The sequence below is a fragment of the Burkholderia sp. FERM BP-3421 genome, from assembly GCF_028657905.1.
Lineage (GTDB): Bacteria > Pseudomonadota > Gammaproteobacteria > Burkholderiales > Burkholderiaceae > Burkholderia.
On sequence record NZ_CP117782.1, the window covers coordinates 1,880,335 to 1,992,030 of the forward strand.

The 111,696-nt window shown below is 69.5% G+C and carries 102 protein-coding genes and 4 pseudogenes (2 of these 106 cut by a window edge); 56 read left to right on the forward strand and 50 right to left on the reverse strand.

Features of this window, described 5'->3' with window-relative positions:
• The 4 genes from Bsp3421_RS24380 to Bsp3421_RS24395 form a co-directional block, all read right to left on the reverse strand.
• A protein-coding gene (locus tag Bsp3421_RS24380; RefSeq protein WP_274004151.1) for an NAD(P)H-quinone oxidoreductase crosses the window boundary here: on the reverse strand, window positions 1-185 show its start. It extends 835 nt beyond the left edge of the window; the window shows 185 of its 1,020 coding nt (coding positions 1-185); the start codon lies at window positions 183-185; its stop codon lies beyond the left edge, outside the window.
• Window positions 186-295: 110 nt separating this feature from the next.
• Window positions 296-2,440 (reverse strand): polyribonucleotide nucleotidyltransferase, encoded by a 2,145-nt coding sequence (pnp, locus tag Bsp3421_RS24385; protein WP_274004152.1) that lies wholly within the window; start codon window positions 2,438-2,440, stop codon window positions 296-298.
• Window positions 2,441-2,739: 299 nt separating this feature from the next.
• On the reverse strand, window positions 2,740-3,009 hold the full coding sequence (gene rpsO, locus Bsp3421_RS24390) for a 30S ribosomal protein S15 (protein WP_274004153.1): 270 nt from the start codon (window positions 3,007-3,009) through the stop codon (window positions 2,740-2,742).
• Window positions 3,010-3,116: 107 nt separating this feature from the next.
• Entirely contained in the window at window positions 3,117-4,376 is a 1,260-nt protein-coding gene (locus Bsp3421_RS24395; protein ID WP_274004338.1) for a branched-chain amino acid ABC transporter substrate-binding protein, read from the reverse strand.
• A 145-nt stretch (window positions 4,377-4,521) separates the two neighbouring features.
• Between Bsp3421_RS24395 and Bsp3421_RS24400 the strand changes: the two genes are divergently transcribed.
• The 3 genes from Bsp3421_RS24400 (at window position 4,522) to Bsp3421_RS24410 (ending at window position 7,652) form a co-directional block, all read left to right on the forward strand.
• Window positions 4,522-5,022, forward strand: a complete 501-nt coding sequence (locus tag Bsp3421_RS24400) for a hypothetical protein (RefSeq protein WP_274004155.1) — start codon at window positions 4,522-4,524, stop codon at window positions 5,020-5,022.
• Window positions 5,023-5,445: 423 nt separating this feature from the next.
• The gene (locus Bsp3421_RS24405) at window positions 5,446-6,090 is read left to right on the forward strand and encodes a carbonic anhydrase (protein WP_274004156.1); all 645 of its coding nucleotides are present in this window, start codon (window positions 5,446-5,448) and stop codon (window positions 6,088-6,090) included.
• Window positions 6,091-6,119: 29 nt separating this feature from the next.
• On the forward strand, window positions 6,120-7,652 hold the full coding sequence (locus Bsp3421_RS24410; protein WP_274004158.1) for a SulP family inorganic anion transporter: 1,533 nt from the start codon (window positions 6,120-6,122) through the stop codon (window positions 7,650-7,652).
• 93 nt (window positions 7,653-7,745) lie between these two features.
• On the opposite strand, the gene Bsp3421_RS24415 is transcribed toward Bsp3421_RS24410, so the two are convergent.
• The 6 genes from Bsp3421_RS24415 to Bsp3421_RS24440 all read right to left on the reverse strand — a co-directional run bounded on the left by Bsp3421_RS24415 (window position 7,746) and on the right by Bsp3421_RS24440 (window position 14,716).
• A complete protein-coding gene (locus Bsp3421_RS24415) occupies window positions 7,746-9,290 on the reverse strand; it encodes a 2-isopropylmalate synthase (RefSeq protein ID WP_274004159.1) in 1,545 nt (514 codons plus the stop codon).
• A 307-nt stretch (window positions 9,291-9,597) separates the two neighbouring features.
• Window positions 9,598-10,467: a CDP-diacylglycerol--serine O-phosphatidyltransferase gene (gene pssA / locus Bsp3421_RS24420; protein ID WP_274004162.1), complete on the reverse strand. Its 870-nt coding sequence runs from the start codon at window positions 10,465-10,467 to the stop codon at window positions 9,598-9,600.
• Between the two features lie 16 nt (window positions 10,468-10,483).
• Window positions 10,484-11,131 (reverse strand): phosphatidylserine decarboxylase, encoded by a 648-nt coding sequence (locus Bsp3421_RS24425; protein ID WP_274004164.1) that lies wholly within the window; start codon window positions 11,129-11,131, stop codon window positions 10,484-10,486.
• 120 nt (window positions 11,132-11,251) lie between these two features.
• Window positions 11,252-12,268 carry a ketol-acid reductoisomerase gene (gene ilvC, locus Bsp3421_RS24430; RefSeq protein WP_274004165.1) on the reverse strand — a complete coding sequence of 339 codons (1,017 nt, stop codon included), beginning with the start codon at window positions 12,266-12,268 and terminating at the stop codon, window positions 11,252-11,254.
• 96 nt (window positions 12,269-12,364) lie between these two features.
• Entirely contained in the window at window positions 12,365-12,856 is a 492-nt protein-coding gene (gene ilvN / locus Bsp3421_RS24435; protein ID WP_160926171.1) for an acetolactate synthase small subunit, read from the reverse strand.
• 96 nt (window positions 12,857-12,952) lie between these two features.
• Window positions 12,953-14,716 (reverse strand): acetolactate synthase 3 catalytic subunit, encoded by a 1,764-nt coding sequence (locus Bsp3421_RS24440; RefSeq protein ID WP_274004169.1) that lies wholly within the window; start codon window positions 14,714-14,716, stop codon window positions 12,953-12,955.
• A gap of 356 nt (window positions 14,717-15,072) precedes the next feature.
• On the opposite strand from Bsp3421_RS24440, the gene Bsp3421_RS24445 reads away from it, so the two are divergent.
• From Bsp3421_RS24445 to Bsp3421_RS24495, 11 genes are all read left to right on the forward strand, one after another.
• Window positions 15,073-15,636: an RNA polymerase sigma factor gene (locus tag Bsp3421_RS24445; protein WP_274004339.1), complete on the forward strand. Its 564-nt coding sequence runs from the start codon at window positions 15,073-15,075 to the stop codon at window positions 15,634-15,636.
• On the forward strand, window positions 15,633-16,055 hold the full coding sequence (locus tag Bsp3421_RS24450; protein WP_274004170.1) for a DUF3619 family protein: 423 nt from the start codon (window positions 15,633-15,635) through the stop codon (window positions 16,053-16,055). Before Bsp3421_RS24445 ends, Bsp3421_RS24450 begins: the two co-directional genes overlap by 4 nt.
• Window positions 16,056-16,077: 22 nt before the next feature.
• Window positions 16,078-16,821: a DUF3106 domain-containing protein gene (locus tag Bsp3421_RS24455; RefSeq protein ID WP_274004172.1), complete on the forward strand. Its 744-nt coding sequence runs from the start codon at window positions 16,078-16,080 to the stop codon at window positions 16,819-16,821.
• A 6-nt stretch (window positions 16,822-16,827) separates the two neighbouring features.
• On the forward strand, window positions 16,828-17,337 hold the full coding sequence (locus tag Bsp3421_RS24460; RefSeq protein ID WP_274004173.1) for an RDD family protein: 510 nt from the start codon (window positions 16,828-16,830) through the stop codon (window positions 17,335-17,337).
• A gap of 162 nt (window positions 17,338-17,499) precedes the next feature.
• Window positions 17,500-18,426: a UDP-2,3-diacylglucosamine diphosphatase gene (locus Bsp3421_RS24465; protein ID WP_274004175.1), complete on the forward strand. Its 927-nt coding sequence runs from the start codon at window positions 17,500-17,502 to the stop codon at window positions 18,424-18,426.
• A gap of 20 nt (window positions 18,427-18,446) precedes the next feature.
• Window positions 18,447-19,481, forward strand: coding sequence for a glycosyltransferase family 4 protein (locus Bsp3421_RS24470; protein ID WP_274004177.1), 1,035 nt, complete (start codon window positions 18,447-18,449; stop codon window positions 19,479-19,481).
• A gap of 8 nt (window positions 19,482-19,489) precedes the next feature.
• On the forward strand, window positions 19,490-20,002 hold the full coding sequence (locus Bsp3421_RS24475) for a diacylglycerol kinase (RefSeq protein ID WP_274004178.1): 513 nt from the start codon (window positions 19,490-19,492) through the stop codon (window positions 20,000-20,002).
• 172 nt (window positions 20,003-20,174) lie between these two features.
• Complete coding sequence (locus tag Bsp3421_RS24480) at window positions 20,175-20,903, forward strand: TetR/AcrR family transcriptional regulator (protein ID WP_274004180.1); 729 nt, start codon at window positions 20,175-20,177, stop codon at window positions 20,901-20,903.
• Window positions 20,900-21,487 carry a TIGR00730 family Rossman fold protein gene (locus Bsp3421_RS24485; protein WP_274004181.1) on the forward strand — a complete coding sequence of 196 codons (588 nt, stop codon included), beginning with the start codon at window positions 20,900-20,902 and terminating at the stop codon, window positions 21,485-21,487. Before Bsp3421_RS24480 ends, Bsp3421_RS24485 begins: the two co-directional genes overlap by 4 nt.
• Window positions 21,488-21,527: 40 nt before the next feature.
• Entirely contained in the window at window positions 21,528-22,286 is a 759-nt protein-coding gene (locus tag Bsp3421_RS24490) for an SDR family oxidoreductase (protein WP_274004182.1), read from the forward strand.
• Between the two features lie 239 nt (window positions 22,287-22,525).
• Window positions 22,526-24,397, forward strand: coding sequence for an ArnT family glycosyltransferase (locus Bsp3421_RS24495; RefSeq protein ID WP_274004183.1), 1,872 nt, complete (start codon window positions 22,526-22,528; stop codon window positions 24,395-24,397).
• A gap of 62 nt (window positions 24,398-24,459) precedes the next feature.
• Here Bsp3421_RS24495 and Bsp3421_RS24500 read toward each other — a convergent pair whose 3' ends face one another.
• From Bsp3421_RS24500 to Bsp3421_RS24530, 7 genes are all read right to left on the reverse strand, one after another.
• Window positions 24,460-25,086, reverse strand: coding sequence for a DUF924 family protein (locus Bsp3421_RS24500; RefSeq protein ID WP_274004184.1), 627 nt, complete (start codon window positions 25,084-25,086; stop codon window positions 24,460-24,462).
• Window positions 25,083-25,817, reverse strand: a complete 735-nt coding sequence (locus Bsp3421_RS24505; RefSeq protein ID WP_274004186.1) for an alanyl-tRNA editing protein — start codon at window positions 25,815-25,817, stop codon at window positions 25,083-25,085. Before Bsp3421_RS24505 ends, Bsp3421_RS24500 begins: the two co-directional genes overlap by 4 nt.
• 104 nt (window positions 25,818-25,921) lie before the next feature.
• Window positions 25,922-26,332 carry a group II truncated hemoglobin gene (locus tag Bsp3421_RS24510; RefSeq protein ID WP_274004187.1) on the reverse strand — a complete coding sequence of 137 codons (411 nt, stop codon included), beginning with the start codon at window positions 26,330-26,332 and terminating at the stop codon, window positions 25,922-25,924.
• A 48-nt stretch (window positions 26,333-26,380) separates the two neighbouring features.
• Window positions 26,381-28,951, reverse strand: coding sequence for an ABC transporter permease (locus Bsp3421_RS24515; RefSeq protein WP_274004189.1), 2,571 nt, complete (start codon window positions 28,949-28,951; stop codon window positions 26,381-26,383).
• A complete protein-coding gene (locus Bsp3421_RS24520) occupies window positions 28,948-29,565 on the reverse strand; it encodes a DUF4126 domain-containing protein (protein ID WP_252983452.1) in 618 nt (205 codons plus the stop codon). The genes Bsp3421_RS24515 and Bsp3421_RS24520 overlap by 4 nt, the downstream gene beginning before the upstream one ends.
• A 183-nt stretch (window positions 29,566-29,748) precedes the next feature.
• Window positions 29,749-30,069 (reverse strand): quaternary ammonium compound efflux SMR transporter SugE, encoded by a 321-nt coding sequence (gene sugE / locus Bsp3421_RS24525; protein ID WP_274004191.1) that lies wholly within the window; start codon window positions 30,067-30,069, stop codon window positions 29,749-29,751.
• Window positions 30,070-30,183: 114 nt separating this feature from the next.
• Window positions 30,184-30,495 carry a putative hemolysin gene (locus Bsp3421_RS24530; RefSeq protein WP_274004192.1) on the reverse strand — a complete coding sequence of 104 codons (312 nt, stop codon included), beginning with the start codon at window positions 30,493-30,495 and terminating at the stop codon, window positions 30,184-30,186.
• A 427-nt stretch (window positions 30,496-30,922) separates the two neighbouring features.
• Here Bsp3421_RS24530 and Bsp3421_RS24535 point away from each other — a divergent pair, with 427 nt between their 5' ends.
• The gene (locus tag Bsp3421_RS24535) at window positions 30,923-32,158 is read left to right on the forward strand and encodes a 2OG-Fe(II) oxygenase (RefSeq protein ID WP_443111588.1); all 1,236 of its coding nucleotides are present in this window, start codon (window positions 30,923-30,925) and stop codon (window positions 32,156-32,158) included.
• A gap of 13 nt (window positions 32,159-32,171) precedes the next feature.
• Here Bsp3421_RS24535 and kdpE read toward each other — a convergent pair whose 3' ends face one another.
• From kdpE to Bsp3421_RS24580, 9 genes and pseudogenes are all read right to left on the reverse strand, one after another.
• Window positions 32,172-32,870 (reverse strand): two-component system response regulator KdpE, encoded by a 699-nt coding sequence (gene kdpE / locus Bsp3421_RS24540; RefSeq protein WP_252983457.1) that lies wholly within the window; start codon window positions 32,868-32,870, stop codon window positions 32,172-32,174.
• Entirely contained in the window at window positions 32,863-35,712 is a 2,850-nt protein-coding gene (locus Bsp3421_RS24545) for a sensor histidine kinase (RefSeq protein WP_274004193.1), read from the reverse strand. Before Bsp3421_RS24545 ends, kdpE begins: the two co-directional genes overlap by 8 nt.
• 133 nt (window positions 35,713-35,845) lie before the next feature.
• Entirely contained in the window at window positions 35,846-36,427 is a 582-nt protein-coding gene (gene kdpC / locus Bsp3421_RS24550) for a potassium-transporting ATPase subunit KdpC (RefSeq protein WP_274004194.1), read from the reverse strand.
• Between the two features lie 12 nt (window positions 36,428-36,439).
• Window positions 36,440-38,536: a potassium-transporting ATPase subunit KdpB gene (kdpB, locus tag Bsp3421_RS24555; RefSeq protein ID WP_274004195.1), complete on the reverse strand. Its 2,097-nt coding sequence runs from the start codon at window positions 38,534-38,536 to the stop codon at window positions 36,440-36,442.
• 55 nt (window positions 38,537-38,591) lie between these two features.
• On the reverse strand, window positions 38,592-40,403 hold the full coding sequence (kdpA, locus tag Bsp3421_RS24560; protein ID WP_274004197.1) for a potassium-transporting ATPase subunit KdpA: 1,812 nt from the start codon (window positions 40,401-40,403) through the stop codon (window positions 38,592-38,594).
• Window positions 40,400-40,492 carry a K(+)-transporting ATPase subunit F gene (gene kdpF, locus Bsp3421_RS24565; protein WP_252983462.1) on the reverse strand — a complete coding sequence of 31 codons (93 nt, stop codon included), beginning with the start codon at window positions 40,490-40,492 and terminating at the stop codon, window positions 40,400-40,402. The genes kdpA and kdpF overlap by 4 nt, the downstream gene beginning before the upstream one ends.
• Window positions 40,493-40,763: 271 nt before the next feature.
• The gene (locus Bsp3421_RS24570) at window positions 40,764-41,738 is read right to left on the reverse strand and encodes a quinone oxidoreductase family protein (RefSeq protein ID WP_274004199.1); all 975 of its coding nucleotides are present in this window, start codon (window positions 41,736-41,738) and stop codon (window positions 40,764-40,766) included.
• Between the two features lie 546 nt (window positions 41,739-42,284).
• Window positions 42,285-42,662, reverse strand: a pseudogene (locus tag Bsp3421_RS24575) (methylglyoxal synthase); the annotation flags it as partial.
• A 79-nt stretch (window positions 42,663-42,741) separates the two neighbouring features.
• Entirely contained in the window at window positions 42,742-43,521 is a 780-nt protein-coding gene (locus Bsp3421_RS24580; protein ID WP_274004201.1) for an SDR family oxidoreductase, read from the reverse strand.
• Window positions 43,522-43,715: 194 nt separating this feature from the next.
• Between Bsp3421_RS24580 and upp the strand changes: the two genes are divergently transcribed.
• The 9 genes from upp (at window position 43,716) to rng (ending at window position 51,521) form a co-directional block, all read left to right on the forward strand.
• Window positions 43,716-44,366 carry a uracil phosphoribosyltransferase gene (upp, locus tag Bsp3421_RS24585; protein WP_274004203.1) on the forward strand — a complete coding sequence of 217 codons (651 nt, stop codon included), beginning with the start codon at window positions 43,716-43,718 and terminating at the stop codon, window positions 44,364-44,366.
• A 165-nt stretch (window positions 44,367-44,531) separates the two neighbouring features.
• On the forward strand, window positions 44,532-45,260 hold the full coding sequence (locus Bsp3421_RS24590) for a YebC/PmpR family DNA-binding transcriptional regulator (RefSeq protein ID WP_274004205.1): 729 nt from the start codon (window positions 44,532-44,534) through the stop codon (window positions 45,258-45,260).
• Between the two features lie 106 nt (window positions 45,261-45,366).
• The gene (gene purD, locus Bsp3421_RS24595; RefSeq protein ID WP_274004207.1) at window positions 45,367-46,644 is read left to right on the forward strand and encodes a phosphoribosylamine--glycine ligase; all 1,278 of its coding nucleotides are present in this window, start codon (window positions 45,367-45,369) and stop codon (window positions 46,642-46,644) included.
• 124 nt (window positions 46,645-46,768) lie between these two features.
• The gene (gene hemF / locus Bsp3421_RS24600; protein WP_274004209.1) at window positions 46,769-47,692 is read left to right on the forward strand and encodes an oxygen-dependent coproporphyrinogen oxidase; all 924 of its coding nucleotides are present in this window, start codon (window positions 46,769-46,771) and stop codon (window positions 47,690-47,692) included.
• A gap of 37 nt (window positions 47,693-47,729) precedes the next feature.
• Entirely contained in the window at window positions 47,730-48,431 is a 702-nt protein-coding gene (locus tag Bsp3421_RS24605) for a nicotinate-nucleotide adenylyltransferase (RefSeq protein ID WP_274004341.1), read from the forward strand.
• Window positions 48,432-48,436: 5 nt separating this feature from the next.
• Entirely contained in the window at window positions 48,437-48,883 is a 447-nt protein-coding gene (gene rsfS, locus Bsp3421_RS24610; protein WP_274004210.1) for a ribosome silencing factor, read from the forward strand.
• A 16-nt stretch (window positions 48,884-48,899) separates the two neighbouring features.
• Window positions 48,900-49,370 (forward strand): 23S rRNA (pseudouridine(1915)-N(3))-methyltransferase RlmH, encoded by a 471-nt coding sequence (gene rlmH / locus Bsp3421_RS24615; RefSeq protein WP_274004212.1) that lies wholly within the window; start codon window positions 48,900-48,902, stop codon window positions 49,368-49,370.
• A 49-nt stretch (window positions 49,371-49,419) separates the two neighbouring features.
• Complete coding sequence (locus Bsp3421_RS24620; protein ID WP_274004214.1) at window positions 49,420-50,043, forward strand: Maf family protein; 624 nt, start codon at window positions 49,420-49,422, stop codon at window positions 50,041-50,043.
• Between the two features lie 8 nt (window positions 50,044-50,051).
• The gene (gene rng, locus Bsp3421_RS24625) at window positions 50,052-51,521 is read left to right on the forward strand and encodes a ribonuclease G (protein ID WP_274004216.1); all 1,470 of its coding nucleotides are present in this window, start codon (window positions 50,052-50,054) and stop codon (window positions 51,519-51,521) included.
• 190 nt (window positions 51,522-51,711) lie between these two features.
• Here the strand turns inward: rng and Bsp3421_RS24630 are convergent, their stop codons facing one another.
• Window positions 51,712-51,930, reverse strand: coding sequence for a type II toxin-antitoxin system HicB family antitoxin (locus tag Bsp3421_RS24630; protein WP_274004217.1), 219 nt, complete (start codon window positions 51,928-51,930; stop codon window positions 51,712-51,714).
• A gap of 452 nt (window positions 51,931-52,382) precedes the next feature.
• On the opposite strand from Bsp3421_RS24630, the gene Bsp3421_RS24635 reads away from it, so the two are divergent.
• Genes Bsp3421_RS24635 through Bsp3421_RS24645 form a run of 3 tightly spaced genes read left to right on the forward strand, consistent with a single transcriptional unit; the run spans window position 52,383 to window position 54,255 of the window.
• Complete coding sequence (locus Bsp3421_RS24635) at window positions 52,383-52,766, forward strand: BlaI/MecI/CopY family transcriptional regulator (RefSeq protein WP_274004218.1); 384 nt, start codon at window positions 52,383-52,385, stop codon at window positions 52,764-52,766.
• The gene (locus Bsp3421_RS24640) at window positions 52,763-53,080 is read left to right on the forward strand and encodes a hypothetical protein (protein WP_274004220.1); all 318 of its coding nucleotides are present in this window, start codon (window positions 52,763-52,765) and stop codon (window positions 53,078-53,080) included. Before Bsp3421_RS24635 ends, Bsp3421_RS24640 begins: the two co-directional genes overlap by 4 nt.
• Window positions 53,077-54,255 carry an acyltransferase family protein gene (locus Bsp3421_RS24645; RefSeq protein ID WP_274004221.1) on the forward strand — a complete coding sequence of 393 codons (1,179 nt, stop codon included), beginning with the start codon at window positions 53,077-53,079 and terminating at the stop codon, window positions 54,253-54,255. Before Bsp3421_RS24640 ends, Bsp3421_RS24645 begins: the two co-directional genes overlap by 4 nt.
• Here Bsp3421_RS24645 and Bsp3421_RS24650 read toward each other — a convergent pair.
• Entirely contained in the window at window positions 54,150-55,706 is a 1,557-nt protein-coding gene (locus tag Bsp3421_RS24650) for an MFS transporter (RefSeq protein WP_274004222.1), read from the reverse strand. The genes Bsp3421_RS24645 and Bsp3421_RS24650 overlap by 106 nt on opposite strands.
• Before the next feature lie 121 nt (window positions 55,707-55,827).
• Between Bsp3421_RS24650 and Bsp3421_RS24655 the strand changes: the two genes are divergently transcribed.
• The 5 genes and pseudogenes from Bsp3421_RS24655 (at window position 55,828) to Bsp3421_RS24675 (ending at window position 61,593) form a co-directional block, all read left to right on the forward strand.
• Entirely contained in the window at window positions 55,828-56,760 is a 933-nt protein-coding gene (locus Bsp3421_RS24655; RefSeq protein ID WP_337995322.1) for a LysR family transcriptional regulator, read from the forward strand.
• 252 nt (window positions 56,761-57,012) lie between these two features.
• Complete coding sequence (locus tag Bsp3421_RS24660) at window positions 57,013-58,593, forward strand: hypothetical protein (protein WP_274004227.1); 1,581 nt, start codon at window positions 57,013-57,015, stop codon at window positions 58,591-58,593.
• Between the two features lie 190 nt (window positions 58,594-58,783).
• Window positions 58,784-59,745: pseudogene (locus tag Bsp3421_RS24665) on the forward strand (PRC-barrel domain containing protein).
• Window positions 59,742-60,992 (forward strand): MFS transporter, encoded by a 1,251-nt coding sequence (locus tag Bsp3421_RS24670; protein WP_274004228.1) that lies wholly within the window; start codon window positions 59,742-59,744, stop codon window positions 60,990-60,992. The pseudogene Bsp3421_RS24665 and the gene Bsp3421_RS24670 overlap by 4 nt, the downstream one beginning before the upstream one ends.
• Window positions 60,993-61,011: 19 nt before the next feature.
• The gene (locus Bsp3421_RS24675) at window positions 61,012-61,593 is read left to right on the forward strand and encodes an FUSC family protein (protein ID WP_274004229.1); all 582 of its coding nucleotides are present in this window, start codon (window positions 61,012-61,014) and stop codon (window positions 61,591-61,593) included.
• Window positions 61,594-61,647: 54 nt separating this feature from the next.
• Here Bsp3421_RS24675 and Bsp3421_RS24680 read toward each other — a convergent pair whose 3' ends face one another.
• Entirely contained in the window at window positions 61,648-62,001 is a 354-nt protein-coding gene (locus tag Bsp3421_RS24680; RefSeq protein ID WP_274004231.1) for an RcnB family protein, read from the reverse strand.
• 89 nt (window positions 62,002-62,090) lie between these two features.
• A complete protein-coding gene (gene msbA, locus Bsp3421_RS24685; RefSeq protein WP_337995326.1) occupies window positions 62,091-63,842 on the reverse strand; it encodes a lipid A export permease/ATP-binding protein MsbA in 1,752 nt (583 codons plus the stop codon).
• Window positions 63,843-64,027: 185 nt separating this feature from the next.
• On the opposite strand from msbA, the gene Bsp3421_RS24690 reads away from it, so the two are divergent.
• The 3 genes from Bsp3421_RS24690 (at window position 64,028) to Bsp3421_RS24700 (ending at window position 67,115) form a co-directional block, all read left to right on the forward strand.
• Window positions 64,028-64,783, forward strand: a complete 756-nt coding sequence (locus Bsp3421_RS24690; protein ID WP_274004233.1) for a glycosyltransferase family 2 protein — start codon at window positions 64,028-64,030, stop codon at window positions 64,781-64,783.
• 67 nt (window positions 64,784-64,850) lie between these two features.
• Window positions 64,851-65,693 (forward strand): glycosyltransferase family 2 protein, encoded by an 843-nt coding sequence (locus Bsp3421_RS24695; RefSeq protein ID WP_274004234.1) that lies wholly within the window; start codon window positions 64,851-64,853, stop codon window positions 65,691-65,693.
• A gap of 144 nt (window positions 65,694-65,837) precedes the next feature.
• Window positions 65,838-67,115, forward strand: a complete 1,278-nt coding sequence (locus tag Bsp3421_RS24700; protein ID WP_274004236.1) for an O-antigen ligase family protein — start codon at window positions 65,838-65,840, stop codon at window positions 67,113-67,115.
• Window positions 67,116-67,122: 7 nt separating this feature from the next.
• Here Bsp3421_RS24700 and Bsp3421_RS24705 read toward each other — a convergent pair whose 3' ends face one another.
• On the reverse strand, window positions 67,123-68,316 hold the full coding sequence (locus Bsp3421_RS24705) for a glycosyltransferase family 9 protein (protein WP_274004237.1): 1,194 nt from the start codon (window positions 68,314-68,316) through the stop codon (window positions 67,123-67,125).
• A gap of 90 nt (window positions 68,317-68,406) precedes the next feature.
• Window positions 68,407-71,937, reverse strand: coding sequence for a DNA polymerase III subunit alpha (gene dnaE, locus Bsp3421_RS24710; protein WP_274004238.1), 3,531 nt, complete (start codon window positions 71,935-71,937; stop codon window positions 68,407-68,409).
• Window positions 71,938-72,190: 253 nt separating this feature from the next.
• Between dnaE and Bsp3421_RS24715 the strand changes: the two genes are divergently transcribed.
• Entirely contained in the window at window positions 72,191-73,057 is an 867-nt protein-coding gene (locus Bsp3421_RS24715; protein ID WP_273998467.1) for a sulfurtransferase, read from the forward strand.
• A 13-nt stretch (window positions 73,058-73,070) separates the two neighbouring features.
• A complete protein-coding gene (gluQRS, locus tag Bsp3421_RS24720; protein WP_273998468.1) occupies window positions 73,071-73,961 on the forward strand; it encodes a tRNA glutamyl-Q(34) synthetase GluQRS in 891 nt (296 codons plus the stop codon).
• Between the two features lie 92 nt (window positions 73,962-74,053).
• Here gluQRS and Bsp3421_RS24725 read toward each other — a convergent pair whose 3' ends face one another.
• From Bsp3421_RS24725 to purT, 4 genes are all read right to left on the reverse strand, one after another.
• Window positions 74,054-75,532 carry a DEAD/DEAH box helicase gene (locus tag Bsp3421_RS24725; RefSeq protein WP_273998470.1) on the reverse strand — a complete coding sequence of 493 codons (1,479 nt, stop codon included), beginning with the start codon at window positions 75,530-75,532 and terminating at the stop codon, window positions 74,054-74,056.
• A gap of 251 nt (window positions 75,533-75,783) precedes the next feature.
• Window positions 75,784-76,170 carry an MliC family protein gene (locus Bsp3421_RS24730; protein ID WP_273998471.1) on the reverse strand — a complete coding sequence of 129 codons (387 nt, stop codon included), beginning with the start codon at window positions 76,168-76,170 and terminating at the stop codon, window positions 75,784-75,786.
• A gap of 51 nt (window positions 76,171-76,221) precedes the next feature.
• Window positions 76,222-76,383 (reverse strand): DUF6726 family protein, encoded by a 162-nt coding sequence (locus Bsp3421_RS24735; RefSeq protein WP_337995327.1) that lies wholly within the window; start codon window positions 76,381-76,383, stop codon window positions 76,222-76,224.
• Window positions 76,384-76,428: 45 nt separating this feature from the next.
• Window positions 76,429-77,643: a formate-dependent phosphoribosylglycinamide formyltransferase gene (gene purT / locus Bsp3421_RS24740; protein WP_273998472.1), complete on the reverse strand. Its 1,215-nt coding sequence runs from the start codon at window positions 77,641-77,643 to the stop codon at window positions 76,429-76,431.
• A gap of 193 nt (window positions 77,644-77,836) precedes the next feature.
• On the opposite strand from purT, the gene Bsp3421_RS24745 reads away from it, so the two are divergent.
• Window positions 77,837-78,382: an META domain-containing protein gene (locus tag Bsp3421_RS24745; RefSeq protein WP_273998474.1), complete on the forward strand. Its 546-nt coding sequence runs from the start codon at window positions 77,837-77,839 to the stop codon at window positions 78,380-78,382.
• 115 nt (window positions 78,383-78,497) lie between these two features.
• Window positions 78,498-79,646: pseudogene (locus Bsp3421_RS34490) on the forward strand (DNA translocase FtsK); the annotation flags it as partial.
• Here the strand turns inward: Bsp3421_RS34490 and Bsp3421_RS34495 are convergent.
• Window positions 79,604-79,756, reverse strand: coding sequence for a hypothetical protein (locus Bsp3421_RS34495; protein WP_443111611.1), 153 nt, complete (start codon window positions 79,754-79,756; stop codon window positions 79,604-79,606). The pseudogene Bsp3421_RS34490 and the gene Bsp3421_RS34495 sit on opposite strands and share 43 nt — an antisense overlap.
• A gap of 876 nt (window positions 79,757-80,632) precedes the next feature.
• Entirely contained in the window at window positions 80,633-81,121 is a 489-nt protein-coding gene (locus Bsp3421_RS34500) for a hypothetical protein (protein WP_443111612.1), read from the reverse strand.
• A gap of 352 nt (window positions 81,122-81,473) precedes the next feature.
• Here Bsp3421_RS34500 and Bsp3421_RS34505 point away from each other — a divergent pair.
• Window positions 81,474-83,739 (forward strand): annotated as a pseudogene (locus Bsp3421_RS34505) (DNA translocase FtsK); the annotation flags it as partial.
• Between the two features lie 64 nt (window positions 83,740-83,803).
• Here Bsp3421_RS34505 and Bsp3421_RS24765 read toward each other — a convergent pair.
• The gene (locus Bsp3421_RS24765; RefSeq protein ID WP_274004343.1) at window positions 83,804-84,979 is read right to left on the reverse strand and encodes a lactonase family protein; all 1,176 of its coding nucleotides are present in this window, start codon (window positions 84,977-84,979) and stop codon (window positions 83,804-83,806) included.
• Between the two features lie 231 nt (window positions 84,980-85,210).
• Here Bsp3421_RS24765 and Bsp3421_RS24770 point away from each other — a divergent pair, with 231 nt between their 5' ends.
• Complete coding sequence (locus Bsp3421_RS24770; RefSeq protein ID WP_273998475.1) at window positions 85,211-87,040, forward strand: glycoside hydrolase family 15 protein; 1,830 nt, start codon at window positions 85,211-85,213, stop codon at window positions 87,038-87,040.
• A 232-nt stretch (window positions 87,041-87,272) separates the two neighbouring features.
• The gene (locus Bsp3421_RS24775; RefSeq protein WP_273998477.1) at window positions 87,273-88,673 is read left to right on the forward strand and encodes a polyhydroxyalkanoate depolymerase; all 1,401 of its coding nucleotides are present in this window, start codon (window positions 87,273-87,275) and stop codon (window positions 88,671-88,673) included.
• A gap of 36 nt (window positions 88,674-88,709) precedes the next feature.
• On the opposite strand, the gene Bsp3421_RS24780 is transcribed toward Bsp3421_RS24775, so the two are convergent.
• Entirely contained in the window at window positions 88,710-89,342 is a 633-nt protein-coding gene (locus Bsp3421_RS24780) for a TetR family transcriptional regulator (protein ID WP_252984145.1), read from the reverse strand.
• Window positions 89,343-89,590: 248 nt separating this feature from the next.
• Between Bsp3421_RS24780 and rsxB the strand changes: the two genes are divergently transcribed.
• The 3 genes from rsxB to Bsp3421_RS24795 all read left to right on the forward strand — a co-directional run bounded on the left by rsxB (window position 89,591) and on the right by Bsp3421_RS24795 (window position 91,649).
• Complete coding sequence (gene rsxB, locus Bsp3421_RS24785) at window positions 89,591-90,472, forward strand: electron transport complex subunit RsxB (RefSeq protein WP_273998478.1); 882 nt, start codon at window positions 89,591-89,593, stop codon at window positions 90,470-90,472.
• Between the two features lie 4 nt (window positions 90,473-90,476).
• Window positions 90,477-91,121: an endonuclease III gene (gene nth, locus Bsp3421_RS24790; protein WP_273998480.1), complete on the forward strand. Its 645-nt coding sequence runs from the start codon at window positions 90,477-90,479 to the stop codon at window positions 91,119-91,121.
• A 93-nt stretch (window positions 91,122-91,214) separates the two neighbouring features.
• Window positions 91,215-91,649 carry a DUF1841 family protein gene (locus Bsp3421_RS24795; protein ID WP_273998481.1) on the forward strand — a complete coding sequence of 145 codons (435 nt, stop codon included), beginning with the start codon at window positions 91,215-91,217 and terminating at the stop codon, window positions 91,647-91,649.
• 103 nt (window positions 91,650-91,752) lie between these two features.
• Here the strand turns inward: Bsp3421_RS24795 and Bsp3421_RS24800 are convergent, their stop codons facing one another.
• Both Bsp3421_RS24800 and Bsp3421_RS24805 read right to left on the reverse strand, forming a co-directional pair.
• Window positions 91,753-92,121: a c-type cytochrome gene (locus Bsp3421_RS24800; protein ID WP_273998483.1), complete on the reverse strand. Its 369-nt coding sequence runs from the start codon at window positions 92,119-92,121 to the stop codon at window positions 91,753-91,755.
• A 40-nt stretch (window positions 92,122-92,161) separates the two neighbouring features.
• On the reverse strand, window positions 92,162-92,521 hold the full coding sequence (locus Bsp3421_RS24805) for a c-type cytochrome (RefSeq protein WP_273998484.1): 360 nt from the start codon (window positions 92,519-92,521) through the stop codon (window positions 92,162-92,164).
• Window positions 92,522-92,783: 262 nt separating this feature from the next.
• Between Bsp3421_RS24805 and Bsp3421_RS24810 the strand changes: the two genes are divergently transcribed.
• The 5 genes from Bsp3421_RS24810 to Bsp3421_RS24830 all read left to right on the forward strand — a co-directional run bounded on the left by Bsp3421_RS24810 (window position 92,784) and on the right by Bsp3421_RS24830 (window position 97,875).
• Window positions 92,784-93,626: an AAA family ATPase gene (locus Bsp3421_RS24810; RefSeq protein WP_273998485.1), complete on the forward strand. Its 843-nt coding sequence runs from the start codon at window positions 92,784-92,786 to the stop codon at window positions 93,624-93,626.
• Window positions 93,627-93,719: 93 nt separating this feature from the next.
• Window positions 93,720-94,895 (forward strand): vWA domain-containing protein, encoded by a 1,176-nt coding sequence (locus Bsp3421_RS24815; protein WP_273998487.1) that lies wholly within the window; start codon window positions 93,720-93,722, stop codon window positions 94,893-94,895.
• Between the two features lie 50 nt (window positions 94,896-94,945).
• Window positions 94,946-96,172, forward strand: coding sequence for a benzoate/H(+) symporter BenE family transporter (locus Bsp3421_RS24820; RefSeq protein ID WP_273998488.1), 1,227 nt, complete (start codon window positions 94,946-94,948; stop codon window positions 96,170-96,172).
• A 140-nt stretch (window positions 96,173-96,312) separates the two neighbouring features.
• Window positions 96,313-97,266, forward strand: coding sequence for a transaldolase (gene tal, locus Bsp3421_RS24825; protein ID WP_273998491.1), 954 nt, complete (start codon window positions 96,313-96,315; stop codon window positions 97,264-97,266).
• A 177-nt stretch (window positions 97,267-97,443) separates the two neighbouring features.
• Window positions 97,444-97,875: a VOC family protein gene (locus Bsp3421_RS24830; RefSeq protein ID WP_273998492.1), complete on the forward strand. Its 432-nt coding sequence runs from the start codon at window positions 97,444-97,446 to the stop codon at window positions 97,873-97,875.
• A 41-nt stretch (window positions 97,876-97,916) separates the two neighbouring features.
• On the opposite strand, the gene Bsp3421_RS24835 is transcribed toward Bsp3421_RS24830, so the two are convergent.
• The 4 genes from Bsp3421_RS24835 to Bsp3421_RS24850 form a co-directional block, all read right to left on the reverse strand.
• Window positions 97,917-98,441: a hypothetical protein gene (locus Bsp3421_RS24835; RefSeq protein WP_273998493.1), complete on the reverse strand. Its 525-nt coding sequence runs from the start codon at window positions 98,439-98,441 to the stop codon at window positions 97,917-97,919.
• 423 nt (window positions 98,442-98,864) lie between these two features.
• Window positions 98,865-100,415, reverse strand: coding sequence for a monocarboxylate uptake permease MctP (gene mctP, locus Bsp3421_RS24840; RefSeq protein ID WP_273998494.1), 1,551 nt, complete (start codon window positions 100,413-100,415; stop codon window positions 98,865-98,867).
• Window positions 100,412-100,654: a DUF3311 domain-containing protein gene (locus Bsp3421_RS24845; protein WP_273998495.1), complete on the reverse strand. Its 243-nt coding sequence runs from the start codon at window positions 100,652-100,654 to the stop codon at window positions 100,412-100,414. Before Bsp3421_RS24845 ends, mctP begins: the two co-directional genes overlap by 4 nt.
• Window positions 100,655-100,811: 157 nt before the next feature.
• On the reverse strand, window positions 100,812-101,729 hold the full coding sequence (locus Bsp3421_RS24850) for a spermidine synthase (protein ID WP_273998496.1): 918 nt from the start codon (window positions 101,727-101,729) through the stop codon (window positions 100,812-100,814).
• Window positions 101,730-102,357: 628 nt separating this feature from the next.
• Between Bsp3421_RS24850 and Bsp3421_RS24855 the strand changes: the two genes are divergently transcribed.
• Window positions 102,358-102,876: a hypothetical protein gene (locus Bsp3421_RS24855; RefSeq protein ID WP_273998498.1), complete on the forward strand. Its 519-nt coding sequence runs from the start codon at window positions 102,358-102,360 to the stop codon at window positions 102,874-102,876.
• A gap of 53 nt (window positions 102,877-102,929) precedes the next feature.
• Window positions 102,930-103,517 (forward strand): hypothetical protein, encoded by a 588-nt coding sequence (locus Bsp3421_RS24860; protein ID WP_273998499.1) that lies wholly within the window; start codon window positions 102,930-102,932, stop codon window positions 103,515-103,517.
• 223 nt (window positions 103,518-103,740) lie between these two features.
• On the opposite strand, the gene Bsp3421_RS24865 is transcribed toward Bsp3421_RS24860, so the two are convergent.
• The 3 genes from Bsp3421_RS24865 to htpG are packed head-to-tail and all read right to left on the reverse strand — an operon-like array spanning window position 103,741 to window position 106,756.
• Window positions 103,741-104,241 (reverse strand): DNA-deoxyinosine glycosylase, encoded by a 501-nt coding sequence (locus Bsp3421_RS24865; protein ID WP_273998500.1) that lies wholly within the window; start codon window positions 104,239-104,241, stop codon window positions 103,741-103,743.
• Complete coding sequence (locus tag Bsp3421_RS24870) at window positions 104,238-104,855, reverse strand: chorismate--pyruvate lyase family protein (RefSeq protein ID WP_443111523.1); 618 nt, start codon at window positions 104,853-104,855, stop codon at window positions 104,238-104,240. Before Bsp3421_RS24870 ends, Bsp3421_RS24865 begins: the two co-directional genes overlap by 4 nt.
• A gap of 2 nt (window positions 104,856-104,857) precedes the next feature.
• Window positions 104,858-106,756 (reverse strand): molecular chaperone HtpG, encoded by a 1,899-nt coding sequence (gene htpG, locus Bsp3421_RS24875; RefSeq protein ID WP_273998502.1) that lies wholly within the window; start codon window positions 106,754-106,756, stop codon window positions 104,858-104,860.
• Window positions 106,757-107,035: 279 nt separating this feature from the next.
• Between htpG and Bsp3421_RS24880 the strand changes: the two genes are divergently transcribed.
• Window positions 107,036-107,329, forward strand: a complete 294-nt coding sequence (locus tag Bsp3421_RS24880; protein WP_273998503.1) for a hypothetical protein — start codon at window positions 107,036-107,038, stop codon at window positions 107,327-107,329.
• Here the strand turns inward: Bsp3421_RS24880 and Bsp3421_RS24885 are convergent.
• Window positions 107,321-108,793: an aminotransferase-like domain-containing protein gene (locus tag Bsp3421_RS24885; RefSeq protein WP_273998504.1), complete on the reverse strand. Its 1,473-nt coding sequence runs from the start codon at window positions 108,791-108,793 to the stop codon at window positions 107,321-107,323. The genes Bsp3421_RS24880 and Bsp3421_RS24885 overlap by 9 nt on opposite strands.
• A gap of 161 nt (window positions 108,794-108,954) precedes the next feature.
• Between Bsp3421_RS24885 and Bsp3421_RS24890 the strand changes: the two genes are divergently transcribed.
• The 3 genes from Bsp3421_RS24890 to Bsp3421_RS24900 form a co-directional block, all read left to right on the forward strand.
• Window positions 108,955-109,632, forward strand: a complete 678-nt coding sequence (locus Bsp3421_RS24890; RefSeq protein ID WP_273998505.1) for a VOC family protein — start codon at window positions 108,955-108,957, stop codon at window positions 109,630-109,632.
• Between the two features lie 42 nt (window positions 109,633-109,674).
• On the forward strand, window positions 109,675-110,610 hold the full coding sequence (locus Bsp3421_RS24895) for a DMT family transporter (RefSeq protein ID WP_273998506.1): 936 nt from the start codon (window positions 109,675-109,677) through the stop codon (window positions 110,608-110,610).
• Window positions 110,611-110,672: 62 nt separating this feature from the next.
• A protein-coding gene (locus Bsp3421_RS24900) for an aminotransferase-like domain-containing protein (protein ID WP_273998507.1) crosses the window boundary here: on the forward strand, window positions 110,673-111,696 show its 5' portion. Its footprint extends 158 nt past the window's final position; the window shows 1,024 of its 1,182 coding nt (coding positions 1-1,024); it begins with the start codon at window positions 110,673-110,675; its stop codon lies off the right edge, out of view.

Here is a 111,696-nt window from a genome sequence, read left to right on the forward strand (position 1 = left end):
CCCGGCAGATCGGAGACGCCCGGCTGCGGGGGATACGCGCCCTTGCGCTGAAACACATCAGGGCGATTCACGCCCGACGCCGCCGCCTTGATCAGGACTTCGCCGCGCTTGAGACCGGGGCGCGGGCGCTCGGCGAGCTTCAACACCTCGGGCGCGCCGAATTCGGTGATTTCGATCGCTTTCATGCTGTGGCTCCAGAAGCGGGATGGGTGTGCGTCGCAGCCGGCGCACACCCATCCATCCTGCAAGAAAAACGGCCGGTGCGCGCGTGCGTCACCGGCCGTCGATGCGCCGCTTACTGCTGCGGCGGCGTGCCGTCGTGCGAGCCGGCCGCTTCGTTCAGCAGCGCCTTCGCCGACAGGCGGACCCGACCCTTCTCGTCCGTCTGGATGACCTTGACCTTCACCTGCTGGCCTTCCTTCAGGTAGTCATTGATGTCCTTCACACGCTCGTTGACGATTTCCGAGATGTGCAGCAGGCCATCCTTGCCCGGCAGCAGGTTCACGATCGCGCCGAAATCGAGCAGCTTGAGGACCGTGCCCTCGTACACCTGGCCGACTTCGATCTCGGCCGTGATGTTCTCGATGCGCTTCTTCGCCTCGGCCATGCCTTCGCTGCTCGTGCTCGCGATGGTCACGACGCCGTCGTCGGAGATGTCGATCGTCGTGCCGGTTTCCTCGGTCAGCGCGCGGATCACCGAACCGCCCTTGCCGATCACGTCGCGGATCTTTTCCGGGTTGATCTTGATGGTGATCATGCGCGGCGCGAACTCCGACAGCTGCGTGTTCGCACCCGACACGGCGGCCGTCATCTTGCCGAGGATGTGCATGCGGCCTTCCTGCGCTTGCGCGAGGGCGACCTGCATGATTTCCTTGGTGATGCCCTGGATCTTGATGTCCATCTGCAGCGCGGTCACGCCTTCGGCCGTGCCGGCCACCTTGAAGTCCATGTCGCCGAGGTGATCTTCGTCGCCGAGGATATCGGTCAGCACCGCGAACTTGTTGCCCTCAAGGATCAGGCCCATCGCGATGCCCGCGACGTGCGCCTTCATCGGCACGCCGGCGTCCATCAGCGCGAGGCAGCCGCCGCACACCGACGCCATCGACGACGAACCGTTCGATTCGGTGATTTCCGACACCACGCGGATCGAGTAGCCGAACTCGTCGGCGCTCGGCAGGCACGCGACCAGCGCGCGCTTCGCGAGGCGGCCGTGGCCGATTTCGCGACGCTTCGGCGAGCCGACGCGGCCCGTTTCGCCGGTCGCGAACGGGGGCATGTTGTAGTGGAGCATGAAGCGCTCGCGGTATTCGCCTTCGAGCGCGTCGATGATCTGCTCGTCGCCCTTGGTGCCGAGCGTCGCGACGACGAGTGCCTGCGTCTCGCCGCGCGTGAACAGCGCGGAACCGTGGGTGCGCGGCAGCACGCCCGTGCGGATCTCGATCGGACGCACGGTGCGCGTGTCGCGGCCGTCGATGCGCGGCTCGCCGTTCAGGATCTGCGAACGGACGATCTTCGCCTCGATGTCGAACAGCACGTTGCCGACGGTGGCCTTGTCGGCCGCTGCCGTGCCGGCTGCCAGCGCTTCTTCCTCGAGCTTCGCCGAGGTCGCCGCGTAGGCTTCCTTCAGCTTGGCCGAGCGCGCCTGCTTGTCGCGGATCTGGTAAGCGGCGAGCAGCGCCGGCTGCGCCAGCTCGGTCACGCGGGCGATCAGCGCCTCGTTCTTCGGCGCCGGCTGCCAATCCCACTCGGGCTTGCCGCCGTCGCGCACCAGCGCGTGGATCGCGTCGATCGCGACCTGCATCTGCTCGTGGCCGAACACCACGGCCCCCAGCATCACGTCTTCCGGCAGCTGGTCGGCTTCCGACTCGACCATCAGCACGGCGCGCTCGGTGCCCGCGACCACGAGGTCGAGGCGCGACGCCTTGATCTGCGCGCGGGTCGGGTTCAGCACGTACTGGCTATCGATGTAGGCGACGCGCGCGGCGCCGACCGGGCCGTTGAACGGCAGGCCGGACACGGCCAGCGCAGCCGACGCGCCGATCAGCGCGGGGATGTCGGCCGGCACTTCCGGGTTCACCGACAGCACGTGGATGACCACCTGCACTTCGTTGTAGAAGCCTTCCGGGAACAGCGGGCGCAGCGGACGGTCGATGAGGCGCGAGGTCAGGGTCTCGTGCTCCGACGGACGGCCTTCGCGACGGAAGAAGCCGCCCGGGATCTTGCCGGCCGAGTAGGTCTTCTCGATGTAGTCGACGGTCAGCGGGAAGAAATCCTGGCCCGGCTTCGCCGACTTCGCGCCGACGACGGTCGCGAGCACCACGGTGTCCTCGATGTCGACGATCACGGCGCCGCCTGCCTGACGGGCGATCTCACCGGTTTCGAGGCGCACCTTGTGCTGGCCCCACTGGAATTCCTTCACGACTTTATTGAACAGAGACATGGTCGCTCCTTGTTGTTCGTTCATCTCGATTCGCCGCGCGCGGCGCCTGGCCGGCGCGGCGGCGTCGCGCCCAGGCCGTATGGGAAGAGGTGTGTTTTTTATGCCATTCCAGCGCGGCGCCCGACACGTGCGGCGCGCTGGAATGACACAAAGCTCAACCCTGGAACCTGGCCGCTTGGACCCGCGGCCGGTTGCCCGGCGCGGACCCCGCGGTACGGATCACGCTGCGTACCGCGCAAAAACAAAATGCCTGCATCAGCGGACTGACACAGGCATCTTGCTGGAGGCGTTCGCCCCGCTTACTTACGCAGACCCAGCTTCTCGATCAGCGCGCGGTAACGGTCGGCGTCCTTGCCCTTGAGGTAGTCGAGCAGCTTGCGGCGACGGCTCACCATGCGCAGCAGGCCACGACGGCTGTGGTGGTCCTTCGCGTGGGTCTTGAAGTGACCCGTGAGTTCCACGATGCGCGCGGTCAGCAGCGCGACCTGGACTTCGGGCGACCCCGTGTCGTTGGTGGCGCGGGCAAACTGAGAAACGACTTCCGACTTCTTGATATCAGCAACAGACATGTGATTTCCTTTCAGACTAAACAGGCGGACACGGAAGAAAGGCCGTGCCGTGACTTACAACCGGCGGGCATTGTAGCATAAGTCCCCCGCCCGGCCACGCCCGCCTTTCAGGGCCGCTGCATCACGCACGCGGCCGGCGCGGCCGCCTCCGTCGGCGGCACCGCCAGCACGGTTCGGAAACCATAACCCGACCCTTCGTTGTCGAAGCGCACGCCGCGCGTGCCCGCCTTGTCCATCTGCATGACATAAAGGGGTTGAATCAATTGATGGTCAGCCGCGCGCATCCGCACCGGGTGGAAGCCGTCGTCGAAACGCATCCCCTCGAGCGCACGCGCCACGGCGACGGGATCGGCGCTGCCCGCCTTCGACATCGCGGCGGCCAGCATCTCCACCATCTCGCTCATGCGCCGCACCGGGTAGTCGTCCTGGGCGGCCGGGAAACGCGCGCGGAACGCCTGGTAGAACGCGTCCGACTGCGCGCCGCCCGCGTTCGGGTGCCAGTCGGCCACCGCCAGCACGCGCCGCACGCCGGCGTCGCCCAGCGCGGCCGGCGCGCCGAGGCTGTTGCCGTAGAACGTATAGAAGCGGGTGTCGAGCCCCTGCTCGCGGGCCGCCTTGACGAGCAGCGTCAGGTCGTTGCCCCAGTTGCCGGTGATCACCGCGTCGGCGCCGCCCGCGCGGATCTTCTCGACATACGGCGCGAAATCCTTGACCCGCCCGATTGGATGGAACTCGTCGCCGACCACCGCGATGTCCGGCCGCCGCGCCTTCAGCGCGGCGCGGGCCAGCGCGCTGACGTCGCGCCCGAAGCTGTAGTCCTGGTTCAGCAGGTAGACCTTGCGCACCGCGCGGTCGCCCGCCAGCACGTCGACGAGCGCATCCATCCGCAGCCCCGCGTGCGCATCGAAGCGGAAATGCCAGAAGCTGCACGCGCTGCCCGTCAGCGCCGGATCGTCGGCCGAGTAGTTGAGGAACAGCGCGCGATGCGCGGGGTCGCGCGCATTCTGGCGCGCGAGCGCGGTCACGAGCGCCGCCGCCACCGCCGAACCGTTGCCCTGCATCACGAAGCCGATCTGCCGGTCGCGCGCCGCGCGCAACTGGACCAGCGCCTCCTCGACGCCACCCTTGCTGTCGAACACCACGAGTTCGAGCGGATGCATGCCGTCGCGCAGCTTCACGCCGCCCCGCGCGTTCACGCGCTCGACGCCGAAACGCAGATTGCGCTCCACCGCGGCGCCCGCGTTGGCGAACGGCCCCGACATGCCCTCGATGAGCGCGAGCCTGACCGGCTCGCCCGCCGCCTGCGCGCTCGCTGCCCACGGCGCCAACAGCGCGCAGGCCGTCCACGCGGCCGCCACCGCCCGCATCCATCGTTGCATCGCGCCACTCCCTCTCGATTCACGAAGCGCGGATCATACCCCGCCGCGCTTTTGCGGCTTTTCCGCGCGCGGCGTGCGCCGGCACGCGCCGGGCGTGATAAAACGTCGGATATCCCGTGTCTTGGAGATTCCTATGCTCATCCGCCTCCCGGTCCTGCTCGCCTGCGCCGCCGCGCTTCTCGCCGGCTGCGCGCAGCCGTGGCAGCAGTTCCAGGCCGGCCAGGACCAGTCGGCGATCGTCGCGCGCATGGGTCCGCCGCGCGAGATCTACGATCTGCCGAACGGCGGCAAGCGGCTGATGTGGCCGACCCAGCCGATGGGCGAGGTCACGACGGCGGCCGATGTCGACGCGAGCGGCAAGATCGTCAACGTGCGTCAAGTGCTGCAGCCGAACGAGTTCTATCGCGCGGAAATCGGCAAGTGGACGAAAACCGACGTGCTCGTGAACTTCGGGCGCCCGGTCGAGACCGCCTACTTCCCGCTGATGAAGCGCGAGACCTGGACCTACCGCTACCTGGAAGACAACGTCTGGTACATGCTTTACAGCTTCTATTTCGACGACCAGGGCATCCTGCGCCTGACGCAGAAAACGCCGGATCCGCTGCACGATCCCGACCGCCGTACGCTTTTCTGAAATATTTTCCGCTCATCGGTGACATTTGGATAGAAATAGCCATTTAATCAGGCAAGATTTACCCTTGCCGCGATTAAATGGCTTTTTTGTTATTTTATTTTCATACCGCCGTCATGCCGCGCGCCGGTGCGGCCGCGCGCCTGTGGGCGAACCAGCGTGAGACGCCCGTCCCACCGGCATGCGCGCCACCGCCCTCCGATCGCCAGTATGGTGCGTCCCGCGCTCGCTTTCGCCACCGCCGCGCCAATTCCGGTGCAAATGCAAACAATCACCGCGATAAATTGAAACAGAATGTTTCAATTCGAACTCTTGAATAAGACAAACCCCTAATATCACCCATCGACCACCTTTCAATTTAGAAAGGTATTGGGTTTTAACGACGCCGGCTGTCGGATATTTCCGATTCATTATGAAGGAATCCTCATGAACCGTCCCAAGAGCATGCTCGCTGCCAACATCGCCTGGGCCCGCGAAACGGCCGAACGCGCGCCCGACTTCTTCGACACGCTCGCGCGCGGCCAGAATCCGCGCGTCCTCTGGATCGGCTGCGCCGACAGCCGCGTGCCGGCGGAAACCATCACCCACAGTGCGCCCGGCGAGCTGTTCGTCCACCGCAACATCGCGAACCTGTTCCAGCCCGACGACGACAACTGCGCCAGCGTGCTCGAGTACGCGGTGCGCGTGCTGAAGGTCGACCACGTGATCGTCTGCGGCCACTACGGCTGCGGTGGCGTGCGCGCCTCGCTGCTGCCGCCCTCGCCCGCGCTGCCGCACGTGAACCGCCGGATCGCGCCGCTGTGCGCGCTGGCCGCGCGCCATCGCGGCGAACTCGACCCGCTGCCGTCCGACCAGGCCGCCGACCGGCTCGCCGAACTCAACGTGCTGGAGCAGGTGCGCGCGCTGCGCGACGCCGCGATCATCCGCGACAGCGACCCCGCGCCGCTCGTGCACGGCTGGATCTTTTCGCTGGCGGACGGCCGCCTGAAGGAGCTGACATCCGGCTACCCCGCCCGCGCCGTCGCACCGCACGCCGCCGCCCAGGCGGAAGCCGCGCCCGCGCTGTCCTGACCCGCCTCCCCCTTTCTTCCTCGGCCACCATGAATCCACGCACCGCTTTCGCCACCTTTCCGCGCGACTTCGTCGCCGGCGTCGTCGTGTTCCTCGTCGCGCTCCCGCTCTGCCTCGGCATCGCCAACGCGTCGGGCGTCGCGCCCTTCGCGGGCCTCGTCTCCGGCATTGTCGGCGGCCTCGTCGTCGCGTTCCTGAGCGGCTCGCCGCTGTCCGTGAGCGGCCCCGCCGCCGGCCTCGTCGTGATCGTCGTCGAGGGCATCGCGCAGCTCGGCAGCTTTTCCGCGTTCCTCGTCGCCGTGCTGCTCTCGGGGGTGATCCAGTACGGCTTCGGGATGCTCAAGGCAGGCCAGCTCGCCGCCTACGTGCCGTCCCCCGTGATCAAGGGCATGCTCGCCGCGATCGGCATCCTGCTGATCGTCAAGCAGGCGCCGTTCGCGCTCGGCCTCACCGGCGGCGCGAGCGCGATGTCGATCACGCACGCCACCCTCACCGCGGCGACGCTCGCGATCGTCTCGCTCGCGCTGCTCGTCGCCTGGGAAACCCGCGCGCTGCGACGCTTCGCGCTGATCCGCGCGGTGCCCGCGCCGCTCGCCGTCGTGCTGGTCGGCATCGGCGCGACGCTCGCGCTCGGCTTCGTCGCGCCGTCCCTCGCGCCGCTCGCCGAACATCGGGTCGCGCTGCCCGAACTCGCCTCGTTCGCCGCGCTCGGCGACGCGCTGCGCGGCGCCGACCTCGGCCCGCACTACAAGCAGCTGTGGAATCCCGATGTCTGGCGCGTCGCGATCACGCTGGCCGTGGTCGCCAGTCTCGAAACCCTGCTGAGCCTGGAAGCGGTCGAACAGATCGACCCGAAGCGCCGCCCGTCGGAACCCGATCGCGAACTCAAGGCGCAGGGCATCGGCAACCTCGTCGCAGGCGTGATGGGCGGCCTGCCGATCACCTCGGTGATCGTGCGCAGCTCGGTCAACGTCAACGCCGGCGCGCAAAGCCGCATGTCCGCGATCATCCACGGCATCCTCTTGCTCGTCAGCGTGTTCGCGCTGACGGGCCTCATCAACCTGATTCCCCTCGCCAGCCTCGCGGCGATCCTGATCCACACCGGCATCAAGCTCGCGAAGCCGTCGCTGTTCGCGGCGGTCGCGAAGCAAGGGCCCGGCGCGTTCCTGCCGTTCGTCGCGACGATCGGCGGCGTGCTCGCGGTCGACCTGCTGTTCGGCATCGCGCTCGGGCTCGTGTGCAGCGTGCTCGTCGTCGCCTTGGCGAACCTGCGCAGCCCCGCCACGCTCGCCCAGCACGACGATCACTACCTGCTGACGTTCCGCAAGGACGTGTCGTTCCTCGGCAAGGTCCAGGTCAAGCACGACCTGCGGCAGATCCCCGACCACGCGGTACTGACCATCGACGCCACCCGCGCCGACTACATCGACCACGACGTGCGCGAGTTGCTCGACGCCTTCGTCGCGGCCGCGCCCGCGCGCGGCATCGTCGTCGAGTTCCGCCATGCGCCGAGTGCACAGCGGCGCGGCGGACGCTGGCACCGCCGTCCGAGCGCGCAATAGCGGCGCGTCCAAGCAAAACGCCCCCGCGCGGCTTGCGTCGCGCGGGGGCGTTGTCATGGCGTCACGCCGGCTCGTGAGCCGGCGCGGCCGACGTCAGGAACGCTGCGGGTTCAGCTTGTCGACGTTCGCGTGCAGCTTGTTGAGCGCCGCGATATACGCCTTGGCCGACGCCGCGACGATGTCAGGATCGGTGCCGACGCCGTTGACGATCCGGCCGCTCTTCGACAGCCGCACGGTCACCTCGCCCTGCGCCTGGGTGCCGGTGGTGATCGCGTTGACCGAGTACAACAGCAGCTCGGAGCCGCTGCCGACCTCGCTCTCGATCGCGTTCAGCGTGGCGTCGACCGGCCCGTTGCCGCGCGCCTCGCCGCTCACTTCCGCGCCGTCGACCGAGAACACGACCTTCGCCTGAGGCTGCTCGCCCGTCTCGGAATGCTGCGCGAGCGACACGAACTTGTAGCGCTCCTGGGCCTGCGCGAGCGACGCCTCTTCGTTGACGATCGCGATGATGTCCTCGTCGAAGATCTCCGACTTGCGGTCCGCCAGATCCTTGAAGCGCATGAACGCCGCGTTGAGGTCCGCTTCGCTGTCGAGCGCGATGCCGAGCTCCTGCAGCCGCTGCTTGAACGCGTTGCGGCCCGACAGCTTGCCGAGCACGATCTTGTTCGCGGTCCAGCCCACGTCTTCCGCGCGCATGATCTCGTAGGTGTCGCGCGCCTTCAGCACGCCGTCCTGGTGGATGCCCGACGCATGCGCGAACGCGTTCGCGCCGACCACCGCCTTGTTCGGCTGCACGACGAAGCCCGTGATCTGCGATACGAGCTTCGAGGCCGGCACGATCTGCGTGGTGTCGATGCCGAGATCGAGGCCGAAGTAATCCTTGCGGGTCTTCACGGCCATCACGATTTCCTCGAGCGAGGTATTGCCCGCGCGCTCGCCGAGACCGTTGATCGTGCACTCGACCTGACGCGCGCCGCCGATCTTCACGCCCGCGAGCGAATTCGCCACCGCCATCCCGAGGTCGTTGTGGCAGTGCACCGAGAAGATCGCCTTGTCCGAATTCGGGATGCGCTCGCGCAGCGTCTTGACGAGGTTGCCGTACAGCTCCGGCACGCCGTAGCCGACCGTGTCGGCGATGTTGATGGTGGTGGCGCCTTCCGCGATCACGGCCTCGAGCACGCGGCACAGGAAATCCAGGTCCGAGCGGCTGCCGTCTTCCGGCGAGAATTCAATGTCGTCGGTGAACTTGCGCGCGAAGCGCACCGCGAGGCGCGCCTGCTCGAACACCTGGTCGGGCGTCATCCGCAGCTTCTTCTCCATGTGCAGCGGCGAAGTCGCGATGAAGGTGTGGATCCGGAAGCGGTTCGCGGGCTTCAGCGCATCGGCCGCGCGCTGGATGTCCTTGTCGTTGGCGCGCGCGAGCGAGCAGATCGTGCTGTCCTTGACCTGCGACGCGATCGTCTGGATCGCGTCGAAATCGCCGTTCGAGCTGGCCGCGAAGCCCGCCTCGATCACGTCGACCTTCATCCGTTCCAGGTGCTTCGCGATGCGGATCTTCTCTTCCTTCGTCATCGACGCCCCGGGCGATTGCTCGCCGTCGCGCAACGTCGTATCGAAAATGATCAGTTTGTCTGTCATGGGGACTCCAGGAGGCTTGTTGGGGATAGCACAAACGTAATGAAGTTCGCGCCACCGCTGGCGACGCTCAACAACAGACGAGGCAGACGGAGGGCGAAAACGGTCAGCGCGGCACGCGCGCTAGCGCTAGCGCGCCTAGCAGCGCACCAGCAGGAAGAAGGGACAGGCGGGAAAAGGCAGTCATGCCGAAGAATATAGCGGCATTCCGCGAAGCGCGCAATCGGCTCCACCCCGAAATCGCGCGGCCGGCGGCGCCATGAAAAACGGCGGCCGCGCGGGCCGCCGTTCAGGCAGGAAACAATCGGGGTCAGTGCTCGCGCTGCGATGAGCGCGCCGGATTGGCGCGGCCCCGCACCGCCATGTAGGCCCAGAACACGTAACCCGACAGGCCGTACAGCACGAACAGGCCGAACAGCATCAGCGGCGGGTCCGACGACACCAGCACGAACGCGACCACCACCAGCAGGATCGCCGCGAACGGCACGCGGTGCCGGACATCGAGCGCCTTGCCGCTGTAGAACGGCGCGTTCGACACCATCGTCACGCCCGCGTAGACGGTCAGCGCGAAGGCGACCCAGGGCAGCCAGCCGAGTTGGACCGGCACCCGGTTGTCGGTGGCGAGCCACACGAAGCCCGCGATCAGCGCCGCCGCGGCCGGGCTCGGCAGCCCCTGGAAGAAGCGCTTGTCGACCACGCCGAGATTCGTATTGAAGCGTGCGAGCCGCAGCGCCGCGCCCGAACAGTAGACGAACGCGGCGAGCCAGCCCCAGCGGCCGAGGTCCTTGAGCACCCACTCGTACATCACGAGCGCGGGCGCGACGCCGAACGACACCATGTCGGACAGGCTGTCGAACTGCTCGCCGAACGCGCTTTGCGTGTGCGTCATCCGCGCGACCCGCCCGTCCATCCCGTCGAGCACCATCGCGACGAAGATCGCGATCGCGGCGGTCTCGAAGCGCACGTTCATCGCCTGCACGACCGCGAAGAAACCGCAGAACAGCGCGGCGGTGGTGAACGCGTTCGGCAGCAGGTAGATCCCGCGCGTCCTCAGAAAGCGCTGGCGCGCGGCGCGCCGGCTCTCGGGCACCGCCTCCTGCGCGACCGTCTTGTTATGGCGGAACGAGCGCGGCAACGGACCGTTGCTGTTGCGCGGGCGACGCGGTTTGAATGCTGCCATCGACTCTCCTCGCCGCTTACTGTTCGAGTTCGGCGAGAATCGTCGACGACGCGTACACCTTTTCGCCGATCGACACCCGCGCCCGGCTGCCGAGCGGCAGATACACGTCGACGCGCGAACCGAATCGGATGAACCCGTAGCGCTGGCCGCGCGCGAGCGGCTCGCCGGCGCGCACGTAGCAGAGGATCCGGCGCGCGATGAGGCCCGCGATCTGCACCGACGTCACGGTATGGCCGCTGCCCGTCTGGATCACGACCGCGTTGCGCTCGTTGTCGGTCGACGCCTTGTCGAGATCGGCGTTCAGGAACGCGCCCGGGAAATACTGGACCTTGCTGATCGCGCCGTCGACCGGCGAACGCTGCGAGTGCACGTTGAACACGTTCATGAACACGCTGATCTTCAGCGCGTCACGATCGGCGTACGGATCGCGCGTCGTTTCCACCGCGACGATCCGGCCGTCGGCCGGGCACAGCACCGCGTTGGCCTGCGACGGAATCGGCCGCGCGGGATCGCGGAAGAACTGCACCACGAAGGCGAGCAGCAGCCAGAACAGCAAGGCGACGAGGCCGAACCCGAAGACAGCCTGGACCAACAGCGCAACGGCGGCGGCGATCGCGATGAACGGCCAGCCTTCGCGCGCGATGATCGGATGAGGGTAGTTCATGGAGTGGTTCTTTGAATTGCAAAGCCCGTAGGATAGCAAAAGCCGCCCGCGGCACTGCGGCCTTTGGGCGGCTTTTTGATGCCGACCCTCCGTTTCCGGGGGTCGGATGTGTTCGATCGCTTAGTTCTTCGACTGGTCGACGAGCTTGTTCTTCGCGATCCACGGCATCATCGCGCGCAGCTTCGCGCCGACCTGCTCGATCTGGTGCTCGGCGGTCAGGCGGCGGCGCGACTGCAGCGTCGGCGCGCCGGCCTTGTTCTCGAGAATGAAGCTCTTCGCGTACTCGCCCGTCTGGATGTCGTGCAGGCACTGCTTCATCGCCTTCTTCGTCTCTTCCGTGACGACGCGCGGGCCGGTCACGTACTCGCCGTACTCGGCGTTGTTCGAGATCGAGTAGTTCATGTTCGCGATGCCGCCTTCGTAGATCAGGTCGACGATCAGCTTCAGTTCGTGCAGGCACTCGAAGTACGCCATTTCCGGCGCGTAGCCCGCTTCCACCAGCGTCTCGAAGCCGGCCTTGATCAGCTCGACAGTGCCGCCGCACAGCACGGCCTGTTCGCCGAACAGGTCGGTTTCGGTCTCTTCGCGGAAGTTGGTCTCGATGATGCCGGCACGGCCGCCGCCGTTCGCCGCCGCGTACGACAGCGCGATGTCGCGCGCCGCGCCCGACTTGTCCTGCGCGACCGCGATCAGGTGCGGCACGCCGCCGCCCTGCGCGTAGGTGCCGCGCACGGTGTGGCCCGGCGCCTTCGGCGCGATCATGATCACGTCCAGATCCGCGCGCGGGACCACCTGGCCGTAGTGGACGTTGAAGCCGTGCGCGAACGCGAGCGCTGCGCCCTGCTTGATGTTCGCGTGCACTTCCTTCGCGTAGACCTCGGCGATCTGCTCGTCGGGCAACAGCATCATCACGACGTCGGCGCCCTTCACCGCTTCCGCCACTTCCTTCACCGTGAGGCCCGCGTTCTCGGCCTTGCTCCACGACGCGCCACCCTTGCGCAGGCCGACCGTCACGTTCACGCCGCTGTCCTTCAGGTTCAGCGCGTGCGCATGGCCTTGCGAGCCGTAGCCGATGATCGTGATCTGCTTGCCCTTGATGAGGGAGAGGTCAGCGTCTTTGTCGTAGAAAACTTTCATGATGGTTCCTTCGCTTATTCAGTAATGGTTCAAATCAAATGGGGTGCTGCGACCGGGACACGACGGTTTGCCCGGCTTCGTACGATCCGGCGGGCGTCACACCTTCAGGATGCGCTCGCCGCGGCCGATGCCGGAGCTGCCGGTACGCACGGTCTCGAGGATCGCGCTGGCGTCCAGCCCCTGGATGAATGCGTCGAGCTTGTCGCTCGCGCCCGTCAATTCGATCGTGTAGGTCTTCTCGGTCACGTCGATGATGCGGCCGCGGAAAATGTCCGCCATCCGCTTCATCTCCTCGCGCTCCTTGCCTACTGCCCTGACCTTGATCAGCATCAGCTCGCGTTCGATGTGGGCACCGTCGGTCAGGTCCACCACTTTCACCACCTCGATCAGGCGGTTCAGATGCTTCGTGATCTGTTCGATCACGTCGTCGGAGCCAATGGAAACGATCGTGAGCCGCGACAGCGACTGGTCTTCGGTCGGCGCCACCGTCAAGGTTTCGATGTTGTAGCCTCGCGCGGAAAACAGGCCGACGACGCGCGACAGCGCGCCCGGTTCGTTTTCCAGCAGCACGGAAATGATGTGTCTCATGTTCGCTTGTTCCCGGTTCATTCTCGACTCGCCAGATTCGCCCGCGCCCCGGCGGCCCGCCCTTCGTGAAGGCGGGCGCGGCGGCGCGGCGCGCCGTTACAGGTCTTCCGACCCGAGCAGCATCTCGGTGATGCCCTTGCCGGCCTGAACCATCGGCCAGACGTTCTCGGTCGGATCGGTCTGGAAATCGAGGAACACGGTGCGATCCTTCAGACGCAACGCTTCCCGCAGCGCCGGCTCGACGTCCGCGCTTTTCTCGATCCGCATCCCGACGTGGCCGAAGGCCTCGGCGAGCTTCACGAAATCCGGCAGCGCATCCATGTACGAATGCGAATAGCGCTTGCTGTATTCGATCTGCTGCCACTGGCGCACCATGCCCAGGTAGCGGTTGTTCAGCGAAATGATCTTCACGGGCGTGTCGTACTGCTTGCAGGTCGACAGCTCCTGGATGCACATCTGGATCGAGCCTTCGCCTGTGATGCACAGCACGTCGTCGTCCGGGTGCGCCATCTTGACGCCCATCGCCGCCGGCAGGCCGAAGCCCATCGTGCCGAGGCCGCCCGAGTTGATCCAGCGGCGCGGCTGGTTGAAGCGGTAGAACTGCGCCGCCCACATCTGGTGCTGGCCGACGTCGGAGCACACGAAGGCGTTGCCGCCCGTCAGCTCCCACGCCTTCTCGACCACGTACTGCGGCTTGATGATCTCGCTCTCGCGGTCGAACTTCAGGCAGTCCTTCGCGCGCCAGCCCTCGATGTCCTTCCACCATTGCGCGAGCGCCTCGGTGTCCGGGCCGTGGTCGGCCGTCTGCAGCTGCTCGATCAGTTCCTTCAGCACTTCCTTCACGTCGCCGACGATCGGGATGTCGACCTTCACGCGCTTGCTGATCGACGACGGATCGATGTCGATGTGGACGATCTTGCGCGGCCGCGACGCGAAGTGCGCCGGATCGCCGATCACGCGGTCGTCGAAGCGCGCGCCGATCGCGATCAGCACGTCGCAGTGCTGCATCGCCATGTTGGCTTCGTAGGTGCCGTGCATGCCGAGCATGCCGAGGAACTTGCGGTCCGACGCGCGATAGCCGCCCAGGCCCATCAGCGTGTTGGTGACCGGGTAGCCGAGCAGGTCGACGAACTGGTTCAGCTCGCGCGACGCATCGGCGAGGATGATCCCGCCGCCCGTGTAGATGTACGGCCGCTTGGCCGACAGCAGCAGCGACACGGCCTTGCGGATCTGACCCGAATGGCCCTTCGTGACCGGGTTGTACGAACGCAGCGCGACGCTCTTGACCGGCGTGTATTCGCACGGGGTCTTCGAGATGTCCTTCGGGATGTCGATCAGCACCGGGCCGGGACGGCCGGTACGGGCGATATAGAACGCTTTCTTGACGGTTTCGGCCAGGTCGCGCACGTCCTTCACGAGGAAGTTGTGCTTCACGCACGGGCGCGTGATGCCGACCGTGTCGCATTCCTGGAATGCATCCTGACCGATCGCGGCGGTCGGCACCTGGCCACTGATCACGACGAGCGGGATCGAGTCCATGTAGGCGGTGGCGATGCCGGTGACCGCGTTGGTGACGCCGGGGCCGGAAGTGACGAGACAGACGCCGACCTGGCCGGTGGAGCGCGCATAGGCATCCGCCGCGTGCACGGCCGCCTGTTCGTGGCGCACCAGCACGTGCTGGATCTTGTCCTGCTTGTACAGCTCGTCGTAGATATAGAGAACCGAGCCGCCGGGATATCCCCAGACGAATTCGACCTGTTCGTCGGCCAGTGCCTTCATCAGCACGGTGGCGCCAATCGAGCCGGTTTGCGTAGGGGAAAGGGGTTCCGACGTGGAGAATTCCGCGCTGGGCATGTTCATCTTGAACCTTTCAAATTTTCGGCAAAAAATTGATCGGGTGCTCTCTGCTGGGCTTGTGGCTCAGGTTCAAGCGGCGCGTCCAGTTGAATGGCGGGCTTCTTGGGCCTGCCTCAAATGTGACCATCACTTATGTTGCGAACTGGCAACGATAGCGGCTCGCACGCGGCTGGTCAAGCACAAAATCCCGCACTGCATCAAGGGCCCGGAACCCTTGCCGGACGGGCCGTGGGGCCGGACCCGGGCCCGCCGCGCGCTGATCGGGATGCCCTCCGGCCCAAAATTTGTTAGCATCCGCCAGTTTTACTGAATTTTTCGACCTATTCGCCGCGGGCGCGAGAGCGCAGACCTTTCACGGAATGGCATCAGACAAGGAACTCGCCGACTTCCTCGCGGGCGTCGAAAGGCGCGCGTTCAAGCAGGCTGCTTACGCCGTGCGCGACGACGACGCATCGCTCGATATCGTGCAGGACGCGATGATCAAGCTCGCGGAAAAATACGGCGACCGGCCGGCCGGTGAATTGCCGCTCCTTTTTCAGCGGATCCTCCAGAACGCGATCCACGACTATTTCCGCCGCCAGAAGGTGCGCAATACGTGGGTCAGCCTGTTCTCGTCGCTGAACAACACCGACGACGACGAATTCGACCCGCTCGAAACCCTCGAGGCGCAGGACGGCGGCGCCGGCGTCGAAAGCAGCGAAACCCGCCTCGAACGGGAGCAGGTGCTCGCGCTGATCGACGGCGAGATCCAGAAGCTTCCGGCGCGTCAACGGGAAGCGTTCCTGATGCGTTATTGGGAAGATATGGATGTCGCCGAGACAGCCGCCGCCATGGGGTGCTCCGAGGGCAGCGTCAAGACGCATTGCTCCCGAGCCACTCATGCGCTGGCGCAAGCGCTCAAGGCCAAAGGAATCACGCTATGAGCTCCGCTCCCGCTACGAAAGAACTCGAATTCGCCCTGAAGGTGCGCCGCGCGCTCGACGAGCAGGCTGCCGCGCTGCCCGCGTCGACCGCCGAGCGCCTCGCGCGAGCGCGCCGCGCCGCGCTCGCGCGCAGGAAGCCCGAGGCGGCGCTGGTGCTGGTGCCCGCGTTCGCGGGCGGCGCCAGCACGCTCGGCCTGCCGTTCGGCGAAGCGCCGCGCCCGGCCTCGCTCGGGCGCCGGCTGCTGCGCGCCTGGCCGCTCGCGCTCCTGCTCGCCGGCCTGGTCGGGATCGCCTACTGGGAAGATCAGCAGCGCACGGCGGAGCTTGCGGACATCGACGCGGCCATGTTGAGCGACAACCTGCCCCTCGACGCGTATCTCGACCACGGGTTCAACGCGTACCTGTCTCACAGCCACTAACCGCTACACGAGGACCGCACGGGTGAGTCAGAAACGGGGACTGGCCGTCTTTTTCGGATCGGTGATCGCGCTCGTCATCGCGTACGCCGCCACCTACCCGCGCTTCCACCCGCAACCGGCAGCCGTCGCCGTGGCGAGCGCGCCGGCGCTGGCCTCGGCCGCGATCGCGCTGACCACCGAGTTTCCCGCGCTGCCGTCGCAAAGCCCGCTGTCGTGGGCGCGGCTTTCGCCCGCGCAGCGCGTCGCGCTCGCGCCCTTCGAGAACCAATGGGACGCGTTCAGCGACGCCCGCAAGCGCAAGTGGCTCAAGATCGCCGCGCGTTTCTCGAAGCTCTCGCCCGACGCGCAAAAGCGCCTGCACGAACGCATGAGCGAATGGGTGACGATGACCCCCGAGGAGCGCCGCGTCGCGCGCGAGAACTACCAGGCCTCGAAGGACCTGCCCGCGCAGGCGCGCGAGAAGGCCTGGAAGGCCTATCAGCAGTTGCCCGAGGAACAGAAGGAAAAGCTCGCGCTGGTCGAGCGCCGCCGCCGCCCCACGGTCGTCAGCGCGCCGCCGACCGGCAAGAGCGATCGCGACATCAACCGCCTCGTCAACGCGCACGATCGCCCGGCGAGCGCCCCGGGCGCCGCGGCGCCGACCGTCGCGAGCGCGCCGGCGAGCGCGCCCGTGCCCGCCTCGGCCACGCCCGGCGCCGTCGTGGTGCCCGCGACGCCGATCCCGGTGTCGCCGTCCGAGGCGCCCTCGATCTTCAACGGCTCGTAAGCGGACGTGACGCCCGCCGTCGTCGCCGCCCCCACGCCCTGCGCGCCGCCCAGCGTGCGGCGCCGGCTTGCCGCGCTGCTCTACGAATGCGTGCTGCTGTTCGGCGTGGTGTTCTTCGCGGGCCTCGCGTTCTCGCTCGCGTTGCAGCAGCGCAACGGCCTCGTCCATCACAACCTGCTCGCCGCCTGGATCGCGCTCGTGGTCGGCGCGTATTTCGTGTGGTTCTGGACCCACGGCGGCCAGACCCTGCCCATGAAAACCTGGCGCCTGCGGCTCGTCGCCGCCGACGGCGCGCCGCTCTCGGTCGCCCGCGCGCTGGCCCGCTACGCGCTCGGCTGGCTGTGGTTCCTGCCGCCCCTCGCGCTGCATCCGCTCGCCGGCTTCAGCGTGCCCGCCACGCTGGGCTTCACGGCCGCCTGGATCGCGCTGTGGGCGCTCGCCGCCCGCCTGCACCCGACCCGCCAGTTCCTCCACGACCGGCTGGCCGGCACCCGCGTCGTCCCCGCGCCGCGCTAGCCTCCGTCCAATCCCTTCGCACCGCTAAGCGCCCTCCCCGCGCACGCCCGCCGCACGGGCCCGAGCGCCGTATTCCGTCGTAATAAGAACGTCTTGTGACTGTCATGGCACAGTCATCGCCGCATGGCGCAATGCCATCATGTCAACCGGCGCGAGTCATGCATGGGCCAGAAAACGTCCACGACCTCTTTCTTCCGTCACCCTGTCGGCCCCAGCGCCTTTCTGTCCGGTTCGGCCGTGCATGACGCCCTGGCGTCCGGCTCGCCGCCCGACGCCGCCGCCACACCGCACGACGAGCACGACCAGGCGACCCACCGCTATCGCACGATCTGGCTGTCGGACATCCATCTCGGCTCGAGCGGCTGCCAGGCCGGCTACCTGCTCGACTTCCTGCGCCACAACGAGTCGGAATACCTGTACCTGGTCGGCGACATCATCGACGGCTGGCAGCTGAAGAAAGGCTGGTACTGGCCGCAGGCGCACAACGACGTGGTGCAGAAGATCCTGCGCAAGGCGCGCAAGGGCACCCAGGTCGTCTACATCCCCGGCAACCACGACGAGGCCGCGCGCCAGTTCTGCGACCTCGCCTTCGGCGACATCCAGGTGCGCGGCGAGTCGTTCCACACGACGCTCGGCGGCAAACGTTTGTGGATCGTGCACGGCGACCTGTTCGACGGCGTGATCCAGCACGCGAAATGGCTCGCCTACCTCGGCGACACGCTGTACACGCTGATTCTCGTGCTGAACCGCTGGTTCAACCGGATCCGCAGCCGCCTCGGCTTCCAGTACTGGTCGCTGTCGCAGTACCTGAAGCACCAGGTGAAGAACGCGGTGAACTTCATCTCCTCGTTCGAGCGGGTGATGACCGACGAGGCGCGCCGGCGCGGCTGCGACGGCGTCGTCTGCGGCCACATCCACAAGGCGGAGATCCGCGACATCGACGGCGTGCTGTACTGCAACGACGGCGACTGGGTCGAAAGCCTCTCGGCGCTGGTCGAGACCATGGAAGGCGAACTGAAGATCGTCTACTGGACCGTCGTGCACGCCCCGCCCGTCGCGCTGCCGCGCAAGACGAAAGCCACTGCCTGACCCTTTGGAGGAGCGCCGCGATGAAAATCATGATCGTCACCGATGCGTGGGAACCGCAAGTCAACGGCGTCGTGCGCACGCTCAAGAGCACCGCGCGCGAGCTGACCGAACTCGGCCATCGCGTCGAACTGTTGACGCCGCTCGAGTTCCGCACGATTCCCTGCCCGACCTATCCGGAGATCCGCCTGTCGCTGCTGCCGTACCGGCGGCTGCGCGCGCGGATCGACGAATTCGCGCCCGACGCGCTGCACATCGCGACGGAAGGGCCGCTCGGCCTCGCCGCGCGGCGCTACGCGCGCGGCCGCAAGCTGCCGTTCACGACCGCCTATCACACACGCTTCCCCGAATACGTGCAGGCGCGCTTCGGCGTCCCGCTCTCCGCCACCTACCGCTTCCTGCGCTGGTTCCACGGCGGCTCGCGCGCGGTGATGGCACCCACCCCGGTGGTGCGCGACGACCTCGAGCACTACGGTTTCCGCAACGTCGTGCTATGGACCCGCGGCGTCGACCTCGAGATCTTCCGGCCGATGGAGTCGAAGGTCCTGAACACCGCGCGGCCGATCTTCCTGTATGTCGGGCGGGTCGCGATCGAGAAGAACGTCGAGGCCTTCCTGAAGCTCGACCTGCCCGGCTCGAAGTGGGTCGCGGGCGAGGGGCCCGCGCTCGCCGAGCTGAAATCGCGCTATCCTGAAGCCAATTACCTCGGCGTGCTGACCCAGGCGGAGCTTGCCAAGGTATACGCCGCCGCCGACGTGTTCGTGTTCCCGAGCCGCACCGATACCTTCGGGCTCGTGCTGCTCGAGGCGCTCGCCTGCGGAACGCCCGCCGCCGCCTATCCGGTGACGGGCCCCGTCGACGTGCTGGCCGACGGGGGCGCGGGCGCGATGCACGAGGACCTGCGCGAGGCCTGCCTCGAAGCGCTCAAGATCGACCGCGGCGCGGCGCGCGCGTGGGCCGAGCGCTACTCGTGGCGCGCCGCGTCCGAGCAGTTCGCCTCGCACCTGAAACCGTTGCCGCGATCCGCCCAGCCGCAACCTGAAGGCGCTGCCGTTTGAAACCTGCGATGCGCGCGAAAGCGCCCTCCTCCCCGAGACTGCGCGAGCCGGCCGGCGCCGCGCAGACCGCGCGCGACGCGGACGACGCCCACGAACCGCTCGGTCCCGACGATCCGCTCGCGCCGCTGCCGCCCAATCCGTACAAGGGCAACCGCGGCCTGACGCGCGCCTGGTACGCGCTCAAGCATTCGGTCAACGGCTTTCGCGTCGCGATCCGCGAGGAAAGCGCGTTCCGCCAGGAGCTGACGCTCGCGGCGATCCTGCTGCCGATCGGCGCCTTCGCGCCCGTCACGCCGGTCGAGCACGCGCTCCTGATCGGCTCGGTGCTGCTCGTGCTGATCGTCGAGCTGCTCAATTCGAGCGTCGAGGCCGCGATCGACCGCATCTCGCTCGAACGCCACGAGCTGTCCAAGCGCGCGAAGGACTTCGGCAGCGCGGCGGTGACGGTCGCGCTGTGCGCCTGCCTGACCACCTGGGGCTTCATCCTCGGCCCGCCCGTCTGGCACTGGTTCGCGCGCTGAGCCCGCCGCGCGGGGCACCGCCCGGGTATGCCCCCATCACGAAATACCCCGGTGCTGCAAAAGCCCGGTTTATAATCGTCTGATAGTCTCAAAAAACAGCAACCCGAGCCGGACGAATCACGCAGCATCGATTGCAGCGCCCGCCAGTCCGGCAAACCCAGGGCCGGACGACATGGAAGCGAAACCTCCCCGCCGCACGCGCGAACGGATTCTTGAGTTGTCGTTGAAACTCTTCAATGAGATCGGCGAGCCGAACGTCACGACCACGACGATCGCCGAGGAAATGGAAATCAGTCCAGGCAACCTGTACTACCATTTCCGCAACAAAGACGACATCATCAACAGCATCTTCGCGCAATTCGAACAACAGATCGAACGGCGCCTGCGTTTTCCCGAGGATCATCGGCCGACGATCGACGAGACCTGGTCGTACCTGCAGTACATGGCCGATTTCATGTGGACCTACCGGTTCCTGTATCGCGACCTGAACGACCTGCTCGCGCGCAACCGCACCCTCGAAACGCACTTCAAGCAGATCATCAGCCACAAGGTGCGCTTCGCGCGCGAGATGTGCGAGCTGCTCGTGTCCGACGACGAACTCGTCGCGACGCCGGCCGAGATCGAGGTGATCGCCACCAACATGGCGGTGATCTCGACCTACTGGCTGTCCTATCAGTACGTGATGCATCCGCGCAAATACAACGACCAGGACGCGATCCGCGAGGAACTGCACCAGGTCAGCATGCACGTGATCTCGGTGATGGCGCCGTACCTGCGCGGCCGCTCGCGGCAGATCTTCGACGACCTGGTGTCGGGCAAGCTGCCCAAGCGCGAATTCACCGACTACCTGCCGCCGCGCGACGGTTCGCCGCGCAGCGCCCCGAAGGATTCGAAGCAATGAAGTCTGTGTGCATCTATTGCGGCTCGTCGCCCGGCAGCCGCCCGGTTTACGCGGACGCCGCGCGCGCGCTCGGGCGCGCGCTGGCCGAGGCCGACCTCACGCTGGTCTACGGCGGCGGTCGCGTGGGCCTGATGGGCGTGGTCGCTGACGCGGTGCTCGCCGCCGGCGGGCGCGCGATCGGCGTGATCCCCAAGCTCCTCGTCGACAAGGAAGTCGGCCACACCGGCCTCACCGAGCTGCACGTGGTGCCCGACATGCACCATCGCAAGAAGATGATGGCCGACCTGTCCGATGCGTTCGTCGCCATGCCCGGCGGCGCGGGCACCCTCGAGGAGTTCTTCGAGGTCTACACGTGGGCGCAGCTCGGCTATCACCGCAAGCCGGTCGCGCTGTACAACATCGAGGGCTTCTACGATCCGCTGGTCGCGCTGCTGCGCCACACGGTCGACGAAGGCTTCATGCAGCCGACCTATTTCGACACGCTGTGCATCGACACCGCGCCCGCCCCGCTGATCGCGCAGCTGCGCCACTACCAGCCGCCGGCGCGCGACAAGTGGGAAGCCGCGCCGCCGCAACCCGCCTGACCCCGCGCACCATCGCGCAGCCTCTCCCGGGAACCCGCACATGACGCCAGCCCTCCGCAAGGTCGTCCTCATCACCGGCGCGAGCCGCGGCATCGGCCGCGCCGCCGCGCTGCTCGCGGGCGGACGCGGCTGGGCGGTCGGCGTCAACTACGCGCGCGACGAAGCCGCCGCCCGCGACACCGCCGACGCGGTGCGCGCGGCAGGCGGCGACGCCTGCCTCGTGCGCGGCGACGTCGCCGTCGAAGCCGACGTGATCGCGATGTTCGACGCGGTCGAGGCCGCGTTCGGCCGCCTCGACGCGCTCGTCAACAACGCCGGCATCGTCGCCCCGTCGCTGCCGCTCGCCGAGATGTCGGCCGAGCGCCTCGCGCGGATGTTCGACGTCAACGTGCTGGGCGCCTACCTGTGCGCGCGGGAAGCCGCGCGCCGCCTGTCGACCGACCGCGGCGGCCCCGGCGGCGCGATCGTCAACGTCTCGTCGATCGCCGCGCGGCTCGGCTCGCCGAACGAATATGTCGACTATGCGGGCTCGAAGGGCGCGGTGGACACGCTCACGCTCGGCCTCGCCAAGGAACTCGGCCCGCGCGGCGTGCGCGTGAACGCGGTGCGGCCGGGCCTGATCGATACCGAGATCCATGCGAGCGGCGGCCAGCCGGGCCGCGCCGAACGGCTCGGCGCGCAGACCCCGCTCGGCCGGGCCGGCACCGCGCGGGAGGTCGCCGAGGCCATCGTGTGGCTGCTCGACGACGCGGCCTCCTACGTGACAGGCACGCTCGTCGACGTCGGCGGCGGCCGCTGAGGGGCGGCGGCGCCCCCCTGCCTGACAAGCGCCTGACGTTGCCGCGCAGCAACAAAACTACACAATCCTCACCAATCTCCACGATTTCGCAACGTTTCCTGTAAACAACGGTAATAGTTCCGTGGTCTACTAGCGACCATCGCGGCGTCGCCGCCGCGCGCTGTCATCGCCTTCCTCCGCGGCACCGCACGCCGGCAGGCCCATGCAGCCCGCCCGTCCTACACCAGAGATCCTTCCAGATGCAGGGAACCACAGCTCCCGGCCGGCGGCGCACGTCCGTGCCCGCGCAGGCCGATCCTGTCCGCTCGTCCGACGACGCCGCCACGCCGGCGCCGGCCAGCTTCGCCGCCGGCGCCCCCGCGACGGGCGCCGCGCCGCGCGCGATCTCGTGGTCGGGGCTGCGCGCCTGGCTGATCGTCGCCGCGCTGCTGTGCGCCTACCTGCTGCCGGGCGTGCTCGGTCACGATCCGTGGAAGCAGGACGAGACTTATACGTTCGGCATCATCCAGCACATGCTCGAAAGCGGCGATCTCGTGGTCCCGACCAACGCCGGCCAGCCGTTCCTCGAGAAGCCGCCGCTCTACGACTGGGTGGCCGCCGGTCTCGCCTGGCTGTTCGGCCGCTATCTGGCGCTGCACGACGCGGCGCGCCTCGCGAGCGCGCTGTTCGCCGGGCTCGCGTTCGCCTTCACCGCGCGCGCGGCGCGCGTCGCGACCGGCGCGCGCAGCTGGCACGCGCTCGACGTGATCGGTCCCGCCGCGTTGTGCGCGGGCACCCTCGTCGTGGTCAAGCACACGCACGACATGATGACCGACGTCGCCCTGATGGCCGGCGCGGCGATCGGCTTCTGCGGCCTGCTCGAACTGGTGCTCCAGCGCGTGCGCGACGCGCGCGCCGACGCGCTCGGCGAGCCGCGCCGCCCGGCCGGCCGCTTCGCCGCGCTGCTGTTCGGCGCGGGCGTCGGCATCGCGCTGATGTCGAAAGGCCTGTTCGTGCCGCTCGTGTTCGCGGCCACCGTCTGCGCGGTGCTCGTGCTCTACCCCGCCTGCCGCAGTCGCGCGTTCTTCAAGTCGCTCGGCATCGCCGCGCTCGCGTGCGCGCCGTTTGCGCTGATCTGGCCGACCGCCCTGTTCCTGCGCTCGGAATCGCTGTTCCTCGTGTGGTTCTGGGAAAACAACGTCGGCCGTTTCTTCGGCTTCTCCGTGCCGATGCTCGGCGCCGAGAACGACAAGCCGTTGTTCATCTGGCGCGCGATGCTGACGGTCGGCTTCCCGGTCGGCCCGCTCGCCGTCGTCGCGCTCGCGCGCGGCGCGTGGCGCGACTGGCATGCGCCGCGCATCGCGCTGCCGATGGTGTTCGCCGCGGTCGGGATGGTCGTGCTGCATATGGCCGCGACGTCCCGCCAGCTCTACATCCTGCCGTTCATCGCCCCGCTGTCGCTGGTCGCCGCGCAAGCGATCCCGCGCCTCCCGCAACGCCTGCACACCGGCTGGGACTACCTGAGCCGCGCGCTGTTCGGCGCCACCGCGGTGCTCGCCTGGCTGATCTGGTCGCTGATGGCCGATCCGAGCGCGTCGCACGCGAGCCTGAGCTGGCTCGGCCGCTGGCTGCCGCTCGACTGGACGATGCCGATCGAACCCACGCTGGTGATCGCCGCGCTCGCGCTGACGATCGGCTGGCTGTGGCTGCTGCCGTCGCTGCGCCTCGCCGGCAAGTGGCGCGGCGCGCTGTCGTGGGCCGCGGGCGTGCTGCTCGCGTGGGGGCTCGTCTACACGCTGCTGCTGCCGTGGCTCGACGTCGCGAAGAGCTACCGCTCGGTGTACGACGACCTGAACCGCCATCTCGCGATCGAATGGAATGACGGCGACTGCATGGCGAGCCTCGGCCTCGGCGAATCGGAAGCGCCGATGCTGTACTACTTCTCCGGGATTCTCCATGCGCCGCTCGGCCAGCCCGATGCACGCGCGTGCACCTGGCTGATCGTGCAGGGCCTGCGCGCGCAGGCCCCGACCCTCGATCCGGAATGGAAGCCGTTTTGGTCGGGCGCGCGCCCCGGCGACAACGAGGAGCTGCTGCGCGTCTACGTACGCACGCCCGCCGCGTCGCACTGACCCGGCTGCACGCCCCGCCCGGCCGCCCTCACCTGCTGCCGGGCTTTTTTACGTCCGCGTCGTCAGAACGACGAACCGGGTTCGCGCAGGAAGGCCTGCTCGGCGTCGCTCGACGGCCGGCCGAGGATCGCGTTGCGATGCGGGAAACGGCCGAAGCGCGCGATCACGTCCGCGTGCTTGAGCGCGAAGTCGTGGTAGCCCGCGCACCCCGCCTCGTGGCGGATCTGCTCGCACAGGCGCACCGCCTCGCGTTGGCTGGCGGCCGTCTCGTCATGCTCGAACGGCAGGTAGGCGAATGCGCGCTGATGCGGATTCGGCAGGAGGCGGTCGTGACCGCGCTCGACCAGCGCGCGCGCCCGGGCGAGCGCGGCGGCGTCGGCGGCGAACGCGCGCGGCGTACCGCGATGGATGTTGCGCGAGAACTGATCGAGCAGCACGATCAGCGCCAGCGCACCGAGCGGCGTATCGCTCCAGGCATCGCACGCGCCCTCGCGGGCCGCATCGAGCAACGCGCCGAAGCGCTCGCGCAGCGTCGCGTCGAGCGCGGGGCCGCCGTCGAACCAGATCTTGCGTGCAGCGCCGAAGGCCGCCTCGTGCGGCGCGCCGAACCAGAAGTCAAGCACCTCGCGGGCGCGTGGATCGAGCGCCGCATGATCGCTGCGCCAGTCGTAGTCGTTGCGCTCCATCATTCGACCAGCTCCAGGACGAGACGACGCGTGCGCGCACTCTTCTTCTCGAGCTTCGCGACGCGCAGCGTGCCGACCTCGCCCGTATCGCGCACGTGCGTGCCGCCGCACGGCTGCAGGTCGACTGACTCGATTCTCAGCAGGCGCACCCGGCCGAGACCCTGCGGCGGTTTCACGCTCATCGTGCGCACCAGCTCGGGCCGGGCCGCCATGTCCTCGTCGGTGATCCACTCGATCGACACCGGGTGCCGGCCGCGCACCAGCGCATCGAGGCGCGCCTCGACGTGCGCGCGCTCGATCGGCTCGACCGTCGCGAAATCGATCCGCACATAGTCCGCCGTCACGCTGCAGCCGTCGACCGGGTACGGCAGCACGGCGCAGGCCAGATGCCCCGCCGTATGCAGGCGCATGTGCCGGTGCCGGCGCGCCCAATCGATCTCGGCCACCACGCGTTCGCCCGGGCTCAAGCCCGCGAGCAGCGCGTCCTGGTCCGGCGCGGGCACGTGCAGCGCATCGTCGGGCGTCGCGCCCTCGAAGCGCGCCTTGTGGGTGTCCGCGATCACGATCACCGTGCCGTCGGCGCGCGTCAGCGTACCGCTGTCGCCCGCCTGGCCGCCGCCGAGCGGATAGAACACCGTCTGGTCGAGCCGGATGCCGGTCTCGTCGACCGCCGTCACCGTCGCCTCGCAGCGCAGCAGGTAGGCGTCTTCGCGGAACAATGCGCGCGTCGTCATGGTCGTGCCTCGTCGATCGTGGGGAGAAAGGTCCAGCCTAGCGCGCGCGCCGCGCCGGCGACAGGCTCGGCCTGCGCGCCGCGCGGCGGCGGCGTGCCGGTGAATCAACCGGGCCGGTTGCGCATCCAGTCAGCCGTCTCGTAAAAGGAATGCATGAGCCGCACCCGCAGCGGCTCGTCGAGCCCGCCGTCCTCCATCGCCCAGGCCATGCAGCGCAGCCATTGATCGCGCTCCGACGAAGCGATCGGGAACGGCAGGTGACGCGCCCGCAGGCGCGGGTGCCCGAAGCGGCTGATGTAGTGGTCGGGACCGCCGAGCCAGCCGCACAGGAACCAGAACAGCTTGTCGCGCGAGCCGTCGAGCGACGGCGGATGCAGCGCGCGGATCCCGGCGAACTCGGGTTCGAGGTCCATGAGGTCGTAGAAGTGGTCGACCAGCTCGCGCACGCGCGCCTCGCCGCCCACGAGTTCGAACGCCGTCGGTTGCGACGGCGCGTCTTCGGTTACATCGGTCATACGAAATTCGTCCTGCCCTGCAAAAAAACGTCAACGATACCGCAATGCTCACGCATCGCGCAGCGATTGCAGCGCCGGCCGCGCCAGCACGCGACGCAGGCCGAGCCAGCCGGCGAGCCCCGCGCAGGCCACGCCGGCCGCGATGCCGGCCGGCACCAGCCACGGATTGAACACGAGCTGGAAATCGAACACGCGCGTCGCCAGCACGCTGCCGATCGCGATGGCGCCCGCGGCCGCCATCGCGCCCGCGAGCACGCCCACCACGATGAACTCGGCGCGCTGCACCGCGCCCACCTGCGCACGCGAGGCGCCGAGCGCGCGCAGCAGCGCGGCCTCGCGCATCCGCTCGTCGCGGGTCCCGGCCAGCGCCGCATACAGCACCAGCACGCCGGCCGCGAGCGTGAAGCCGAACAGGAACTGCACCGCGCCGATCACCTGCAGCAGCACGCGCTGCAGCTGCGCGAGAATCGGCGCGATGTCGATCGCGGTGATGTTCGGGTATTGCACGATCAGGCTGTCGAGCGCGCGCTGTCGGCCCGGCGGCAGGTGGAAGCTCGTGATGTAGGTCGCCGGGAAATCGCGCAGCGCGGCGGGCGGCATCAGCACGAAGAAGTTGACCTTGAACGAGCCCCAGTCGAGCTTTCGCACGCTCGTGACCGGCGCTTCCACCGTGAGCCCCGTAACGTCGAAGCGCAGACGGTCGCCGGGCTGCACCCCGAGCGTTTTCGCGAGGCCCGCCTCGATCGAGATCTGCGGCGTATCCGTCGCCCCGTACCACGCGCCGGCGGTGATCCGGTTGTCGTCGGGCAGGCGCGTCGTGTAGGACAGGTTGAATTCGCGGTCGACCAGGCGGCGCGCATCGTCGCGCTTGTAGTCGTCGGGATTCACCGGCTTGCCGTTCACCGCGACCAGGCGGCCGCGCACCATCGGCTCGAGCGCGACCGCCGCCACGCCGTGCGCGCCCAGATAGGCCGCGACCGCATCGTGCTGGTCGGGCTGGATGTCGATCAGGAACTGGTTCGGCGCGTCGGGCGGCGTCGATTGGCGCCAGCCCGCCACGAGATCGTTGCGGGTGACCGAGATCAGCAGCAGGCACATCAGGCCGAGCGCGAGCGCGGTGATCTGCAGCGCGCTCGCCGCCCCGCGCCGATGCAGCGACGCAAGCGCATAGCGCCAGCCGAACCCGGCCGCGACCCGGCCGCCCCGCACGGCGCGCGCGCCGGCCAGCAGCGCGAGCCGGGCCAGCAGCGCGAACAGGACGAGCCCGCCCGCGAAGCCGCCCGCGACGATCAGCCCAAGCTTCAGATTGCCCGCGGCCAGGATCAGCAGCCCCGCGAACAGCGCGACGCCGAAACCGTAGCCAAGCCATGCGATGCGCGCCGCGTCGCCCCACTCGCGGCGCAGCACGCGCACCGGCGGCACGCGCGTGAGCGGCACCAGCGGCGGCAGCGCGAAACCCAGCAGCAGCACGAGCCCCGCCGCGATGCCGACCGCCGCGGGCCAAACCGTCGGCGCCGGCAGGGCCACCTCGATCAGGCTGCCGAGCGCGCCCAGCAGCACCCGATGCCCCGCGTAGCCGAGCGCCGCGCCAAGTAGGCCGCCCACGAGCCCCAGCAGCGTGAACTCGATCGCGAACAGCGCGCCCAGCGTGCGGCGGCTCGCGCCGAGGCAGCGCATCGCCGCGCAGCCGTCGAGATGCCGCCGCATGTAGCGCTGGGCGGCCATCGCGATCGCCACCGCCGCGAGCAAGGCGGTCAGCAGCGCGACGAGCGTCAGGAAATGACGGGCGCGATCGAGCGTCTGGCGCACCTGCGGCTGCCCTTCCCGCAGCGATTCGAGCGCGACGCCGCGCAGCCGGCCGCCGTCGACGCGCGCATGCGCGTAGCGCTCGAAGCGGCCGATCGCCGCCTCGCCGCCGGCGACGAGCAACCGATAGGTCACCCGACTGCCGTAGGCGATCAACCCGGTGGACGCGAGTTCGTCGTCGCGCAGCATCACGCGCGGAGAGAAGTTGACGAAGGAAAAGCCGCGATCGAGCTCGCGGGCGATCGCCGCGCTCACCACGAACGTGCGGCTGCCGACCCGCAGCGGATCGCCGACCCGCAGATGCAGCGCATCGAGCAGCGCCGGATCGGCCCACACGGTGCCGGGCGCGGGGATCGCCGCGGCCGGGCGCGCGGGCCGGTTGGCGCCGTCCTCCAGCTCGACCGCGCCCCGCAGCGGATAGCCCGTCGACACGGCCTTCACGGCCGCGAGCCGTGAGGCGCCGTCGGCGCCCGGCGTGCCGACCATGCTCGGAAACACCGCGGTGGTCGCGGTGCGCAGGCCGAGCGCGCGCGCCTGTTCGGTGAAGGATGGATCGAGCGGGCGGTCGCCGCGCACGATGAAATCGGCGCCGATCATCTGGCGCGCGTCGCGCTCGAGCCCCTGGCGCAGCCGGTCGGCCAGGAAACCGACGCTGGTCAGCGCGGCCACCGCGAGCACCAGCGCGACGATCAGCAGGGTCAGCTCGCCCGCGCGCCAATCGCGCCGCGTCATGCGCACGGCCTGCCGCAGCAGGTCGCCCCAACCAAAGCGGCGGCCGCGGCCGGCCGCCGTCCCTTCAACGTGCCGCGTCAATCGCGCTTGCTCCCGAATGAATTGAGGCGCGACACCATCTGGTTCGCCATGCCCCGGAACCCGCCCGACACGCCGCGCCACAGACGCGGCAGCGCCCACACCGAGAACGCGACGAAACCGATCATCAGCACGATGAACAGCAGCGGAACGAAGAAGGCGAGCGCGAGCCCGCCGAACACGAGCCCGTCCTCGGTCGTCGAGGCGATCCAGTTCGAGATCGGCTCGGGGGACAGATTGATCAGCGCGCGCGTGCCGGCCTTCGCGATATGCGCGGAACCGGCCAGCGTCCCACCCGCGAGGCCCGCGACCGCGAGCACGGCCGGATCGGCATGGCCGAGCGACGCGGCGGCGAGCACCGCGCCGGCGGGAATCCGGATGAAGGTGTGGATCGCATCCCACAAGGAATCGAACGCGGGGATCTTGTCGGCCAGGAATTCGGCGACCGCGAGCACCGCGGCGGCGCCGATCACCCACGGCGAGGTGAGCACGGCCAGCGTGTCGGGCAGGTGGACGAGCCCGAGCCGGGCCAGCACGCCGGCGATCAGCACCGTCAGATAGAGGCGCAGACCGCTCGCCCACGCGAGCCCCGCGCCGAGCGAAATGGCTTCAACCATGTGCCGCCTCCTTGCGCGTCACGCGCGTTCGCCGAAAAGCACCGGGCCCGGCCCGTGAACCGGCCGGCCCCGCGCGGTCACGCGCGCGACCGGGACGATTCCAAAGGAACTCGCTCCATTATAGACGCGGCCTTCCGCCCGCCCTTCGAAACAAACCCGCACGCGGCCGGCGCGCGGGCCGGCTCAGTCGGCCGAGGACAACTTGAGGCCGATCAGGCCGACGAGGATCAGGAGCGCGCTCGCGACCCGCGCGACGCTCACCGCCTCGCCCATCATGACGATCCCGAAGATGAACGCGCCCACGGCGCCGATGCCGGTCCATACCGCATACGCGGTGCCGAGCGGCAGTTCGCGCATCGCGATCGCGAGCAGGATGAAACTGCCGAGCGCGGTGACGATCGTGAAGATGGACGGACCGAGACGGGTGAAACCCGCGGAGGATTTCATGCCGGCCGCCCAGGCGACTTCGAGCAAACCGGCCACAAACAGCAAGACCCAGGACATGAGGGGACTCGATTGATCAAATGGGGTCGTCCCCGTGACGCGAAAGGCCCGGGGTCGTCCCCGGACGGCGTCCAGTATAACAATAGGCTTACAGACGTGCAGGCAGGCGCGCCCCTACTTCGGCGCATGCGGCGCGGCGGCGGCGCGCTCCGCGATCGGCAGGCCCTGAGCGTCGACCTGCACGCAGCGATCGTCGCGATACAGCGCCCATTCCTCGCAGGTGCGGCCGTCCTTGAACACGCACATGCCGTACTGGCCGCGCGGACTGTCGTGGATCACCAGCTTGCCGCCGAGCTTCTCGCAATTGACCGAGGCCGGATTCGCCATGCCGATCTTCTGCGGCGCGGCCGGCAGCGGCTGCGCGATCACGCCCGCCGCGACCAGCCCAAGCGCTCCGCCGATTCCCATCCGTATCAACGCCCTCATGAGCCGCTCCTTGTTCTGGTTGTCGAGCGGTCAGCATAAAGGCAATTCCGCGAACTGTCTCCGCGGCCCCGGCCGGCGGTGCGCAATTGCAACGGCGGCCGTGCGCGGGGGCGGGCGGCCGCGCAGGCAAGCCCTCGATCGCGTCGAGGCACTCGGTTCGACCTTCTCGCTCCCGCATGCTCCGAGCGGATATCGCATCTCGGCCGCCGCCACGCCCCGCTTGCAAGCGGAGGCACGCCCTTTCGGCCAACCCGACTCGCAGCGCATCGCCGCGGATCCGTCGGACGCGATCCACGCCGCACTCAATCCCGTTAATAAAAAAACTGAAAAGCTAATTCGTTAGAATTCCGGCCGGATACCCGCTGCCCGATGCCGGACGACCTGCGCCGCGGGCCGCTCGCCATGCCCGACCCCGGAGAGAAAACCCGTGTTGACGATCAACGCCGAATGGCGCGACTGGCTGACGACCAACGTCGCGCGCGGCTGCTCCGCCCAATCCATCCTCGAAGCGATGATCCGGAATGGCTTCGCGCCCAACGACGCACGCGCCCTCGTCGAACCGCTGTTCGCGCCGGCTGCGCCTGCCGCACCCACTACGCCGGCGGTGCCTGACGCGCCTGGCGCATCCGCTGACGCGCCGCCCCCCGCCGCCCCGACGCTCAACGCCGCGTGGCGCGATTGGCTCACGACCAACGTCGCGCGCGGCTGCGCCGCACAGTCGATGATCGATGCGATGGTCCAGACCGGCTTCTCGCCCGACGACGCGCGCACCGTTGTCGAGCCGCTATTCGCGCCGGCCGCGACAGCCGACGCCCCGCCGGCCGACCTTCCGCCCGCGGCCCCATCCGTCGCCGCCGCGCCGGCCGACCCTCCGCCCGCGGCCCCATCCGTCGCCGCCGCGCCGGCCGACCCTCCGCCCGCGGCCCCGTCCGCCGACGCCCCGCGGGCCGATCGTCCGACCGTCCCCGCGCTCGACGCCGCGGCCACCCCCCCAAGGCGGCTACAATCTGACCCCACCCCGCTCGCCGCGCACAACGTGATCCGCGCGCACGATCGCGACGTGCGCGTGCTGAGCCGCTGCGAACGTCCGCAGGTCGTCGTGTTCGGCGACGTGCTGTCGGCCCGGGAATGCGAGGAGCTGATCGCCCGCGCGCGCGACCGGCTCACGCGTTCGCAGGTCGTCATGCACGACAGCCAGGAATCGACGCTGTCCGACTATCGGACCAGCGAAGGCACCTGGTTCGCGCGCGGCGCGGATCCGTTCATCGAACGCCTCGAACGGCGTCTCGCGGCGCTGATGAACTGGCCGGTCGAGAACGGCGAGGGGCTGCAGGTGCTGCGCTACGGCGTCGGCGCCGAATACCGGCCGCATCACGACTACTTCGCGCCCGACAAGCCCAGCAGCGCGCTGCACACGACCTCGGGCGGGCAGCGCGTCGCCACCCTCGTGATCTACCTGAACGACGTGCCCGCAGGCGGCGAGACGATCTTCCCCGACGCGCACCTGTCGGTCGCGCCGCAACGCGGCGCGGCCGTCTATTTCCGCTACGCCAACGCGCGTGGCCAACTCGACCCGCTCTCGCTGCACGGCGGCAGCCCGGTGCGCGAGGGCGAGAAGTGGGTGATGACCAAGTGGGTGCGCGAGCGCGCGTACGGCGGCTGACGCCGCCCCGGCGTCACAGCGCCCCGACCAGCCGGTAGCCGACGCCCGTCTCGGTGACGATGTGCTCGGGCTGCGCCGGATCGTTCTCGAGCTTCTGGCGCAGATGCGCCATGTAGATCCGCAGGTAGTGATGGCTCTCGACGTGCGACGGCCCCCACACGTCGCGCAGCAGCTGCCGGTGCGTGAGCACCCGCCCCGCATGCCGCACGAGCGTCGCGAGCAGCCGGTATTCGAGCGGCGTCAGGTGGACCGTCTCGCCGGCGCGCCACACCTGGCGCAGCGCGAGATCCACGGTCACCGCGCCGAAGCTCACCTTCGGCGACTCGTTCGCGCCGCCCTGGTTGCGTCGCCGCAGGTGCGCCCGGATCCGCGCGAGCAGCTCCGACACGCCGAACGGCTTGGTCAGATAATCGTCGGCGCCCGCGTCGAGCGCGGCGACTTTCTCCTCTTCGTGGGTGCGCGCGGACAGCACGATCACCGGCAGGTCCGACCAGCCGCGCAGTTCGCGAATCACGTCGAGGCCATCGGTGTCGGGCAGCCCGAGATCGACGATCGCGAGATCCGGCTTGCGGGTCGCCGCCTCGATCAGGCCTTGCTTGCCGGTCTCGGCATCGAACACGGCGATGCCCTCTTCCTCGAGCGCGGCGCGCACGAAGCGGCGGATCTGTTTTTCGTCTTCGATCAGGACGACGGTCAGCGTGGGTTCACTCATGGTCATGCGGGTCTGCGTGGTGGGCCGAGGCGGGCGGGTCGAGCCGGCGCGCCGGGGCGGAATCGGGGTCGTCGTCCGCCGCGTCCGGCTCGGGCGGCGGCGTGTCGACGGGCAAGGTGAACCAGAAGCGCGCGCCGACGACCCGGCCGTCCGGCGCGATGCGGTTGAGCGCGCCGATCCGGCCGCCGTGCGCGTCGACGATGGCGCGGCAGATCGCGAGCCCGAGCCCGATGCCGGGCGTCGCCGACTCCTTCTCGCCGCGCGTGAACTTCTCGAAGATGCGCGTTTCCATGCCCGCCGGCAAGCCCGGCCCGCGATCGTCGACATGCACGCGCACGAACGGCTGGCCGTCCTCGGTGAGGCGTTCGGCGCCGATCTCGAGCGGCGAATCGAGCGGCGTGTATTTCGCCGCATTCTCGAACAGATTCGCGAACAGGCGCTCCATCAGCACCGCGTCCATCTGCAGGAGCGGCAGGTCGGCCGGCAGCCGCACCTGCGCGGGATGGCGCGCGAGCACGCGCTTGCACGCGGCCAGCGCCGCGCCGATCGTCTCCTCGAGCAGCGACCACTGGCGCTTGAGCTGCAGGCTGCCGGCCTGGAGCCGCGCCATGTCGAGCAGGTTGGTGACGATGCCCGTCATGCGCAGCGCCTCGTCGTGGATCGACTCGACCAGTTCGTCCTCGCGCCCCACGGCCGCGCCGCTGTCGCGCACGGCCGCGCGCGCGTTCGCGAGCATCGACGACAGGCCCACGATCGCCGTGAGCGGCGTGCGCAGATCATGCGAGATCGCCGACAGCAGCGAGTTGCGCAGCCGTTCCGACTCCATGCTGACGAGCGCGTCGCGCGCGATGTCGACGTAGTGCACGCGTTCGAGCGCGAGCGCGATCTGCGCGGCGAACGCATCGAGCATGCGCTCCTGCTCCGGCACCCCCAGCTCGCCCGCCTCCCGGGTCACCACCGCGAGCACGCCGCGGGTGCGCATCGGCGCCTTCAGCGGCAGGTACAGCGCGGCCGCCGCGGGCAGCGTGTCGGTGCCGCGCCCCGCCGGCTTCTGCTGGTCGTACACCCACTGGCCGACGTCGATGTCGAGCGACGCGCCCGTCAACGTCACCATCTCGTCGGGCTCCTCGATCTTCTGCTGAACCTGGTCCGCGCTGTCCGGCAGCAGCATCGCGACGCGCGCGCGGAACACTTCCGCCACGTGACGGCTGCCGATTCCGACGATCTGCTCGGTGGTCAGCGCGGCCGCCAGCTCGCGCGCCATCGCGTACATCGCGCCCGTGCGCCGCTCGCGGCGCTGCGCGACGGCCGCCTCGCGGGTCAGGCTCGACGTCAGGTGGCTGATCACGAGCGAGGTCAGCAGCATGCCGAGGAAGGTCAGCACGTACTGGGTGTCCGACACCGTGAACGACATGCGCGGCGGCACGAAGAAGAAATCGAACGCGGCCACCGCCAGGAACGACAGCAGCACGCCCGGCCCGCGCCCGAGCCGCACCGCCGCGAACACGACGCCGAGCAGGTACAGCATCACCAGGTTGGTCAGGTCGAGGCGCTCGTGCAGCAGGCTCGCGACGACCGTGATCGCCGCACAGATCGCGGCCGCGTAGCCATAGTGGCGCGGCGGCGAGCGGTGGCCGGCGAGGCTCGCGAACGCGTCGCGCCAGCCGCCCGGATGCGCGTCGGCGGCGGCCGCGCGCGGATCGTCGACCGCCGACGCGCGGATCAGCATCAGATCGAGATCGCCCGCGCGCTCCGCGAGCCGTTCGCCGAACGGCCGCACGATCCGGCGCGCGAAGCCGGTCTTCGGCGAGCCGCCCGCCACCACCTTCGAGACGTTGCGGACCTGCGCGTAGCTGACCAGCATCGCCACCGCGTCGGCGCCCGCGAGCGTCGCCGTCTCGGCGCCCAGCTCGCTCGCGAGCCGCAGCGCATCGAGGGTGCGCTGCCGCTTCGCGTCGGGCAGCCGCTGCAGGCGCGGCGTCTCGACGTACACCGCGATCCAGTCCGCCTTCAGGCTCGCCGCGAGCCGCGCGGCCGCGCGCACCAGGGTCGGCGCCTCGGGACCGGGGCCGACGCACACGAGGAGCCGCTCGCGCGCCTGCCAGATGCGCTGGATCGAGCGGTCCGCGCGGTATTCGCGCATCTGCGCGTCGACCCGGTCGGCGGTGCGCCGCAGCGCCAGCTCGCGCAGCGCGATCAGGTTGCCCTTGCGGAAGAAGTTGCGCACCGCCCGCTCGGCCTGCTGCGCCATGTAGACCTTGCCGTCGCGCATCCGCGCGAGCAGCTCCTCGGCGGGCAGGTCGACCAGCGTCACCTCGTCGGCCGCGTCGAACACCCGGTCCGGAACCGTTTCCCAGACGCGGATCCCGGTGATCGCGCCGACCACGTCGTTGAGGCTCTCCAGATGCTGAACATTGACCGTCGTGTAGACGTCGATGCCCGCGTCGAGCAGTTCGTAGACATCCTGCCAGCGCTTGAGGTGACGGGCGCCCGGCACGTTCGAATGCGCGAGTTCGTCGACGAGGATCAGCTGCGGCTTGCGCGCGAGCGCGGCGTCGAGGTCGAACTCGCCGAGCGTGCGGCCACGATAGTCGATCTGGACGAGCGGCAGCACCTCGAGCCCGGCGAGCAGCGCGGCGGTCTCGCCGCGGCCGTGGGTCTCGACGATGCCGACCAGCACGTCAACGCCCTCGCCGAGCCGCGCGCGCGCGGCCTGCAGCATCGCGTAGGTCTTGCCGACGCCCGCGGACGCGCCGAAGAAGATCTTCAGCGTACCGCGCTGTTGTCGTTCCGCGTCGCGCTGCAGCTTGTCGAGAAGTTGGTCGGGATCGGGGCGGTTCATGCGAATGCGGGGTCTCCGGGCACGCGATGGAACGAATTGTCGTTCGAAATCGCCAAAAAGGGAAAGGCGGCGCCGGATCGGCGCCGCCTGCATCAGGACGGTCGGTCGGCGCGCCGCCGCGCGGCGAGCCGCCTCAGTGCGCGGCCTGCGCGGCGTCCAGCGCGAGGTTCAGCTTCAGCACGTTCACGCGCGCCTCGCCGAGCACGCCGAACTGGCGGCCGCTGGTGTTCGCCGCGACGAGCTGCCGCACGGCGTCGGCCGGCAGCTTGCGCGCGTGGGCCACCCGCTCGACCTGGTAGTCGGCCGCGGCCGGGCTGATTTCCGGATCGAGGCCGCTGCCGGAGGCGGTCACGAGGTCGACCGGAACCGGTTTCGAGAGGTCGGTGCCAGCCGCCTTCAGCGCGTCGAGCCGGCCCTTGACCTGATCGGACAGCGACGGATTCAGCGGCCCGAGGTTCGAGCCGCCGGAACCGGTCGCGTTGTACGGCATCGGCGTGGTCGCCGACAGGCGGCCCCAGAAGTACCGCGGCGCATCGAACTGCTGGCCGATCAGCGCGGAGCCGACCACCTTGCCGTTCTGTTCGATCAGGCTGCCGTTCGCCTGCGCGGGAAACACGGCCTGCCCGAACACGGTCATCACGGCCGGATAGGCGAGGCCCGTGATGGCGACCAGCACGACGAACACGACGATGAGCGGACGAAAAAGCGATTTCATGACGGTATTCCTTTAAACCCAGCCGAAAGCGGCGAGCACGATGTCGATCAGCTTGATGCCGACGAACGGCACCAGGATCCCGCCGAGCCCGTAGACCAGCAGATTGCGGCGCAGCAGCGACGCGGCGCCGAGCGCGCGATAGCGCACGCCCTTGAGCGCGAGCGGAATCAGCAGCACGATGATCAGCGCGTTGAAGATCACCGCCGACATGATCGCGGACGACGGCGTCGCCAGATGCATCACGTTGAGCGCGTTCAGCTGCGGATAGGTCGTCGCGAACGCGGCCGGAATGATCGCGAAATACTTCGCGACGTCGTTCGCGATCGAGAACGTGGTCAGCGAGCCGCGCGTCATCAGCATCTGCTTGCCGATCTCGACGATCTCGATCAGCTTGGTCGGGTTCGAGTCGAGATCGACCATGTTGCCCGCCTCCTTCGCCGCCTGCGTGCCGGTGTTCATCGCCACCGCGACGTCCGCCTGCGCGAGCGCCGGCGCGTCGTTGGTGCCGTCGCCCGTCATCGCGACGAGCCGCCCCGCCGCCTGATGCTCGCGGATCGTCGCGAGCTTGGTCTCCGGCGTGGCCTCGGCCAGGAAGTCGTCGACCCCGGCCTCGGCGGCGATCGCGGCGGCGGTCAGGCGGTTGTCGCCCGTCACCATCACGGTCTTGATGCCCATCTTGCGCAGCTCGGCGAAACGTTCCTTGATGCCGCCCTTCACGATGTCCTTCAGCTCGATCACGCCGAGCACGCGCGCACCGTGGCCCGCGTCGCCCGTCTGCAGGTCGGCCACCACGAGCGGCGTGCTGCCGCGCCGCGCGACGTCGTCGACCGCGCGCCGCACTTCGTCCGGGAAACGACCGCCGTGGCTCTCGACGTAGCGCTTGATCGCATCGGCCGCGCCCTTGCGGATCTCGCGGCCGGGTAGATCGACGCCGCTCATGCGGGTCTGCGCGGAGAAGCCGAGGAAGGTCGCGTGCAGCGCGCCCATGTCGCGCTGGCGGATGTTGAAGCGCTCCTTCGCGAGCACCACGATGCTGCGGCCTTCCGGCGTCTCGTCGGCGAGCGACGACAACTGCGCCGCATCGGCCAGCGCCTCCTCCGTCACCCCCGGCGCCGGCACGAACAGCGAGGCCTGGCGGTTGCCGAGCGTGATCGTGCCGGTCTTGTCGAGCAGCAGCACGTCGACGTCGCCCGCCGCCTCGACCGCGCGGCCCGAGGTGGCGATCACGTTGGCCTGCATCATGCGGCTCATGCCGGCCACGCCGATCGCGGACAGCAACCCGCCGATCGTGGTCGGGATCAGGCACACCAGCAGCGCGACGAGCGCGGTGATGGTCACCACGTGGCCCGCCTTCATCGCCTCGACCGAGAACATCGAAAACGGCAGCAGCGTCGCGGTCGCGAGCAGCATCACGATGGTCAGCGCGACGAGCAGGATGGTCAGCGCGATCTCATTCGGCGTCTTCTGGCGCTTCGCGCCCTCGACCATCGCGATCATGCGGTCGAGGAAGGCCTCGCCCGGGTTCGCCGTGACCTTCACCACGATCCAGTCGGACAGCACGCGCGTGCCGCCCGTGACCGACGAGAAGTCGCCGCCCGACTCGCGGATCACCGGCGCGGATTCGCCGGTGATCGCCGATTCGTCGACCGACGCGACGCCCTCGATCACCTCGCCGTCGGCCGGGATCGTATCGCCGGCCTCGACCAGCACCACGTCGCCCTTGCGCAGGTCGCTCGCGGTGGTGATGCGGATCGGCGATTTCGGATGCGGCTCGTTGAGCTTCTTCGCCATCACATCCTTCTTCGCGCTGCGCAGCGAGGCGGCCTGCGCCTTCGAGCGCCCTTCCGCGAGCGCCTCGGCGAAGTTCGCGAACAGCACGGTGAACCACAGCCACAGCGCGACCGCGAGGATGAAGCCCGCGGGCGCCTCGGCCTGGCCGGCCAGCGCGGCGATCCACAGGATCGTGGTCAGGATGCTGCCGGCGTACACGCAGAACATCACCGGGTTGCGGAACTGCGTGCGCGGCGTGAGTTTCTTGAACGAATCCACGATCGCCGGGCGCACCAGCGCCGGGTCGAACATGGATCGCGTAGCGGAATGTTGATTCATTGCAATCCTCAGATGCCCATTTGCAGAGGGGCTTGTATCGTGGTCTCCGGCCGGCTTACTGGCCGCCGCCGGTGAACAGCATCAGATGCTCGACGCCCGGGCCGAGCGCCAGCGCCGGCACGTAGGTCAGCGCGCCCACCAGCAGCACCGTGCCGAGCAGCAGCACGACGAACAGCGGCCCGTGGGTCGGCATCGTGCCGCCCGTCGCGGCGATCCGCTTCTTCGCGGCAAGCGAGCCGGCGATCGCGAGCACCGGGATGATCGTGCCGAAGCGGCCGAACCACATCGCGATCGCGGTCATCCAGTTGTAGAACGGCGTGCCCACGGTCAGGCCCGCGAACGCGCTGCCGTTGTTGTTCGCGGCCGAGCTGAACGCGTACAGGATCTCCGAGAAGCCGTGCGGGCCGGGGTTCGCGATACCCGCCTTGCCGGCGGCGCTGAGCACCGCGACCGAGGTGCCGACCAGCACGAGCATCGGCGTCAGCAGCACGACGATCGACACCATCTTCATCTCGTAGGACTCGATCTTCTTGCCGACGTACTCGGGTGTGCGGCCGATCATGAGGCCCGCGACGAACACCGCGAGCAGCGCGAACACCAGCATCCCGTAGAGGCCGGACCCGACGCCGCCGAAGATCACCTCGCCCAGCTGCATCAGCAGCATCGGCACGAGCCCGCCGACGGGCGTCAGCGAATCGTGCATCGCGTTCACCGCGCCGCACGACGCGGCCGTGGTCGCGACCACGAAGATCCCCGTCTGCGCGATGCCAAAGCGGGTTTCCTTGCCTTCCATGTTGCCGCCCGCCTGCAGCGCGCTCGCCGACTGGTCGACGTGCAGCGCGCTCAGAACCGGGGTGCCGCCCTGCTCCGCGCTCACCTCGATGCCGATCGCGACCACGAGCGCGACCGTCATCGCCGCGAGCACCGCGATGCCCTGGCGGCGATCGCCGATCATGCGGCCGAACACGATGCACAGCGCGGCCGGGATGATCAGGATCGAGAAGATCTGCAGGAAATTCGAGAACGGCGTCGGGTTTTCATACGGATGCGCCGAGTTGCCGTTGAAGAAGCCGCCGCCGTTGGTGCCGAGCATCTTGATCGCTTCCTGCGAGGCGACCGGCCCCATCGCGAGCGTCTGCGACTTCACCTGGGTCGGCACCGTGACCGGATTGCCCTGCGCGTCCTTGACCGGGTTGCCCTGCGCGTCGAGCTTCGGCGCCGCGTAGGTGGTGGTCTGCAGGGTCGGCACGTCCTGGTAGGACTTCAGGTTCTGGATCACGCCCTGGCTCATCAGCAGCGCGGCGACCACGGCCGCCATCGGCACCAGCACGTACAGCGTGACGCGCGTGACGTCGATCCAGAAGTTGCCGATGGTGCGCGCGGTATGACGCGCGAAACCGCGGATCAGCGCGATCACGACGACGATCCCGGTCGCGGCCGACAGGAAGTTCTGCACCGTGAAACCGAGCATCTGCGTCAGGTAGCTGACCGTCTGCTCGGGCGTGTAGTCCTGCCAGTTGGTGTTGGTGACGAAGCTGATCGCGGTGTTGAACGCACCGTCGACCGTCATCGCGCCGAACTGCTGCGGGTTGCCGGGCAGCCCGCCCTGCACGCGCAGCAGCCCATAGAGGAACAGCACGCCGAGCACGTTGAACGCGATCGTCGCGACCGCGTACTGCTTCCACGTCATCTCCGCCTGCGGATCGACGCCCGCGACCCGATAGAGCGCGCGTTCGAGCGGACCGAACACGCGGTTCACGCGCGACGCGCCTTCCATCACGCGCGTCAGGTAACCGGCCACCGGCACCGCGGCGGCCAGCAGGATCACGACGAACAGCGCCGCCTGGAACAGATTGTTCGCATTCATTCGATGTCCTCCGCGCGCAGCAGCGCATAGACGAGGTATGCGAACAACAGGGCGGTGGACGCCCCGGCCAACCACAGCATCCAGCTCATGAACGCCCCCCGCGACCGTATTGCGCAAGCTTCTCGCAGCCGGCGATCAACGCGAAGATCAGTGCCGCGAACAGCACCAACCCACCTACATACACCGCATCCATTTTTATGTTCTCCGTCTTCGGAATCAGACGGATAGAACGTTATGGGAATGCGTGTAAAGGACGGGTCAAAGGTCTGACGAGGGGTGTAAAAAACACGTAAACGACGCCGCCGGGGCAAGGCCCCGGCGGGTGCGGCCGGCGCGTGGCGGCCGGCCGGAGGGGATCGCTCAGGGAACCAGGATGGTCGAGCCCGTGGTGCGGCGCGCTTCGAGATCCTCGTGCGCGCGCGCGACCTCGGCGAGCGGATAGCGCTGGCGGATGCTGGTCGCGACCTGGCCCGAACCGAGCACGTCGAACAGCTCGGCCGCGTTGCGTTCGAGATCGGCGCGCTTGCCGATGTACGAGAACAGCGTCGGGCGCGTGAAGAACAGCGAGCCGCGCGACGCGAACTCCTTCGAGTCGATCGGCGGCAGCGGGCCGGAGGCGTTGCCGAAGCTCACGAAGTAGCCGAGCGGCGCGAGGCTGTCGAGCGAGCCGACGTAGGTGTCCTTGCCGATCGAGTCGTAGACCACCGGCACGCCCGCGCCGTTCGTCAGCTCGCGCACGCGCTGCGTGAAGTTCTCGCGCGTGTAGACGATCGGATGGTCGCAGCCGTGCGCCTTCGCCAGTTCCGCCTTCTCGTCCGAGCCGACCGTGCCGATCACCGTCGCGCCGAGCGCCTTCGCCCATTGGCAGACGAGCAGCCCGACGCCGCCCGCGGCCGCGTGGATCAGGATCGTGTCGCCCGCCTTCACCGGATAGGTGCGGCGCAGCAGGTAGTGCGCGGTCAGGCCTTGCAGCATCACCGACGCCGCATCGTCGTAGCTGATCGCGTCGGGCAGCTTGACGAGCTTCTCGGCGGGCACCACGCGCTCCTGCGCATACGCGCCGGGCGGCTGGGTCACGTAGGCGACGCGATCGCCCGGGCGCAGCGCGGCGACGCCCGCGCCGACCGCCGTCACTTCGCCCGCCGCCTCCATCCCGAGGCCGCCGGGCAGCGGCTGCGGATAGAGCCCGGTGCGGAAATAAACGTCGATGTAGTTGAGACCGACCGCGTGGTGCTTCACGCGCACCTCGCCGGCCTGCGGCTCGCCGACCTCGACGTCGACCCACTTCATCACGTCCGGACCGCCCGGCTGGTCATAGCGGATTGCTTTCGGCATGCGTCGTACTCCTGGGTTCGATGTTCAGGGGAGATTCGGCCGTCTTGCGACGGGACGCATGATTCTCGCGCGTTGGCGGATTCCTTGCTGACGCCGCCCCGGGACGCCGGCGCTGCGCGCCGTCAAATAAATCGGACGAAAGGATAAAGACAGGTTCGTCGGTGCCGTTATGTCGGGCGTCGGTCAAGCCGCACCGGCGTGCAGATGTGCAGATGTGCAGATGTGCCGTCCAGTCAAACTCCAAATCAAATCAAGGATCCGAGTCATGCGCATTTCCATCGCTGCCCCCTCCTGATGGCCCTTGCCTCCTGCGCCGCGCAAGCCGCGACGTCGGGAACGCCCTCACCCTCCGGGGCTTCGTCACCGACGACATGTGCGGCGACAACACCGGGCAGGCCACCCTGCTGATCCAGACGGTCGACTGAGCCGGCGGCGGCGACGCGCCGCCCGACCAACAGGCGAACGACGACCGCGCGCCGTCGTTCGCCCCGCGCCCGCGCCGGCCGCCCACAGGCCCGCCGGCGCGGGCGCGCCCTCATCCCGCGCCAGCCGGCGCGCCAGATCGTCGAGCAGCACGCGCGCCGTCGCCACGTTGGTCGCGACCGGCACGTCGTGCACGTCGCACACGCGCACCAGCGCATTGATGTCGGGATCGTGCGGCTGCGCCGTCATGGGGTCGCGCAGGAACACCACCATGTCGACACGCCCCGACGCCAGCTCGGCGCCGATCTGCTGGTCGCCGCCGAGCGGCCCAGACAGCTTGCGCTCGACCTCGAGCGCGTGCGCGGCGGCGATCCGGCCGCCCGTCGTGCCGGTCGCGAGCAGCACGCATCGCGCGAGCGTGTCGCGGTAGGCGCCCGTCAGCGCGACGATCTCATCCTTCTTGGCATCGTGCGCGATCAGCGCAATGCGCGGTGCATTCATGCGGGTCAGTCCTCTCGAAGCGAAAAGCGGGCGGCGGCGCGCGGCGCCGACGCCCGGCGAAACCATGATGCGTCAGGGCTCAGAACGTGCCGGGATACGCGCCGCCGTCGAGCAGCCAGTTCTGCCCGGTGATGTAGCCCGCGTGCGCGCTGCACAGGAACGCGCAGGCCGCGCCGAACTCGTCCGGCTGCCCGAGCCGCCGCGCCGGAATGCCCTGCACGCGCCGCGCGCGCATCGTGTCGAGGTCGACCCCGCTCTCGCGCGCCGACGCCTCGAGCGTGGTCGTGATCCGGTCGGTGTCGAACAGGCCCGGCAGCAGGTTGTTGATCGTCACGTTGTGCTCGGCCACCTTGCGCGAGAGCCCCGCGACGAAGCCCGTCAGCCCCGAACGCGCGCCGTTCGACAGCGCGAGCACGTCGATCGGCGCCTTCACGGCCGAACTCGTGATGTTGACGATCCGGCCGAAGCGCCGCCCGATCATCCCGTCGATCGTCGCGCGGATCAGCTCGATCGGCGTCAGCATGTTCGCGTCGAGCGCGCGGATCCAGTCGTCGCGGGAAAAATGGCGGAAATCGCCCGGCGGCGGCCCGCCCGCGTTGGTCACCAGGATGTCCGGCTGCGGACACGCGGCCAGCGCCTGCGCCCGCCCCTCCGGCGTCGTGATGTCGCAGGCGACGGCCGTCACCGCCGCGCCGGTGCCCGCGCGGATCGCCTCGGCGGCCGCCTCGAGCGTGTCCGGCGTGCGCGCCACGATCACGAGCTTCGCGCCCTCGGCCGCGAGCGCCTGCGCGCAGCCGCGCCCGAGCCCCTTGCTGGCCGCGCACACCAGCGCGGTCCGTCCTGCGATGCCAAGATCCATCTGAGCCCTTCCTTGCCGGTGTCCGGCCGTGTGCGTTAGCGGGAAACGGCCGCGCGGCGGGCGCGCGCCATCGAAACGTCGATAATATCCGGATCGCGCCGCCCATCTTCGGTAAACTTACGGCCGTATCGCGCGCAGCCGCCCTCCGGAGCCGGCCGCCGCCCCCGAATCCTTTTTGCCGCCAGGCGCCCGTCATGAAACAGGACAGCCGTTTCCCCAATCTCTTCATCCTCGACCACCCGCTGATCCAGCACAAGCTCACCCACATGCGCGACAAGGACACGTCGACGCGCACGTTCCGCGAGTTGCTGCGCGAGATCACGCTGCTGATGGGCTACGAGATCACCCGCAACCTGCCGATCACGACCAAGCGGGTCGAAACCCCGCTGGTCGAGATCGACGCGCCCGTGATCGCGGGCAAGAAGCTCGCGATCGTGCCGGTGCTGCGCGCCGGCGTCGGCATGTCGGACGGCCTGCTCGACCTCGTGCCGTCGGCCCGGGTCGGCCACATCGGCGTGTACCGCGCCGACGATCACCGCCCGGTCGAGTACCTGGTGCGCCTGCCGGACCTGGAAGACCGCGTGTTCATCCTGTGCGACCCGATGGTCGCGACCGGCTACTCGGCCGCCTACGCGGTCGACGTGCTCAAGCGCCGCAACGTGCCCGGCGAGCGGATCATGTTCCTCGCGCTGGTCGCCGCGCCCGAGGGCGTGAAGGTGTTCCAGGACGCGCATCCGGACGTGAAGCTGTACGTCGGCTCGCTCGACTCGCACCTCGACGAGCACGCCTACATCGTGCCGGGCCTCGGCGACGCCGGCGACCGCCTGTTCGGCACCAAGAACTGAGCGCCGGGCGGGCCGCCCCGTCCGGGCGCGGCACCGCCGCATGATAAAATCACGCTCCACCCGACACCGGGCGGCCCCGGGCGCACGCCCCTGCCGCGGCCGCGGGACTCAACGACAGATAGCTAAAACGCCTGCGCGGAATGTGCGCGGGCGACGGAGAAAGGTATGGCTGGTCACTCGAAATGGGCCAACATCAAGCATAAGAAAGCGGCTGCCGACGCGAAGCGCGGCAAGGTCTGGACCCGCCTGATCAAGGAAATCCAGGTGGCCGCGCGCCTCGGCGGCGGCGACCCGGGCTCGAATCCGCGCCTGCGTCTCGCGGTCGACAAGGCGGCCGACGCGAACATGCCGAAGGACAACGTCAAGCGCGCGATCGACCGCGGCGTCGGCGGCGCGGATGGCGCGAACTACGAGGAAATCCGCTACGAAGGCTACGGCATCGGCGGCGCCGCGATCATCGTCGACACGCTGACCGACAACCGCGTGCGCACGGTCGCCGAAGTCCGGCACGCGTTCTCGAAGTACGGCGGCAACATGGGCACCGACGGCTCGGTGGCGTTCATGTTCGATCACGTCGGCCAGTTCCTGTTCGCGCCCGGCACCTCGGAAGACGCGCTGATGGAAGCCGCGCTCGAGGCGGGCGCCGACGACGTCAACACGAACGACGACGGCAGCATCGAGGTGCTGTGCGACTGGCAGGCGTTCTCGCAGGTGAAGGACGCGCTCGAGGCGGCCGGCTTCAAGGCCGAACTCGCCGAAGTGACGATGAAGCCGCAGAACGAAGTGGAATTCACCGGCGACGACGCGGTGAAGATGCAGAAGCTCCTCGACGTGCTCGAAGACCTCGACGACGTCCAGGAGGTGTATACGAACGCCGTCATCGCCGGGGAATAAGCATGACGCCGCCGCTCGCGCGCGACGCGGCGGCCGGACCGATTTCGCGGCCGGCGCGTCCGACAGGCGCGCCGGCCGCCCCAATTCTTAGTCTGCGGGGAATCCCATGAAACTACTCGTCGTCGGCTCCGGCGGCCGCGAACATGCGCTGGCCTGGAAGCTCGCGCAGTCGCCGCGCGTCCAGCTCGTCTACGTTGCCCCCGGCAACGGCGGCACCGCGCAGGACGAGCGCCTGAAGAACATCGACCTCACTTCGCTCGAGGACCTCGCCGACTTCGCCGAGGCCGAGCAGGTCGCGTTCACGCTGGTCGGCCCGGAAGCGCCGCTGGCGGCGGGCATCGTCAACCTGTTCCGCGCGCGCGGCCTCAAGGTGTTCGGCCCGACCCGCGAGGCGGCCCAGCTCGAAAGCTCGAAGGATTTCGCGAAAGCGTTCATGAAACGCCACGGGATCCCGACCGCCGATTACGACACCTTCTCCGACGCGGCCGCCGCGCACGCGTACATCGACGCGAAAGGCGCGCCGATCGTGGTGAAGGCCGACGGCCTCGCGGCCGGCAAGGGCGTGGTGGTCGCGATGACGGCCGACGAGGCGCACGCGGCCGTCGACATGATGCTGTCCGGCAACAAGCTCGGCGATGCCGGCGCGCGCGTCGTGATCGAGGAATTCCTCGACGGCGAGGAAGCGAGCTTCATCGTGATGGTCGACGGCAAGCATGCGCTCGCGCTCGCGTCGAGCCAGGACCACAAGCGCCTGCTCGACGAGGACCGCGGCCCGAACACGGGCGGCATGGGCGCCTACTCGCCCGCGCCGATCGTCACGCCGCAGATGCACGCGCGCGTGATGCGCGAGATCATCATGCCGACCGTGCGCGGCATGGAGAAGGACGGCATCCGCTTCACCGGCTTCCTGTACGCGGGCCTGATGATCGACAAGGACGGCAACCCGCGCACGCTCGAATTCAACTGCCGCATGGGCGATCCCGAAACCCAGCCGATCATGGCGCGCCTGAAGAGCGATTTCTCGAAGGTCGTCGAACAGGCGATCGCGGGCACGCTCGACACCGTCGAGCTCGACTGGGACCGCCGCACCGCGCTCGGCGTCGTGCTCGCCGCGCACGGCTATCCCGACACGCCGCGCAAGGGCGACCGCATCAACGGCATCTCCGAGGAAGCGCCGCACGCGGTCACCTTCCACGCGGGCACCGCCTACGACGGCGACAAGCTCGTCACCTCGGGCGGCCGCGTGCTGTGCGTGGTCGGGCTCGCCGACTCGGTGCGCGGCGCCCAGCAGGCCGCCTACGAAGTGATCAACCAGATCAACTTCGAAGGCATGCAGTATCGTCGCGACATCGGCTACCGCGCGCTGAGCCGCAAGCCGGCCTGACGCGCCGCATCCGTTCCGGCGTCGCCCGCGCGGGCGACGCCCCTGTTCTGCCGGGGTTCGCTAGAATGCCCGGCAGATGCTTTTTGAACGGCGCCCTCGAAAAAAGGGCGCCATCCGTACCCAGATGACCGATTCGACTTACGACGTCCCCCGCGTGCGCGCCTATCTGCAGGGGCTGCAAACCCGCATCGCCGACGCGCTTGGCGCCTTCGACGGCGCACCGCTCGCGACCGATGCGTGGCAGCGCGGCCCCGGCGAGCGCCTGCGCGGCGGCGGCTGCACGCGGATCCTCGAGGACGGCGGCGTCTTCGAGCGCGCGGGCATCGGCTTTTCCGACGTCGCGGGCGACGCGCTGCCGGCCTCCGCGAGCGCCGCGCGGCCGCAGCTCGCCGGGCGCGGCTTCGAGGCGCTCGGGGTGTCGCTGGTGCTGCATCCGCGCAACCCGCACTGCCCGACCGTGCACATGAACGTGCGCATGCTGATCGCGACCAAGGCCGGCGAAGCGCCGATCTTCTGGTTCGGCGGCGGCATGGACCTGACGCCGATCTACGGCTACGAGGAAGACGCGCAGCACTTCCACCGCACCTGCCGCGCGGCGCTCGCCCCGTTCGGCGTCGAGCTGTACCCGCGCTTCAAGACCTGGTGCGACGAGTATTTCTTCCTCAAGCACCGCAACGAGGCGCGCGGAATCGGCGGGATCTTCTTCGACGATTTCGCCGAGCCGGGGTTCGAGCGCGCGTTCGAGCTGATGCAAAGCGTCGGCGACGCGTTCCTGCCGTCCTACCTGCCGATCCTCGAGCGCCGCCGCGACACGCCGTACGGCGAGCGCGAACGCGCGTTCCAGGGCTACCGGCGCGGCCGCTATGTGGAGTTCAACCTCGTGTTCGACCGCGGCACGCTGTTCGGGCTGCAAAGCGGCGGCCGGACCGAATCGATCCTGATGTCGATGCCGCCGACGGCGAACTGGCGCTATGACTGGCAGCCCGAGCCGGGCACGCCGGAGGCGCGCCTCTACAGCGATTTCCTGGTGCCGCGCGACTGGGCGTAAGCCCGTCCGCCCCTTCGAACCCAGCAGAGGACGCGTTCTGGACACTTCCGCCCGCCCCACCCCGCTGCCACGCCGAATCGGCATCCTGGGCGGCACGTTCGATCCGATCCACGACGGTCATCTCGCGCTCGCGCGCCGCTTCGCGGGGCTGCTCGCGCTGACCGAACTGGTGCTGATGCCGGCCGGCCAGCCGTACCAGAAGAGCGGCGTGTCGGCGGCCGATCACCGGCTCGCGATGACCCGCGCCGCCGCCGACTCGCTGGTGCTGCCGGGCGTCGAGGTCAGCGTCGCGACCGACGAGATCGACCACGCCGGCCCGACCTACACGGTCGAGACGCTCGAGCGCTGGCGCGCGCGGATCGGCCCCGACGCGTCGCTCACGCTGCTGATCGGCGCGGACCAGCTCGTGCGGCTCGACACCTGGCGCGACTGGCCGCGCCTGTTCGAGTTCGCGCACATCGGCGCCGCGAGCCGTCCGGGTTTCGACCTGGGCACCGCGTCGCCCGCCGTCGCGCGCGAAATCGCGCGGCGCACGGCCGGCCCGGAGGCGTTGCAGTCCCGCGCCGCCGGCCGCCTGCTGATCGACACGGCGCTCGCGTTCGACGTCGCCGCCACCGACATCCGCGCGCACCTGCGCGAATGCATCGCGCGGCGCGAACGGATGCCGGGCGCCTCGGCCGAACACGTCCCCGCCGCCGTGTGGGCCTATATTCTTCAACACCGTCTTTACCACCCCTGAATTCCATGGATATCCGCAAACTCCAACGCGTCATCGTCGACGCCCTCGAAGACGTCAAGGCGCAAGACATCAAAGTCTTCAACACCAGCCACCTGACCGAGCTGTTCGACCGCGTGATCGTCGCGTCGGGCACCTCGAACCGCCAGACCAAGGCGCTCGCGTCGAACGTGCGCGACGAGGTCAAGAAGGCGGGCGGCGACGTCGTCAGCTCCGAAGGCGAGGAAACCGGCGAATGGGTGCTGGTCGACTGCGGCGACGCGGTCGTGCACATCCTGCAACCGGCGCTGCGCCAGTACTACAACCTCGAGGAGATCTGGGGCGACAAGCCGGTGCGGCTCAAGCTCGGCGGCAACGCGCCCGCGCGCCCGAGCGAGCCGCTCGACGGGGACGACGAGGACGAGGACGCCGCCCCGGCGCCCGCCCGCAAGCAGCCGGCCAACCGCCGCCGTTGAGTCGCGCGCGGTCCGCATGAAACTGCACATCCTCGCGGTCGGCCACAAGATGCCCGGCTGGATCGCGACCGGCTTCGACGAATACGCGAAGCGGATGCCGCCCGAACTGCGCATCGAGTTGCGCGAGATCAAGCCCGAGCTGCGCTCGGGCGGCCGCAGCGCCGAGAGCGTGATGGCCGCCGAGCGGCAGAAGATCGAGGCCGCGCTGCCCAAGCAGGCCCGTCTCGTCGCGCTCGACGAGCGCGGCCGCGACTGGACCACGATGCAGCTCGCGCAGGCGCTGCCCGAGTGGCAGCAGGACGGCCGCGACGTCGCGTTCGTGATCGGCGGCGCCGACGGCCTCGACCCGGCGCTGAAAGCGCGCGCCGACGTGCTGCTGCGCGTGTCGAGCCTCACCCTGCCGCACGGCATGGTGCGCGTGCTGCTCGCCGAACAGCTTTACCGCGCGTGGAGCATCACGCAGAATCACCCCTACCATCGCGCGTGACGCGGCGTCCTCGGACGCGCGCCGCGCGCCAACCGAGAACCCGACCGCCATGCCCGCCGCCCCCGCCTTCCCGTTCATCTATCTCGCCTCGCAAAGCCCGCGCCGCCAGGAGCTGCTGAACCAGCTCGGGGTGCGCTTCGAACTGCTGTTGCCGCACGCCGACGAGGATGCCGAGGCGCTCGAGGCCGAGCTGCCCGGCGAACCGGCGGACCGTTACGTGCAGCGGGTCTGCGTCGCGAAAGCGGAAGCCGCGCGGGCGCGGCGCGGCGCGCGCGGCCTGCCGGCCGCGCCCGTGCTGGTCGCCGACACCACCGTGACGATCGACGGCGCGATCCTCGGCAAGCCCGCCGACGCGGCCGACGCGCTCGCGATGCTGGGCCGCCTCGCCGGCCGCTCGCACGAAGTCCTGACCGCACTCGCGGTGATCGACGCAGCCGGCGCGCTGCTGCCGCCCGCGCTGTCGCGCTCCGTGGTGCGCTTCGCGCCGGCCGCGCCCGACGCGCTGCAGCGCTACGTGGACAGCGGCGAACCGTTCGGCAAGGCGGGCGCCTATGCGATCCAGGGACGCGCCGCCGAATTCGTCGAGCGGATCGACGGATCCCATTCGGGTATCATGGGTCTGCCCCTTTTTGAGACCGCGGCGCTGCTGCGCGCGGCGGACGTCGCCTTCTGAACCCGACCATGAACGAAGAAATCCTGATCAATCTCACGCCCCAGGAAACGCGGGTGGCACTCGTGCAGCAAGGCGCCGTGCAGGAGCTTCACGTCGAGCGCACGTTGTCGCGCGGGCGCGTCGGCAACATCTACCTCGGCAAGGTGGTGCGCGTGCTGCCCGGCATGCAGTCCGCGTTCATCGACATCGGGCTCGAGCGCGCCGCGTTCCTGCACGTGGCCGACATCTGGCAGCCGCGGCCCGCGGGCGACACGCAGTCTACGCCGGCGCACCAGCCGATCGAGAAGACGGTGTTCGAAGGCCAGACGCTGATGGTGCAGGTGATCAAGGATCCGATCGGCACGAAGGGCGCGCGGCTGTCGACGCAGGTGAGCATCGCGGGCCGCACGCTCGTGTACCTGCCGCAGGAGCCGCACATCGGCATCTCGCAGAAGATCGAGAGCGAGGCCGAGCGCGAGGCGGTGCGCGCGCGGCTGACCGCCGTGATTCCGGCCGAGGAGAAAGGCGGCTATATCGTGCGCACGATCGCGGAGGACGCGACGGGCGACGAGCTGGGGGCCGACGTCGCGTACCTGCGCAAGACCTGGGCGACGATCGTCGCCCAGGCGCAGCGGCTGCCGGCGACGAGCCTGCTCTATCAGGATCTCGATCTCGCGCAGCGCGTGCTGCGCGACTTCGCGAACGACGACACGTCGCGGATCCAGGTCGATTCGCGCGAGACCTACCAGCGGCTTGCCGAGTTCGCGGCCGAGTTCACGCCGGCGGTGAGCCCGAAGCTGCACCACTACACCGGCGAGCGGCCGCTGTTCGACCTGTACAACATCGAGTCGGAGATCCTGCGCGCGCTGTCGCGGCGGGTCGATCTGAAGTCGGGCGGCTATTTGATGATCGACCAGACCGAGGCGATGACGACGATCGACGTCAACACGGGCGGCTATGTCGGCGCGCGCAACTTCGACGACACGATCTTCAAGACCAACCTGGAGGCCGCGCATACGATCGCGCGGCAGCTGCGGCTGCGCAACCTGGGCGGGATCATCATCATCGACTTCATCGACATGGAGAACGCCGAGCATCGCGACGCGGTGCTGAGCGAGCTGAAGAAGGCGCTGTCGCGCGACCGCACGCGGGTGACCGTGAACGGGTTCTCGCAGCTCGGGCTCGTGGAGATGACCCGCAAGCGCACCCGCGAATCGCTCGCGCACGTGCTGTGCGAGCCGTGCCCGACCTGCCAGGGCAAGGGGCAGGTGAAGACCTCGCGTACGGTGTGCTACGACGTGCTGCGGGAGATCCTGCGCGAGTCGCGGCAGTTCAATCCGAGGGAATTCCGCGTGATCGCGTCGCAGCAGGTGATCGACCTGTTCCTCGACGAGGAATCGCAGCATCTGGCGATGCTGATCGATTTCATCGGGAAGCCGGTGTCGCTGCAGGTGGAATCGAATCTGAGTCAGGAGCAGTATGACATCGTGCTGATGTGAGCGCGGCGCCGACCGGGAGACTCGCTTCTCCTTATGTATGCAGCAAGTTCTACGGTCGGTTCAATTAAAAGCCAAGTCAAGCACGCGCAACCAGCGCAAGCACCTCAGCGCCCCATTGATTGACGTGCTTGCCCGAGGCTCGCACCACGCTACCAACATCCGCATGAGCCTCCAGGCAAATTCCGCAGCATCAGTTTGCCCGGAGCGATTTTCCCGGCGTCACGCCACGCTCGGCGCTGTCGGCCAGGAAATCATCGCCCGCGACCTCGAACGCGCGCCGAAGCGCCCCCATCGTCTCGCCATGAAAGCCGATGATCGGGGTCACGCCCAGCACTCGCCCAACAAAGATATTGTCCCGATCGTCGAATTCGATGTGAGCCGTGCAGCCTTTGTATTGCATGGTATTCACGGATTCCCTCCTGCCCACTCCAAGAACTCACGGGCCGCTTCCCCCTGGTAACGGCGCGCCTCCTTGCCCGGATACGAAAAATGGCGGCGCTGACGATGCCGTCGAGGACCCGCTTCACACGCGCGCCCTCTTACTCCAACACCTCACCACCCAACGACTGCATTAGCGCGCCGATACAGGCAAGCGCCAAGTTGCCCGAAACGGGCTCCGCGAAAATCCCCCCGGCGTTTTACGATGTTTGAAACGCATGCGCAAATGACCGCGCATTCTGCCATCACGCCATGATGGAACGGCCCACCGACCGGGTACCGCGTTCCTCCCGGCTCCCCGCTTCACGTCCAACCTGAATCGAGACGCTGCTCGCGCGGCCGGATCTCCATCACAGCAATGTAGACAATTCTTTCTAGACAAATTATTCTACATCGCATCGCACCACCCGCTCCGACTCCAAGATGGCCAAGACTCCCCCGCCCACCAAACCGACCGCCGCCGAACTCGATCTCCTGCGCGTGCTGTGGCCGCTCGGCCCCGCCACCGTGAAGCAGGTCCATCAGACCATGCAGGCGGAGCGCCCGGACGTCACCTACGCCACCGTCCTGCGCCAGATGCAGATCATGCATGCCAAGGGGCTACTGACGCGTGACGAAAGTGAACGCTCGCACGTGTACGCACCCGCACACAGCCAGAACGCGCTGCAAACCCGCCTCCTGAAGGAACTGATCCACAAGGCGTTCTCCGGCTCGGGCAAGGCGCTCGTGCTGGCCGCGTTGCGCGGGCACGTCACGAAGAAAGAACGCGACGAGATCCAGCAATTCCTGCACGGAGAGGATCGGTGAGCGCTGCGTCCCCGGTGTTCGTCCAGGCCGTGGGCTGGGCGCTCCTGCATTTCGTCTGGAAAGGCGCGTTGATCGGCATCGCTGCGGCGCTGTCGCTCAGGCTGCTTCGCGAAGCCGATCCGCGCGCCCGTTATGCGCTGCTGACCAGCGTCGAAGGCGAAACCAACGACTACGCGCTCGTGCGTCCGCCCGGCCGCGCGCCCCTGCTCGCCGCGGCCTATTACGACGCCCCCGGCTTCAGCTGGGAAGCCCGCGAAGCCGTGCTGCGCGAAGCGGGCGCGGCCTTCGTGACATGGGCGACGGAGGCCGCGTGAACACGAGCGCCGCGCCCCGGAATCATCGGATCGACGTGCTGCGCGGCATCTCGATCCTGCTCGTCCTGTTTCATCACTTCAACATCGCCTACCGCCTGGATGACACCACGCTCGCGCACCTGTTCGGCCGGGAGGCGGTGCGCGCGGTCGCGCGCAACGGCAACTACGGCGTGACGATGTTCTTCGTCATCTCGGGCTACCTGATCACCGCGAATACGGCGCGGCGCTGGTCCGGACTCGGCAACGTCCCGATCCGCGTGTTCTACGCCTTGCGGATCGCGCGCATCCTGCCCTGCCTGCTGTTGCTGCTGGTCGTCGTCAACGTGCTCGCCGCCGTCGGCGTCGCGATCTTCCAGAATCACGCCGAAACCGGCTCACCGGTGTCCTTCTGGCTCGTGAACCTCGCCTCGCTGACGTTCTGGATGAACGTGCTGATCGGCACACACGGCTGGATCAACTACCCGCTCGGCGTGCTGTGGTCACTGTCGGTCGAAGAGGTGTTCTACCTGTCGTTCCCGCTGCTGTGCGTCGCCTTGAGGCGCGAGTCGCGGCTCGTCGCCTTCTGGATCGCGATCATCCTCGTCGGCCCCGTGTATCGATACACGCATCAAGGCGATGCAGAGAATTTCCTCTACGCCTACTTCGCCTGCTTCGATGCGATCGCTATCGGGTGCTGCACGGCCCTGCTCGCCCGACGCGTCGCGCTGCGCGAGCAGGCCCGCGCGTGGCTGCGCTGGCTCGCCGCCGCGGCGATGGTCGTCCTGTACCTGTCCTGGCCGATCAGCGAAGCCAACGTGCCCGGAATCACGGCGATGGCGCTCGGCACCGCCGCGCTGCTGCTCACCGGACAGGAAAACCCTGCCGAAGCGACGCGTCGGCGCGCACGCGCATCCGCGTGGCTCGAATGGTTCGGCCGCCTCAGCTACGAGTTGTATCTGTTCCATCTGATCGTGCTCGGCCTGCTGAAAGCACGCTTTCCCCGGCCGGACGTGACGGGCAACGACAAGCTGGCACTGCTGGCCGTCTATCTGCTGCTGTCGGCCGCATCGAGCGCGTTGATCGCGCGGTGCTACGCGGAGCCGCTGAATCGCGGCATACGCCGACGGCTGACGCCGGGGCTGTCGTCGCCGGCGCGGCGCGGCGCGACGTCCGGCGCGCTCGATCCCGACGCCTGAACGCGACGCATGCACGACCTGAGCGCGCCGATGCGCGCGCTCAGGTCGCCGGGCATCCCGGCGCGCGCCGCGCGAAGCCGGCCGGAAACGGCACGAGCGAGACACGGGCGAGACGTGACGGACCGAGCATCCCTCGGGTCACGCTCGCAACCTGCGCGTCGCGGCATCGCAATCGACGCGCCACCCGCCGCGCACGGCAGCGCACGGCGCGCCCGGCCGGCCGCGCTCACTCGCGCCCACCCGCCCCGCGAGGCCGTCCACCCGCGCGCGCCACGCGCCGCTCGCGCCAGCCAGTAGCGCGAAAACGCCCACGCCCCGAACGCGGCCAGCGTCAGCAGCACCGACGCGAGCGGCAGCCCCCACACGCCCCAGTGGTCGGCCACCCGCCCGCCGATGCTCGCGCCCAGCGAAATCCCCGCGAAGATGCCCGACGAATTGAGCGCGAGCACCATGCCGCGACAGCCCGGTTCGAGCGCCACCACGCGCCGCAGCTGCGACGGATAAAACAGGTCCTGCATCAGCGCCCACACCATCAGCAGACCCAGCGCGCCGACGAAACGCACGCTGTCGGGCAGCCCGCCCTCGAAGACGAGCAAGCCGCAGAACACCGGCAGCATCGCGCCCATCGCGATCCCGAGCAGCCGATCGGCCGACGCGCGTCGCGCCGCCCGTTGCGCGACGAGATTGCCGAGCACGCCCGTCACGCCGAACACGAGCAGCGCGAACGCGCCCGCCTCGGCGCTCGCGCCGAAGCGGGCGGTCAAGAACGGCAGGATCAGCGTGTAGGTCGCGAAGAATGCGGCGGTCTGCAACACCACCACGGCGAGCCCGGCCCCGGTCGCGGGCCGCGCAAGCAGGCGCGCGAGCCCCGCCGGGCGCATCCGTTCGCCGCGCGTCGCATCGTGCACGCGCGCCGCGATCCAGGCCGCGCTGCCCAGCGCGAGCGCGGCGAGCAGGCCGTACACCGCGCGCCAGCCCAGCATCTGCGCGACCCACGCCGCGAGCGGCGCGCTGATCACGCTCGACAGCGTCACGCCGACGAACACGATCGCGAGCGCCCGCCCCTGCCGTTCGCCGGGCACGAGCCCCGCGCCGATCGCCGTCGCGACCGGGCTCACCGCCCCCGCGCCGACGCCGGCCGCGACGCGCGTCGCCATCAGCCAGCCGAAGCTCGGCGCGAACGCGCCGGCCAGCGTGCCCAGCGCCATCGTCAGCAAGCCGCCCAGCAACAGGCCGCGACGGCGCCGATGCCCCGCGACGATCTGGATCAGCGGCGCGCCCACCGCGAACGTCACCGAAAACGCCGCCATCAGCAAGGCCGCGCGCCCCGGCGCGATCCCCCAGTCCGCCGCGAGCCCCGGCAATGCGCCGACCGTCCCATACGACATGCTGCCCATCGCGAAATTGGCGCTGGCGAGCGCGAACAGCGCACGCCGTTCCTGCCGTTCCATCGTCATCGCATCCTCCCGTCCGTCATGCGCGGCCCCGACGGCCACGCCCGGCGCCAGTGTGCGCAAATCCTTGGTATATTTGAAATCGATTGTAGATATGTGAGCCATCCATATGCCCGATATGTCTGCCCCGCTGCGCAGCGCCGATCTCGGCCTGCTCGTCGCGCTCGACGTGCTGCTCGACGAGGCCAACGTGACGCGCGCGGCCGCCCGGCTGCATCTGAGCCAGCCGGCCCTGTCCGCGCAGCTCGCGCGGCTGCGCGCCTTGCTCGGCGACCCGCTGCTGGTGCCCGCGCAGAACGGCCGCGGCATGACGCCGACCGCGCGGGCGCTGGCGATCCGCGCGCCGTTGCGCGCCGCGCTGCACGGGCTGCACGCGGCGCTGCGGCAAGGCGAGGCGTTCGATCCCGCCGACGCGACGCGCACTTTCCAGGTCATCGCGAGCGACAACGGCGTGGTGATGGTCGGGCTCGATCTGCTGAGACGCGTCGAAGCGGACGCGCCGGGGCTGCGCATCGGCTTTCGCAACGCGAGCGCGGACACCTACGGCGCGCTGCTCGAACGCGGCGACGCCGATCTGCTGATCGCCGCCGGTTTCGCGGTGCCGCGCGGCATGCAGGCGCAGCCGCTGCTGCGCGAGCGCTACGTGATGGCGCAGCGCAAGGGGCATCCGCGCGGGCTCGCGCCGCCCGATCTCGACGCGTACTGCGCACTGCGCCATGTGATCGTGTCGGGCGACGGCGGCGGCTTCCACGGCTTCATGGACGATCTGCTGCACGCGCGCGGCCTGACGCGCCAGGTCGCGGTATCGGTCCACCAGTACCACCTGGCGCCGCTCGTGCTGGAGGCGACCGACTGCGTATGCGCGTTGCCCGAGCGCTTCCTGATGCGCTTCGCCGACCGGCTCGACCTGCTGCCGCTGCCGCTCGACACCGAGGGCTTCACGCTGCACGCCGCATGGCACCCGCGCTGGCAGGCCGATCCCGCGCATCGGTGGCTGCGTGAGCAGTTGTATGCGCTGAGCGCGGCGCAGCAGATCGAGGCGTCGGCCTAGCCCCGGCGGGATGACGACGCGACGCGCTGCCGAAGCCGGTGCGCGCGGGTCGAGCCGCCGAGGTCGCGGCCCATCGGCCATGCCCCCGGTCGGGCAGGCTGATCGCCGCCGAACCCGCGCCCCCGCGCGATCTCCGCAAAAACCCGCCCCTGCCCACCCCGCCGTCAATCCCTTATGATGACCCGGCGTTGCCCGGCCGCTCATCCGGGCAACGCCGCCGCGCCCGCTGCAAGACCGCCCCAGGAATCGAGGATGAACCACCCGTCTCAAGCCGCCGTGCTCGAACAACACGCGCAGGCCGCCGCCCGCGCCGGACGCGCCGACGAAGCGCTCGCACACTGGCGTGACGCGCTCGCGCTCGACCCGTCGCGCCTGCCCGCCTCGCTCGACCTCACGTATCTGCTCGCCGAGTCCGGCGCGACCCGCGCGGCGATCGACTGGTGCGCGCAGTGGGCGGCGCGCGCGCCCGGCTCGCCGCTGCCCTGGCTGCAGGCCGGCATCCTGGCGTCGAACTACCTGACCGACGGCCAGGAGGCCATCGAACACTTCCACCGCGCGCTGCGCATTGCGCCGCGCGACAGCCGCGCGCACGCGGCGCTCGCCCAGCTCTACCTGTTCTCGCACGATCCCGCGCTGATGCGCTTTCACGCGGCGCGCGCGCTCGACGAGGCCGATCCGGCCGACGCCTTGCGGATCCGCTGCCGCTACCTGTCCGACTACGGTCGCGCGGCGGCGGACGGCGAGGCCTGGCTCGCCGCGCACCCGGACGACGTCGACGCGCTGCTGACCGTCGGCAAGGCGCACTACATGCAGCGCGCGTTCGACGCCGCGCGGCCGTGCTTCGAGCGTGCGGTCGCGCTCGCGCCGACCCGCATCGACGCGATCGGCGCGCTCGGCGAGCTGGAGATCCTGCTCGGCGACACGGCGGGCGGCTGGCGTCGCCTCGACGGCCTCGCGAACGCGGCGCATCTCGACGCCCGCTATCCCGGCCTCACCCCGTTCCACGATCGTCGCTGGCGCGGCGAGCCGCTCGCGGGCAAGCGCATCCTGGTCGCGTACTACGCGGGCATCGGCGACAACCTGATGATGGCGCGCTACGCGCGCGACCTGAAGGCGGCCGGCGCGCACGTGACCTTCGCCTGCCGCCCGGAACTGCTGCGGCTGATGCAGGATCTCGACGGCGCCGACGAAGTCGCCCCGACCTGGCTCATCGAGCGCTGGCCCAGCTTCGACTACTGGGTGTTCGACTACCTGCTGCCCGCCCACCTCGGCATGCCCGACGGCGCGCGGCGCGCGTATCTGCACGCGCCCGCGGCCGCGCGGCAACGCTGGGCCGCCGAACTCGCGCGCTACCCCGCGCCGCTCAAGGTCGGCCTCTGCTGGTACAGCAACCCGCACAATTTCAGCGGCATCGACCGCTTCGTGCCCCCCGCCGCGCTCGCGCCGCTCGCGCGCATTCCCGGCATCGACTGGTTCGTGCTGCAAAAGAACGGCGCGAACGACGCCCTCGCCGAACAGGCGGGCCTCATCGCGCACGATCTGTCGAACCGCTGGGCGGACTTCGCGGACACGGCCGGCTTCATCGACGCGCTCGACCTCGTGATCTCGATCGATTCGTCGCCGCTGCATCTCGCGGGCGCGCTCGGCAAGCCCGCATGGGGCCTGCTGCCCGCCGCGCCGGAATGGCGCTGGGGCCTCGCGGGCGAGCATTCGGCGTGGTATCCGTCGCTGCGGCTGTTCCGCCAGCACACGCTGCACGACTGGGACGACGTCGTCGCGCAGGTCGACGCGGCGCTGCGCGCGCGCGTGGCCGACGCGCGCACGGTGCGCTGAGTCCGGCCGGTTTTCGCGCCGCATGCGCGGGCGCGCCGCCCCCCGCCCGGCATCGACCGCGCACGGCCTTTGCGCGGCGGCCCCGCGTCACAGGTTAAACTCTCCCCTCGCGCGCCGCCCCGCCGGGCGGTCGCGGTCAATGGCAGCCGCGCCCCCGCGCGGCCTGCACCGACCCATGGAGCATGTCTTGATGCGCGGCGGCCTCTCGCGTCCCATCCTTCGTTTGCCGAATCCCGTCGTCACCGCGACTCCGATCCTCCTCGCCGCGTTCGCGCTGTCGGGCTGCGCGCTGCTGCGCGCGCCGCAGGCGCCCGCGCCGATCACCGACGCGCTCGTGATGCCCGTCGAGCCGGCCAGCGAGCCGGTCGCGACGCCCGAGCCCGCGTCCGAGCCGGAGGCGTCCAGCGCCGGCCAGAAAAAGCCGCGCAGGGAGCCTCCGCACCCGCCAGGATCGCCCGGCCCGCGCCGCCGCCGCCTCCCCCGCCGCCGCCGCCCGCGCCGCTCGTGACGATGCGCGCGATCGATCGCGGCCAGGTGCACTCGTTGCTCGACAGCGAGGTGCAAAAGCGCGGCGGCAAGGTGATCGGCCGCGCGGTCGACATGGTCGCCGACGCGGCGGGCAAGCCGCGCGAGATGATCGTCAACCTGCAGGGCTTCATGGGGGTCGGCGATCGCAAGATGAGCTTCCCGTGGAGCCTGTTCCGCTTCACGCCGGGCGGCCGCAACGAGCCGATCGTGCTCGACCTGCCGGCCGGCCAGCTGTCCGCCGGCGCGCGCCCGCACATCGTGCCGCGCGACGGCCCGGTGAGCGACAGCGCCGCGGCAAGCCGCATGCCGGTGCTCGACAGCGACGTCGAACGCCCGAACGGCGCGAAGGTCGGCCGCGTGGTCGACGTGCTGATCGACCGCGCCGCGCAGCCGCAGGCCGTCGTGCTCGACGTGAGCGGCCTCGTGAGCCCGGACCGGCGCACGATTGCCGCGAACTGGTCGGCGCTGCGCTTCGCGCCGAAGGACAAGTCGCTGCGCGCGCTGCTCGATCTCAGCGAGGCGCAGATCAAGGCCTCGCCGCCGTACGCGCACGACAAGCCGATCCTCGCGGTCTCGCCCGCCGCCGCCGGCACGCCGGCCTCCGCTCCGGGTGCAAGCCGATGACGGTCCACGCGGTAAGCGCACGCAGCCTGCGCGCCCTCGACTGGCTGAATTTTTTCGTGGCGAACGTGCAAACCGGTTTCGGGCCGTTCATCGCGTCCTATCTCGCCTCGCACAAATGGACCCAGGGCGAGATCGGGATGGTGCTGTCGATCGGCACGATCAGCGCGATGGTGAGCCAGGTGCCGGGCGGCGCCGCGGTCGACGCGCTGAGGAACAAGAAAGGCGCGGCGGCCTGGGCGATCGGCGCGATCATCCTGAGCGCGGTGCTGCTCGCGTCGAGCCCGACCATCGTGCCGGTGATCGCGGCCGAGGTGTTCCACGGCTTCGCGAGCTGCATGCTGGTGCCGGCGATGGCCGCGATCTCGTTCGCGCTGGTCGGGCGCGCGAACCTCGGCGACCGGCTCGGCCGCAACGCGCGCTGGGCGTCGATCGGCAGCGCCGTCGCCGCCGGGCTGATGGGCCTGACGGGCGAGTATTTCTCCGCGCGCGCGGTGTTCTGGCTGACCGCCGCGCTCGCGCTGCCCGCGCTGGTCGCGCTCGCGATGATCCAGCCGACCCACGCGGTCGCGACGCCCGCCGCGCCGCGGCCCCGCGACGACGACGCGCTCGGCGAGCGCGAGACCCTGCGCGAGCTGCTGCGCGACCGCCGCATGCTGACCTTCGCCGCCTGCGTCGTGCTGTTCCATCTGTCGAACGCGGCGATGCTGAACCTCGCCGCGGGCGAGGTGACGGCCGGCATGGGCGACAACGTGCAGCTCGTGATCGCGGCGTGCATCATCGTGCCGCAGGCGATCGTCGCGATGCTGTCGCCGTGGGTCGGGCGCTCGGCGCAGCGCTGGGGCCGGCGGCCGATCCTGCTGCTCGGCTTCTCCGCGCTGCCGATCCGCGCACTGCTGTTCGCGGGCGTGGGCAGCCCCTACCTGCTGGTGCCGGTGCAGATGCTCGACGGCCTGAGCGCCGCGGTGTTCGGCGTGATGCTGCCGCTGATCGCGGCCGACGTCGCGGGCGGCAAGGGGCGCTACAACCTCTGCATCGGGCTGTTCGGTCTCGCGGCCGGCATCGGCGCGACGCTGAGCACCGCGCTCGCCGGCTTCGCCGCCGACCATTTCGGCAATGCGGTCAGCTTCTTCGGCCTCGCCGCCGCGGGCGCGCTCGCGGTGCTGCTGGTGTGGCTCGCGATGCCCGAGACGCGCGATGCCTCGCCCCTGGACAACCCGGTGGAACCCTCCGCCGACGCGGCGCGCTGACGCGCCGACCGGAACGCCCATGGACCCTCAAACCACCTTCACCGAGGCCCGCCGCCAGATTCAGCAGTCGGTGCTGTCGCTGTTCAAGGGGCTGTCGCTGCGCGAGCGGGTGGTGCAGGGCGCGCTGATGGCGCTGCAGGCGGTGATCGGCGCGAGCCTCGCCTACGGGATCGGCCGCGCGCTGCACACCGAGCAGGCGGTGTGGGCGGCCGTCACCGCGATCGCGGTGACCCAGCACAACTACGCGGACACGATGAGCCTGTCGCGCGACCAGTTCATCGGCGCGATGGTGGGCGGGGTGCTCGGCTTCGCGGGCGCCGCGTTCGGCGGCGGCCACTACCTTGCCTATGCGATCACGATCGTGGTCGTGATCATCTGCTGCTGGTGTCTCAATGTCGGCAGCGCCGCGCGGCTCGGCGGGGTGACGGCGACCATCGTGCTGCTGTTCCCTGGCAACGGCCCGCTGTGGGACATCCCGCTCGTCCGGCTCGGCGAGGTGACGCTCGGCACGCTCTGCGCGCTCGTGGTGTGCTGGACGTTGTCGCTGTTCGAACGGCGCGTGCTCGCGAAGCGCCGGGACGCCGACGCCCCGCGCATGTGAAAAACGGGCGCTGCTGCGCCCGTTTCCGTGTCGTGCCCGATCGATTCCGCGTGCTTACGGCCCGATCCGCAGCACGACGCCCGTCGAAATCTGCACCAGCAGATAATCGCCGCCGACGCCGACCCAGTGATAGCCGCGCGGCGGCGGCGTCAGGCGATAGGCGCGCCAGTCGTCGATCACGTACTGGCGATCCCAATACTCGCGCGGCAGGCGATCGCCGCGCCGCCAGTCGCGGTGGGTTTCCTCGACGCGCGGCGGCGGGCCGTCCGGACGATGCTCGGGCGCCATCTCGTGCCGCTCCGGGCCGCCGGGACCGGAGCCGGGACCGCCGTAGCCCTGCGCATGCGCGAGCGGCGCGACCAGCGCGCCCGCCACCACTGAAGCCAGCAACACACGATGCATTCTCATCGAGGATCTCCCGTGTCGAGCCCGCCGCCCAATGCGGCGTGGCAGCAGCGAGCCTAGCATAGTCGCCCCGCGCCTTGCAGGTCGGCCGCTCAGGCCGCCTGCTGCTGGTACTGGATCCGGTGCAGGTGCGCGTAGAGCCCGTTCTGCTTCAGCAGTTCGTCGTGGCTGCCCGCTTCCGCGATCCGGCCCGACTCCAGCACGAGGATCCGGTCCGCGCGCTCGATGGTCGACAGCCGGTGCGCGATCACGAGCGTGGTGCGCCCTTCCATCAGGCGTTCCAGCGCGGCCTGCACATGGCGCTCGGACTCCGAGTCGAGCGCGGAGGTCGCCTCGTCGAGGATCAGGATCGGCGCGTTCTTGTAGATCGCGCGCGCGATCGCGAGCCGCTGCCGCTGGCCGCCCGACAGGCGCATCCCGTTGCCGCCGACCAGCGTGTCGAGGCCGTCCGGCATCGCCGCCACCGCGTCGGCCAGGTTCGCGGCCTCGAGCGCCGCCTGCACGCGCGCGCGATCGGGCGTCTGGCCGTAGGCGACGTTCGCCGCGATCGTGTCGTTGAACAGCACGACGTCCTGGCTGACCATCGCCATCTGGCCGCGCAGCGCATGCACGTCGAAGTCCTGGATCGGCACGCCGTCGACCAGGATCGTGCCGCCCGTCGGATCGAAAAAGCGCGGCAGCAGGTTGACGAGGGTCGTCTTGCCGCTGCCCGACGGCCCGGCCAGCGCGATCATCTCGCCCGGCGCGACCTTGAACGAGATGCGGTCGAGCGTCGGCCGGCCGGTCGCGCCGTAGTCGAACATCACGTCGCGGAACTCCAGCTCGCCGCGCGCGTGCGGCAAGGCCCGGCCGCCGCCCTTCGGCTCGGCCGGCTCGTCGATCAGCCCGAAGATCAGCTCGGCCGCCGTCATGCCGCGCTGCAGCGGCTGGTTGACGTCGATCAGGTGCTTGAGCGGCGAGATCACGAGCAGCATCGCGGACACGAACGCGACGAAGCCGCCGACCGTGGTCTGGTTGCTCGACGACTGCACCACCGCGATCGTGATCACGACCGCGAGCGCGATCGAGGCGAGGAACTGCGTGAGCGGCTGCGCGAGCCCGCCCGACACCGCCATCCGCATCGCATAGCCGCGCAGGCGCTTGCTCATCTCGGCGAAGCGGCTCGATTCGTACGGCTCGCCGTTGTGGACCTTCACGACCTTGTAGCCGGCCACCGTCTCCTCGACGATGTAGGACAGCTCGTTGGTGAGCGTCTGGTGCTCGCGGTTCAGGCGGCGCAGCCGGCGGTTGATCTTGCTGACGAGCCAGCCGATCCCGGGCAGGATCACCGCGACGATCAGCGTCAGGCGCCAGTTCAGGTAGAACAGGTAGCCGAGCAGGAACACCACGGTCAGCGAATCGCGCACGAGCGTGATCATCACGCCCGTCAGCACCGCGAGGATCTGGTTGACCTCGAACACGATCGCGTTGATCACCGTGCTGGCCGTCTCGCGCTGGAAGAACGACGCGCTCGTGTGGAGCATGCGCTCGAACATCTTGAGCCGCAGCTGCAGCAGGATCCGGTTCGATACGTAGTTAAGCAGGTAGCTCGACGCGTACTGCGCGACGCCGCGCACGAGCGCGAGGCCGATCACGGCCGCGGGCACGAACCACTTCGCGTTCTCGCTGCTGTGCGCGCCGAAGCCATGGTCGAGCAGCGGCTTGAGCAGCGCGGGAATCCCGGCCTCGGTCGCCGCGACCACGCCCATGGTGGTGACCGCGAGCACGATCGCGCCGAGCAGCGGCTTGATGTACGGCCACAGGCGGCGCAGCACGGACTTCGGCGAGGTGCCGTCGGCGTCCATCGGTTTGCGTAGAGTGTTCTGGGTTTCCAAGACGATCCTTCTGAGGCCGGCGTCGCGTGCGACGGGCGGTGGCACGCTTGCCGAAAAATGGCGAAACATTATAGCTGGAGCGCCCCGACCACGCGGCCCGGCGCGCCGTCGCGGGTATACTCGCGCTCTATTCCATTGCGCCCTCTTTCGACCTCATGGCAGAACCCACTCTCGGCGTCGCGCTGATCGCGCACAACGCCGGCCGCCGGCTGGCCGAGTGCCTCGACGCGCTGTCGTTCGCGGACGCGATCGTCGTCGTCGATGGCGGCAGCACCGACGACACCGTCGCGATCGCGCAGGCGCGCGGCGCGCGCGTGATCGTCGCGCCGGACTGGCCGGGCTTCGGCCCGCAGAAGAACCGCGCGCTCGCCGCGCTCGACACCGACTGGATCCTGTCGATCGACACCGACGAGATCGTGACGCCCGACCTGGCCGCGTCGATTGGCGCGGCGCTGCGCGCGCCGCGGGCCGAGGTGTACGCGCTCGACCGGCTGTCGAGCTTCTGCGGCCACTGGATCCGCCACGGCGGCTGGTATCCGGACTGGCTGCCGCGGCTGTTCCGGCGCGGCGCGGCGCGCTTCTCGGACGATCTCGTGCACGAGCGCCTGGTGTTCGAGGGCCCCGCGCGGCGGCTCGACGGCAAGCTGCTCCACTATTCCTACGAGGATGTCGACGCGGTGCTGCACAAACTCGACGCCTATTCGAGCGCGGGCGCGCGCCAGCGCCGCGCGGCCGGCCAGCGCGGCGGCTTCGGCAAGGCGCTCGGCCGCGGCGCCTGGGCGTTCGTGCGCACCTACCTGCTGCGGCGCGGCTTCCTCGACGGCCGCGCGGGCTTCATGATCGCCGTGTTCAACGCCGAGACCGTCTACTACCGTTTCCTGAAGCTCGGCGAGCCGCGCGACGGCGCGTGACGCCCGCGACGGTACAATGCGGACCACGCGCCGTCGCGCGGCTCCCCCAGACCCCACCCAGAGCGCCATGTTCTCCATCATCATCCCGACCTGGAACAATCTCCCGTACCTGCGGCTCGTCATCGAGAGCCTGCGCACCCATTCGCGCCACCCGCACCAGATCATCGTGCACGTGAACGACGGCTCGGACGGCACGCTGGACTGGGTGCGCAGCGAAGGCCTCGACTACACCGCGTCGCCGACCAACATCGGCATCTGCCACGCCGTGAACCTCGCCGCCGCGCGCGCCACGCAGGACTACATCGTCTACATGAACGACGACATGTACTGCTGCCCGGGCTGGGACGCCGCGCTCGCGACGCGCCTCGCGCACATGCCGGACACGCGCTTCATGCTGTCGGGCACGATGATCGAGCCGGTGGACACGGGCAACCCGTGCGTGGTGGTGCGCGACTTCGGCCGCGACGCGGACCGCTTCGACGCGGCGGGCCTCGCCGAGGCGACTGCCTCGCTCGCGCGCGGCGACTGGCTCGGCGCGACCTGGCCGCCGACCCTGGTCCACCGCGACTGGTGGCACCGGGTGGGCGGCTACAGCAGCGAGCTGAGCCCCGGCATGAGCAGCGACAACGACTTCTCGATGAAGATGTGGGACGCGGGCTGCCGGATCTTCCTCGGCGTCGGCGACAGTCTCGTCTATCACTTCCAGCAGAAAAGCACCGGCAAGGTCATCAAGAACAACGGCCGCAAGCAGTTCCTCGCCAAGTGGGGCATGACGCAGGCCACCTTCGACCGCTTCTACCTGCGGCGCGGCGAACCGGCCGGCGCGACGCTCGCGCTCGCCGATCCGCCCGTCGACGGCAGCCTCAAGCGCGCCCTGCTGCGCTCGCGCATCAAGCGCGTATTCGGCTGAACGCGCCGCGCCAAACAGGCGCGCGCGCCGATCCGCATCACGTATACTGCGCTGCTGTCCGTCGTGGCTCCGCCGCGCGCCGACGCGGCCCGAGCGCCGCCCCGCGCGGTTCGCGCCGCGCCTTTTCACCTCTGGCCCGTTCCGATGCAATCTGTTCCAGCCCCCATTTCACGGCGCCTGATCGCCGCCCGCGTCTTCGCCCTCATCGCGCTGTGCATGGTGCCCGTCTCGACGGCGCTCACCAACGTGTTCTGCGCGCTGTTCGCCGTCGCCGCGCTGAGCGCGCCGGAATTCTGGCGCAACCTCCCCTCGCTGGTGCGGCAACGCGCCTCGCTCGCCGCGCTGCTGCTGCTCGGCGCGCTCGCGCTGAGCGTCTCGTACACGGTCATGACGCCGACCTCGGTGGCCTGGGAATGGGTCGCGAAATACAACAAGCTGCTGCTGCTGCCGTTCGCGGTGCTCGTCTTCAAGGACGCGCACCCGTCGTGGGCGACGGCCACGCGCTGGAGCTGGTTCCTCACGCTGTGCGTGATCCTGCTGCTGTCGACGACCAACTACCTCGGCCTCACCCACCTGGGCCCGGCCTATCACACCGAGCTGCCGCTGTCGCGCGCCTGGGTGTTCAAGAACCACATCGCGGCAGGCATGTTCGGCGCGCTGCTGTTCTACCAGGCCTTCGACTTCGCGCTGTCCACCCGGTCGTGCCGCGCGCGGCTCGCGTTCGCCGCGGTCGGCGTGCTCGCGCTGCTGAACGTGTTCGTGATGCTGCAGGGCCGCACCGGCCAGCTGATCGCGGTGCTGCTCGCGTTCGTGGTCGCGCTGCGCTTCATCCTGATCCAGCGCCGCAAGGCGCCGCTGCGCGCCGCGCTCGCGGCGGGCCTGCTGCTCGCCGGCGTGGCGGCGCTGGTGGTGGCCGCCTGCACGATGCAGGGCGGCCGGCTGACGAAGGTCACGACGGAAATCCGCGACTACCAGCAGCACGACGCGATCACCTCGACCGGCCTGCGGCTCGAGTGGTATCGCAAGGGGTTCGACCTGTACGTGCAGCGGCCCGTGCTCGGCTATGGCGCGGGCGGTCTGCAGTATGAGTTCGCGAAGCTGGCGGAAGGCCGCACGAAGGCCGAGGGCATCCTCACCTCGAACCCGCACAACGAGTACCTGCTGATGGCGGTTCAGCTCGGCGCGGTCGGCCTGCTGCTGTTCCTCAACCTGCTCGTGCAGATCTTCCGGACGGGCTGCGCGCTCGATCCGCGCGCGCGGCAGTTGCTGTACGCGTGGCTCGCGATCTTCGCGATCGGCAGCCTCGCCAACTCGCTGCTGCTCGACTTCGCGGAAGGCCACCTGCTGGTGCTGCTCGCCGGCATCCTGCTCGGCTGCGGCCACCGCGCCGCGCCCGGCTACCGGGTCGCGCCCGCCGTCTGAGCGGCCGTCAGCCCGCGCGCGGCGGCCGCGTCAGCGCCGACACATCGATCGGCGCAACCTCTGGAGCCGCCGGCGCCTCGGCCGGCAGGCCCATCATCTCGAGCGCCGCGCCGGTCACGCGCGCCACGCTCAGATTCACGAGGCAATCGCTGCGGCTGTCGACATGGCGCTCGCAGCCTTCGTGCCGGCACGGCACGCAGTCGCCCTCTCCCTGCATCAGATAGACATTGGCCAGGCGGCCGGAGCCGCGCAGCGGCCACGGATTGCGGTCGGCCGGCCAACCTTGCGGCCAGGGGCCCCAGCGCACCGGATCGGACGGCCCGAACAGCGCGACGGTCGGCGTGCCGGTGGCCGCCGCGACATGGGTCGCGCCGGTATCGGGGCCGATGAACAGACGCGCGCGCCGCACCAGCTCGGCGCTCTCGGCGAAGCTCAGCTCGCCGACCAGGTTCAGCAGGTCGCCGCCCGCCCGCGCCGCGATCTCGTCCGCATACGCGCGCTCGTTCGCGGCCGGGCCGCCGCTCAGCGCCACGGCATAGCCGCGCGCGCGCAGCCAGCCGACGAGCGCGACCCAGCCGTCGGCGCGCCATTGCTTGTAGGCATACATCGGATACGGATGCAGCACGACGAGCGGCCGCCCCGCCGCGACCGCCGCCGACGCCGCGAGCCGCGCGTCGAAGCGCGCGCGCGCCGCCGGGTCCGCGCCGATGCCCGGCGCGACCACCTGCGGGACCGGCTCGATGCCGAGCGCGGACGCCAGCGCGAGCGTGCTCACCACGGTATGCGCGGACGCATGATGATTGATCGCGATACGGTTCAGCATCAGGCGGGTCCACCAGCTGACCCGTTCCGGATCGACGAGGCCGGCCCGCTGCCTGCCGCCGAACCACGCGTAGAAGCGCGGCCGGTCCGAGCTGAGCGCCGCGCACGCGAGGTCGTAGCGCCGCCACAGCGCGGCCGCGTCGCGCAGCCGTTCGCCGAACTTCGCGCGCGGCTTGACGAGGATCACCCGGCGCAGGTCGGGATTGCCCTCGAGCACGCCCTCGGTGCCGCGAAACACCAGCATGTCGATCTGCGCCTCGGGCCAGCGCGCCTTCAGCGAGCGGACGAGCGGCGTCGTCAGCAGCACGTCGCCGATGCGGCGGGTGGCGACGACGAGGATGCTGCGCGGCGGGCGCGAGTCGGAAAAGAGAGCGGCCAAGGCGGTTGCTTCCGTGGAGCGGGCTGATGAGGCTGGCAATGTACGCGATTCCCGCGCGGCGCGCCGCGCAGGGCGGCCGCGCCGGTCCGGTCAGTAGGCGATTTCGACGATGCTGCCGGCGAACGCCGCGCGCAATTCCGCGAGCAGCGTGTCGCTCGGCTTCACGCGCCACGCCTCGCCGAGCTGCATCTCGCCCTGCGCGCGCGCGTTGCGGTACGCGATCCGCACCTGGAGGCCGTTCGGCAGCGGCGGCGCCGCGCGACGGCCGCCGTCGCGGTCGCGTCCGCCGCGCGGCGCGGGCGCCTCGACGGGCGGCGCAGCGTCGGCCTTCGCCGCGTGCGCGTCGAGCACGCGGCGCAGCGCGTCCGCGTCGGCATTGCCGTTGACCGTCAGGCGCACGGCCTGCGCGTAGCGGCTGCGCGCGCGCTCGAGGTCCATCACCGCATCCGCGGTGAAGCGGATGCCGCCCGTGAACGCGTCGTTGCGCGCCTGGCCCTGCACGATCAGCAGTTCATCTTCCTTGAACAGCGTGCGGTTCGCGTCGAACTGCTCGTTGAAGATCGTGATCTCGCACTGGCCGGTGCCGTCGTCGAGCAGCGCGATCAGCATCTTGCCGCGCTGGGTCATCTGGGTGCGCAGCGACGCGATCACGCCGGCCACCAGCCGGTCGCGGCCTTCCTTCAGCTCGCCGAGCTTCTGGCGCGCGAAACGGCGCACCTCGTCGCGGTAGGAATCGAACAGGTGCCCCGACAGGTAGAAGCCGAGCGCGCCCTTCTCCTCCTGCAGCCGGCGCTTGTCGTCCCAGGCCGGTTCGTCGACCAGCTCGTGCTCGTGCGTCGATTCCCCGCCGATGTCGAACAGGCCCGCCTGCAGCGCGTTCGCGGCCGCCTGCTCGGCGGCTTCCATCGCGAGCGGCACCGACGCGAGCAGCCGCGCGCGATTCTCGTGCAGCGAATCGAACGCGCCCGCGCGGATCAGCGCCTCGACCGTGCGGCGGTTCACGATGCGCCGGTCGATCCGATCGCAGAAGTCGAACAGGTCGGTGAAGCGCTTTTCCTCGCGGGCGCGCAGGATCTCCTCGATCGCGTTCTGGCCACTGCCCTTCACCGCGCCCAGGCCGTAGCGGATGGTGCGCGAACGCCTGCCGTCGGCCTCGGCGACCGGCTCGAAGCGATAGTGCGACTGGTTGATGTCGGGCGGCAGCACGGCGAGGTTGTTCACGGCGCAATCGTCGAACAGGATCTTCACCTTGTCGGTGTCGTCCATCGCGAGCGTCATGTTGGCCGCCATGAATTCGGCCGGATGGTGCGCCTTCAGCCACGCGGTGTAGTACGCGAGCAGCGCGTAGGCGGCCGCGTGCGACTTGTTGAAGCCGTAGCCCGCGAACTTCTCCATCAAGTCGAAGATCTCGTCGGACTTCTCGCGCGTGAGGCCGTTGGTCGCCGCGCCCTCCGCGAAGATCTCGCGGTGCTTGGCCATCTCCTCGGGCTTCTTCTTGCCCATCGCGCGGCGCAGCAAGTCGGCGCCGCCGAGCGAGTAGCCGCCGATGATCTGCGCCATCTGCATCACCTGCTCCTGATAGACCATGATGCCGTAGGTCTCTTTCAGGACGGGCTCGACGCGCGGATCCGGATAATCCACCTTCTCGCGGCCGTGCTTGCGCGCGCAGAAGCTCGGGATCAGGTCCATCGGGCCCGGGCGGTACAAGGACACGAGCGCGATGATGTCCTCGAAGCGGTCGGGCTGCGCATCCTTCAACATGCCCTGCATGCCGCGGCTTTCCAGCTGGAACACGGCGACCGTGTTGGCCTTCTTGAGGATCTGGAACGAGGTCGGATCGTCGAGCGGCACCTGCGCGAGCGACCAGTCGGCCTTCGACGGGTCGAGCCGGCGGATGTAGCGCTCGGCCCAGTCGAGGATGGTCAGCGTGGTCAGGCCCAGAAAGTCGAACTTCACGAGGCCGACCGCCTCGACGTCGTCCTTGTCGTACTGGCTCACCACGCCGCCTTCGTCGCCCTGCGTGTACAGCGGGCAGAAGTCGGTCAGCTTGCCGGGCGCGATCAGCACGCCGCCCGCGTGCATCCCGACGTTGCGGGTCAGCCCCTCGACGCGCTGCGCGAGGTCGAGCAGCTGGTGCACCTCGTCCTCGTTGTCGTAGCGCTCCTGGAGCAGCGGCTCCTCCTTCATCGCGTCCGCGATCGTCACGTGCTTGCCCGGCTTGAACGGGATCAGCTTCGCGACGCCGTCGGTGAACATGTAGCCGAGATCGAGCACGCGCCCGATGTCGCGCACCGCCGCCTTCGCGGCCATCGTGCCGAAGGTCGCGATCTGCGACACCGCGTCCGCGCCGTACTTCTCCTTCACGTACTGGATCACGCGATCGCGGCCGTGCTGGCAGAAGTCGATGTCGAAGTCGGGCATCGACACCCGCTCCGGATTCAGGAAGCGCTCGAACAGCAAGTTGTAGCGCAGCGGGTCGAGGTCGGTGATGCCGAGCGCGTAGGCGACCAGCGAACCCGCGCCCGAGCCCCGCCCCGGCCCGACCGGCACGCCGTTGTTCTTGGCCCAGTTGATGAAGTCCGCGACGATCAGGAAGTAGCCCGGAAAGCCCATCTTCGTGATCGTGCCGCACTCGAAGTCGAGGCGCTGGTAGTAGGTGTCGCGCTGGCGGTCGCGTTCCGCCGCGTCCGGGTACAGCTGCGCGAGGCGCTTTTCCAGGCCCTCCTTCGACAGCTGCACGAGGTAGTCGTCGAGCGACATGCCGTCGGGCGTCGGGAACAGCGGCAGCTTCGGCTTGCCGAGCTCGAGCGTCAGGTTGCAGCGCTTCGCGATCTCGACCGAGTTCGCGATCGCCGACGGCAGGTCGGCGAACAGCGCGAGCATTTCGTCCTGCGACATGAATCGCTGCGCGGTGGTGAAGCGCTTCTGGCGGCGCGGATTCGCGAGCATGTCGCCTTCCGAGATGCACACGCGCGCCTCGTGCGCGGTGAAATCGTCGTCGGACATGAACTGCAGCGGATGGGTGGCGACCACCGGCAGCTTCAGCTCGGCGGCGATCGTCGCGGCCTGCTGGATGTAGGCCTCGGCGCCCGGCTGCCCGTAGCGCTGCAGTTCGACGTAGAAGCCGCCCGGGAACACCTTCGACCAGCGCGCCGCGTGACGGCGGGCCGCCTCCTCGTTGCCCGCCGCGAGCGCGAGGCCGATGTCGCCCTGCTGGGCGCCCGACAGCGCGAGCAGGCCCTGCGACAGCTCGCCGTCGAGCCAGGCCGCGTCGAGCTCCGCGCGGCCGCGGTGCTGGTTCGTGAGCCACGCCTTCGACAGCAGCTCGCAGAGATTCAGGTAGCCGCGCTTGTCCTTGACGAGCAGCAAGAGGCGCGCGGGCTTGTCCCGATCATCGGGATTGGCGATCCAGACATCGCAGCCGGCGATCGGCTTGATGCCCTTGCCACGGGCTTCCGTGTAGAAACGGACGAGGCCGAATGCGTTGCCGAGGTCGGTGAGCGCGAGCGCGCCCTGGCCGTCCGCGGCGGCTGCCTTGACGATGTCGTCAATGCGCACGATGCCGTCGGCAATCGAGAATTCGGAGTGAACGCGGAGATGGACGAAGCGGGGATCTGACATGGGCGCTATTGTAGCCGCGTCGTCGCCGGGCCATGATCCGGCCCGGCCAAAAAAATCGCGGCCCGCGGGGCGGGCGGCCCGCGGGCCGCGGCAACCGGACGCGGCCGCCGCGCGCGGGCCGGGTACGCCGCGGCCCGCGTTTGCGGGATAATGGCGGTTTCCGTTTCCACCGATTCGGCCCCATCCGGCCCCGCTTCGCGCCCTGATTTCGCGAACGCGCCGGCGGCGGCCGTCGCTTCGTCGCCCGATCACCATGTCCACCGTCAATCTCGCCGCCTACCACTTCGTGTCGATCGACTCGATCGAAACCTGGCGGCCGCTCGTCCTCGCGCGCTGCCAGGCGCTCGACCTGCGCGGCACCATCCTGCTCGCCCCCGAAGGCATCAACCTGTTCATCGCCGGCTCGCGCGAGGCGACCGACGCCTTCGTCGACTACCTGCGCCACGATCCCCTGTTCGAGGGCAGGTTCCAGACCCTGCAGTTCAAGGAAAGCCTGTCCGACGCGCAGCCGTTCCGGCGCATGCTGGTGCGCCAGAAGCGCGAGATCATCACGATGAAGAAGCCGGCGATCAAGCCCGAGCTGGGCCGCGCGCCCGCCGTCGACGCCCGCACGCTGAAGGTCTGGCTCGACCGGGGCCACGACGACGCGGGCCGGCCGGTCGTGATGCTCGACACGCGCAACGCGTTCGAGGTCGACGTCGGCACCTTCGACCACGCGCTCGACTACCGGATCGACAAGTTCAGCGAATTCCCCGAGGTGATCGACGCGAACCGCGCGGACCTCGAAGGCAAGACCGTGGTGTCGTTCTGCACGGGCGGGATCCGCTGCGAGAAGGCGGCGATCCACATGAAGGAAATCGGCATCGACCACGTCTACCAGCTCGAAGGCGGCATCCTCAAGTACTTCGAGGAAGTCGGCGGCGCGCACTATCACGGCGACTGCTTCGTGTTCGACTACCGCACCGCGCTGAATCCGCAGCTGGCGCCCACCGCGGACGCCACCTGCTTCGCGTGCCGCGCGGTGGTGCCGGCCGCCGACCAGCAATCGCCGCTGTACGTGCATGGGGCATCCTGCCCCGCCTGCCACCCGGCTTCGCGCGCGAACGACGCGGCGGCCTGACGCGCCGGCGCGCATGAGCGGCTATCGCGGACGCTTCGCGCCCTCGCCGACCGGGCCGCTGCACTTCGGCTCGCTGGTCGGCGCGCTCGCGAGCTGGCTCGACGCGCGCGCGCACGACGGCGCGTGGCTCGTGCGGATCGAGGACATCGACGGTCCGCGCACGGTGCCCGGCGCCGCCGACGCGATCCTCGCGACACTCGCGCGCTTCGGGCTCGCCGCAGACGAACCGGTCGTCCGGCAAAGCACGCGCGGCGCGTCCTACACGGCCGCGCTCGAGCGGCTGCTCGCGGCCGGCCGCGCGTATCCGTGCGGCTGCACCCGCAAGGAAATCACCGATTCGCTGCGCAACGCGCACGCGCGCCACACCACCCTCGCCTATCCCGGCACCTGCCGCGACGGCCTGCACGGCCGGCCCGCGCGCGCCTGGCGGCTGCGGGTGCCCGACGGCGCCGCCGCGCGCGTCGGCTATGACGATCGTTGGCAAGGCCCGCAATCGCAGGATCTCGCGACCGAGGTCGGCGACTTCGTGCTGAAACGCGCGGACGGCCTGTGGGCCTACCAGCTCGCGGTCGTCGTCGACGACGGCGACGCGCGCATCACGCACGTGGTGCGCGGCGCCGACCTGCTCGACTCCACGCCGCGCCAGATCTACCTGCAGCAGTGCCTCGACCTGCCCGTGCCGGCCTACCTGCACGTGCCGGTGGTGGTCGACGCGCACGGCGACAAGCTCAGCAAGCAGACCGGCGCGGCGGCGCTCGACGACGGCCCGCCGCTGCCCGCGCTCGCGGCCGCGGCCGCGCACCTCGGCCTCGCGCCCTCGGTCGCGCCCGACGCCGCGCTCGACAGCTGGCTCGCCGCCGCGACGGCCGCCTGGGCCGCGCGCTTCGGCCCGGACGCACGCTGACGCCGCGCCTTCATCCCGCCCCGAAATGAACACGGCCCGGCCGGCTTGCGCCGGTCGGGCCGTGGCAGGGACGGTCGCGCGACCGTCGCCGCTCAGGACGACGAGGTCTTGCGCGGCATGCCGAAGCCGCCGAGCAGCGCCGCGAGGGGCTGCTTCGAGGCCTTCTTCTCGGGCTGCGATGCGTCCGGCTCGTCCGCCGGACGGCTGGCCGCCTGCGACGGCTCGTACGGCTTCAGGAAGAATTCGTCGACGGGCGCCTCGCGGCGCGCGTGGTACGGGCGCTCGCCGCCGGCGCGGCGCACGCCCGGGCCGCGATGCTCGTCGCGCTCGCGGCGGCCGCCGCGTTCGCTCCGCTCCCCACGCTCACCACGCTCGCTCCGCTCGTCGCGGCGATGCCGCGCGGGCGCCTCGATCGCGAGCGTTTCGAGCGGCAGCGTGCGCTTGATCAGCTTCTCGATGTCCGCGAGCTGCTTGCGTTCGTTGGGACTGCACAGCGACAGCGCGTCGCCCGACGCGCCCGCGCGGCCGGTACGGCCGATCCGGTGCACGTAGTCTTCCGCGTTGAACGGCAGGTCGAAGTTGATCACGGCCGGCAGCTCGGCGATGTCGAGGCCGCGCGCGGCGACGTCGGTCGCGACGAGCGCCTCGATCTCGCCGCGCTTGAACGCGTCGAGCGCCTGCATCCGCTCGCTCTGCGAACGGTCGCCGTGGATCGCGGTGGCCACCACGCCGTCGCGCTCGAGCAGGCGCGACAGGCGGCTCGCGCCGATCTTGCTGTTGCAGAACACGATCACCTGCTTGAGCGCGCGCTCGCGGATCAGCTTGACCACGGCCGCCTGCTTGTCGCCCTCGGCGACGTCGTAGACGATCTGCGTGACATTGGTCGCCGTCGCATTGCTGCGCGCGACTTCGATCGTCTGCGGATCGCGCAGGTAGGTCGACGCGAGCTTCTTGATTTCGGGCGAGAAGGTCGCCGAGAACAGCAGCGTCTGGCGTTCCTTCGGCAGCAGGTTCAGGATCCGCTGCAGGTCGGGCAGGAAGCCCATGTCGAGCATGCGGTCGGCTTCGTCGAGCACGAGGATCTGGACCTGGCCGAGATTCGCGGTTTTCTGCTGCACGTGGTCGAGCAGCCGCCCCGGGGTCGCGATCAGGATCTCGACGCCGCGCCGCAGCTCGGCCATCTGCGGGTTCATGTCGACACCGCCGAACACCACCGCGCTGCGCAGCGGCGTGTGCTTGCCGTAGGCATGCACGTTCGCGGCGACCTGATCGGCCAGCTCGCGGGTCGGCGTGAGGATCAGCGCGCGCACCGGGTGGCGCGCGGGCGATGCGCTGGTGTTGGCCTGCGGCAACAGCCGCTGGAGGATCGGCAGCGAGAAGCTCGCGGTCTTGCCGGTGCCGGTTTGCGCGGCGCCCATCACGTCGCGGCCGGACAGCACGACCGGAATCGCCTTGGCCTGGATCGGCGTCGGCGTCGTATAGCCCTGCTCCACGATGGCTTTCAGGATATCGGCGGCAAGACCGAACTGGTCGAAAGTCGCGTCGACAGGCTTGGCAACAGAATCGGACATGGTGGCGTTTCGCTCAAAAGGCGCGGCGGGACATCAAGCGCGCGGCAGCACCGGACGTCGGGCTGCCTGCGACACAAACATCGGAATAAAGACGGAGCCGCGGCGCGCCGCGCGGCGCCGCCGGGCGCCACGACCCCGTGGGCCGCGCGCGAAGCTCGGTCCGGCGGACGTGCCGGCAGAAAGGGCAGCATTGTAGCATTGCCTCGTACCGGGCCGATGACAGCCCGGTGAAGCATGCGCCGGGCAGCGTGTCAGCCGCGCCTGCGCTTCTTCTGGATCTCGCTGCAATCGGCGAGCAGCGGGCGCGCCTGATCGCCCGCGATGTCATCGTACAGGTTCGCATCGCGCCCCTTGGTCCACCAGGTGTAGCGGCCCGCCTGGTACTTCGCGCCGGACGCCGACACCGTGTCGACGAACAGCAGCCGCTGCCCGTTCACCGGCACGAGCGCGAAGCCCTGGCCGTTGCCCGCGTGCCAGTACGAAACGCGCACCGGCTGCTTCTGGTCCGCGCACTGGTACGCGACGGTCTGGCGCGCGTCCGCGTCGATTTCCTCGACGGTCAGTTGCGCGGCGCGCGCGGCGCCCGCCGCGAAAAGGCCGGCGGCCAACGCCAGCGCGAGGGAGGCTTGCAGGTTCATGCGGGTCCTCGTCACATCGTCACAAACAATCGGCGGCCGATCCGCCTGAATTCAGGGGTCGATCACGGTCGCGCAGGCATCGGTCGGCGCAGCCGCCACGTGCCCGATGACCGGCACGATCTTGAGCCCGGCCGAGGCGACCCGGCACGGCGCGGCGGCCAGCCCGCACCCCGTCGCCGCGCTGCTCAGCGCGGCGATCAACAGCCATTTCATGAGCCTTGCCATTCACCACTCCTCTTGGCGCCGCATCGCGACGCGTCAGTCCGCGGCCACCGGCCGCACCGCGGCGGCGGCCTGCGCGGCGCGCGCGCGGGCCTCGTCGACGGTCGCGCCGGTCGCGAGCGCGACACCCATGCGCCGCTTCGCGAAGCTCTCGGGCTTGCCGAACAGGCGCAGGTCCGAGCCCGGCACCGCGAGCGCGTCGCGCACGCCCTCGAACGCGATGCCCGCGGCATCGAGGCCGCCGTAGATGACCGCCGACGCGGCGGGCGTCGACAAGGCCGGATCGACCGGCAGCCCGAGGATCGCGCGCGCATGCAGCTCGAATTCCGACTGCCGCTGCGACGCGAGCGTGACGAGCCCGGTGTCGTGCGGGCGCGGGCTGACTTCCGAGAACCACACCTCGTCGCCGCGCACGAACAGCTCGACGCCGAACAGCCCGCGGCCGCCGAGCGCCATGGTGACCTGATGCGCGATCTCGCGCGCGCGCTCGAGCGCCGCCGCGCTCATCGGCTGCGGCTGCCACGATTCGACGTAGTCGCCGGCCACTTGCAGGTGGCCGACCGGCTCGCAGAAATAGGTGCGCGTCTCGCCGCTGGCCGGATCGAGCGCGCGCACGGTGAGCTGGGTGATCTCGTAGTCGAAGCGCACGAAGCCCTCGACGATCACCTTGCCGTGATTCACGCGGCCGCCCGCGAGCGCATGCCGCCACGCGGCCTCGACGTCGGCCTCGCCCTTCACGACCGACTGGCCCTTGCCCGACGACGACATCACCGGCTTCACGACGCAGGGATAGCCGATCCGCGCGACCGCCGCGCGGAATTCGTCGAACGATTGCGCGAACGCATACGGCGAGGTGGCGAGCCCGAGCGTCTCGGCGGCCAGCCGGCGGATGCCTTCGCGGTTCATCGTGAGCTGGGTCGCGCGCGCGGTCGGAATCACCTCCGCGACGCCGTCGGCCTCGAGCGCGGCGAGCGCGTCGGTCGCGATCGCCTCGATCTCCGGGACGATCAGGTGCGGCCGCTCCGCTTCGACGAGCGCGCGCAGCGCCGCCGGGTCCGTCATGTCGATCACGTGCGCGCGATGCGCGACCTGGTGGCCCGGCGCGTTCGGATAGCGGTCGACGGCGATCACTTCGACGCCGAGCCGCTGCAACGCGATGATGACTTCCTTGCCCAGTTCGCCCGCGCCGAGCAGCATGACGCGCGTGGCGGACGGAGAAAGCGGCGTACCGAGCCGCTGGCCGATCTGCATGAGAATTCCCGCTGGATGGTGGATGGCGAAAGCGAGTCGCGATGTTAACACGCGGCCCCCCTGCGCCGAATCGCGTTTTTGCCGCGCGCGGCGGGCCGCGAACGATTCCGCGCGGCAATGGTCCGCTCGCCTCCGACAAGCCGAGTGCGTTACCCTTACGGCTTCGCCAGCCCCATGAAAGAGGAACGAGGCCATGTTCGATTTTCCCGCGGCCGCGCGCGCCTGCCTTCGCGTCGCCCGTCCGCTGCGCGCGCCGCTCGGCGCGCTGACCGTCGCCACGCTTCTCGCCGCCTGCGCCATGCCCACCCACCCCGATTCCGGCGCGCCCGCGCCCGATCCGTTCAACCCGGCCGCGGTCCAGCTGCTTGACGATACGCGCTGGGAGCTGGTCGCCTGGCAGAACGCGGACGGCTCGTCGCGCCAGATTCCGCACGGCGACAACGGCGAGCCGATCAAGCTCGCGCTGTCGACCGAGACCGGCGTGCGGCGCGTCTCGGGCTTTTCGGGCTGCAACCGCTACGTGGGCACCTACGACGTGAAGAACGGCGTGCTCGGCTTCAGCCCGCTCGCCGGCACCCGGATGGCCTGCGCCGGCTCGCTCGGCGGCAAGCTCGAGCGCGACTATCTCGACGCGCTCGCCCATCTCGCGAAAACCGGCGTACAGATGCGCGAGCCGCAGGAGCTGCTGCTCGTCACCGACGACGGCACGACGCTGCGCTTCGCGCGGCGCGGCAAGTAAGTGATCGCGTGGCGCGCCGCGCCGCGCGTCGGCCCGCCTGCCGACACGGCGTCGCGGGCCGGTTAAACTCGACGGGTCGCGCTCGGCGCCCCTCGTCCTCTTTGTGTTTCCAAGCATGCATACGGTAGTTCTAGGCTGGTTCGGCTTCTCGGCCGTCTGGTTCATCCCTCTTTTCTGGCGTCTCGTCAAATCCATGCTGCCGGGCGGCGGCGGTCTGGCGGGCTCCGGTTCGATCCGGCTGTGGCTGGGTTTCTTCGCGGTGATGATCGCGAGTTGCACGCTCGGCACCGCGCTGCCGGGCGGCGACGCCGCCAGCAACGCGCTCGGCCAGCTGCTCGCGGGCGGCTTCGAGCGCGTGCTCGGCCACGTCGGCACGCCGCTCGCGATGGTCGTGCTGCTGTTCCTCGGCCTGCCCTGGCTGCTCGGGATCGGCTGGCGACAGCTGAATACCTGGCTCGACGCATCGTTCGGCGTCAGCCTGCCGCAGCGCGGCGACGACGAACCGCGCGGCGTGGCCGACCTGCCGCGCACCTCGCTGCATCGCGACGACGACCGGCGCGTGCGCCGCGCGGGCGACGTGCAGCCGACGAGCGCGCATACCGTGAATTCGATGGCGCCGAAACAGAATGGCCGCTACGCGCGGCCGACCCTGTGGCGTCCCACGCAGGCGTCGCGCGACGAACGGCGCGGCCGCCAGGGCGCCGGCGCGCCGCCCGTGCAGGCAAAACGCAACGAGCCGGTGGCGCCGGCCGGCTGGCTGAAGCCGGGTGTGTCGACGCGGGCGGCGACGCCGGTCGGTCCGGCGCGCGCGTCGACGGCGGGCGGGCCGGCGGCGGGCATCTCGACTTCGGGTGCACCGGCGGCCGGCGCGGTGACGCCGCGCGGCCCGGCCGTCACGCCGGCGCGGCCGGCCATGCGGCCCGCGACCCCGCTCGCGCCGGCTGTCGGCGAACGCGCGCGCCCTGCGACGGACGTCGCGCCGGTTCGGCGCGCGCCGCCCGCAGCCCCCGCGGCACCGGTGTCGAACGCCGGCGCCGCGACCCTGCAGCAGCGCCCGCTGCAACCGGCCGCGCTGCGTTCGGTCGCCGCCGCGAATCCGCCGATCCGCAAGGCCGCCGCCGCGCAGCCGGTGCTCCCGATGCGCACGCCCCCACCCGTCACGGCAGCCGCGTCCGATGCGGCGCGCAAGCGCCCCGCGCTCACGCCGGCGCGCGCGCCGCTCTACGCGTGGGCGGAAAAGCCCGCGCAGAAGATTGCGCCGGCGCCGAGCGTGCACGAAACGCTGCGCTCGATCGAGGCAAGCACCGCGCAATGGGCCGCGCTCGCGGGCGCGGCCGGCGCAGCGTCGGGCGCGGCGGGCGGCCTCGCGGCCATGACAGCGGCCGCTCCGGCGGCGGCAATCGCCACGGGCCCGCACGCGGCAGGCGCGGTAAGCCTCGATCCGTTCGAGCACGGCGCGACGGGCTCGGGTGAAGCGCTTGCGTCCGCTACCGATGCACATGCCGATGCGCAGACGATCGACCACGCCGCCGGAGACGCAGCCGCCGCGAGCCTGGAGGCTGGCGCGGCGAACGTCGCATCCGGCTGGCTCCACGCAGATGCAGCGGCCGGCACGGCCGAGGCCGGGTCGGCGACGGATGGCGGCCACGCCGCAGCCGTCGGCGCCGTCGACGGCACGACCCATTCCCTCATCGGCACGACCGATGATCATGCGTCGACAAGCGTCGACTCCGCCGCACCGGATCTCGCTCCCGATACGGTCGAGGCCGGCCCCGGCGCGACCGATCTGCCCGATGCATCCGAGGTCATCGACCTCTCGTTCGTGTTCGATCAACCGGCGCCCGGGGTTTCGCCCCTGGTCAATGCCGACGCCGTTCGGGCCACGCCGCCGTCAAACGACGTGTCGGGCATCTCCCACGGACAGGAACGCGGGACGCCGATCGACGCAGACGGCCACGCTCCGGCAGCGCCCGTGACGACCGGCAGCGACGAAGGCCGGGTCGGGACGACCGGCCACGCCGACGCCCACGCGCCACACCACGCAGCGCCCGCCGATGCTGTGAAGACCGACGCGGAGACCGCCGATGCCACGCCAGCCGTCCGGGCGATCCAGTCGCCGCTCGCCTCGCAGGAGGCGTCTCGCGCGAGCGATGCGCTGACGCACGCGGACCAGATCGAGCCCGTTTCGGCCCCGGCCCCGCTCGCTCCCTGGGAAGACGAGCCCAATGGGAATGCGCCCCTCAAGTCCGATCAGACGCTCAGCACCTCGACCCCGAGCCGGAGCGAAACGCGGCCATCGTCCTCGGTGACGGGACAGGCTGCTGCGCCGACGGGGCGCATGGACAGCGTCAGCGCCACCGGTTCGGTCGCGCCCCCGCCCGCCGCGCAGGCCGCGCCGTCGCCGGACGCGAACCCCGCGCCTCGGTACCTCGCCAGCGGCGCGCCTGACGCGAAGCCGGTGAGCGCTTCCGCGACCGCCGGGCCCGCGATGACTGCGTTCGGTGTCGCCGCGGCCCTGCCCGCCGCCGCGCTCCACGCAAGCGGCGCCGTGCCGACAGCGCAACCCGGCGCTTCGCCCGCACCGGCCGCGGGCTCCGTGGCCGCGCAGCCTGCGCCCGCCGCCTCCGGCGCGCCGAGGTTTGCAAGCGACAGCACGCGGCAACCCGACCCGGCAACGCAATCGGCGTCGAGCACGCCTTCGGTCAGCGGTTCATCGTCTTTCGCCGCGGCCTCCGCCACGGCGGCAGCCGATGCTCGTCCGCCGGCGCACGCACCACTGACTTCGTCCGCCCCGCTCCGCGCCGACGCAGCGCTGCCTGTCGCATCGGCATCGCCTGCCGCGCACGCGGCCACGCAAGCGACTGCTCACATCGCGCCGCCTGTTGCATCGCCTGTTGCATCGCCTGTTGCATCGCCTGTTGCATCGCCTGTTGCATCGCCTGTTGCATCGCCTGTTGCATCGCCCGCCGCAGCCGCGCCGGCTACCCGCATGCCAGTTACCTCGACATATGCGGGAACCGGCGCAGAGCCCGCCGCGATCGGTGTCGCGGCGGCCCTGGGATCGTCGTCGAATCCTGTTGCGCACGGCATGGCGGGCACGCACGCGCCAGCAACGTCGCCGACCGGTGCGCCGTTCCCTTCGCCGTCGGGAGCCGCGACAGCGTCCACGCCCGCCGCATCCCCGGCCACGCCCCTCGCGCCTGCGCCTGGCCTCGCCGCGTCGCCTGCCGCAACCAGCGCCGCCTCGGCATCCGCGCCGGCCCATCAACCGACGCCTGCGTCCGTCACGGCGCCCGCGAGCGGCTCCGGCCTGCCGTCGTACGCCGCGCCGAACCCGTCGGCAGCGGGCTACGTGACACCCCCGCCGGCGGGCGCAGCCGGCGCCCCAGCGCCGGCTGCTGTCGCTCAGACGGTGATCGCACCTGCCGCAACCGCGCCTTCCGGCCACCTCAGCCTGCCGGTGCATACGCCGTTGGGCGCACCGCCGGCCACGACGGCGGGCGCATCGTACGCCGCGGCCTCGCTCTCGAACGCGCCCGGCATGGCCGCGCCCGCCCCGCATCAGGCAGGCGCGCCGACACCGACCGCGTCGGCCCCCCCCGGACTGCCGGCCCAAGCCGCACCGACCGCCCAGCCGGCGATCGCGGGCACGCCACCCGCGGCGGCCCCGTTCGCGGGCGCGCTCGCTGCAATCGCACCCGCCCCTTATCTGGCGACCGCGACCGCCAACGCCCACAGCACCCCAATCCAGGCGCCCCCGCCGGCCCCGTTCGCGCCGGCCGCGGCCGCCCCCGGACGCCGCCGCGCCCCGCCGCCGACGCCCGCCCGCGCGCCCGCCGGGCCCGAACGCGTTCGAATTCCGCGCGCCCGCCGCCTCGCTGGTCGAACTGCCGACGATCGACCTGCTCGAACCCGCCTCCGACGACGTCGAGACGATTTCCGAGGAAGCCCTCGCGCAGACCGGCCAGGTGATCGAGCAGCGACTGCAGGAATTCAAGGTGCCGGTGACGGTGGTCGGCGCGTCGGCCGGCCCCGTGATCACGCGCTTCGAGATCGAGCCCGCGCTCGGCGTGCGCGGCAGCCAGATCGTCGGCCTGATGAAGGACCTGTCGCGCGGTCTCGGCCTCACCTCGATCCGCGTGGTCGAGACCATCCCCGGCAAGACCTGCATGGGCCTCGAACTGCCGAACGCCAAGCGCCAGACGATCCGCCTGTCGGAAATCCTCGCATCGCGCCAGTACGAGCACTCGGCGTCGCAGCTCACGCTCGCGATGGGCAAGGACATCGTCGGCAACCCGGTCGTCACCGACCTCGCCAAGGCCCCGCACATGCTGGTGGCCGGCACCACCGGCTCGGGCAAGTCGGTCGCGATCAACGCGATGATCGTGTCGCTGCTCTACAAGGCGACGCCCGAGGACGTGCGGCTCATCATGATCGACCCGAAGATGCTCGAACTGTCGGTCTACGAAGGCATTCCGCATCTGCTCGCGCCGGTCGTCACCGACATGAAGCTCGCCGCGAACGCGCTCAACTGGTGCGTCGGCGAGATGGAGAAGCGCTATCGGCTGATGTCGGCCGTCGGCGTGCGCAATCTCGCGGGTTTCAACCAGAAGATCCGCGACGCCGAGGCCAAGGAAAAGAAGATCGGCAACCCGTTCTCGCTGACGCCCGACGCGCCCGAGCCCCTGTCGACGCTGCCCCTGATCGTGGTCGTGATCGACGAGCTGGCCGACCTGATGATGGTCGCCGGCAAGAAGATCGAGGAGCTGATCGCCCGCCTCGCGCAGAAGGCGCGCGCGGCCGGCATCCACCTGATCCTCGCCACCCAGCGCCCGTCGGTCGACGTGATCACGGGCCTCATCAAGGCGAACATCCCGACGCGGGTCGCGTTCCAGGTCTCGTCGAAGATCGACTCGCGCACGATTCTCGATCAGATGGGCGCCGAGTCGCTGCTCGGCCAGGGCGACATGCTGTTCCTGCCGCCCGGCACCGGCTACCCGCAGCGCGTGCACGGCGCGTTCGTCGCCGACGAGGAAGTGCACCGGATCGTCGAGTACCTGAAGCAGTTCGGCGAGCCGCAGTACGAGGAAGGCATCCTCGACGGCCCGGCCTCCGAGGGCGCCGCCCAGGACCTGTTCGGCGAGGCCCCGGACGCGGAGGCCGACCCGCTCTACGACGAAGCCGTCGCGTTCGTGGTGCGCACGCGACGCGCCTCGATCTCGTCGGTGCAGCGCCAGCTGCGCATCGGCTACAACCGCGCGGCCCGCCTCGTCGAGCAGATGGAGGCGGCCGGCCTGGTGTCGCCGATGGGCATCAACGGCAGCCGCGAGGTGCTCGCGCCGCCGCTGCCGGACTGACCCCCGCCCGGCCCCAAAGAAAAAGCGACGCCTCGGCGTCGCTTTTTTTATCGCCGGCCCGGTTTTACGACGCCGGCACCAGCGTGAAGTCGACCGGCTTGCCGACCGCGAGGCGGCGCGCATCGGGGTCGAGCCGCCCGGTCGCCGGGTCGCGCCGGAACACGAACACGCTGTCGCTGTCCTGGTTGCCGACGATCAGCCACTTGCCGGTCGGATCGATCGCGAACTCGCGCGGGGTCTTGCCGAGGCTCGACTGGCGGCCGACCAGCTTGAGCCGGCCGTTGGCCGCGTCGACCGCGTAGGTCACGATCTCGTTCGCGTCGCCGCGATTGCTCGCGTACAGGAAGCGGCCGTCCGGCGACAGATGCACCGCCGAGCCGCCGACCCGGCCCTTGAAGCCGGGCTCGCTCATGCGCACCGTCTCGAGCCGTTCGAGCCGGCCGTCGTGATACGCATAGACGTCGACCGTCGCGTCCAGCTCGCTGGTCACGTAGGCATAGCGGCCGTTCGCCGCGAACACCATGTGGCGCGGGCCGGAGCCGGGCCGCCCGAGCGTGTAGCGGCCGTCGGTCGGGCCGAGCAGCCCGCGGCTGCCGTCCGGCGCGTAGCGGTAGCCGAAGATCTTGTCCGCGCCGAGGTCCTGCACGAACAGGTAGCGGCCGTCGGGCGAGAACACCGTCGAATGCACGTGCGCGCCGTCCTGGCGGCCCTTCACCGGCCCCGTGCCCTCGTGGTGCACGTTCAGCACCGCGCTGCCGACCGAACCGTTGCCGTCGAGCGGAAACACCGAGAAGCTGCCGCCCGGATCCGACGCCACCGAATAATTCGCCGTCACGAGATACTTGCCATCCGGCGACAGGCTCAGGTAGCACGGATCGTTCCCTTCCGACGACACCCGGTTCACGAACGTGAGCGCACCCGTCCTCGCGTCGAAGTCGAACGCGCTGATGCCGCCGCGCTGGTTCGCGGGACCGTTGTCGCCGGGCAGCTCGTTGACCGCGTACACGTGGCGGCCGTCGCGGCTCGCGATCAGGAACGACGGGTTCACGGTCTTCGCGGACGACACCGGCGTCACGTCGCCCGTGCGGGTATCGAAGCGATACACGTAGATGCCGTCGCTGCCGCCGTCGGTGTAGGTGCCGACGAGGAGGTTGTAGAGGCCGTCGACGGGCGCGGCGCCGGCGTCCTGCGCGAACGCGGGCGCGGCGGACAGGGACAGCGCGAGCGCGAAACCTTTCATCCAGTGCGAGAAATTGAACGGGAAAACGCGCATGAGCGGCGCGCGGGAACAGTCGGACATGGAACCTCCTTGCATCGAACTGTCTCTAGTGTTGTGATGTGACGACGCGCGGGCCGCTCCGGGGCCGTCCGCGGCGCGCCGTCCGAGTATAGGGGCTCGCGCCGGCACACGTACAGTCGTCCGCCTGCCTGCCCAGATCGTGAACGACCAGAACAGGGAGATTCGCCGCCCATGCCCGCCCTCATCGAAGATTACGCGCTCGTCGGCGACGGCCACACCGCCGCGCTGATCGCCCGAGACGGTTCCGTCGACTGGCTCTGCTGGCCCCGTTTCGATTCCGGCGCCTGCTTCGCCGCGCTGGTCGGCACGCCCGAGCACGGCCGCTGGCGGCTCGCGCCCGCCGACGACGCGCAGGTCACCGCCAGCACGCGCCGCTATCGCGGCGACACGCTGATCCTCGAAACCGACTACGAAAGCGCCGACGGCGCGGTCACCGTGATCGACTTCATGCCGCCCGGCAACGGCTGGTCGGAACTGGTGCGGATCGTGGTCGGCCGGCACGGCGCGCTGAAGATGCACATGGAACTGGTGCTGCGCTTCGACTACGGGTTCTCGATCCCGTGGGTCACGCAGCTGTCGCGCGAGGCCGGCATGAAGGCGATCGCGGGGCCCGACACCGTGGTGCTGCGCACGCCGGTGCCGCTCACGGGCGAGAACCTGCGCACCGTCGCCGATTTCACCGTGTACGCGGGCGAGCGCGTGCCGTTCTCGCTGGCTTACGCGCCGTCGCACCTGCGGCTGCCGCCCGCGCGCGAACCGCTGTCGATGCTCGCGCGCACCGAGAACTACTGGCTCGAATGGTCGGGGCGCTGCGAGGTGCAGGGCCGCTACGCGGCCGCCGTGCGGCGCTCGCTGATCACGCTGAAGGCGCTCGCCTACGAGCCGACGGGCGGCATCGTCGCCGCGCCCACCACCTCGCTGCCCGAGCAGCTTGGCGGCTCGCGCAACTGGGACTACCGCTACTGCTGGCTGCGCGACGCGACGATCACGCTGCTCGCGCTGATGCGCGGCGGCTATTTCGACGAGGCGCGCGCGTGGCGCGCCTGGCTCGGCCGCGTGATGGCGGGCTCGCCGGAACAGATCCAGATCATGTACGGGATCGCCGGCGAACGGCGCCTGCCGGAGCTCGAACTCGGCTGGCTGCCCGGCTACCAGGATTCGAAACCGGTGCGGATCGGCAACAATGCCGCCAACCAGCTGCAACTCGACGTGTTCGGCGAGGTCATGGCGGCGCTGCATCTCGCGCGCGTCGGCGGCCTGCAGGCGGACGACACCGTCTGGTCGGTGCAATGCGCACTGCTCGAGCACCTCGAACAGATCTGGCGCGAGCCCGACGAGGGCATCTGGGAAACGCGCGGCGGCCGCCGTCATTTCACGTTCTCGAAAGTGATGGCCTGGGTCGCGTTCGACCGCGCGATCAAGTCGGCGGAAATGTTCCGGCTGCCCGCGCCGCTCGATCACTGGCGCGCGCTGCGCGACGCGATCCATGCCGACGTCTGCGAACACGCATGGGACGCCGCGCAGCAAGCCTTCACGCAGAGCTACGGCAGCCCCGAGCTGGACGCGAGCGTGCTGATGCTGCCGCTCGTCGGCTTCCTGCCGCCGACCGATCCGCGCGTCACCGGCACGGTCGCCGCGATCGAGAACGGCCTGATGCACGACGGCCTCGTGCTGCGCTATCACACGTCCGAATACGACGACGGCCTGCCGCCCGGCGAGGGCACCTTCCTCGCATGCAGCTTCTGGCTCGTCGACAACCTCGCGCTGCTCGGCCGGATCGACGACGCGCACCGGCTGTTCAGCCGCCTGCTGTCCCTGTCGAACGACCTCGGGCTGCTCGCCGAGGAATACGACCCGGTCGCCCGGCGGCTGGTCGGGAATTTCCCGCAGGCGTTCTCGCACGTCGCGCTCGTCCATACCGCGCTGAACCTGATGCATCACGAGGACGAAATGGCGCGCGCGGCCGGCCAGCCCGCCCCGATCGAGGCCGCGGGCCGCTGAGCGCGGCGGCGCACCAAGCCGTTTTTCGCAACACGTTAGCCACATGTTGACGACAAATGTAAGACAAGTTCAGATCCAGGCCCCACGCGGGTATATCCGGGTGATGCTGCATTGCGGCAAGATACAGAGTTCGATATGATCAGAATCGACTGATCGTCCGTTCGTATCTGACCGGCTCGATTGCTGACCCACACGGCAAGCGTTCGCGCACCGTCTCCCCCCGGGAGCCTGCATGCTCTACCAACTGCATGAATTCCAGCGGGCCATGTTGAGCCCGCTCACCGCCTGGGCCCAGGCCGCCTCCAAGTCATTCGCCAATCCGTTGAGCCCGCTGTCGCTGGTGCCCGGCGCGACGCGGCTGTCGGCGGCATACGAGCTGATGTACCGGCTCGGCAAGGACTACGAGAAGCCGGAATTCGGGCTCCACCAGATCGTCAAGGACGGACACAACATCCCGATCGTCGAGCAGACGATCCTGGAGAAGCCGTTTTGCCGGCTGCTGCGTTTCAAGCGCTTCGCCGACGACAGCGAGGCGGTCGAGCAGTTGAAGGACGAGCCGGTGGTGCTCGTGTGCGCGCCGCTGTCCGGCCACCACGCCACCCTGCTGCGCGACACCGTGCGCACGCTGCTGCAGGACCACAAGGTCTACATCACCGACTGGATCGACGCGCGCATGGTGCCGGTCGAGACCGGCCCGTTCCACCTGGACGACTACGTCGACTACATCCAGGACTTCATCCGCCACATCGGCGCGCGCAACCTGCACGTGATCTCGGTGTGCCAGCCCACGGTGCCGGTGCTCGCGGCGATCTCGCTGCTGGCGAGCCGCGGCGAGGACACCCCGCTCACGATGACGATGATGGGCGGCCCGATCGACGCGCGCAAGAGCCCGACCTCGGTGAATTCGCTCGCGACCAACCGCTCGCACTCGTGGTTCGAGAACAACGTGATCCACACGGTGCCCGCGAACTACCCGGGCGAAGGCCGCAAGGTGTATCCGGGCTTCCTGCAGCACACGGGCTTCGTCGCGATGAATCCGGAGCGCCACGCGCAATCGCACTGGGATTTCTATCAGAGCCTGCTGCGCGGCGACGAGGACGACGCCGACGCGCACCGCCGCTTCTACGACGAGTACAACGCCGTGCTCGACATGGCGGCCGAATACTATCTGGACACGATCCGCGTGGTGTTCCAGGAGTTCCGGCTGGCCGAGGGCACCTGGGACGTGAACGGCGAGCGCGTGAACCCGCAGGACATCCGCGACACCGCGCTGATGACGATCGAGGGCGAACTCGACGACATCTCGGGCAGCGGCCAGACCCACGTCGCGCACGAGCTGTGCACGGGCATTCCGGAGGCGCACCGGCGCAGCCTGACCGCCGAGAAATGCGGACACTACGGGATTTTCTCCGGGCGCCGCTGGCGCACCATCATCTATCCGCAGCTGCGCGAATTCATCCGCGAACATGCGCCGGAACCGACGGACGCCACCCGTCCGTCGCCGGCCGCACGCGCCGCCGCCGCCGAGGCAGGGCGCGCAGCCGCGAAAGCGGCCGGCTCCTCCCGGCTGCCCGCCGCGAAACGCGCGGCCGCCGGCACGAAGGCGGCGCGCCCCCGCAAGGCCGCCGCCTGAGCGGCGCGCGCTGAGCCGCCGCGCGCCGCGCCGGGCTCAGCGCCGCAACAGATACGCGAGCAGGACCTCGGTGTTGAGCTTGACCATCTCGGCACGCTCGTCGGGCGTACTGAAGTCGCGGCCGAGCGTCGCGGCCAGCGTGAAGCGGTTCGACACGATGTAGTAGCCGAGGCCCGACAGCGTGACGTAGAAGCGCAGCGGATCGATGTCCGTTCGAAACAAGCCCGCCTTCTGGCCGCGCGTGAGCACGCCGCCGAGCATCGCGACGATCGGCGACATCATTTCGCGAATGCGCGTGGATTTCTGCATGTAGCGCGCCTCGTGCAGGTTCTCGTTGTTGAGGAGGCGCAGCAGCTCGGGGTGGTCGCGGTAGTAGTCCCACACGAAATGCGCGAGCCGCGTGACCGCTTCGACCGGCGCGACGCCGTCGAGATCGAGTACGCGCTCGGCTTCGGTCAGCGCGGAAAACGCATGTTCGAGCACGGCGGTGAACAGTTGCTCCTTGCTGCCGAAGTAGTAATAGAGCATGCGCTCGTTGGTCTCGGCGCGCCGTGCGATCTGGTCGACCCGCGCGCCAAACAGCCCCCCGCTTGCGAACTCGTCGGCGGCCGCGAGCAGGATGCGACGCCGTGTTCCTTCAGGATCTCTTTTGATTTTTGGCTGATTCATGGTGGCGTTTTGCTGTGTGAGCCGCGTAATCCGGATGGCGCTGCCGGCGCTTCGTCAGCCACCGACAGCGAGGACGGGCGCACCGCGCTTGAGGCGCGCCCTGCTGCGGTCATGCAAAAAAGCGCTTCGATTATGGCACATGCGTTGTCAAGCGCAATGCGGGAAATCGGCGATAATCCCGGTTTGACGAACCCTACCGACTCGCCCGTCCGCACGCGGCGCAAGCGAGCCCGCCCCACGTTGTCATCGTGACCGATTCCAAGACCCTCGCGGATCGCATCGAAGATCTGCTGCCCCAGACGCAATGCACGAAGTGCGGCTACGACGGCTGCCGTCCGTACGCCGAAGCGATTGCCGCCGGCACGGCCGGCTACAACCAGTGTCCGCCCGGCGGCGCCGAAGGCGTCGCGCGCCTCGCGGCGCTGCTCGGCAAGCCCGTGATTCCGCTCAATCCCATCAACGGCGACGAACGCCCCCGGCCGCTCGCCGTGATCGACGAACAGCTGTGCATCGGCTGTACGTTGTGCATGCAAGCGTGCCCCGTCGATGCGATCGTCGGCGCACCGAAACAAATGCATACCGTGTTGAGCGCGCTGTGCACGGGCTGCGATCTGTGCGTGCCGCCCTGCCCGGTCGACTGCATCGCGATGGTGCCCGTCACCGGCGCGCAGACCGGCTGGGACGCGTGGACTCAGCCGCAGGCCGACGCCGCGCGCGCGCGCCACGACGCGCGTCTCGCGCGCCAGCAGCGCGAACGCGAGGCAGCCGAGGCCCGCGCGGCCGCGCGGCGCTCGCACGCGGGGGCCGCAACCGCCTCCCCCACCGCGCCCGCGCCGGGCGCGATCCCGGCGACGCCGGGCGGCGTCGCTACGCCGGGCGTCGCTACGCCGGGCGTCGCCGACGATCCGGAAGCGAAGAAACGCGCGATCATCGCCGCCGCGCTCGAACGCGCGCGCAAGAAGAAGGAAGAACTCGCCGCGCGGGGCGACGCGCCGAAGAACACCGAGGGCGTGAGCGCCGCCGTGCAGGCGCAGATCGACGCGGCCGAAGCACGCCGCCGGCGTCTCGCCGAGGCGGCCGACGCCAAGCCCGAGCCCGCCGATCCCACCAAACCGTCCGGCCAGTCCTGAGCACATGAACGCATCCAAACGGCGCGCGATCTACGAGACGCTGCGCAGCCTCAACCCGAACCCGACCACCGAACTCGAATACACCACGCCGTTCGAGCTGCTGATCGCCGTGCTGCTGTCGGCGCAGGCGACCGACGTCTCGGTCAACAAGGCGATGCGCAAGATGTTCCCGGTCGCGAACACGCCGCGGCAAATTGCCGCGCTCGGCGAGGAAGGCGTGGCCGAGTACATCAAGACGATCGGCCTGTACCGGACCAAGGCGAAAAACGTGATCGCGACCTGCCGGATCCTGCTCGACCGGTTCGGCGGCGAGGTGCCCGCCGACCGCGAGGCGCTGGAGAGCCTGCCCGGCGTCGGCCGCAAGACCGCCAACGTGGTGCTCAACACCGCGTTCGGCCACCCGACCGTCGCGGTCGACACGCACATCTTCCGGGTGGCGAACCGCACGGGCCTCGCGCCCGGCAAGGACGTGCGCGCGGTCGAGGCCGCGCTCGAGAAATTCACGCCGGCCGAGTTCCTCCAGGACGCGCACCACTGGCTGATCCTGCACGGCCGCTACGTGTGCAAGGCGCGCCGCCCCGAGTGCTGGCACTGCGCGATCGAGCCGCTGTGCGAGTTCCGCCCGAAGACGCCCGCGCCCGCCGAGTGAGCGCGCGGCCCGCGCCGGCAAAGCGGCCCCGGGCGGCGTAGAATGCGCGTTCGCGCGGCACCCCGCCGCGCCCACGCATCGCCACCCCACATCATGTTCAATCCGAGCCGCGACGAAGTCCGTCGCTTCTTCATCGACGCCTGGCACAAGCAGCGCACGGGCGGCATCCTCACGCCGCTGGAAACGATGGCCGCCGACTGGATCGGCGCGCACCCCGAATACCACGCCGACCTGGCCGCCGACGGCCCCGCCGCGCAACACGACTACGCGCCCGAGGAAGGCCGCACGAATCCGTTCCTGCACCTGTCGATGCATCTCGCGATCAGCGAGCAGTTGTCGATCGACCAGCCGCCCGGGATCCGCGCCGCGCACGACCGGCTCGCGGCGCGGCTCGGCTCCGCGCACGACGCCCATCACGCGATCATGGAATGTCTCGGCGAGACGATCTGGGAAGCGCAGCGCACCGGCACGCCGCCCGACACCGACGCCTACCTGCAGCGGATCCTGCAGCGCGCGTCGCGCGACTGAAGCGCGCCCGCCGCGCGGGCAAAAAAATACCCCGCGCGCGGCGGGGTCGATGGCGTGCCCTGTAGAGGGCGCGCAGCGGCGCGGCCGGCGTGGGCCGCGCGCGTTATTTCTTGAAGGTCAGGCTGCCCTGCAGCGACTCGATGTAGGCCGCGATGTCCTTCATGTCGCTGATCGACAGGCTCTGCACCTGCGCCTGCATGATCGCATTGTTGCGGCCGAGCAGCGGGTTCGACAGGCCCATCTGGTACTGGCGCATCGCCCAGACCATGTAGTCCGCGTGCTGATTGGCGAGGCGCGGGTATTCCGCGTTGATCGGGCTGTCGAGCTTGGCGCCGTGGCAGGCCGCGCAGTTGTGCGACTCGACGAGTTCCTTGCCCTTCGTGACATCGGCCGCGTGCGCGCCGCCGATCGCGAAGCCGGCCGCGAACACGAACGCCGCCGCCGTCTTGAATGCCGTGTGAGGCTTCTTCATGAATGCTCCTATCCCGCTGATCAGATAAGCAAGCGCGAGCTTACTTGTAGGGATTGTTCTTCGAATCGGGCTTCTGCGCCGCGTAATAGGCCGCGAGATCGGCGATGTCCTGATCCGTCAGCGATGCGGCGATCGCGTTCATCGACGGGAAATGGCGATCCTTCTTCCGGTAGGCCTTCAGCGCGTTTTCCAGGTATTGCTGGTTCTGGCCGCCGAGGATGGGCACCCGGTAGACCTCCGGGTAAGCCGTGCGGTACCCGGCGATGCCGTGGCAGCCGATGCACATCGCGGCCTTGCCTGCCCCGTCCTTCGGGTTGCCGACCACACCGGCCGCCTGCGCACTGGCTGCGAGCGCCGCAAGCGCTGCGACAACGACATGTTTGCCGACGAATTTGTTCATAGCTTGTAACCTAGCTTGAGGGGAAACTGGCGCCCAAAACGGCAACGGCCCGCGCCGTTTTGCTTGTAGGGATGCCACGCAGGCCAAAAAAAACGGGCAGATTGTACCGCGTCGGCGGGGAACGCGTCCACAACGCGGCCCCGGTGCGGCCCGCCCGGGCTTCCGGGCTCGCCGACGCCGTCCGCCACGATAGCAAGCCGCGCGGGAACCCGACAACCCTTCCTGACTTATACTGGGATTTTTTTGCAGGAAGCACGCCGCCATGCGCTTCGAAGGCTCCCCGCACTACGTCGCCACCGACGATCTCAAGCTCGCGGTGAACGCCGCGCTGACGCTGCAGCGCCCGCTCCTGATCAAGGGCGAGCCCGGCACCGGCAAGACCATGCTGGCCGAGGAGGTCGCGGCCGCGCTCGGCATGCCGCTCCTGCAATGGCACATCAAGTCGACCACCAAGGCGCAGCAGGGCCTCTACGAATACGACGCGGTGTCGCGCCTGCGCGATTCCCAGCTCGGCGACGCGCGCGTGCAGGACATCGCCAACTACATCGTCAAGGGCGTGCTGTGGCAGGCCTTCGAGGCCGAAGCGCCGAGCGTCCTGCTGATCGACGAGATCGACAAGGCCGACATCGAGTTTCCGAACGACCTGCTGCGCGAGCTCGACCGCATGGAGTTCCACGTGTACGAGACCCGCGAGCTGGTGCGCGCGAAGCATCGTCCGCTCGTGATCATCACGTCGAACAACGAGAAGGAGCTGCCCGACGCGTTCCTGCGCCGCTGCTTCTTCCACTACATCCAGTTCCCCGACGCCTCGACCATGCAGCGCATCGTCGACGTGCACTACCCTGGCATCAAGCAGGAGTTGCTGCGCGCCGCGCTCGAGAGCTTCTACGAACTGCGCGGCGTCGCCGGGCTCAAGAAGAAGCCGTCGACCTCCGAGCTGCTCGACTGGCTCAAGCTGCTGCTCGCCGAGGACATCCCGCCCGACGCGCTGCGCTCGAAGGACCACAAGCAGATCGTGCCGCCGCTCGCGGGCGCGCTGCTGAAGAACGAACAGGACGTCGCGCTGTTCGAGCGGCTCGTCTACATGAACCGCCACAACCGCTAGCGTGCCGAGGCCTCCGATGCGCCGCCCGCCCGTTTCCGCCCCGCCGCCGCGCCCCGTCGCGCGGGCGCAGGCGCGCCCCGCCGAGGTCCGTCCATGCTGATCGATTTCTTCTATTCGCTGCGCGCCGCCAAGCTGCCGGTGTCGGTCAAGGAATACCTGACCCTGCTCGAAGCGCTGAAGGCGCAGGTGATCCCGCCGTCGCTCGACGCGTTCTACTATCTCTCGCGCTTGACCCTCGTCAAGGACGAGCAATATTTCGACAAGTTCGACCAGGCGTTCGGCGCGTATTTTCAGGGCGTGTCGGCGCTGCCGTCCAACGCCTTCGAGATTCCGCTCGACTGGCTGGAAAAGCGCCTGCAGCGCGAGCTGACGCCCGAGGAGAAGGCCCAGATCGAGGCGCTCGGCGGCCTCGACAAGCTGATGGACCGCCTCAAGGAACTGTTCGACGAGCAGAAGGAGCGCCACGAGGGCGGCAACAAGTGGATCGGCACGGGCGGCACCTCGCCGTTCGGGCACGGCGGCTACAACCCGGAAGGCATCCGCATCGGCGGCCCGTCGGCGGGCAACCGCACCGCGGTCAAGGTCTGGGAGGCGCGCGCCTATCGCGACTACGACGACGCCGTGGAGCTGGGCACCCGCAACATCAAGGTCGCGCTGCGCCGCCTGCGGCGCTTCGCGCGCGAAGGCGCGGCGGAAGAACTCGACCTGCCCGGCACGATCCGCAGCACCGCGGCCAACGCGGGCTGGCTCGACATCAGGATGGTGCCCGAGCGGCACAACAACGTGAAAGTGCTGATGCTGCTCGACGTGGGCGGCTCGATGGACGATCACATCAAGCGCACCGAAGAGCTGTTCTCGGCCGCCAAGGCCGAGTTCAAGCACCTCGAGTTCTACTACTTCCACAACTGCGTGTACGACCACCTGTGGAAGCACAACCGCCGCCGCCACACCGAGCGCACGCCGACCTGGGACGTGCTCCACAAGTTCACGCCCGACTACAAGCTGATCTTCGTCGGCGATGCGACCATGAGCCCCTACGAGGTGCTGCAGCCGGGCGGCTCCGTCGAGTACAACAATCCCGAGGCGGGCGCCGTCTGGCTGCGCCGGCTCGCCGACCAATTCCCGCATTTCGCGTGGCTCAATCCCGAGCCCGAGCGGCTGTGGGAGTACCGGCAATCGATCGCGGTCATCCGCGAGGTGCTCGGCCAGCGCATGTATCCGCTCACGCTCGCCGGCCTCGAAACCGCGATGCGCGTCCTCAGCAAATAAACGCCGCGCCCTCGCACGACGACGACACCCGCCGCACCGGAGACACCCGCATGACCCGACCGCCCGCCCCCGACCTGTCGCCGGCCGCCGCCGCACGCCCCGCGCCGCCGCGCTTTTTCGCGGACACGTCGCTGTCGGCGCTCGTCGCGGGCTTCGTCGCGATGATGACGGGCTATACCAGTTCGCTCGTGCTGATGTTCCAGGCGGGCCGCGCCGCGCACCTGAGCGACGCGCAGATCTCGTCGTGGATCTGGGCGCTGTCGATCGGCATGGCGCTGACGACGATCGGCCTGTCGCTGCGGTTTCGCGCGCCCATCGTGGTCGCGTGGTCGACCCCGGGCGCGGCGCTCCTCGTCGCATCGCTGCCGGGCGTGCCGTATGCGGAGGCGATCGGCGCGTTCATCGTCTGCGCGCTGCTGCTGACCGCGGTCGGCGTGAGCGGGCTGTTCGACACGCTGATGCGCCGGATTCCGGCCGGCATCGCCGCCGCGCTGCTCGCCGGGATCCTGTTCGAGATCGGCATCGAGATCTTTCGCGCCGCGCAGTTCCAGACCGCGCTCGTGCTCGTGATGTTCTTCGTCTACCTGCTCGTGAAGCGCGCGGCGCCGCGCTACGCGATCGTCACGACCCTGCTCGCCGGCTGTATCGCGGCGGGCGCGCTCGGCCTGCTCGACTTCAGCCATTTCCATATCGCGCTCGCGCAACCGGTATTCACGATGCCGTCGTTCTCGCTCTCGGCCGTCGTCAGCATCGGCATCCCGCTGTTCGTGGTCGCGATGGCCTCGCAGAACGTGCCCGGCATCGCGGTGCTGCGCGCGGACGGCTACGCCACGCCGTCGTCCCCGTTGATCGCGACCACCGGCCTCGCGTCGCTCGCGCTCGCGCCGTTCGGCTCGCACGGCGTCAATCTCGCGGCCATCACGGCGGCGATCTGCACCGGCCCGGAAGCGCATGAGGCGCGCGACAAGCGCTACACGGCCGCGGTCTGGTGCGGCCTGTTCTATCTTGTCGCCGGCGTGTTCGGCGCCACCATCGCGGCGCTGTTCGCCGCGCTGCCGAAAGCCCTCGTCGTGTCGGTCGCGGCGCTCGCGCTGTTCGGCTCGATCATGAGCGGCCTCACGAACGCGATGCAGGAGCCGCGCCAGCGCGAAGCGGCGCTCGTCACCTTCATGGTGACCGCGTCCGGCCTCACGCTGCTGTCGATCGGCTCCGCGTTCTGGGGGCTCGTCGCGGGCGTGCTCACGCAGGTGCTCCTGAACGCGCGCCGGCCGGCCTGAGCCGCGCGCGCGCCGCGGCCAGCAATCCGGCCTAGAATAGAGGCTCCGGCGGCCGCGCCCCGCGCGCCGCCCTGCTTCGCCGCCGCACGCCGCGGCGCCTTCGTCGAACCCGGCGCGCCGCGCCTTCATCACGATTCGCCATGACTACCGCACTCGACCAGCTCAAGCAGTACACGACCGTCGTCGCCGACACCGGTGATTTCCAGCAGCTCGCGCAATACCAGCCGCGGGACGCGACCACCAATCCGTCGCTGATCCTGAAAGCGGTCCAGAAGGACGCCTACCGGCCGATCCTCGAAAAAGCCGTGCGCGACCACGCGGACAAGCCGAGCGATTTCATCATCGACCGCCTGCTGATCGCATTCGGCAGCGAGATCCTGAAGCTGATCCCGGGCCGCGTCTCGACCGAAGTCGACGCGCGCCTGTCGTTCGACGCCGAGCGCTCGATCGCGAAGGGCCGCGAGATCATCAAGCTGTACGAAGCAGCGGGCATCGGCCGCGAGCGCGTGCTGATCAAGCTCGCGTCGACCTGGGAAGGCATCCGCGCGGCCGAGGTCCTGCAGAAGGACGGCATCAAGTGCAACATGACGCTGCTGTTCTCGCTGGTGCAGGCCGCCGCCTGCGCGGAAGCGGGCGCGCAGCTGATCTCGCCGTTCGTCGGCCGCATCTACGACTGGTACAAGAAAAGCGCGGGCGCCGAGTGGGACGAGGTGAAGAACGGCGGCGCGAACGATCCGGGCGTGCAGTCGGTGCGCCGCATCTACACGTACTACAAGACCTTCGGCTACTCGACCGAGGTGATGGGCGCGAGCTTCCGCACGGTCAGCCAGATCACCGAGCTGGCGGGCTGCGACCTGCTCACCATCAGCCCCGACCTGCTGCAGAAGCTGCAGGACAGCAACGACACGGTCACCCGCAAGCTGTCGCCGGACGCGCGCCTCGACGGCCAGGCCGAACGCGTCGCGATCGACGAATCGTCGTTCCGCTTCCAGCTGAACGACGACGCGATGGCCACCGAGAAGCTCGCGGAAGGCATCCGCCTGTTCTCGGCCGACGCGGTCAAGCTCGAGAAGATGATCGACGCGCTGCGCTGAGCGCGAGGTCGAGCCGCCGGGCCGGCGATCCGACACCCAAAAGCCGCGGGTCGGACCCGCGGCTTTTTTTCGTCCGCGTCACCGCGCCGACATCGTTTTCGCAGGCCGTACGCACTAGAATCCTCGGCACGGGCGCAACCGGCCGAGGCCGCGCCCGCCCATATCAAGGAGACAATGATGCAAGTCCAACCGTACCTGATCTTCAACGGACGCAGCGACGAAGCGCTCGCCTTCTACACGCAGGCGCTCGGCGCGAAAGTGCATCTGCTGATGCGCTTCAAGGATGCCCCGCCCGATCCCGCCCGCCCGGCCGACCCCGCGCTCGCCGACAAGGTCATGCATGCGAGCTTCCAGATCGGCGACTCGGTCCTGATGTGTTCGGACGGCGACTGCAACGCCGCCGGGCGTGGACACGACGGCTATTCGCTCTCGCTCAACCCCGCCACCGTCGAGGAAGGCCAGAAGCTGTTCGACGCACTCCTCGCGAACGGCGGCGAAGTCGGCATGCCGTTCCAGAAAACCTTCTGGGCGCTCGGGTTCGGCATGCTCAAGGATCGCTTCGGCGTGCACTGGATGATCAACGTCGAGGATCCCGCCATGCGCGGCTAGATGTTCGCTTCGCCAGGGCGGCGCAGGCGCGCCGCCCGCCCTCACTTGCGCAGCGCCTCGGCAAGCGCCTGTTCGAGCGCGCCGTTCGAGCGGCACGCGACGCGCGACGCCTTGAGCCTGCCCGCGGACTCCACCCGCGCGCTGCCCGTCACGTCGAGCGCGACCGCGACGCCCTGCCCGGCATCGTCGAGCCGGGTCACCACCTTCAGCGTATAGGTGACGTTCGAGGTCTGGCGCAGATCCGCGCACGCGACGAAATTGCCCGCATTCGGATAATCGGCGTACGCCGCGGCGACGAGCCCCGCCTCGCGATCGCTGACGCGTGCCGCGAACCGGTGGTCCGCATAGAACCGGCCCACTTTGTCCCATGCTTCGTCGTACTTGCGGTTTGCAATCACGAAGCGGCCGGCCAGGTCCGCCGCGCCGCCCTCGCCCGCCTGGGTCGCCGCGCCCGCGTGCCCGCGCGACCCCGGCCCCGCGCCCGGGCCGTATACCTGCACGCACCCCGCCATGCTCGCGAGCGCGACCGCGAACCCCAGCGCGCGCCGCGCACGCGTCCCGCTCATCGGTAGTACAGGTTCACGCAACCGGACAACAGCAGCGCGACGAGCGGCAACCACATCAGCAGCTTCCTCATGCGCGCGCCTCACCGGTAGTACGCCGCGACACAGCCGCCCAGCGGCACGCAGCACACGCCCAACCACAGAATCCAGATCCTCATCGCCCCTCTCCCTTCGTTTCGTTCGACTCAATAAGGCCAGCCTCGGCTGGAAGGGACGCATTATTCAATGGAATGCTGCGGCGCACCCAATCGGTCTTTCACCGATTTCCGGGCCGCGAAGGCCGCCATAGAATCACTTGAAGGATCGCGTGGACGCGTGAGGACGCGCGGCGCGACACGCCGGCCGCACCTCGCCGGCCACACCTCGCCGGCCGTAAAAAACGCCCGCCACGCAACGTGGCGGACGGGCTCGCGACGGCCGCGCGGATCAGCCTTCGACCACGTCGAGATAGTCCTCGGGACGGGTGCGGTCCTCCGCGTGCCGCATGCCGAGCACGCGCACCAGCACGCTGACCGCGATCGACACCACGAGATTCACGATCAGCGACCAGATCGCCGCGTAGCCCGGAATCGCATAACCGAACAGATGGATCGTGAAGATCGAACCGGCGAGCTTCAGCGAGATCGCCATCCAGGTGCCGCACACGATGCCCGCCGCCCAGCCGGCGAGCAGCCCGCGATAGTCGAGCGCGCGCGTATAGAGGCCGAGCACGATCGCGGGCAGCGTCTGGATGATCCAGATCCCGCCCAGCAGCTGCAGCTGGATCGCATAGGTGAGCGGCAGCCCGAGGATGAACACGACCGCGCCGACCTTCACGATCAGCGACACCAGTTTCGCGACCTGGGTTTCCTGCTCGTGCGTCATGTTGCGATTGATGAACTCGCGGTGGATGTTGCGCGTGTACAGGTTCGCGGCGGCGATCGACATGATCGCCGCCGGCACCAGCGCGCCGATCCCGATCGCCGCGAACGCGACGCCGACGAACCACGACGGGAAGAAATGCAGGAACAGCGCGGGCACCGCGAAATTCGCGCCGTAGGCCTGGAAGTACGGCGCGAACTCCGGCATGTCCTTGACCCCGGACGCGAGCGCCATGTAGCCGAGCAGCGCCAGCAGCCCGAGCACGAACGAGTACGCGGGCAGCATCGCCATGTTGCGGCGGATCGTGTTGCCCGACGACGACGACAGGATCGCCGTCACCGAGTGCGGGTACAGGAACAGCGCGAGCGCCGAGCCGATCGCGAGCGTCGCGTAGGCGCTGTAGCCGTTCAGGCTCGCCGCGTCGGGCGCCTTGAGCAGCAGCTTGGCGGGCGGCACCGCGCCGAAGATGTGGCCGAAGCCGCCGAGCTGCGCGGGAATCACGATGATCGCGGCCGCGATCGTGATGTAGATCAGGATGTCCTTGACGATCGCGATCATCGCCGGCGCGCGCAGGCCCGACGTATAGGTGTAGGCGGCCAGGATCGCGAACGCGATGATGAGCGGCAGGTCGCCCGCGAAGCCGCGCGTATCGAAGCCGAGGCCGCCGATCACGACCTCGATGCCCACCAGTTGCAGCGCGATGTACGGCATCGTCGCGACGATGCCCGTCACCGCGACCGCGAGCGCCAGCGCGCGGCTGCCGTAGCGGGCGCTGACGAAGTCCGCCGAGGTCACGTAGCCGTGGCGTTTCGCGATGCTCCACAGCTTCGGGAACACCATGAACGCGAACGGATAGATGAGGATCGTGTAGGGCAGCGCGAAGAAGCCCATCGCGCCGGCGCCGAACACGAGCGCGGGCACCGCGACGAAGGTATAGGCGGTATAGAGATCGCCGCCGAGCAGGAACCAGGTGACGACCGTGCCGAAGCGGCGGCCGCCGAGCCCCCATTCGTCGAGATGCGCGAGATCGCCGCGCCGCCAGTGCGCGGCCAGGAAGCCCATGATCGTCACGCCGACGAACAGCAGCACGAATACGCAGGTCGCGGCGAGGTTCATGAGCGGCCTCCCGGCGTACCGCCCGCCTTCCAGCAGTTCTTGGTCTTGAAGTAGACGAGCGCGGTGATGATCGCGCTAATGAACACCCACGACAGCTGGTACCAGTAGAAGAACGGAAAACCGAACCATTGCGGTTCGATCCGGCTGTACGACGGCACCCAGACCATCGCGATCAACGGCAGGACCAGCAGCCAGAGCCAGCGCTTGGCGGCCCGATTGGCGTCGGCATCGTGAGCCATGACGTCTCCTCATCATTCCCGGTTCTTGATGTTGTGGACGGATGCGGCGATGCGCGGGGAGACACGGCACGGAGCGTGCGGCAGCCCCCCGGCGCCTTTTTCAGTATAAGAGCCGGGGGGAAGCGGTCAAACAGGGGCGAACCCGAAGCGGGCGTCGTCAGATCGTGAAGACGTCCGCGCGGGTGTCGAGCGAGGCTTTCAATGCTTTCACCCAGCGGCGCGCGGGCAGCTTCAGCTCGGCCTCGATCAGCTTGGCGCGCGCGTCGAGCTGCGCGAAGCTCACCTCGAGCGCCGGGCCCGAGAACGCGAGCGCGATGCGGTTGCCGTCGTGCACCTCGGGCAGCGCGATCACGCGGCCGTCGAACGCCGCGTTCAGGTGCTTCATGTTGCGCACGAAGCTCGGGTGGTCGCCGAACAGGTTGATGGTGGCCATGCCCGCCTCGGCGAGGCAGCCTCGCACCGCGCGGTAGAACGCGACGCTGTCGAGCACCGGGCCGCGCGCGGTCGCGTCGTACAGGTCGATCTGCAGCGCGCCGATCGTGCCGCGCTGGGCGGGATCGTTGACGAAGTCCCACGCATCGGCTTCGCGCACCGTGAGGCGCGCGTCGTCGGGCGGCAATTCGAACATGGTGTGCGCGGCGACGATCACGGCCGGATTCAGCTCGACCGCCTCGACCTTCGCGCGCGGCAGGAAGCGATGCGCGAACTTGGTCAGCGCACCGGTGCCGAGCCCGAGCTGGACCACGCGTTCGGGCGTTTCGAGGAACAGCAGCCACGCCATCATCTGCTGCGCGTATTCAAGCTCGATGTGGAGCGGCTTCGAGATCCGCATCGCCCCCTGCACCCACTCGGTGCCGAAGTGCAGGTAGCGCACGCCGCGTTCCTCGGAGAACGTGACGGGCGCGAAGCGCGGCTTGCGCGGCGCGTCGAGCACCGGATGGTCGTCCTGCTCGTCGTGGTCGGCGCGGCGCTTCGCGCGCGACGGCTGGAGTTTCACGGAGCCGTTGTAGGCGGACGGCTTGCCGCGTTTGAATGCGCGCGCCTCGGCGGAGGCGCGCTTGATCAGTCGGGTCATGAGGCAATCTTGCGCCGGCGGCGCGGTAGTGGGTTTTGAATCGGACGAGAGGATAGCATCCGGACGGGATGGCAGGGCCGGGACCGCTTGCGCCGGCACGTCCGCGCCCCGACGCCGCGCGTGTCGATGATTCGGCAATCGACCGGGCAGATCTCGTCGCACGCGCTGCCATTGCGGTTATCGGGACAGGCGGCATTCCCACGGTATCGGGAGCATGGTTTTCACTTCCGGGCCGAAGCGCGTTCAAATCGCGCCTCGCCCGCTTAATCCGGCGGACCATCCCGGAGAGTCATCACGCGTTTCCCGGCAATGCGACGCGCATCATTCGAATGGATCGTGATTCGCGCCGATTCGACATCCGGGCTGATTCGCCTCAGAAAAGCCGCCCAGCCAACAATCCAAGCCATTGTTTACACGCGATTCAAGATTCGTCCTTTCACGCCGATATCCCTGAGCAGGGTCAAATCCTTCAGACAGAAAGATATTTGAAAGACGCATGCGCGTATTCCACTGATCGCGCACCGGGCGGCCTGGCCGTCCGGACCTCCCTGTCCGCAGACTTCAACAGTCACGAGGTAAAACAACGATGCCCAGCGTCATTCGCGCAGTCGGCCTGCTTGCGCCGATCGTGTTCCTGAGCGCCTGTTCCATGGTCGCTCCGCCCTACTCCCCCGCAGTCGACAACATTCAATCGCTCAAGAACGCCACGGGCGCGCAGGCGAAAGTCGGCGCATTCGAATCGCATGCGGATACCAGGAATCCCTATCCGGTGCCGTTGCGCGCGAACCTGATGAAGTCGCCGATCGGCGATTCATTCGGCGCCTATCTCGCCGATGCGATGACGAAGGAATTGCAGATGGCCGGCAAGCTTTCGCCGCAAAGCGATGTCGAGATCAAGGCGACTCTGTTGGAAAACGACATCGACGTCGGTCTCGCCAACGGCGCCGCGAGATTGTCGGCACGTTTCATCGTGATGCGATCGGGCGCGGTGCGCTACGACCAAATCAAGTCCGCGCGCACGAAATGGGATTCGTCGTTCGCGGCCATGATCGCCGTGCCCAAGGCGCGTGAAGAATATCCGCTCGCCGTGCAAAAGCTGCTCGGCGAACTGTATGCCGATCCGGCCTTCCTCGAGGCGATTCAATAAATCGCCCGTTCCACCCAGCATCAAACCACCACACTCAACGAGACCTGAAAACAATGACATTGATTCGAATCGTCGCGGCCGCGAGCATGGTCGCGGCACTGGCCGGCTGCGCGCATGAAATTTCGCTGACCGGCGACACGAGCAAGATTCCGGCGCTGTCGACCCAGCCGCTCGACAAGACCATCGGGCTCGTCATCACCGATGAGCAGCTGGCGATGGAAGCGATCACGCCGGGCGGCGGCGGCGACAAGGTCAGCTATCACCCCTACCACGACCTCGAATTGCCGCTGTACGTCGGTCTCGGCCACGTGTTCAAGAATGTGACCAAGCTCAAGAGCGCGCCGGACGCGGCCACGATTCAGGCCAAGCATCTGGATTACGTGATCACGCCGACGATCAAGACGTCGTCGTCGTCACCGAGCCTCGTGACCTGGCCGCCGACGGATTTCTCGGTCACGCTCGCCTGCACGGTCGCTGACCCGGGCGGTCAGACCGTGGTCAGCCAGGACGTGACGGGCACCGGCCACGCGGAGTTCAGCGAATTCAAGCACAACCTCGGCCTGGCCGGGCAGCTCGCGACGGCCGATGCGGTTGCCAAGCTCCAGACAGCGCTGGCAAAAGCGCCCGAGTTGCAGAAATAAGCCGGCGCGGCTGAAGCGACGGCTCGGTCGCGCCGCATGGCCTGCGTCGGGCACGCGCCGACGCGGCATGCGGGCAGGAGGGGCGGTCGGCCGTGCGCCATGACGACCGCGCCGATCGCGCGATCGCCCTTGCCCAGCGATCAGCGCGAGACCGCGCCGGCCCTGAGGGCGGGCGCGGCGCAAACCCGGTCGCTCCACCGGCGATCGGCTCGCCGCGGGGGTATCAACGCCCCGCGTAGCGCTGCAGCGCGCGCCACGCGTCGAGCTTCGCCGCATAGGGAACCGACGCATGCGCGGGGCTGCTCGACGGCAGGCCAAGCAGTTGATAGCGCTGCGCCGCCTCGCCGAGCGTCTTCGTGCCGACCTTGGCCGCGGTGCCGCCGTTGAAGGCGATCGCCGCCAGATCGGGCAGGGTTCCGATCAGCGCGATCAGATCGTTGCTGGCGAGATCGCGCAGGTTGCTGTCGAGGCTGCCGGCGCGCCGCGCTTCCGCCACGACGTCCCACAGCCCGATCCGGTGTTCGCGCAGCGCATCGAGCCGCGCGGGGTAGGCCAGCGCGACCAGATCGCAGCCGATCACCGCGCCGACCAGCAGCCAGAATTTGTTCTGCGGATGCGCGTAGTACTGGCCGTGGGCCAGGGAGCGCTCGCCCGGCAGGCTGCCGAGGATCAGCACGCGCGTGCGCGCATCGACCACCGGGGGAAAGCAGCGCTTGAACGTCATCGGCATCCTCTTGCGCCCGGCACGGCACCGTCCGCGCGCGGCGCGCCGGCCTCGCGCGCGGCCAGATGCCGCCACAGTGCCGGCAGCATGCACTCCGTCACCATCAACGGTTCCCCATGCCGCTCGAACACCGAGCGGCGCGCGACCAGCGCATGCGGCGCGGCCTCGCGCGACGCGAGCGCATGCAGCGCCAGCGCATGAAGCGGATGCCCGGCGATCACGCGCCGGCTCACGAGCGCGGAGCGCGTGACCTGCGGATCGCTGTACAGCAGTTCGGCGAGCGGCCGCGTGCGCAAGCGACGCATCGCCTGCCACACGCCCTTGCTCGCGGCGAGCGGCGCGAGACTGTGCGCGGCGACGAACGGCACGCCGTCCACCGCCAGCACGACCTCGCGCACCCACATCGGCACGCGCGGCCCGCGCGCGAGCGCCGCATGCTCGTCGGCCCACGGCACGCCGACGATCTCGCGCGTCACGCGCACCGTCACCGGGCCGAGCCCCGCGAGATGCGCGGTCAGCGAACCGCCGCGCGTCAGCCAGTCCTTCTGCGCGGCCGAGCAACCGGGACGCGGCGTCGCGCGCCAGCCGGCGCCGGCCGCGTCGAACCGCGTCACGATCACGCCGCGCGCGACAGCAGCAGCGTGTTGGTCCGCTTCACGAAGCTCGCCGGATCTTCGAGCGCACCACCTTCCGCGAGCAGCGCCTGGTCGAACAGCAGATGGCACCAGTCGCCGAACTCGGGGCTGTCCGCCTGCAGCTGCTTGACGAGCGGATGCTCGGGGTTGACCTCGAGGATCGGCTGCATCGCCGGCCCGCTCTGGCCCGCCGCCTTCAGCATGCGCTGCAGGTAGCCGCTCATGTCGTGGTCGTCGGCGACGAGGCACGACGGCGAATCGGTCAGCCGGAACGTGACGCGCACGTCCTTCGCCTTGTCGCCCAGCGCTTCCTTCATCTTCTCGACGAGCGGCTTGAACGCCTCGCCCGTCTCTTCCTGCGCCTTCTTCTCCGCGTCGTCGAGCGCGCCGAGATCGAGGTCGCCGCGCGCGACGCTCGCGAGCGGCTTGCCGTCGAATTCCTGCAGGTAGGACAGCATCCACTCGTCGACGCGGTCGGTCAGCAGCAGCACCTCGACGCCCTTCTTGCGGAACACCTCGAGGTGCGGGCTGTGCGTCGCGGCCTGCCAGGTGTCGGCGGTCACGTAGTAGATCCGGGTCTGCTCGGGCTTCATGCGCGCGACGTAGTCGGCGAGCGACACGTCCTGCGCATCGGTCCCGCCGTGCGTCGAGGCGAAGCGCACGAGCTTCGCGACGCGCTCGCGGTTCGCTTGATCCTCGCCCACGCCTTCCTTCAGCACCTGGCCGAACGCGCTCCAGAACGTGCGGTATTGTTCCTTGCCCGCATCGTCCTCGGCGTTCGCCAGTTCTTCCAGCATCGACAGCGCGCGCTTCGTCACGCCTTCGCGGATCGCCTTCACGTCGCGGCTTTCCTGCAGGATCTCGCGCGACACGTTGAGCGGCAGGTCGGCGGAATCGACCACGCCCTTCACGAAGCGCAGGTATTGCGGCAGCAGCTGCTCGGCGTCGTCCATGATGAACACGCGCTTCACGTACAGCTTGAGGCCGCCGCGATAGTCGCGGTTCCACAGGTCGAACGGCGCGTGCGACGGCACGTACAGCAGTTGCGTGTACTCGCTGCGGCCCTCGACGCGGTTATGGGTCCATGCAAGCGGATTCTGGTGGTCGTGCGCGAGGTGCTGGTAGAACTGCTGATACTGCTCGTCGCTGATCTCGCTCTTCGCGCGGGTCCACAGCGCGCTCGCCTGGTTGACGGTCTCGTCTTCGTCCTTCGCGACCATCTCGCCCTTCTCGGCGTCCCACGCTTCCTGCTGCATCAGGATCGGCAGCGCGACGTGGTCGGAGTACTTGCGCACGATCGACTTGAGGCGATGCGCGGACAGCAGCTCGTCCTCGCCTTCGCGCAGGTGCAGCGTGATGGTGGTGCCGCGCGCGGCGCGCTCGATCGCGTCGATCGAGAAGTCGCCCTCGCCGCCGCTTTCCCAGCGCACGCCTTCCGAGGCCGGCAGGCCCGCGCGGCGGGTCTCGACCGTGATGCGGTCGGCGACGATGAAGCCCGAGTAGAAGCCGACGCCGAACTGGCCGATCAGGGCCGCGTCCTTCTGCTGGTCGCCCGACAGCTTCGAGAAGAATTCCTTGGTGCCCGAGCGGGCGATCGTGCCGAGATTCGCGATCGCTTCGTCGCGGCTCATGCCGATGCCGTTGTCGTCGATCGTGAGGGTGCGGGCGGCGGGATCGAAGCCGATGCGGATGCGCAGGTTCGGATCGTTCTCGTACAGCGCGCCGTTCTCGAGCGCCTCGAAGCGCAGCTTGTCGGCTGCGTCGGACGCATTCGACACGAGTTCGCGCAGGAAGATTTCCTTGTTGCTGTACAGCGAATGAATCATCAGGTGGAGGAGCTGCTTGACCTCGGCCTGAAAGCTCATGGTTTGCTGAGTCATCTGTCTATCCTTCGATTGCGATCATTTCAAAAACCGGCGGCGTGTCGAGCGGCGGGCCCGGACACGCGATGCACGACCGCGCCCCAGATGAGGATGCGCGCGCCGTTTTCAAGAGGCTGAGTTTGCGAATGATCTCATGTTCCGGCGGCGGGGCTTGCGGTGTAATGGCCGGTCCTGCCCGCTTCCATCAATACTCGCCATGCGCCACCGCCATTTGGAACTCGACGAGCGCTCCTCGAACCGACCGGCAGATGGCCGGCCCGGCACGGTAACGGTCCGATGAAGCGTCTCGCCAGGTCAGGTCTCGTCGCACTGTGGCAGATCTTCGCCACGCTGGCGGTCGCGTACTGGTGGGGCCGCCATCCCACCGCCATCCCGCCGCCGCCCGTCGAATTCTCACTGTGGCTGGACGACCTGTTCGACGCGCGTTGCTGTGAAGCCTCCGCGCGGGTCGACGTCTACTACATGCTGACCTGCTCGTTCGTCGCCACGGCACTGGGCACGTTCATCGGCCTCCGGATCTGGAAGCGCGCCCGCACGCTGCGCGACAGGCGTCCGCCGCCCTCAGGCTGAACCCGCCTCCACCACGCGCCGCGCCACCGAGTCGAGATAACGCGCGAGGAACGTCGCGAGCGCCGGATCCCCGCAGTTGGCCACGTTGAAGCGCGTCCACGTCGACGGCGACTGCTGCGGCGAGAACAGGCTGCCCGGCGTGAGCAGGAAGCCCGCCTCGTGCGCGGCCGCCGCGAGCGCGTCGGAGTCGACGCCCGTGTCCGCCCACAGGAACATCCCCGCGGCCGGCATCGTGAAGAGCCGCATCCCGCTGCGTTCGAGCATCCGCGCGGTCTTGTCGCGCACGCCGTCGAGCCGCGCGCGCAGCCGCTCGACGTGCCGCCGGTAATGCCCTTCCGTCAGCACCTTGTACAGCACCCGCTCGTTGAGTTCGGGCGTGGTCATGCCGACCAGCATCTTCTGGTCGGTGAGCGCCCGCGCGATCTCGGGCGCGCACGCCGCGTAGCCGACCCGCAGGTTCGCGGCGAGCGTCTTCGAGAAACTGCCCAGGTAGATCACCCGCTTGAGCTGGTCGAGGCTCGCGAGCCGCGTGGCCGGATAGCTCGGCGGGCACAGGTCGCCGTAGACGTCGTCCTCGACGACAAGGAAATCGTAGGCCTCCGCGAGCTTCAGGATGCGGAACGCCTGCGCGGCCGACAGCGACGTGCCGGTCGGGTTCTGCAGCACCGAATTGATGACCAGCATCTTCGGCCGCCACATCTGCACGAGCGTTTCCAGGGCGTCGAGATCGGGGCCGTCCGGCGTGTAGGGCACGCCCACCAGCTGCGCGCCCTGCGACGCGAAGCGGCCGAACATCTGGAACCACGCCGGATCGCCGACGATCACGGCGTCGCCCGGCCGCACGAACACCCGCGCGATCAGGTCGATCGCCTGCGTGATCCCCGACACCAGCACGAGCTGATCCGGCGTCGCGCCGATCTCCAGTTCCGCGAGGCGGGTCTGCAGTTGCTGGCGCAGCGGCAGGAAGCCCTGCGCGGTGCCGAAGCCGAGCATCTGCGCGCCCGCCTGCCGGCCCAGCGCGCGCAATGCGCTCGTGATCAGCTCGCCGTCGAGCCAGCGACCCGGCAGGTAGCCGAGCCCCGGCCCCTTCTCGGGGCTCGCCGTGTGCAGCATGTTGCGCAGCAGCCAAACCACGTCGATCGTGTTGTGCACGCCGCCCGCCTCGCTCGGGCCGCGCGCCGCCAGCCCGCCCGGCTGCGCGCCCGCGCGCTCGCGCACGTAGAAGCCGGAGCCGCGCCGCGAATCGAGATAGCCCTGCGCGACCAGCCGCTCGTAGGCCTCGACCACGGTGAAGCGCGACACGCTCTTGTCGATCGCGAGCTTGCGGATCGAGGGCATCCGCATCCCCGGCCGGAACACCCGCTCGTCGATCCGGCGGCGCGCCCACTGGACCAGCTGATCGACCAGCGTCAGCGTCGACGTGTCATGCGGAACGGGAATCTGGTCGAGCGGAACCGTGGACATCGTGCACCCCAAACTGAACTGTACCGAAGAGTATCGCGCCGATTGTACCGTTACTGTGCAGGTGCGCGCGATTACAGTTTTTCCATCCCGGCGCGTCCCGCCGCGCCGTCTCTCCGGGCCGCCTCCGGCGGCTTCGCCCGTTCAAACCCCGTTTTCTTGTCATGGCCGTCCATTCGCTGAAACTCGATCACCTCGTCGTCGCGGCCCGCACGCTGGACGAGGGCGTCGCGCACGTCGCCGACGCGCTCGGGCTGGAACCGTCCGGCGGCGGCGCGCATCCGCTGATGCGCACCCACAACCGGCTGTTCGGGCTCTGGGGCGGCGCCTACCTGGAAGTGATCGCGATCGACCCGCAGGCCCCCGCCGGCGAGTCGCGCCCGCGCTGGTTCACGCTCGACGCGCCCACCACCCGGGCCCGGCTCGAACAGGGCCCGTATCTCGCGCACTGGGTCGCGCAGGTCGAGCGGCCGCGCCGGCTTACGGTCTGGCAACGCCAATATCCGGAACGGATCCCGCCCGTCGTGGCGCTCGCGCGCGGCGACTACGGCTGGGGCCTGACGGTGCCCGCCGACGGCGGCTGGCCCGCCTGGCGCGAGGCGGGCGACGGCGTCCTGCCGTCGCTGATCCAGTGGGACAGCCCCCGCCACCCGTCCGCCGCGCTGCGCGACGACGGCGTCGCGTTGCGCGCGCTGCGGGCGGTCCATCCGGAACCGGAAACGGTGCGCGAGCAGTTGCGCTGGTTCGACGCCGGCCACCTGCTCGATCTTGCCGCCGCGCCGGGCGCCGCGGCGCTCGTCGCCGAGTTCGACACGCCGCACGGCCCGCGCACGCTGCGCTGACGCCATCCATCCACGCTTCCCCTCACCGGAGACCCTGCCGTCATGAATTCACGCGAAACCCGGGGCATGCTGCTCGGCCTGCTCGGCGTGATGATCTTCAGCCTCACGCTGCCGATGACGCGCGTCGTCGTCGAGACCTTCCATCCGCTGCTGAACGGCCTCGGCCGTGCCCTCTTCGCCGCCGTCCCGGCCGCCGCGCTGCTCGCCTGGCGGCGCGAGCCGCTGCCGAACCGCGCGCAGCTGAAAAGCCTCGCGGTCGTCGCGGCGGGCGTGGTGATCGCCTATCCGGTGTTCTCGGCCTGGGCGATGCGCAGCGTTCCCGCCGCGCACGGCGCGGTCGTCAACGGCCTGCAGCCGCTGTTCGTCGCGCTGTACGCGGCGTGGTTGTCGCGCGAGCGGCCGTCGAAGGCCTTCTGGGTGAGCGCCCTCACCGGCAGCGCGCTCGTGATCGCGTTCGCGCTGCGCGACGGCGGCGGCGCGCTGCAGCCCGGCGACCTGCTGATGCTGGTCGCGGTCGGCATCGGCGCGCTCGGCTATGCGGAAGGCGCGCGCCTCGCGCGCCAGATCGGCGGCTGGCAGGTGATCTGCTGGGCGCTCGTGGTGTCCGCGCCGGTGCTCGTGCTGCCGGTCGGTTGGCTCGGCTGGACCCACTTCAGCACGCACCCCGGCCCGGTGCCGCTGCGCATCTGGTTCGCCTTCGGCTACGTGACCCTGTTCTCGCAGTTCATCGGCTTCTTCGCCTGGTACGCCGGGCTCGCGATCGGCGGCACGGCCCGCGTCGGCCAGGTGCAGCTGCTGCAGATCTTCTTCACGATCGCCTTCTCGGCGCTGCTGTTCGGCGAGCGCGTCGCGCCGTCGACCTGGCTGTTCGCCGCGGCCGTGATCGCCACCGTGATGCTCGGCCGCCGCGCGGCCGTCGGCACCGCGCCCGTCCCATCCGCCCCGCCCGCCTCGCAGCAAGCCGCTCGCGCGAGCTGAACCGGCAAGCGATAATGACGGCTTCGACCTGACCGACCCTGATGACGAAGACAGAGGAGACTATGAAACCGAATGACCTGCAGCCGTCCAACTGGCCGCTTTCCCAGCGCGCGCGCAAGCTGACCAGCTCCGCGATCCGCGAGATCCTGAAGGTGACGGAACGTCCCGAGGTGATCTCGTTCGCGGGCGGCCTGCCCTCGCCCGCGACCTTCCCGGCCGAACGGATGCGCGAGGCCGCCGATCGGGTGCTGCGCGACGCGCCGGGCGCGGCGCTCCAGTACAGCGCGACGGAAGGTTTCCTGCCGCTGCGCGAATGGATCGCCGAGCGCTACCGGGTGCGGGTGTCGCAGGTGCTGATCACGACCGGCTCGCAGCAGGCGCTCGACCTGCTCGGCAAGGTGCTGATCGATCCGGACAGCCCGGTGTTGGTGGAAACCCCCACCTACCTCGGCGCGCTGCAATCGTTCTCGCTGTACGAGCCGCGCTATGTGCAGCTGCCAACCGACGACGCCGGCCTGCTGCCCGACCAGTTCACGCCCGAGCTGACGCGCGGCGCGCGCCTGTTGTACGCGCAACCGAATTTCCAGAACCCGACCGGCCGCCGCACGCCCGTCGAGCGCCGCCGGGCGCTGGCCGCGTTCGCGCAGTCGAGCCCGTTCCCGGTGCTGGAGGACGATCCGTACGGCGCGCTCAACTACGCGGGCGAGCCGCTGCCGAGCATGCTGTCGATGGCGCCCGACCACATCGTCCACCTCGGCACGTTCTCGAAGGTGCTCGCGCCCGGCCTGCGGATCGGCTACATCATCGCGCCCGAGGAACTGCACTTCAAGCTCGTGCAGGCGAAGCAGGCGACCGACCTGCACACGCCGTCGCTCACGCAGCGGATCGCGTACGAAGTGATCCGCGACGGCTTCCTCGACACCCACATCCCGACCATCCGCCAGCTCTACAGCGCGCAATGCGAGGCCATGCTCGCGTCGCTCGCGCGCCACATGCCGGAAGGCGTGAGCTGGAACCGCCCCGAAGGCGGCATGTTCATCTGGGTCAAGCTGCCCGCCGGGCTCGACAGCATGCAGCTGCTCGACG

Excerpts from the sequence above, each read along its gene's own strand:
- Bsp3421_RS24415 (WP_274004159.1), bottom strand. The coding sequence starts at position 9,290 with ATGACAGACAAACTGATCATTTTCGATACGACGTTGCGCGACGGCGAG.
- Bsp3421_RS24660 (WP_274004227.1), top strand. The coding sequence starts at position 57,013 with ATGAACCACCCGTCTCAAGCCGCCGTGCTCGAACAACACGCGCAGGCC.
- Bsp3421_RS24735 (WP_337995327.1), bottom strand. The coding sequence starts at position 76,383 with ATGAAATGGCTGTTGATCGCCGCGCTGAGCAGCGCGGCGACGGGGTGC.
- Bsp3421_RS24675 (WP_274004229.1), top strand. The coding sequence starts at position 61,012 with ATGGACCCTCAAACCACCTTCACCGAGGCCCGCCGCCAGATTCAGCAG.
- Bsp3421_RS24465 (WP_274004175.1), top strand. The coding sequence starts at position 17,500 with ATGGGCCAGAAAACGTCCACGACCTCTTTCTTCCGTCACCCTGTCGGC.
- pssA (WP_274004162.1), bottom strand. The coding sequence starts at position 10,467 with ATGGCAGCATTCAAACCGCGTCGCCCGCGCAACAGCAACGGTCCGTTG.
- purD (WP_274004207.1), top strand. The coding sequence starts at position 45,367 with ATGAAACTACTCGTCGTCGGCTCCGGCGGCCGCGAACATGCGCTGGCC.
- Bsp3421_RS24450 (WP_274004170.1), top strand. The coding sequence starts at position 15,633 with ATGAGCTCCGCTCCCGCTACGAAAGAACTCGAATTCGCCCTGAAGGTG.
- Bsp3421_RS24480 (WP_274004180.1), top strand. The coding sequence starts at position 20,175 with ATGGAAGCGAAACCTCCCCGCCGCACGCGCGAACGGATTCTTGAGTTG.
- Bsp3421_RS24730 (WP_273998471.1), bottom strand. The coding sequence starts at position 76,170 with ATGAACCTGCAAGCCTCCCTCGCGCTGGCGTTGGCCGCCGGCCTTTTC.
- Bsp3421_RS24775 (WP_273998477.1), top strand. The coding sequence starts at position 87,273 with ATGCTCTACCAACTGCATGAATTCCAGCGGGCCATGTTGAGCCCGCTC.
- Bsp3421_RS24810 (WP_273998485.1), top strand. The coding sequence starts at position 92,784 with ATGCGCTTCGAAGGCTCCCCGCACTACGTCGCCACCGACGATCTCAAG.
- kdpA (WP_274004197.1), bottom strand. The coding sequence starts at position 40,403 with ATGAATGCGAACAATCTGTTCCAGGCGGCGCTGTTCGTCGTGATCCTG.
- ilvC (WP_274004165.1), bottom strand. The coding sequence starts at position 12,268 with ATGAAAGTTTTCTACGACAAAGACGCTGACCTCTCCCTCATCAAGGGC.
- Bsp3421_RS24395 (WP_274004338.1), bottom strand. The coding sequence starts at position 4,376 with ATGCGGGCGGTGGCGGCCGCGTGGACGGCCTGCGCGCTGTTGGCGCCG.
- Bsp3421_RS24805 (WP_273998484.1), bottom strand. The coding sequence starts at position 92,521 with ATGAACAAATTCGTCGGCAAACATGTCGTTGTCGCAGCGCTTGCGGCG.
- Bsp3421_RS24795 (WP_273998481.1), top strand. The coding sequence starts at position 91,215 with ATGTTCAATCCGAGCCGCGACGAAGTCCGTCGCTTCTTCATCGACGCC.
- Bsp3421_RS24820 (WP_273998488.1), top strand. The coding sequence starts at position 94,946 with ATGACCCGACCGCCCGCCCCCGACCTGTCGCCGGCCGCCGCCGCACGC.
- Bsp3421_RS24410 (WP_274004158.1), top strand. The coding sequence starts at position 6,120 with ATGAATCCACGCACCGCTTTCGCCACCTTTCCGCGCGACTTCGTCGCC.
- Bsp3421_RS24400 (WP_274004155.1), top strand. The coding sequence starts at position 4,522 with ATGCTCATCCGCCTCCCGGTCCTGCTCGCCTGCGCCGCCGCGCTTCTC.
- Bsp3421_RS24590 (WP_274004205.1), top strand. The coding sequence starts at position 44,532 with ATGGCTGGTCACTCGAAATGGGCCAACATCAAGCATAAGAAAGCGGCT.
- ilvN (WP_160926171.1), bottom strand. The coding sequence starts at position 12,856 with ATGAGACACATCATTTCCGTGCTGCTGGAAAACGAACCGGGCGCGCTG.
- Bsp3421_RS24715 (WP_273998467.1), top strand. The coding sequence starts at position 72,191 with ATGTCCACCGTCAATCTCGCCGCCTACCACTTCGTGTCGATCGACTCG.
- Bsp3421_RS24545 (WP_274004193.1), bottom strand. The coding sequence starts at position 35,712 with ATGAACCGCCCCGATCCCGACCAACTTCTCGACAAGCTGCAGCGCGAC.
- pnp (WP_274004152.1), bottom strand. The coding sequence starts at position 2,440 with ATGTCTCTGTTCAATAAAGTCGTGAAGGAATTCCAGTGGGGCCAGCAC.
- tal (WP_273998491.1), top strand. The coding sequence starts at position 96,313 with ATGACTACCGCACTCGACCAGCTCAAGCAGTACACGACCGTCGTCGCC.
- Bsp3421_RS24850 (WP_273998496.1), bottom strand. The coding sequence starts at position 101,729 with ATGACCCGACTGATCAAGCGCGCCTCCGCCGAGGCGCGCGCATTCAAA.
- Bsp3421_RS24580 (WP_274004201.1), bottom strand. The coding sequence starts at position 43,521 with ATGGATCTTGGCATCGCAGGACGGACCGCGCTGGTGTGCGCGGCCAGC.
- Bsp3421_RS24495 (WP_274004183.1), top strand. The coding sequence starts at position 22,526 with ATGCAGGGAACCACAGCTCCCGGCCGGCGGCGCACGTCCGTGCCCGCG.
- Bsp3421_RS24635 (WP_274004218.1), top strand. The coding sequence starts at position 52,383 with ATGGCCAAGACTCCCCCGCCCACCAAACCGACCGCCGCCGAACTCGAT.
- Bsp3421_RS24845 (WP_273998495.1), bottom strand. The coding sequence starts at position 100,654 with ATGGCTCACGATGCCGACGCCAATCGGGCCGCCAAGCGCTGGCTCTGG.
- kdpC (WP_274004194.1), bottom strand. The coding sequence starts at position 36,427 with ATGAAATCGCTTTTTCGTCCGCTCATCGTCGTGTTCGTCGTGCTGGTC.
- Bsp3421_RS24890 (WP_273998505.1), top strand. The coding sequence starts at position 108,955 with ATGGCCGTCCATTCGCTGAAACTCGATCACCTCGTCGTCGCGGCCCGC.
- Bsp3421_RS24815 (WP_273998487.1), top strand. The coding sequence starts at position 93,720 with ATGCTGATCGATTTCTTCTATTCGCTGCGCGCCGCCAAGCTGCCGGTG.
- Bsp3421_RS24765 (WP_274004343.1), bottom strand. The coding sequence starts at position 84,979 with ATGAAAGGTTTCGCGCTCGCGCTGTCCCTGTCCGCCGCGCCCGCGTTC.
- Bsp3421_RS24800 (WP_273998483.1), bottom strand. The coding sequence starts at position 92,121 with ATGAAGAAGCCTCACACGGCATTCAAGACGGCGGCGGCGTTCGTGTTC.
- Bsp3421_RS24445 (WP_274004339.1), top strand. The coding sequence starts at position 15,073 with ATGGCATCAGACAAGGAACTCGCCGACTTCCTCGCGGGCGTCGAAAGG.
- sugE (WP_274004191.1), bottom strand. The coding sequence starts at position 30,069 with ATGTCCTGGGTCTTGCTGTTTGTGGCCGGTTTGCTCGAAGTCGCCTGG.
- Bsp3421_RS24695 (WP_274004234.1), top strand. The coding sequence starts at position 64,851 with ATGTTCTCCATCATCATCCCGACCTGGAACAATCTCCCGTACCTGCGG.
- Bsp3421_RS24405 (WP_274004156.1), top strand. The coding sequence starts at position 5,446 with ATGAACCGTCCCAAGAGCATGCTCGCTGCCAACATCGCCTGGGCCCGC.
- Bsp3421_RS24475 (WP_274004178.1), top strand. The coding sequence starts at position 19,490 with ATGCGCGCGAAAGCGCCCTCCTCCCCGAGACTGCGCGAGCCGGCCGGC.
- Bsp3421_RS24725 (WP_273998470.1), bottom strand. The coding sequence starts at position 75,532 with ATGTCCGATTCTGTTGCCAAGCCTGTCGACGCGACTTTCGACCAGTTC.
- Bsp3421_RS24485 (WP_274004181.1), top strand. The coding sequence starts at position 20,900 with ATGAAGTCTGTGTGCATCTATTGCGGCTCGTCGCCCGGCAGCCGCCCG.
- dnaE (WP_274004238.1), bottom strand. The coding sequence starts at position 71,937 with ATGTCAGATCCCCGCTTCGTCCATCTCCGCGTTCACTCCGAATTCTCG.
- rng (WP_274004216.1), top strand. The coding sequence starts at position 50,052 with ATGAACGAAGAAATCCTGATCAATCTCACGCCCCAGGAAACGCGGGTG.
- rpsO (WP_274004153.1), bottom strand. The coding sequence starts at position 3,009 with ATGTCTGTTGCTGATATCAAGAAGTCGGAAGTCGTTTCTCAGTTTGCC.
- kdpE (WP_252983457.1), bottom strand. The coding sequence starts at position 32,870 with ATGAGTGAACCCACGCTGACCGTCGTCCTGATCGAAGACGAAAAACAG.
- Bsp3421_RS24690 (WP_274004233.1), top strand. The coding sequence starts at position 64,028 with ATGGCAGAACCCACTCTCGGCGTCGCGCTGATCGCGCACAACGCCGGC.
- Bsp3421_RS24470 (WP_274004177.1), top strand. The coding sequence starts at position 18,447 with ATGAAAATCATGATCGTCACCGATGCGTGGGAACCGCAAGTCAACGGC.
- Bsp3421_RS24860 (WP_273998499.1), top strand. The coding sequence starts at position 102,930 with ATGACATTGATTCGAATCGTCGCGGCCGCGAGCATGGTCGCGGCACTG.
- rsfS (WP_274004210.1), top strand. The coding sequence starts at position 48,437 with ATGGATATCCGCAAACTCCAACGCGTCATCGTCGACGCCCTCGAAGAC.
- Bsp3421_RS24670 (WP_274004228.1), top strand. The coding sequence starts at position 59,742 with ATGACGGTCCACGCGGTAAGCGCACGCAGCCTGCGCGCCCTCGACTGG.
- Bsp3421_RS24440 (WP_274004169.1), bottom strand. The coding sequence starts at position 14,716 with ATGAACATGCCCAGCGCGGAATTCTCCACGTCGGAACCCCTTTCCCCT.
- Bsp3421_RS24865 (WP_273998500.1), bottom strand. The coding sequence starts at position 104,241 with ATGACGTTCAAGCGCTGCTTTCCCCCGGTGGTCGATGCGCGCACGCGC.
- Bsp3421_RS24880 (WP_273998503.1), top strand. The coding sequence starts at position 107,036 with ATGAAGCGTCTCGCCAGGTCAGGTCTCGTCGCACTGTGGCAGATCTTC.
- purT (WP_273998472.1), bottom strand. The coding sequence starts at position 77,643 with ATGCAGATCGGCCAGCGGCTCGGTACGCCGCTTTCTCCGTCCGCCACG.
- Bsp3421_RS24520 (WP_252983452.1), bottom strand. The coding sequence starts at position 29,565 with ATGGTTGAAGCCATTTCGCTCGGCGCGGGGCTCGCGTGGGCGAGCGGT.
- mctP (WP_273998494.1), bottom strand. The coding sequence starts at position 100,415 with ATGAACCTCGCCGCGACCTGCGTATTCGTGCTGCTGTTCGTCGGCGTG.
- Bsp3421_RS24530 (WP_274004192.1), bottom strand. The coding sequence starts at position 30,495 with ATGAGGGCGTTGATACGGATGGGAATCGGCGGAGCGCTTGGGCTGGTC.
- Bsp3421_RS24650 (WP_274004222.1), bottom strand. The coding sequence starts at position 55,706 with ATGGAACGGCAGGAACGGCGTGCGCTGTTCGCGCTCGCCAGCGCCAAT.
- Bsp3421_RS24835 (WP_273998493.1), bottom strand. The coding sequence starts at position 98,441 with ATGAGCGGGACGCGTGCGCGGCGCGCGCTGGGGTTCGCGGTCGCGCTC.
- Bsp3421_RS24885 (WP_273998504.1), bottom strand. The coding sequence starts at position 108,793 with ATGTCCACGGTTCCGCTCGACCAGATTCCCGTTCCGCATGACACGTCG.
- Bsp3421_RS24425 (WP_274004164.1), bottom strand. The coding sequence starts at position 11,131 with ATGAACTACCCTCATCCGATCATCGCGCGCGAAGGCTGGCCGTTCATC.
- gluQRS (WP_273998468.1), top strand. The coding sequence starts at position 73,071 with ATGAGCGGCTATCGCGGACGCTTCGCGCCCTCGCCGACCGGGCCGCTG.
- Bsp3421_RS24655 (WP_337995322.1), top strand. The coding sequence starts at position 55,828 with ATGTCTGCCCCGCTGCGCAGCGCCGATCTCGGCCTGCTCGTCGCGCTC.
- Bsp3421_RS24510 (WP_274004187.1), bottom strand. The coding sequence starts at position 26,332 with ATGACCGATGTAACCGAAGACGCGCCGTCGCAACCGACGGCGTTCGAA.
- htpG (WP_273998502.1), bottom strand. The coding sequence starts at position 106,756 with ATGACTCAGCAAACCATGAGCTTTCAGGCCGAGGTCAAGCAGCTCCTC.
- kdpF (WP_252983462.1), bottom strand. The coding sequence starts at position 40,492 with ATGAGCTGGATGCTGTGGTTGGCCGGGGCGTCCACCGCCCTGTTGTTC.
- Bsp3421_RS24780 (WP_252984145.1), bottom strand. The coding sequence starts at position 89,342 with ATGAATCAGCCAAAAATCAAAAGAGATCCTGAAGGAACACGGCGTCGC.
- nth (WP_273998480.1), top strand. The coding sequence starts at position 90,477 with ATGAACGCATCCAAACGGCGCGCGATCTACGAGACGCTGCGCAGCCTC.
- Bsp3421_RS24570 (WP_274004199.1), bottom strand. The coding sequence starts at position 41,738 with ATGCCGAAAGCAATCCGCTATGACCAGCCGGGCGGTCCGGACGTGATG.
- Bsp3421_RS24505 (WP_274004186.1), bottom strand. The coding sequence starts at position 25,817 with ATGACGACGCGCGCATTGTTCCGCGAAGACGCCTACCTGCTGCGCTGC.
- Bsp3421_RS24620 (WP_274004214.1), top strand. The coding sequence starts at position 49,420 with ATGCCCGCCGCCCCCGCCTTCCCGTTCATCTATCTCGCCTCGCAAAGC.
- Bsp3421_RS24770 (WP_273998475.1), top strand. The coding sequence starts at position 85,211 with ATGCCCGCCCTCATCGAAGATTACGCGCTCGTCGGCGACGGCCACACC.
- msbA (WP_337995326.1), bottom strand. The coding sequence starts at position 63,842 with ATGGACGCCGACGGCACCTCGCCGAAGTCCGTGCTGCGCCGCCTGTGG.
- Bsp3421_RS24500 (WP_274004184.1), bottom strand. The coding sequence starts at position 25,086 with ATGATGGAGCGCAACGACTACGACTGGCGCAGCGATCATGCGGCGCTC.
- Bsp3421_RS24490 (WP_274004182.1), top strand. The coding sequence starts at position 21,528 with ATGACGCCAGCCCTCCGCAAGGTCGTCCTCATCACCGGCGCGAGCCGC.
- Bsp3421_RS24700 (WP_274004236.1), top strand. The coding sequence starts at position 65,838 with ATGCAATCTGTTCCAGCCCCCATTTCACGGCGCCTGATCGCCGCCCGC.
- Bsp3421_RS24895 (WP_273998506.1), top strand. The coding sequence starts at position 109,675 with ATGAATTCACGCGAAACCCGGGGCATGCTGCTCGGCCTGCTCGGCGTG.
- Bsp3421_RS34495 (WP_443111611.1), bottom strand. The coding sequence starts at position 79,756 with ATGGCCGCGAGGCCGCCCGCCGCGCCCGACGCTGCGCCGGCCGCGCCC.
- rlmH (WP_274004212.1), top strand. The coding sequence starts at position 48,900 with ATGAAACTGCACATCCTCGCGGTCGGCCACAAGATGCCCGGCTGGATC.
- kdpB (WP_274004195.1), bottom strand. The coding sequence starts at position 38,536 with ATGAATCAACATTCCGCTACGCGATCCATGTTCGACCCGGCGCTGGTG.
- hemF (WP_274004209.1), top strand. The coding sequence starts at position 46,769 with ATGACCGATTCGACTTACGACGTCCCCCGCGTGCGCGCCTATCTGCAG.
- Bsp3421_RS24830 (WP_273998492.1), top strand. The coding sequence starts at position 97,444 with ATGCAAGTCCAACCGTACCTGATCTTCAACGGACGCAGCGACGAAGCG.
- upp (WP_274004203.1), top strand. The coding sequence starts at position 43,716 with ATGAAACAGGACAGCCGTTTCCCCAATCTCTTCATCCTCGACCACCCG.
- Bsp3421_RS24745 (WP_273998474.1), top strand. The coding sequence starts at position 77,837 with ATGTTCGATTTTCCCGCGGCCGCGCGCGCCTGCCTTCGCGTCGCCCGT.
- Bsp3421_RS24680 (WP_274004231.1), bottom strand. The coding sequence starts at position 62,001 with ATGAGAATGCATCGTGTGTTGCTGGCTTCAGTGGTGGCGGGCGCGCTG.